Here is a 115,343-nt window from a genome sequence, read left to right on the forward strand (position 1 = left end):
TTCACCTTGCGACGTGTCGAGCAGCGAAACGGACACCTGTCGCACTCTGCGACAGGTGTCGCAGCTTCGGACAGATGTCGGAGGCGATTTTCACGCCGGTATCGGCAGGACGGGAAGGGATACGTGCGACCCTTGAATGGCTGCGCGTCGCAACGCTATCCAACAAGCATGCGGGTTGCACGGGCGCAGGGCGAAGGATGCCGATCGATCAAAGTCGTTCGCCAGGTCATTCGACGAGAAATGGTTCGAAAATTGCATCGCCTGTGCGAAGGTGCCGGAGCGACGTGCCGGCACGTACACCATCCACACTGCACAGGAGTTGCACGATGCTGCAAACACGACGGCTGGGAGCACAAGGGCTGGAAGTCCCCGCGATGGGGCTGGGTTGCATGGGCATGAGCTACGCCTACGGGCCTTCGGACGAGACGGAGTCGGTTCGTGTGCTGGAACGGGCGCTCGCACTGGGCTGCCATTTCTTCGATACGGCGGAGGTGTATGGCCCGTTCGAGAACGAGCGGCTGCTCGGGCGTGTGCTCAAGGGCCGTCGCGACAAGGCAATCGTCGCAACCAAGTTCGGTTTTCGTCTCGACAGCAGCGGCGCGGTGACCGGCGCGGACAGCCGGCCCGAACATATTCGCGAAGTCGTCCACGCGAGCCTCGCCCGTCTCGGCACCGACTACATTGATCTGCTCTACCAGCATCGCGTCGATCCCGATGTCCCTATCGAGGATGTCGCGGGCACCGTCGGCGAGCTCGTAAGGGAAGGAAAGGTTCGCTACTTCGGACTCTCCGAGGCGGGCGAGCGAACGATCCGGCGGGCGCACGCCGTCCACCCCGTCAGCGCGCTGCAAAGTGAATACTCCCTGTGGCATCGCGATATCGAAACGTCGATCCTGCCGTGCCTGCGGGAACTCGGCATCGGCCTCGTGCCGTTCGCCCCGCTGGGACGCGGGTTCCTGACGGGCGCGGCGCGACGCGCCGAGGAATTCCCCGAAGGCGATTCGCGCCGGACGTCGGACCCACGCGTGCAGGGCGAGAATTTCGAAGCGAACATGCGTCTGGCTAAGGTCCTCGCCGCCTATGCTGACAAGGCCGGCGTTACGCCGGCACAACTGGCGCTCGCCTGGCTACTCTGGCGGGGCGACGATATCGTGCCGATTCCGGGCACGCGACGCGTGAGCCGCCTGGAGGAGAATCTCGGCGCCGTGGACGCGCGCATCGACCACGCCCTGCTGAGCGCGCTCGACGCGCATTTCTCGGCCGGCACGACGACCGGTCCACGCTACAAGGAAACGGCGATGATGGCGCTGCTGGCGGATCGGGCCTGAGATGAACGATGGCGGACGCGTCGACCGTCCGCCATGTTGCGCTGTGCCGTGCCGATGGCAGCCCACAGCCCTGTTGCCGCGTTGGCAGGGGCTATCGGCAGATCGGCAGTCAGCGCGGTGTGCCGAGCAGGACGTCGCTGCCCATGTCGCGCACGTGCGGAATGTGCAGTTCGCGCAACTTGCGATAAAGCGACGTCCGGCAGATGCCGAGTTCGCGCGATGCGGCGGAGATGTTCCAGCGACGCGACGAGAGTACGCGGATGATGATCTCGCGTTCGCCGTTGGCGATCACCGACAGCGAGGCAAGCGGCGTGGCAGGTTGGGCAGAGGTGGGCGGCACCGGCGATGCGATGGCGTCCGGCGCCGATGCGCGTTGTACGAGATTGGACGGCAGGTCGCGCAGCCGGATCGTGTCGTCGGTTTTCACGGCGCAAGCGTACTGAACGGCGGCACGCATCTGGCGAAGATTGCCTGGCCAGGAGTAGGTGAGCAGCAATTCGCGAGCTTCACTGTCGAGGGAATCGAGATTCGCGGTGCCATGCGATTCGGTCACGATCATGGTGTTGAGCAGCCAGGCGCGGTCCTGTCGTAGTCGTAGTGGAGGTAGGTTCACGATGCCCACGGCAATCCGGTAGTACAGGTCTTCGCGAAAGGATCCCGCCTGTACGCGCGATTCGAGATTCTGATGCGTCGCACAAATGAGTTGCAGATCGACGGGCACCGGCTGCGTGGCGCCGATGGGCGTGACTTCCCGTTCGGAGAGTACGCGCAGCAGGCGCGTCTGCTGCGCGGCCGGCATGTCGCCGATCTCGTCGAGAAACAGCGTGCCGCCGTCGGCCTGCTCGATCTTGCCTTTCATGCCGGAATTGAGTGCGCCGGAGAAGGCGCCGCGGCGATAGCCGAAGAGTTCGCTCTCGATCAGGTTCTCCGGAATCGAGCTGCAATTGACGGACACCATGCTGGCACGCCTGCGTGCGCTGTAGTCGTGCAACGCCCGCGAGAGGTATTCCTTGCCGGTGCCGGTCTCTCCGAGGATCAGGATGGGGAGCTGGCGATCGATGAGCAGGCGGGCGCGGGCGAGGGTGGCCAACATGACGGGGTCGTCGCCGGACAGTTGACCCAGAGAGGGCCGTAAGGAGGACTGAAAGTTTGCGTTTGAACGGTCCAGCGGATCGTGGGCGTACATAGCGTCTCTCATTGACTTTATAGGAATTGGCATGCGCTGCGTTTGGCGGCGCTCGATCGCATCGTCGCGATTGCCAGTGGGGAGGGTGCTCCATAAAGCAAAAGAAGCATAGTTCGATTCGCGAGCCGTCTCCAATACCATATGATGTGACGACTGATACCGGTTCGCTATGAATAGAAACCGATGTTCTTTACAGGGGCTGGCTCCATGGAACTGAGGCAACTTCGCTATTTCGTAGTCCTGGCTGAAACACTCCACTTCGGGCGGGCGGCAAACCTGCTGCACATTTCGCAGCCGCCGCTCTCGCGTCAGATCGCGATGCTCGAAGAGGAACTGGGTGTCGTACTGTTCGAAAGAACGCAGCGCAGCGTCCGGCTTACCGCCGCGGGGCAGCGCTTCAATCGCGATGCACGCTCGGTGCTCGCCACGCTCGATCAGGCCCGCGCGCACGCCCGTGCCGCGGAGGTCGGGGAAGCCGGTGTGCTCTGTGCCGGCTTCATGTTCGCGGTCGCGTGCAGCGTATTGCCGGTGCTCACACGCGCATTCGCCGCAGCGTTCCCGCGCATCGAAGTCAAGCTCAAGGAGACGATTCCTACCGATCTCGCCGCCGAGTTGCGTTGCGGCAGGCTGGACGTGGGCATCATGTATTCGTCCGATGCCAGCGGCGAACTATGTACCGAGACGATCTTCAGGGAGCCGCTCGTCGCCGCATTGCCGGCCGGTCATCGGCTCGCTGCCCGGTCGGCGATCTCCATCGGCGAACTTCGGGACGATCCGTTCATCATTTCGCCACGCGAGGCGTCGCCATTCATCCACGACACCATTACCGACCACTGCCGTCAGGCGGGTTTCCTGCCGCGTGTGCGAATGGAGACGAACTTCCAGCAAACCATCGTCAACCTGGTGGGGCAGCGTCTTGGCGTGGCGCTCGTGCACAGCTCCATGCGCAGCACGCGCGTCGACAACGTGCAGTTCGTGCCGCTGCTGCACGCGCCGCATATCGATGTCGCGCTGGTGTGGAATGCGGCGACCAGCAATCCATGCGTGTCACGTTTCATACACACGGCGCAGAACATCGGCCTGTCGGAGCCTTCGGAGGCCGCGATGCAGGCGTGCGCCTGACGTCTGTCGACGCGCCGTTCGGCGGGCACGGGTAGGGGGCCGTCGGCGCAGAGCGCCGCGCCGGCCCCGTGTTGTCACGACACGGCGAGGCAGGGCGCGGTTGCGTGCAGGCGGGCCTTGATCGCCTGCGCCAGACGCGCGATGCCCGTTTCGATCTGCGTCGGCGTGGCCGTCGTGAACGTCAGGCGCATCGTGTTGGCACGCGGCGCGAGCGCATGGAACGACGCGCCGGGGATGAAGGCCACGCCGCGGGCGAGGGCGTCTTCGAAGAGCTCGGCGCTGTCGACTTCGGGCGGCAGCGTGACCCACAGGAACATGCCGCCGGCCGGGCGCGTCCACGACACGCCGTCGGGCATGTGCTCGGCCAGGCATTTGAGCATGAGCGCGCACTGGGCGCGATAGCGCAGTCGAATGGCGTCGATCTGCGCGTCGTACTCACCGTCGGTGAGCAGCGCGTGAGCCAGCCGCTGGGTGATGCCGGCCGTGTGCAGGTCGCTCGCCTGCTTGGCCTGCAGCAGCTTGATCATGAGCGCCTCGGGCGCGACCAGATAGCCCACGCGCAGGCCCGGGGCGATGACCTTGGAGAACGAGCCGAGATGCACGACGTCGTCGGGCGCCATCGACAGCAGCGACGGCGGCGTGGTGCCGCTGTAGACGAGTTCGCCGTAAGGGTCGTCTTCGACGAGCAGCAGGCCGTGACGCCGGGCTTGCGCGACCAGCGCAATGCGGCGCTCGAGCGGCAACGTGCGGCCGGTCGGATTCTGGAAGTTGGGCTGAACGTAGAGCAGACGGGCGTCGCGCATCGCCGTTTCGTCGAGGCATTCGGGAATCAGCCCGGCGCCGTCCGACGGCATTTCCCGGAACGCCGGTTCGTACTGCGCCAGCGCTTGCACGGCGCCGAGATACGTGGGCGTTTCGATGAGCACGCGGCTACCCGGATCGATCAGGACCCGCCCGACCAGATCGAGCGCCTGCTGCGAGCCGGTGGTGATGAGGACCTGCGCCGGGCGGATGATCGCACCGCCGCGTGAAAGCCGCGCCGCGATCGCCTCGCGCAGCGGCGTATAGCCTTCCGACGGGCCGTATTGCAGGGCGCCGACCGCGTCGCGCTGCAGGATTTGCTCGACCGACGCGCGCAGCCGCTCGACCGGCAGCGCGTAGGGCGATGGCAGACCGCCGGCGAACGAGATGATGTCCGGGCGCTCGGCCACCTTGAGCAGTTCACGCAGCGAGGAGGGTTTCATGCGTTGCGCGCGCTCGGCGAGCTGCCAGCGGGCGATAGGCGGAATGTGTCTGTCCATGGGGCGGTCCCTGACGAAGCCAATCGGAAGTGATTCGAAACCAGGCGGGAGTGCGGACGGCATCCTCGCGGCGCGCGCCGCGAGGATGCCGCGTCCAACGGCTGTCGGCGCCGGTCAGTCGTTGAACATCTTGCGCAGGTTGTCCATCGCCATTTTCAGGAAGCCGACGGCGAAGGCGTCGAACGCCGGCTGGTCCTTCGGGTCTCCCGAGCGCGCTTCGCCCACGATGCGATAGGTGGCGGTACAGGCGTTCTCGCCGCGCGGCACGACTTCCATCGATGCCCACATGTTGCCGATGTCGAAGGTGGTGTAGATCAGCGTCCAGCTCATCGTCATGGCGTCGTCGTTGCGGGTGTTGAGCTGCTCGACCACGAGGTCGCCGCCCGTGAAATGCTTGTGACGCAGCGAGCGCGGGCCGGTCGCGGTGCCCGTCATCTGGATGTACTCGAGACCCGTGACGAAGCGGTTGTAGCCGTCGAAGCGGCCGACCACGTCCCACACCTTGCGCGCAGGCGCGTTCAGGTCCGCGACACCGGCGTGCACGGTGGTCGTCAGGTTGTGGATCAGCGTGTCGGGTTGCAGTTCGGTGCGGACTTTTTGCAGCATGATGAACTCCTTGAAAGGTGAAGGGACTGCACGAAAACAGTAAAGACGCGATGCATCGCGATCAGGCCACGGGCGCCGTGTCCGTCTCGCGTTCGGTACGCTGTGCCACGCTCGACGTCGGCGCAGGCAGGAAACCGCTCTGGATCAGATAGCGGAAGTGACTGGCGAGCAGCCGGCCATCCTTGCGCGGATAGGCGACACCCAACCGCGCGAGCACGCCGGCGGTGCGCTCATGCGCAATGCGCGACATGTCGCCGATGTCTTCCTGGCTATCGTCGAGATAGAACGCCACGACGTCGTACAGCGCGTTGCTCTCGTCGATCGACGTCAACCGCTGTTGCCATTTGGCCGGCTCCTCCAGCGTCAGCGGGTAGCCGCACTCGACCACCGCGCCGAGGTAGTCCTCCCACGTGAGCGGTTGCGGATTCTGCAGATGGAATACGCGCAGTTCGCGCTGCGGGTCGGTCGTGCAGCGTACGATGGCCCGCGCGAGGAAATCCACCGGCATGAAGTCGAAGTCCGTGTCGCCCGCAGGCGCCGCGCCGAGCTGGAGCGATCCCTTGACGAGCAGCAGGATTCGGTTGCGCGTGGGCTGGCACAGACCTGTCTCGGCGACGCCCGTGATGTTGCCCGGGCGAAGAATGGTCGCGTCGATCCCGCGCTCGGCCGCTTCCCACACGAGGTGCTCGGCCACCCACTTGGTTACGTTGTAGCCGTTGTTCACGAATGCCGGGGCGTTGCGCGCGGGTCCCTGCTCGAGAATGTGCCCGGTCTCGTCCATCGCGCTCGCGGCCGAGAGCGTGGAGACGAAATGCATCGACTTGTTGCGGAACTCGCAGGCCAGTCGCAGCAACTCGAGCGTGGCGCCGACGTTCGCGTCGTAGAGGTACGGATAGTCGTAGACGTGATTGACGTGAGCCCCGTTGTGGTAGATGGCGTCGATGTCGTGGGCGAGCGTGCGCCAGGTCGAGGGCGTGAGGCCGAGGCGCGGCTCGGCGAGATCGCCGAGAACGACTTTCAGCCGGGGATGGCCCGCCAGCGCACCGAGGCCATTGGCCTGGAGCGCTTGCGCGAGCCGGGCCTCGCCTTCCTTCTGGCTTGCGGCGCGCACCATGCAGTGCACGACCGCCGTCGTCTGGGCGATCAGCTCGGCGGCGATGAACGTGCCGAGGAAACCGTTCGCACCTGTGAGCAGAACGGCGCGGGCGCCGTCGGGCACCGGACGCAGGCCGTCGACCGGTCGGATCTCGTCGGGCAGCACCATGTCGTCGAACACGCGCGGCGGAATTCGTTCGCCCTTGTCGACGTCGTCGTTCGAGAGCAGCGACGCGAGCGCTGCGATGGTCGGCCGCTCCATGAAGCGCGCGAGCGGGGCGTTGCCGCCGAATTCCTTCTTGACGGCGAGCATCAGCTTGGAGACGAGCAGCGAGTGGCCGCCGAGGTTGAAGAACGAATCGTCGCGGCCGATCTCGAACGGCTCCAGATCGAGCAGGCGCGCCCACAGCGCACGCAACCGGGTCTGCATTTCGGTGAGCGGCTCGTTCTGCGCGCCGGCGTCCGCGGCGCCCGTGCGCTGAGCCGGGATACGCGCAAGCGCGGCACGATCGATCTTGCCGTTGTTGGTGGCGGGCAGGGCGTCGAGCACGACGATTTCGTACGGCACCATGTAGTCGGGCAGGCGCGCGACGAGCAGGTCGCGCAGGGTGTCGCCGTTGGCGCCGATCTCGAGCGGCCTGGCGACGAAGCCGCGAATCCGCTTGCGCTCGTCCACGACGCAGGCGCACTGACCGAACAGTCCGGTGGCCAATGCCGCGCCCTCGATTTCCCCGAGCTCGACGCGGAAACCGCGAATCTTGACCTGCGCGTCGCGTCGGCCGACGAAGTGCAGCAGCCCATCCTCGTCCCATTGCACGATGTCGCCGGTGCGGTACAGCATCTCGTCGCGTGCCGAAGGCCATGCGCCGTCGGGATCGGCGAACGGATTGGGGACGAAGCTGCGCTCGGTCAGATCGGGCCGATGGAGGTAGCCGTCGGCCACCCCGGCGCCCGCCACGCAGAGCTCCCCGGGCTCGCCGGTACGCGCCGGCTGTCCCGCTTCGTCGAGCACGTAGCAGCGCACGTTCGCGATGGGCTGTCCGATCAGCCGGTTGCTGTCGCCGGCCTCGAGGCGCGCAATGGTGACGAGCACGGTGCACTCGGCCGGACCGAAGATGTTGTGGAATTCGCGTCCCCGGCTCCAGCGTGCAATCGTGTCGGGGAAGCAGACGTCGCCGCCGGTGAGCAGGTGGCGCAGGGCAGGCCAGTCGGCGTCGGGCATCACGCCGAGCAATGCGGGCGGCAGGAAGGCGTGCGTGAGCGCTTCGCGCTCGATGAGCTCGCTCAGGTCGTCGAGCGCATGCCGCTGCGCCTCGGTCGGGATCACGAGCGTCGCGCCGGAGAGGAACGTCGGGAAGATATCGAGCAGCGAGACGTCGAACGCCACCGTGCAGAACTGCAGCACGCGCGAGCTCGCGTCCATGCCGATGTAGTCGCGGTACCAGTGGCAGAAGTGCACGATATTGCGGTGCGTGAGCATGACGCCCTTCGGCGTGCCCGTCGAACCCGAGGTGAAGATCGTGATGGCGCAGCGGCTCGCGCGGTCCGCGTGACGGGCGACCGGCCAGGCGGTAACGCCGATGTCCACGTCCGACCCATCGAGCTCGCGCAGGCGGATCACGTCGATCGCCAGGCCGTCGATGGCGCTGGCGTCGAAGTCGTCATCGGTGATGAGGCAGGTCGCACGGCTCTGCTCGAGAATCTGGCGCACCCGCTCCGGCGGGAACGACGGATCGAGCGGCGCGTAGGCCGCCCCGGCCCCGATGGCGCCGAGAATGGCCGTGTAGAGCAGGCGCGACTTGGGCAGACGTACCGCGATGACGCTCGGTGCGCCGTCGTCGATGGCGGCCGGCGTCGGCAGGAGGGCGGCCAGTTGTGCCGCCAGCTTCATCGACGCGCCGACGAACGTCCGATAGTCGACGTCGCCCTGCGCGTCTCGCAGCGCGATGGCCGAAGGCGTTGCGAGCGCCGTGCGCGACACCATCTCGGGCAGCGACGGTTCCATCGATTCGAGCAACGATGCACGTTTCGTCTCGTTGCTGGCGTGCCAGCCCAACAGGGCGTGCAGGTCCAGCAGCACGCTGCCCGGCACGGGCGTGGCCGGCGCGCGCGCGGCGAGCGTCTCCGGCGTCAGGATGTCGCGTCCGAGCTGGCTCACGATGTCGACCAGCAGCGCTTCCGCTTCCGTTTCGATCTGCGCGACGATATCGGCGCCGCAGACGGGGCGGCCAAAGTCGCACGTGCGGGAGGCGACGTCCACCACGCCCGCGGGGCCATGCCATTGCCAGGTGAGACTGACGCTTGCCGGCGGGAACGCCGGGGCCCGCGCCGAAAAGCTCAGCACGTGGCGCGGCTTGCTGGCGAAGCGCGGGTCGGCGCCGCCGCAGTCGATGCGCCATTCGACCTGGGCCGGCGCCGCCTGCGCGTCGGGCAGGCCGGCGCCCAACTGGGCGGCCATGTCGGCCAGTGGTCCGGACGCGTCGCACAGCGGCATCACGTCGTGGCCCATGTCGTGCAGCGCGGCAAACACGCGTGCGCCCAGACGGTGGTTGCCTGCGACGGCGAAGGAAATGGCTCTCATGGCACGTTCCTCACAGATATTGCGCGATGGCCGCGCGCGTCGGCTCGTGATCGAGCAGGCCGGCCATCTTCAGGAATTTGCGGATGTTCACGATCATCGGGTGCTGATTCGTGATCGGATAGGCGCCCACCATGTCGTTGGCGATCTGCTCGCGCGTGGCGGCGGGAAGATCGAGCGTGCCGATGAGCCGTCGGTCGAATTCGAGCTGCAACTCGTTGGTGAGGTATTCGCGCAGGAAGAAGGGCAGGCCGCGCCCGAGTTCGATGCGCGCCGTCTCGTCGATCTCCTGCCAGTAGAGCTTGACCAGGTTGATCCAGAACACCGAATGGCGGCCTTCGTCGGCAAGGTGATCCGCCATCACGCCCTTGACCGAGCGCTTGAGCGTGGTGTCGCGCGAGAACGCGGCGACCTCGGCGGTGACCGTGTTCTCCGAGATGGCGACGCCGAGCAGTTCCATGCCCGCGGCGTATTGCGGCGGCACATACTCCATTGCACGCGGAATGGCGCGCGAGAGCTCGATTTCACGGTTCTGCTCGATGGGGCCGATGCCGGTGTTGCGCTCGACCTGGTCGAGATAGTCCATGGCCACGTATGCGTGGTAGTTCTCGTCGATCACCACGGACATCGCGTCGCTGCGGCAGGCGAACGGGAACGGGAACGGAAAGCGCGACTTGGCGATCGCGAGCGCGGTGCGGTTGACGATTTCCGTCTCGAAGATGATGACGTCGTTGATGTACTTGTAGAAGCTCTGCAGCAGGATGTAGTCCTGCACTTCCCGACCGGCGTCGACGACGGCCGGATGCGCGTACAGCGGCTGGCGCTCGACAGGGTAGTAGCTCAGCTCATCGTCTTCGACGATGCGGCGCGGACGGGAACGGATCGTGGCGCGTTGTTCCCATTGGTCAGCGTGGCTGACGTAACTCTGCAATGACATGGCGTTGCCTCGGAATAGGGATGGGCCGGGTAGTTCGGCAACGGCGCCGCGAAGCGTGTCTCGCGCGATACCGTTGCCGGCACGGAACACAGCAGGAAGAACGGAAGATCGGCGAAGGGGTGCCGGGGGAGTACCGCTTCGCTTCTCTTCCGTCCGTCCTTTCGTCAGGCGGCGACGGCTTCCTTCTGCGTCGCCACGATGTGCTCGTGCAGGCCGTCCCACAGGCGCAGGCGCTCGTCGATGGCGCGCAAACCGGCTTCCAGGGCTTCGACGAGCAGACGCTCGTCGTTGCGGGCGGACTCGGCGATCATCGCGCGCGCGGCCGGGCCGTGCTCGCCGGAGTCGACCTCGATGTGGCGATCGAGATAGAACGTGAGCAGCGGCACGCTCTTGGGATCGATCTTCCAGCCGTCGAGCAGCGTGCGGAACATGTCCGGAATCACGTTCTCGCGGCCATAGAAGAAGTTGCCGAGCACCTGGTGCGTGGCGCCTTCGTAGCAGGTGGCGAACGTGGAGTTGACGAAGCGCACCACGGGGGCGGGGGCGTCCACCGCGGCAAGCGCGGCGCTCACGCTGTGGCCCTTGATCAGCAGGTCGATGAGCTTCTCGATCTGGCGCGTGTCGGCGCCGACGTCGCGCATCGCGGCCAGGTAAAGATCGAAGTGGCTCATCGGGCCTTGCGGTGTCTCGTCGCATTCCTCGCCGAGCACGATCTCGTTGATCAGGCGTGCGGCGTGAATGTTGCGCGGTGCGATCCACGGCAGCGTGATGGTCGTGAGATCCGCCTGCAGCCGCTTGACCAGCGACATGAAGTCCCAGACGGCGAAGACGTGCCATTCCATGAACGTCTGCAGGCCCTGCATCGATTCGATGGAGTGAAACACCGGATGGTTTGCCAGCGTCGCGTGATGTTCGTTGATCAGCCGTTCGAGATGTTCGATCTTTTCCACGATATGCATCCTTGAGGTAGTGAAATTGAGTTCAACCTGTGCGAGGGGAATGCGGCGCGACTTTCACGTCGTCGCGGACATGGATTAGCAAGTTCGATACCAACGTCTCGAAACGTAAGTATTACGAAGGTCGAGGGGAATTTCCGGGGCGGATTCCGGCGGGCGATGCGAATGACAGCTGTACAACTTGTGGACAGGTGTGCGCGCGGGTGTTGCGACGGGAGCGGCCAAGACTCGCCGCGCAACCGACATGCCGGAAATGTTGTGGCTGAAAGTGCCCAACGCCCATCAATGGAAAATCCCGATGGCGCCCATACCAGACGGGGGATCTGGACGTGCGAGTCGCTACGCGGGCGGCGGGGACGAGCGCGGTCGTGCCATAGAACCGCACCTGATTGGGTTTTTAAGCCATAAGCTATTGATTTTAATAGTGCTGCAGTGCGGCTAACGTACTGTTTCTTCCGGATTCTGAAGCTGTCACTCAGAGAGTTTCACATCTCCCACGTAGTAAAAGACGATCTCTATATTCTTCAGCGCATCCGCATTCAGCTTGCCGTTGGTTTTCAGGGTGGCGGGTGTCTTCCTGAGATCGAAGATGATCTCGACCGGCCTGGACGTAACGTCTTTGATGTAGGGCCGGTCATTCTCCCCGAACATGCGGGACATGGTGTTGGCCGCATCGAGCTTGACCTCGTCCGGGGCCGGTTGCTTGCCGAGATCCATGCTGATATAGGACCCCGCCACAGATTGATCGGCCGACAGACGAATGTAGAAGCCCATCAGCTTTGCGCTGTCCACGTGCGGCGGCACGAAATCGGCGATGGGCAGCGACAGGGTCTGCGTGTCGGACGTCGGACCGACGGAGGCGAACAAGCGCTGCCAGGCGTCGTAATACATCGAACGGCAGTCAATGTATTCGAAGCCCGTGAGTGTCTTCAACTCGGCGAGCTCGGCCACCTTGCGGCGAAAGGCGTCGCCGCCATCGCTGGCTGTGTATTTCAGGCGGATGGTCACGTCGCTGATCGCATCGAAGGCGATGTGGTTGGTGCCCTTCGGAAGGCTCAGTCGCCAGGACGACACGGCCCCGGTGCCCTCGAAGGGCAAATAGCGGCTGTCCTCCAGGTTGAGCGCGAAAAGGCCGCTGTCTTCCTGCCCGTTCGACAGTACGATCTCCTGGTGGTTACGCCAGTTGCTGCGCATCGCCGAGGCCGGCGGCACTGTGGCGTCCTCCTCTCCAAGCAGAAACTTGACGGCATTGAGCCCTTGGTTGTCGGACTTCAGGACGACCTGATTGCTGAGCTGCGTCAATGTCCCTTTGATGTCCCGATAGGGCCCGGCCGCGCTGGAGATCGAGACCGAGAGCGTTTTGATCTTGCGGCTGTAATGACCGGGGAAGTCATGGTCGAACAGGCTCTCGGAGAATTCGAAGAAGCACTCGCCTTTCTCGCGCAACTGGATCAGCGTCAGGGGATTGACATTCGTCAGCGAGATGGTGCGCTCGATTTCCAGCGACCGAGGCGCATCGAGCACGCTCGCCGCCATCTGAGTGAGCGCCAGTTGTAGACCGTCGGCCGAGGTCAGGCCGCGATGAGCAGCGTCCCAGTAATCGAAAGTCACAAAACAGCGATCACTGTTGTATTCGAATTGATAGGCGCGCTGTGCCGTCATTGCAAGCTGGTGGGCGAGCGTATAAGTCTGGAATTGAACGCGGCTCATCTGATTGGCCATCCATTGAAAGAGCGCCTTGCTGGTGAACTTGTCCTTGAGGAAGGTTGCCCGCTCCCGGTTCTGCCGGATCGTCTCCTCGTGGATGACGAGCCCCTGCTTGGCGAGGGCGATGCGGATGGCGTTGGCTTGGATTTGGGTGTCGATCTGCGCCGTGTCATGGGCGGCGAGCTGCTCCTGCAGGCGCCACTCCTGAGCGCGGCGTTCATAGGAGGCGAGGGTCGAGATCAGCGTTGACGATACGTTCGTGAGCGCTCCCGCTGTCTCGAGCACGCTGGAGGCAGCCGTGAGGGAGCTGCCGAGCTGCACCCCGCCAAAGGTCATGGCGAAGGGCGAACCGACCTGGGGCATGGTATAGGCGATGGATGCCGCCGACTGCACGACCGAGCTCATCATGTTCAAGGTTTGCCCGGCCAGCATGCTGTTGAGGCTGGCCTGCTCGCGGGCCGAGATGCCGTTACTGATCAGCCCGGCATAATAAGCCTGACGGTCGTGCGCGCTGGCGAGACTTTCCCCGAGCGCCTTGCCGTCGGCTTCGGCCTCGGCGATTTCCTGCTCCTTAATCATGGTGGTCATCTTGAGGAGCAGATTCTCCTGCTCCGTGGCCAGCACGCTCAGGGCCTCCGCATCCTGTCTTACCAGCGTCAACACCAAATTGGTACTGAGGCTGGAGAGTTGGGTGACGATAGCCTGGGTCCGCTCGATGAGGAAGCCGAAGCGATAATGAGGCACCCCCTCCGTCAGGGCGTTCGCCAGTGCCGCGGCGCCGCCGTTGGCCATCGCCTGGATCAGCATCGCCGGGTCGATCGGCGGCGCAAACAGCGCCAGCGGCACTGCCTGACCGTCGATGTTCATGCAATGGCGGATCTTGAACAGCCGATCATCGACACGATCCCAATATTTCATGAAATCCGCATTCTCCGGCACCGCGAAATAGGCGATCACATCATTGACCGGCTGGCTCGTGTAGCGGGCGTCGTCGTCGAGCCGCGTCAGGAACGGTGTGTTCTCCAGGTCGATGAGGAACTGCGGGATCTCGTCCTTATATTTCTCCTTGAGCTCACTGAAGCTCTTGGGCTGCGGCAGTGGCAGCCGCCCCTGCGAGACTGGCTTGGCGCCAAGCAGGTCTTGGGCCAACACATATAGATTGGTCGCCTGGGTGATGGTCTCGCGGGTGTATTGCGTGAACAGCGCGTCGCCCCAGTCCAGCACCGCGTCGACATAGCGCATGACGATCGCTTTGGCGTAGGCGACATGGCGGATCGCGGCGATGGCGTCGGGATCGAACGGGTCGTTATTGTAGGCCTTGATCTGGCGTGGATCGGTGAGGCTGGCGGCCAGCGACGGCTGATCCATGTGGCGGAACGGCCGGAAGCGCCAGAATCGCGTGGCCGACTCCGGCCCGTCATCGGCGCTGGGCGGCTGCATCGGGTTGAAGATGTATTGCAGCCAGGATAGCGCGTCCTCGAACTTGCCGACGCCCTGCAGGCGGTCGGCGACCAGGAACGGCGCGTGGAAGAAGAGTTCCCAGAAATAAAGGCCGAAGGCGCCGTCGAAATCCATCAACGCCGAGGTCGGGGGCACGACCTGCGGCTCCGGTGCGGTGGCCGCGCGGGCAAACCGATCGAACGGCAGTTCCGACAGATATTGCGACGCAGGCGAGAGCAGCGCGTCGATGCCGTCGAGGAACAGCCGACGCTGCAGTTCCGGCATCACGGAGGTCGACAGCCGAGTAAAGCTGAAGCGGGTCCCGGCGAGGGGGGAGGCCGACGACGTATAGTTCCCCGTGCTCAGGATCTGACTGCTGACCAGCTCCTTCTCCGGCCACGGCCGCGGGCTGCGCAGCAATATTTCGGAAAGATGCCGGACCGTCGGGTCGTCAGGCCGTACCAGGAAGGTCTCGTCGCCATTGTCGAACAGGAACGAGCCCGGTTTGTTGCCGACAGGCAGGAGCGAGGCCTTGTCCGCGTTGATGTTGAACAGCAGGTCGACGCTGCCCTCCACCGTCGGATTCCGATCGGAATCGAGCAGACCGGGCAGGTTCGTGCCCCAATAATTGTCGTAGAAGAGATTATCGCTGAGATGGACGGAGAGGCGTGCGAACTGGCGTGGCAACTCGGGACGATAGGGACGGGCATTGGCTTCGGAGCCATAGGCATAGTCCGTCCACAGCACCTTGGCCGATGAGCGCGCCAGATTGGCGTCGAGGAAGATGCAGTTGGACACCGGCACGTAGCCGGCAATAGGATTGCCACCACCCTTGGCGGCGGGGCGATAGTGATACGCCAGCCGCATCGCGTCGGTGACCGATTGACCCACGCTATTGCGCGCGGCGATGAAGTTGTCCTCGGTGTCATTGGGCACAGGATTGAAATTCGTGTAACTTACCGTGTCCGCCGTTTGCTGCCATGTGCTGTAGCCGACCATGATCGTCTCATTGCTGCGCCGGCTGGACGCCACCGTATATGCGGCATCCTTGTGCGCCTCGGTCCAGTTCTGGTCGACCGTGAGCTGTTCCTGGCTCTGAATATCAAGGACCACATAGGATCCCCCGCCAATGGCGATCCTGTCGCCTAAAGCGACTTCATCGAGAAAACGTGTGCCCTTGCCGGTGACGCTCGCACTGTTCGCAGTCGTCGAGACCTTGCCCGTGCCGGTAAAGGGCATGAGGTGGCTCGTTTCGTTGACTGGAATGATCTTGTATTCCGCACGCTCGGCCGTGCCCGACCAGGGGTGCGTGACGATGATCTGATCGTTATTCGCCACGAGGCTGACGACACGGCTTTCACCAAAGCAGACGATGGTATCGCCCGCCCGCACGTCACGCGTGAATTGGGTACGGATGCCATTGAGCACCGCACTGTCTTTGGAAAATTCCACACGTCCCGCTCCAACGAAGCCACGGCCGGTAGCCAGCACATAAGGAAACTGCCAATAGCTGTTCTTCTTGCGCAAGGAATTTTGGAGCCTGTCGGTGATGCCAGGGGAGTAATGGGGCGATGGATAAGTGTTGAGCAGCGCCATGTCGTCGAGCAACTGGGGAGGCGACCATTCGCCGTCGTTGTAGAAGGCGTAGCGAAGGCTCGCCTTGTCGACGGTCTGCGTGCTCGAGTTCTGACCGGCGACGGTGCCGCTTTGCGATCTGTCGAACTCGCTCCAGAAGATAAAAAGCCGGCCGAAGGCATGGACCGGCGACAGGCGCTCGCCGGCAATGGTGAGGTCAATGGTCTGCCAGGGACTCCATTCGAGCGCGTTGTCGAGGGTGCGGAAATAGAATTGATAGGGCTGCGCCCGGGTGCGGCCAGCCACGAACAGCGTGTCCTCTTCCTTGCCCGTCTGCGGATCCTTGCGGCGCGCCTGATAGGCGCCGGCCGGGGTCAGGCCGCCCAGCACCGCGAGTGCCTTGAGAAAGGTCTCGAACGGTTTGACCACGTTGTCCTTGGTCGGATCATTCTGAAGCAAGTCAGAGGTCAGGGTCTCGAAATCCGGCGTCGCATCCTGTCGCAGCGACGGCTCGAGATAGTTCTCGGGATAGAGGAAGATCCGGCGGTTGGCCTCCCAGATCCGGTAGTTCATCATCCACGACCACCAGACGTCCGGGATGTCGAGCGTGAGCACGCCCGACTCCTGCATCATTCGCGCCCGCTGCAGATAGAGCTGCGCCGAGGCGATGGCTTGGGCGATCGGCGAAGTGGTGGCGCAGGAACCCATCTCGACATCGAGCAGCAGGTAGCGGTAGAGATCGTTGACGCTGACGATCGTCGGGTTGGCGGCGTGCATCCACCACAGCACGTTGCCGACGAGCGCATCGCGCGATGCGGCGTTGACCTCGCCGTCGATGGTCGCATCGGCGTCGGTGCGCGCCTGGTCGCTGAAGGTGGCGTTGACGATGCCGCGGGCGGTCTTGGCTGCGTCCTCATAGGTCTTCCAGTGGGCCGGATCGACGCTGCTGGGCTTCTCCTTGGACTCGATCGGCAGATGGCTGGTGGCGATCAATTCCTTCAGCGTCTGCGCGCGCACGCCGAGCCGGCGCTCGATGCCGAAGACGGTGGCAAGCCGCGTCAGCCCCGCTACCGTATTGGCATCGTCCGGCGCCGGTTTCGGCCAGAAATAGGCGGTGAGCACATCGACATCCCTGGCGTCCCATCCGGTCGCCGCCACCAGCGCCGCCGCCTTGCGACCGGGATGGTCCTTGTCATCGGCGGGCGTCCTGAAATAGGTGATGATCCCGTCCTCATCGGCGCCGATGGCATTGCGCAGCGCCACATAGGCCGCGATGCTGCTGATGTCGCGGATGTTGAAGACGGGCCAGTCGATGTTGAAATGCTTCCCGCCATCCGTCGAGGTGAAATAGGCAGTCTCGACCGGATTGAGCCGGCAGGTGCCGGCGACGAGACCGAACCGCGCCACCTCGGCGATGAGCGCCAGCGCTGGCTTGGGCGGCGTGCTGCCCTCCGGCAGCGGCGTCAGGAAAACCTCCAGATAATCGGGCAGGGGTGCGCGCTCGCTCGCGAAGGGCAGCAGCGCCGTGACCGTCGGCTGCGCCACGCCGGTAAAGCTGGCCAGCGCCTGGGTGAAGGTCGCGTGCTGCACCTGGAGCGTCTGGTCGAGAATGTTGATAAGGCTGTCGACCCCATCGCGCGCCGCCAGCAGGATCTGGCGCACGATCTCCACCTTGGCGACGGCGCCATCGGAAAAGAGCGGGGCGAGGAAGGAAAGATCGGTCGCTTGCCCGAAGGATTGCGCTACCGCGGCGGCCCCGGACGACTGTGGCTCGAGGATCGGCGGTTTGTTCTGGAGCAGCGCGGCATAGACATGCTTCGACTCCTCCGCGCTGATGCCTTTGTTTGCGCTGGCGAAGGAGGCGTCGTTGAAGCCGAAGACGGCATCATTCTCGCCGATGTGAACCGGAAGCAGATCGGCGACGGCGTCATAGCTGACCGTATGGTCGGTCGTCTCTTTCTTCTTGTCGAGTGGCAGCACGATGCCGGTTGCGGTGACGAAATCCTCCTTTACCAGCTTGTCGAACAGCGCGTTCGCCTGCGCCGCATCGAGCTGCACGGCGGCAAGCGTGGTGCTGGAGAGATGCGTCGACGCGGCGGTAGCGGCGAGCTCGGCCATGAAGCCGGCGACGTCGCCTTCGGCATAGGGCGGCGAGAAGCCCTGGGCGGTGCCGGTGACGATGTACTGGATCTGCGCGATGTCGAAGTCGCTGTCCTCGACCCAGTGCGCCAGGGCGAACTGATCCGTGAGCTTGTCGAGTGCAAAGCTCACGGCATCCTTCGGCGGGAGGAAGTAATCCTTCGCGGTTGGATAATAGGCGAGGCCGAGGAAGGTCAGGTAGGCGTCGACCGTCCAGCCGAACCGCTTCGCGGTGGCGGCGAGCCGCCACAGCCAGCTCAGGTTGGCGAGCGTCAGGCTCATCTCGTCGGGCTTGGCGGCACCGGTCAGGCATTGCACATACGTGGCGAGCCGTGTCAGATCGGCGTCCTTGACCTGCAGCGCCGCGCGCAGGCGGCTGCGGATGACATCGTTCGTCCCCGTCTTCTTTTCCTCCTCAGGGTTGAGGTTCCAGAGCTGCGGTGGCTGACGGAAGGGATCGAACGGTGTCGACGAGTCCTTCGCATAGGGATCGGCGCCCTTCAGCATCATGGGAGCGTTGTAGATCTTGTCGAACGGGTCCTGCGGTTTTGCCTGATCGACGCGGCCGGTCGTCTTGAGAGCGTAAAACAGCGCGGTGATCTCCACGACGCCGAGCTTCTCGCTCTCCATCAGCGCGGCGATGCGGCTCAGAGCCATCACCAGCGCATCGGTGATCTCGGTGGCGCCGCTCGCCGTCATCGCCCATTGGAGATCGGCGAACGACCAGCCGAGGCTGCGCGCGAGGCGCACGAAGCGGCTGATCCGGTCAAGCCGTTTCAAGGTCAGGCCGGACAGGCGCTGCACTGGATTGCCCGGGTCGTTGCTGAAATAGGTGGTGATCGTGGCCGGCGTCTCGCCGGTGTCGTTGATGAAGAAGCCAACGGCGCCACCTGCTTTGAGCTCGGCGTCGTCGAGGTTCTGGCGCAGCAGCGCCGTCAGCTCCGTGGGCGTCAGCCCGGTGCGTTCGCGGAAGACGTCGACGACGTCGAGCCCGTCGCGGGCCAGGATGGTGAAGTGGAGTGTCTCCGATGTGACAGGGGACTCGCTGTCGAGCTTCGCCTCGCTGTCGGAGAGTATCTCCGTCACGGTGCGCGTTATGCACATCTCGTCGCCGACCACGACGGGAAACACGATCTGATCGCCGACCTGAAGTTGCCTGCGAAAGGCGGTGCCGCTGCCCGTGAGGCGCTTCGAGTCCTTGGCGAGCACGACCGTGCCGGTGCCCGCTTTCGGCAGCATGTCGAGGATCCTGCCGCTGCGCTCGGGCGGCGCGATCATCAGACCGGCACCGCCATCGGCGCGCCACTCGGCCTCCATGGTCATGCTCGTGTCCGAGTCGACCTTGGCGACCGGGATCGTGACGTCGCCGACGCGGATACTGCCGCCATTGGCGAAATCCGCTGTGAAGGTCGTGCCGATGCCCTCGACACGCTTGTCGCCCCGCTTGTAAATGATGCCGCCCGAACCGATATAAGCTGGGGGCTGCCCTCCTCCGGGGACGATCAGGTAGGGGAGATAGTCCCCAGCAAAGGGAAAAGGCCGGTCGATTTTCAGGTTCGTGTCGGAGAGGACCTCCGTGACAGTGCGTGCATGGTCGCGCACGATGATCCGGTCCCCGGCCGCAACCTGGCGCAGGAAACTGGCATCGGAACCCTCTTTCCAGACATCATTTTTATCCAATCTGACATAAATCTGGCCTTTGCCCACGAATGTGCGATTGGTCGGGATGTACCGGTAGAAGACGTTGGTCCCATCAGAAGTAAAAGGCCGGTCGATCGTCAGCTTTGTATTACTAATAACCTCGACTATGGTGCGCGTCTCGCCTCCCACGATGATCTTGTCGCCGGGCGCGTTCCAGGTCAGGAACCTCGTGTAATAGGCATCTTCCACCACGTCGGTGCTGTCCGCACGGACGTCGATCGTGCCAGCGCCCGGAAAACCACGGTAGGGCCAGTCGACCTGGTAGGGGACGTTGTCCTTGCTAAAGGAAAAAGGCTGGTCGATTGTCAGCTTTGCGTCGCTGATAACCTCGACGACGGTGCGAGCCTCGCCCTCCACGATGATCTTGTCGCCAGGTGCGAACTGCCATCGGAAGTTCGTATTACTGCCATACTGCACCACCTCGTTGCTACCCGATTTGATGGTAATCGTGGCTGTGCCAGGAAATGTGCGGTGGGTCTGGCCAGTTCCCGGCGCCGGCACGGCGACGTAGGAGACGGCGTTGGTGGTCTCCCAGGGGGTATCCACGGTCAGCGCCGTGTCGCTGTCGATGGCGCTGACGGTATGGGTGACATGGCCGATGGTCAGTTGATCGCCGGGGACGATCTCGGACTGAAAACGCGTGCCGATGCCGATTACCCGTGGTAAGCCGGCGAGGGAGCCGACGATGCCGGTGCCGGCGAAGGGTGGCGAGGTGCGCGGGATATCGTAGCCATAGGCGCGCGACACCGCTGCCTCGGTCCCATCGGCCAGCGCAATCAAGTAGCCCGCGCCCGCTGCCTCGGACCACGGTGTGGCCACGGTAAGGCTCGTGTCCGACGTGACTTTGGTGACGGGGACAGTGACGTCACCGACGCGGATCTTACTGCCCGCGGCGAAATCCGTGGTGAAGGCCGTGCCGGTGCCCATGACGCCGGTCTCTCCCCGTCTGTAGACGATGCCGCCCGGGCCCTTCCTCACCGAAGTAATCTTGTAGCTTTTGCCATCATAGGAGGCGGGCCAAGGCCGGTCGACCGTCAGGCTCGTGTCGGAGATGATGTTGGTGACGGTATGTGCCGGTAGGTCCCGGTCAATGAAAGGGCCAATCGCGTCATTGACCTTGGCATCGGTCAAGAACTTCGTGCCGGTTCCCCTGACCGTCGTATCCTCCTTTGCAATGGCCACCTTGCCCTTGGTCGGATCGCCCCGAGTGATCAGGTAAGTGTTGTTGTCATGTGAAGTGGGCCAAGGTCCGTCGACCGTGAGGCTAGTATCGGAAAGGATCGAGGTCACGACGTGAGTCAAGCCTGCGCCATCCCCCAATCCCCTGATGGTAATCAAGTCGCCGGGCTTGGCTTCCGTCAAGAAGCTCGTGCCCGTTCCGGTCGCTGTCGTCTCACCCGCCGTGATGGCGACGACCCCGCTGCCCGGAAGTTCGATCTTATAGGCGCCATCAAATGACACGGGCCAAGCCCGCGTGACTCTCAGGACCTCATCGGAAATGACCTCGGCCACGGTACGAAACCCTAGATCCTCATGGTCGAAGGTAATGGTGATCTCGTCGCCCACCCTGACCTGGCTTGTGAAGCGCGTGTCCGTTCCCGTGACCGTGTTGCTCGCCTCCGTGACGGCGACCTCACCCTTGCCCACATTGACGGGAATAATCGTGTAGGCCGTCCCGCTGAACCCGAGAGGCCAAGGATGATCGACCGTCAGGCTCGTGTCGGAGACGATAGCCGTCACGGTGCGAAGCGGTTCTATCCCGCCAATGTAAATCCCGGGAATGGAAATCCGGTCGCCGACCCTGAGCTGGATCGAGAAGCTCGTGCCGCTTCCCGTGACGATACCGCTGGACATTGTGCCGTCTATCGCGCCTTTGCCCGGGAACCCGTTCTCACCTCGCACGGCTTCGTAGGAGACGGCGGTGGCCTCAGTCCAGACGTTCTCCACCGTCAGCACCGTGTCGCTGGCGATAGCGGTGACCTTATGAGTCTCCGGCCCGATCGTTAGCCTGTCGCCAGCGGCGATGTCGGACGTGAAGCGCGCACCGATGCCGACAACATAAGGCGAGCCGGCCACGGTGCCGACGATGCCGGAGCCAGGGAAACTGTAGGCAGTGTCGCCCGCAGGTTTGGTGACGAGGGCAAGCTCGGCGATCGACAGCCCCGTCGCCTCGCGCGCCACATCGAGCGGCAGCACCACGTTATCACTGTCGGCGGCCGGGGCGGCACGGTCGACTTCCATCGCTCGGTACAGATCCACCAGCGGACACTGCATGACGGCGATCGCGCGGCGCAGCGCCAGCAGCGGACGGTTGAACGGCAGATTGAACGGATAGGACGCCAGCGCCAGATATTGATAGGCCTCGCCCATGCCGCGCGCCGTGATCAAATGGGCGAGGATGTCGTTGACCAGCGCCAACGTCGGCACCTCGTCGAACGTATTCGCGGGCGTGAGCTTCAGCTTGAATAGGTCGGGGCGGCGCTCCTCGAGCGTATAGCCCTGGGGTATGGTCCTGACCGGCGTCGTGTTGGGATGGGTGACGTATTCGTCGATGATCCGCATCAGATCGAAGAAATAGGCCGCCGGGCTGAAGATCGTCTGGCCCGGATCGGTCTCGAAATAGTTCATGTTCGCGAACAGCCCCGTATAGCTGGGGATTTGCGTGAAATAGTCGACCAGTTCCGGGGCGACACTGTTGAAGGCCGCCTTGCGATAGGAGGGGGAGGCGACCAGTTCCTTGACGCTGCCATAGAGATGCAGCGCCGCCGTCTTGATATGGCCTGCCTTGGCATGAACTGCCCGCGCTGCTGCCTCGTCGTCGCCGAAGATCGGCTTCGTCGTCTCGACAAAGCGGGCCGGCGACGTGGCGGCGATGACCGCCGCCGAATCGAGCCCGAGCGAGACGAGCGCCTCCGCCGTCGCGCCGTCGCCGGTCAGTCGCAGCATGCGCTGGTAGGCCTGCAGGGTACCGACCTCCACCATATTCTCGGAGGTCGTCGACCTCTTCGGCTTGTCGGAGGGGGGCACTTCCTCTGTGGGGGATCCGTCGGTATTCGCCAAGCCGTCGGCTTGACGCAGTGCTTGAACTGCAGATTGGTCGAAAAAATCAAAAGTGAGTGGATCGAAGTCCGGATTTTTCTGCAAAAAATTCTGGATAGCTGATTTTTCGGTCCGACCAGACTGTGACACGCCCATGATCAATCCCCCAATTGCCATGCCGCGAAAAGAAAATCATAAGAACGAAGAATAGCCTACGGAAATATTGATTCGGTATAGAAAATATTTAATTTTCCGAACCCGCGCGAGTCGGAACTCAGGTTTATGGGGGCCGAATCAATAACTGCGGTTTTCCTTGCAGTGCCAGCAATATGGAGGTTCACCTCCCGACGGCTCGGGCTGGGGGATGAGTATCGGGTTACGGGATCCCGTTAGATAAAGACTGGCTTAAAGGACCGCACTGGGAAAAACCATCAAGGAAGGCGCGATCAGAATGGGCGGACACCACCGATCGAGGTGAATTCCACAGCAGCGCGTAAGGTATACCCTAAGCAACATCACGGTCGGATGGAGTCGCTCCGCTTACGATTGGACGCGGGCCATGAATCAATTCGCTATTCGTTATTCTTTGCGCGATTGATGCGGATCGATTCGTTTAACCACAACTCCGCCTTGAATACGGAAATTCTGAAACTCCCTCGAATACGAAAATGATTTGCAACATGTCTACGGGAATGCTGCCAATCAGAGCGCACCGGACGGACGACCCGTCATCCTCGGCCGTCAATCGGTATCAACCGTCATTCGACACCCATATGCCCGCGATCGTTGATTTCCCGGATGAGCATCCGTAGCGCGCCTACGAGACGCTCGGTCAGTCCTTGCGGCGGGCGTCGCTCCGCCCAAACCAGTCCCACATCCATCGACGGCACGCCCGTGCTCAGATCCCGCCGAAGAATCCGCCCGCCATCGATCGACCACGGCCGGTAGACGAGATCCGAGAGAATCGACACGCCATATCCCTGCGCCACGAGGCTGCGAATCGATTCGATCGAGCGCGTGCGGAAATGCACGACCGGCTCGACGTGCGCCGCATGCCAGTAGCGCTCGACGGTCTGCACGTGCTCGTCCATATCGAGCAGCAGGAAGCGCTGCCCGCGCACGTCGTCGAGCGTGACGGACGGCTTGTTCAGCAGCGGATGCCCCGGACTCGTCCACAAGCGTCGCGTCGAGCGCAGCAGCGTATGCGAGACGAGCCCGTCGGCCACGACGTTCGACACCAGCAGCAAGGCGAGATCGACGTCGCCCGCGAGCACCGCGGCTTCCACCTCGTGCCGGTCGCCTTCGATCAACGTGAGTTCGACATTGGGAAATCGCTTCGACAGCATGCTGGCCACCGAGGGCAGCAGGTACGCGGAGATCGTCTCCGTGACGGCCAGACGCAGGTGCCCACCCGCGTCGTCGGGGAGCGTGCGGGCTTCGTGCAGGGCATCGTCGGTGGCGTTCAGGATGCGGTAGGCGTGCCGCAGGAAGCGCTCGCCGGCCTCGGTCGGACGCAGCCCTTTCGCGTGCCGGACGAACAGCGGCGTGCCCACGATGACTTCCAGGTTCTGCAAGGCAATCGTCAGCGATGACTGCGAGGCGCTGCATCGTTCGGCCGCACGCATCACTTGGCCGGTTTCGGCCACGGCCACGAAGTACTCGATTTGACGCAGAGTTGGCTTCATTTAAAAAATCAATATTGCAAACTATATTTTTTATATTAGTAATAAAACCTCCTGCTGTATAGCATCGGCGCATCGCTTCATATAGAGACGCACGGGACATGGTTCAGGAGGTCAAGCCCGGGTTTTGCACGCTGTGCAGATCCCGCTGCGGCACGCTCAATCGCGTGGAAAACGACGTGCTTATCGCGGTGGAGCCCGATCCGTCGCATCCGAACGGCGCCGCCATGTGCCGCAAGGGCAAGGCCGCGCCGGAGTTGGTGCATCATCCGGACCGGTTGACCACGCCGCTGCGCCGCACGGCCCCGAAAGGGGCTGACGACCCGCGCTGGGAACGCATCTCATGGGACGAGGCGCTTGCCGAGATCGCCACGCGTCTGGGCGACATCCGCCGCGAGAGCGGCGCGCATGCCGTGGCGTTCGGCGTCACGACGCCGAGCGGCACACCGCTGTCCGACAGCATCGACTGGATCGAGCGCTTCATCCGGGTGTTCGGCAGCCCCAATACGGTCTACGCGACGGAAATCTGCAACTGGCACAAGGACTTCGCGCACGCTTTCACGTTCGGTTGCGGGATGCCGACGGCGGACTACGCGCAGGCTGACGTCATCATGCTTTGGGGGCACAACCCGACCAGCACCTGGCTGAGCCAGGCCAACGCCATTGGTCGCGGCCGCGCACGCGGCGCGCGCCTGCTGGTCGTCGATCCGCGCAAGACGCCGTTGGCGGCTGATGCCGACGCCTGGCTGCCGGTGCGGCCCGGGACCGATGCCGCGCTCGCCCTCGGTCTCGCGCGGCGTCTCGTCGACACCGGGCGCTTCGACGAGGTCTTCGTGCGGCGCTGGACCAATGCGCCATTGCTGGTGCGCAACGACAACGGCCATTTCCTGCGGGCGCGCGAGCTGGCGGCGCCGGATGCCGGCACGCCGCCGGACGCCTTCGTCATCTGGGACGAACTGGCCGCCGCCGCTCAGGCCTACGACACGGCACATGTGCTGTCCCGCGACGCCGCGACTCGCGCCGCCTTGCGCGGCGAGTTTGTGCTCGACGGCCACGGCGGTTCGCGCATCGTCTGCCGTCCGGCCTTCGATCATCTTTGCGAAGGGCTCGCGCCCTACGATCCGGCGACCGTGAGCGAGTTGTGCGGGGTGACGCCCGCGCAACTCGATGCGGCAGCCGATCTGTTCGACGGCGCGCAGCGCGTCGCCTATCACGCGTGGTCGGGCGTGGCGCAGCATGCCAACGCCACGCAGATCGAGCGCGCCATCGCCGTGCTGTATGCCCTCACGGGCAGTTTCGATCGACGCGGCGGCAATCGTGTGATGACGCGCCAGCCGGTGAATGCCGTCGCGCAGCACGAGTTGCTGAGCTCCGAGCAGCAGGCGAAAGCGCTGGGCATCGACGAGCGTCCGTTGGGACCGCCCGCGCGCGGCTGGGTGACGGCGCGCGACACCTATCGGGCCATCCTCGACGGCGAGCCGTACCGCGTTCGCGCGTTGTTCTGCTTCGGCACCAACGTGCTGGTGTCGCAAGCCGATTACGAGATGGCGCGCGAGGCGCTCGAAGCGCTTGAATTCCACGTTCACTGCGATCTGTTCGAAACCCCTTCGTCGCGCTACGCCGATATTTTGTTGCCGGTGAATACGCCGTGGGAGCGCGAAGGGCTGCGCCCCGGTTTCGAGATCGACGACCAGGCCGACGCATTGATTCAACTGCGTCAGCGCATGGTGTCGCCGCGCGGCGAATCGCGCAGCGACAACGATATCGTGTTCGATCTCGCCGTACGACTGGGGATGGGCGACGCGTTTTTTGGCGGCAGTCTCGAAGCTGGGTGGAACCATCAACTGGCCCCGACCGGGCTCGACGTGAAGACCTTGCGTGCGCACCCCGAAGGTATTTCGCGCCCGCAGCCGCAATACGAACGCAAGTACGCCCGTAGCGAGGCTGGCGGCGTTCGCGGCTTCGCGACCGAGACGCGGCGCGTAGAGCTGTATTCCGAGCGCCTGCTGCGCCATGGCTATCCACCGGTGCCGGTGCATGTGACGTCGCGTCACGTCTCCGAGGAAGATGCGCCGCGCTTCCCGCTGCTGCTCGGCTCGACGAAGAACGGCTACTACTGTCATAGTCAGCATCGCGGATTGGCGAGCCTGCGCATGCGCGCGCCGGACCCGATGGTGCATCTGCACCCGGCGCTCGCGCAGCGCAAGCAAATTGCCGAAGGCGACTGGGTGCGAGTGACGACGCCGGCCGGCGTTGCACGGTTTCGCGCGACGTTCGACACGGGCGTGGCCGAGGACGTGCTGCTTGCGGAATACGGCTGGTGGCAGGCGTGCGACGGTGCCGGACGCGGCGGCTTCACCATCAGCGGGGAACAGTCGAGCAACTACAACGCGCTCGTGACGACTCGGGACATCGATCCGATCAGCGGCTCGTCGCCGATGCGCTCGTTCCGATGCGATGTATCGCGCGACGCGGCCAGCGATCCGGCCCGTCGGCCGTGGGACGGCCAGGCGCGTTTTCGTATCGGCGAACTCGAGGCGGCAGCCGACGGCGTTCGGGCCATCGCCCTCGAACCGCTGGACGACGTGGGACTGCCCGACTATCTGCCGGGGCAGCACGTCACCGTACGTGTATCGATCCCGGGGCATGCGCAACCGGTCACGCGCGCCTATTCGCTGACGGGGCCGTCGAACGAGTACGAACGACGCGGTTATCGCATTGCCGTGCGCCATCAACAGGGACGCACACCCCAAGGAGAATCGTTCGAAGGCCTTGTCTCCGGTTGGCTCAATACCGGCGCACGCGTGGGCGACGTGATCGAACTCGGTGCGCCATCGGGACGTTTCGTCATGCCGCTGCAAAGCCGTCAGCCGGTACTGTGCTTCGCGGGCGGCATCGGCATCACGCCATTTCTCTGCTACCTCGAATCGCTCGCGGAACAAATCGGGCGGGGTGTCGGGCAAACGCCGGAAGTCTGGCTGCACTACGCCAATCGCAATGGTGCGACGCACGCGTTTCGCGATCGCCTGGTCGTGCTGGCGCGGCGGCTACCGAACGTGCACATCGTCAACTATTACGATGCGCCGCGCGACCTCGACGTTCCCGGTCGCGATTACGCGTCGTCGGAGCGGTTGTCGGCGGCCGTCGTGTCGGATGAACTGATTGCCCGCCGTGCGCGCGTCTACCTGTGCGGCCCGGAGCCGATGATGGCCGCGATCATGGGTGGGCTCGCCGCGCGTGGCATGCCGGCATTCGACATGTTCAAGGAGATCTTCCGCTCGCCCGGCGCGCCGCGTGTCGACACCGATGCCGCATGGCCCGTCACGTTCGCCCGCTCGGGCCGCGAAGCCGTGTGGACACCGTCGCACGGCAGTCTGCTGTCGTTTGCCGAGTCGCTGGGAGTGCCGCTGCCGAGCGGCTGCCGCGTCGGGCAGTGCGAGAGCTGCGCCGTGCGCGTGCTCGCGGGCGAAGTCGATCACATGAGCGATGTGGCGCTCGACGAACCCGGCATGTGCCTGGCCTGCCAGGCCGTGCCGCGCGAAGCCATCGTGATCGACGCCTGAAAATTCTCCGAGATGCCATCTCCAACTTCACAGAGTCACTGAGGAACCGCACCCATGAAAATCATCGACGCTGCCGCCACCCGGGACGCACTGGCGTTCGGCCCGTTACTCGACGCGCTGAACGCCATGTTCGTGGAGGGATGCGAGGTGCCGCTGCGCCATACGCACGTCATTCCGGACCCGGTCACGGGTGCGGACGTGACGGTGCTCATCATGCCGGCGTGGCAGCCGGGCGGCTTTCTCGGCATCAAGACGGTCAACATCGCGCCGGCCAATTCCACCCATCCGCAGCGCGGCCTGCCGGGACTGCATTCCACCTATCTGCTCTACGACGCCGCAACCGGTGTCCCGCTGGCGCAGATGGATGGCAACGAGATCACCTCGCGCCGCACGGCGGCGGCTTCGGCGCTGGGCGTGGCGTATCTGGCGCGTGAAGACGCGTCGCATCTCGCCCTGCTGGGCGCCGGGAGGGTAGGAGCGCTGGTGCCGCTGGCGCATCGCACGGTGCGCCCGATCAGGCGCGTGAGCGTGTGGGACCGCGACGCGCGGGCCGCCGCGCGCGCGGTCGACGGCTTGCGCGAACAGGGATTCGAGGCGCGCGTTTGCGATACCGCCAAAGCGGCCGTGGCCGACGCCGATATCGTGACGTGCGCCACACTGGCGACGGAACCCGTGGTGCAAGCCGAGTGGCTCGCGCCGGGCGTGCATCTGGATTTGATCGGCAGTTTCACGCCGCAGATGCGCGAGGCGGACGACGCCTGCTTTGCCGGTGCGACGTTGTTTGTCGACACCGAAGAAGCGCTGGCGAAGTCGGGCGAACTGCTCGGCCCGATGTCGCGCGGCGTGTTCACGAAGCAGGACGTGCGCGGCACGCTGGCCGACCTGTGCCGCGCCGGGCGGATCCGTCGCGAAGCGCGTGACGAACGCACGGTCTTCAAGGCCGTGGGCACCGCACTTGAAGATCTCGCCGCGGCGATGCTCGTCTGGCGGACGACGCAAGGCGCCTGATCGGTCAATCGAGTACACACCAAAGCAAGGGGAACGCAGGAAATGAAACCGGGAACTTCTCTATCGAGCACGACGGCGCCGCGGGACGGCGGCCTTCTTGAACGTCTGGCGGCATCGGTCACGCGGTGGTCCGAGCGCTGGTTTCCCGACGCCTACCTGTTCGCTGCACTGGCGGTCATCGTCTGCGCGGGCGGGGCACTGGCCATCGGCGTGCCGGTGGTCAAGGTCGGCGTCGCATTCGGTGACGGCTTCTGGAGCCTGATTCCGTTCACCATGCAGATGGCCGTCGTCGCCATCTCGGGGTACGTGGTGGCGGTCTCGCCGCCGGCGTCCGCGCTCATCCGCAAGATGGCCGCGGTGCCGCGCAGCGGTCGCAGCGCGGTGGCTTACGTGGCCTTCGTGAGCATCGCGCTTTCGCTGTTCAACTGGGCGATCAGTCTGGTGTTCAGCGGCTTGCTGGTGCGGGCGATCGCGCGGCGCGACGACATCCGCATGGACTACCGTGCTGGCGGCGCCGCCGCCTATCTGGGCATGGGCGCGACGTGGGCGCTGGGTTTGAGCTCGTCGGCGGCGCAGTTGCAGGCGAACCCGGCCAGTCTGCCGAAGGCGCTGATCGAGATCACTGGCGTCATTCCGTTCTCGGACACGATTTTCCTGCCGCAATCGATGGCGATTGCCGCCGTGTTGACAGTGGTGTCCGTGGCCCTCGCGTACTACTCGGCACCGCGCGACGACCGTGCCACGGTGGCTGCCGACCTCGGCGTGTCGCTCGACGACGCTGCGAAATCCTACGAGCGTCCGCAGCGCCCGGGCGACTGGCTCGAATACAGCCCACTCGTGACGGTGCTGATCGTGGCGCTCGGCGTGCTGTGGATCGGGCATGAATTCACGACCAAGGACCCGCTGCTGGCCATCTCGAACCTGAACACCTACAACTTCCTGTTCCTGATGCTGGGGATGCTGCTGAACTGGCGTCCGCGCCGCTTTCTCGACGCCATTGCGAAGTCGGTGCCGTCGGTCGCGGGCGTGCTGATCCAGTTCCCGCTGTACGGGGGCATTGCTTACCTGCTGACGAAGGCGCCGGGTCTCGACGGGCAGACGCTCTCGCATCACCTGTCGAGCTTCTTCGTGGCGATTTCGTCGCAGGAATCGTTCCCGGGCGTGATGGGCGTGTACTCGGCGGTGCTGGGCTTCTTCGTGCCGTCGGGCGGCGGCAAGTGGATCATCGAAGCGCCGTACGTGATGCAGGCCGCCAACGATCTGCATGTGCACCTGGGCTGGGCGGTGACCGTGTACAACGCCGCGGAAGCGTTGCCGAACCTGATCAACCCGTTCTGGATGCTGCCGCTGCTCGGCGTGCTCGGTCTGCGCGCCCGCGACGTGGTCGGCTACACGTTCACGCAACTGCTGGTGCACTTCCCGGTCGTCATCGTCATGCTCTGGTGGCTGGCGCGGACGCTGACCTATCATCCGCCGGTGATGCCTTGACGATCGACGCCATCGGCCGCGGCGCAAGCGCCTCCCGGGCATTCCGGGAGGCGTTTTGCTTCCAAACGGCGCGAAGGCGGAAATTGCGTTATGTGAAATTTTGCAAACTTGGCGATATTTCGAAATCTCTGTCACAAAACGCTAAACTGTGGCAACGGAAGTGTGCTTAACGATGGGTCCATAAGTAAGTAGGAAAACGAAGATGATTCGAAACATGTCTGCGAGAACGTTGCTTCGCGTCTGTCTCGGCGCAGTTGGCGTATGCGGCGCGTCCGTCGTCGGTCCTGCCGCTGCACAGTCGTATCTGCAGGGCGGTGACCTCAACAGCATTCGTCAGTCGACCCAGCGCGCGCAGGACGCCCAGCCCGGCATCGTGCTCGCGCCCCCGGCACCTCGCCCGGAACGGTCGGGCAGCGTCGGGGCGCAGTTCAATCAGGGCATGGCCGAGAGCGAGCGGGAGGCGCTTCGCAAGCGCGAAATGTCCGCTAACAGCAACATGCAGATGGACCGTATGATCAACCCGCAGCGCCAGCGATATCCGGGCGAGCCGGCGAGTGCGCAAGGCGGCTCGGTTGCGTTCGATGGGCAGAGCGTCTCGGCGTGCCGCAACGATCCGGCGTCCGGGCAAGCGCAGTGCGGGGCGGTTTCCCGATAAGCCGGCGCGTCCGCGTCCATCCGTCGCGGCGCAACGCCGCGGCCTGACGCTTCCAGCGAACTGTTGCAGACGGTGCGGCGCCCACCAAAACGGCGGATGTAACAAAAAATTCATGTGAGACTGCTAGCCTTCGCGGTGACTTCAATCCCGCACGGCGCCGAGCGTGTTTACGTCTCTCCGGATCCGCCGTGCGCCTAGTAGCGCGGACATGCTCAGAAACATAGCGACAAGCGCGCCGCGACCGATATTGTTACTGTGCCTCGCGATGATCTGCTCCTGCGCTTGCTCCGTTCGTGTTTGGGCGACGAATGCCGCGCCGGGGTTCGTGACGCCGGCCGACGCTGGGGCACAGCCGCTGCAGCGCTTCGACATCGCCGCGCAGTCGTTGCAGTCGGCACTCGAAGCCTACGGCGCACTCACCGACGTTTCCCTGCTGTACGACAGTTCCCTCACCGCCGGGCGCCGCTCAACCCCTGTGCAAGGCGAAATGACCGCCCGTGCGGCACTTCAGCTCCTGCTCGAAGGCAGCGGACTCACGCCGCGCTATACCGGGGAAAAGACGGTGGCGCTCGTGCCCGCACGGCAGCGCACGCCCGATATGCCGTCCGAATCGCCGGGCGACGCCGCCCACGCTGGCAATGCCGCCGCCCACCGCTACTTCGGACTCGTGCAGGCACGTGTGCACGATGCCTTCTGCGCACAGCCGCTGCTCGCCCAAGGCACCCGTCGTATTGCGCTGCGCCTGTGGATCGACGCCTCCGGCGCGATCGGGCCGGTATCGCTGCTGGCGTCGAGCGGTGACCTCAAGATCGACAAACTGGTGGTCACGGCGCTGCAAGGGGTGCGTATCGGCGAACCCGTGCCACCGTCGCTCGCCCAACCGTTCACGTTCGTGGTGCTGCCGCGCGCTTCGGGCAGGACCTGGGGCTGTGTCCCGGCGAACGATGCGGTAGCCGCGCCCGACGAGCCGCCGGTGAGCCGTCCCGCGAGGGCGGGAGGCCAGCATGGCCGATAGCAGCCGCGCGACGCTGCGCGACCTGCTCGTTCAGCGCTACGGACAACTCAGGACGCTGCTTTCACGCAAGCTCGGTTCGTCCGAGCTGGCGGGCGACGCGTTGCAGGATACGTGGCTGCGTCTGGAGAACACGGAGCCGCTCGAGGCGGTGCGCAATCCGGGGGCCTATCTGTACCGGATGGCCTACCACGCGGCCATCGACAAGCAACGCGCCGAGGGCCGTCGTCTGAGCGTCGGCGAAGTCGAAGCGATGCTCGATCTGGTCAGCCCCGAGCCGGGGCCTGCCCAGATCGCCGAAGCGAATTCCGATCTGAACGAACTCGTGCGCGTGCTCGAGCAGATGCCGCCGCGCCGTCGCGACATTCTGCTGGCCGTGCGTCTGGACGGGCTCGCGCAGCGCGAGGTGGCCGAACGGTTCGGAATCTCCTTGCGCCTCGTGGAACTGGAGCTCAAACGCGCGCAGGAGTTTTGCGCCGAACACATCGAACGATAGACGTGCGTGCCACGCGATGATGACGAACGTGCGACACGACGAAAAGAATTTTTGAAAATGTTGCGGATTTCCGCGATGAAAAACGTCATGACATTAAGACGGCCCGAAATCGGGCATCATCGCCGACCGCCGGGAATGAAAGACCCATCGGCACCGCACGCAGAGGCCAGACAGACACACCCGACATGAACGCCGCACCCGAGAGCCCGACCCGACCCGATACGACGCATGCGATGCAGCGCGACGCGCACGCATGGGTGCGCCGTCTCACGTCCGGCGAGGCGACCGTTGCAGACGCACACGCACTGAAGCAATGGTGCGACGCGAGCCCCGCGCATGCCGCGGCGTTCGCCGAGGCGCGCCGCCTGTGGCGCGACCTGGGCCCGGCCGGCGAGAGGGTACGGGCGCGCACGCGCGCGCAGGTGCCGCGGCCGGCGCGTGTCGGCAGGCGTCTGTTTCTCGGCGGCGCGCTTGCGTCGGTCGCGGGTGTGGGCGCGGCGGTGGTCGCGCCTGCCGGCTTCTGGGGCGCCATGGCGTCGATGGCGAGTGCCGACTATCGGACCTCGGCCGGCGAGCAACGCCAGATCGCGCTGGCCGATCGCGTCACGGTCGATCTCAATACGCGCACGAGCATTGCCTTGACGAGCAAGGCGAGGCCGGCACAGGGCGTGGATCTGCTCGATGGCGAGATTGCCGTCGACAATTCGCGAAGCCCCGGGCCGTTCGTCGTGGCGGCGGCCGGCGGCCGGGTGATCGGAACACAGGCCAACTTCGAAGTCCGTCACCTCGATGCGCGCGTTTGCGTGACCTGTGTGTCTGGCGGCGTACGCGTCGAGTTGGGCGGGCGCAGCGTGCAACTCGCAGCGCGCCAGCAGGTGGCGTTCGAAGGTCAGCGTCTCGGACGGGCGACTGCCGTGGATACGGCGGCGACGTCGGCGTGGCGAAACGGCGTGCTGGTGTTCCGCGATACGCCGCTTGGCGAGGTGGTCGGCGAGATCAATCGCTATCGGTCCGGGCGCGTGGTGGTGTTTGACAGCCATCTCGCGCAAAGCCGCCTGAGCGGGCGCTTTCGCATCGACCGGCTCGGCGAGATTTTCGCGCAGATACAGGAAGTGCTCGGCGCGCGCGTGACGCAATTGCCGGGCGGTATCGTCGTCGTCGGCTGACGTGTGAAGACAGCCAGCGCGGAAATTCGGATAACGAGGTTTTTCGCGTTGGCCTTGCGGGTTTGTGAGGTGAGCGTCGTCATCAAAGGGAAGGCTGCTGTCATCGGAGGGATGGCGGTAGCCGCTAACCGATTGCCACTGCACACCCGACATGCAACCGAACCCTTTCGCTTCGTCCGCTTTGCCACGCCAACGTCGGCTGCGCCGCGCCATTCTCAGCCTGCATCGTAAGCCACTCGTACAAGCCGCGGCGTTGACGCTGCTGGCCTCGTCGGCCGCCCACGCGCAACAAGCGTTCAGCAACGCGTGGTTCGCGGCGCGCGGCGCGGCACAGACGACGGCGTCGCAGACGGGACGTCTGCCGAACGGCATGCCGGTCACGTCGCTCATGGACCCGTCGGCGCAGCAGCAACAGGCCAATGCGCAGCTGCAGCGCTCGATTGCGAATCTGAGCTCGGCGGCACAGAGCATTGCGGCGATGCAGGCAACGCAGGCCAATGCGCGTGCAGCCGCGGCGAACAGCGATACCACGATCCCCGATGGCCTCGCCGAAGGCGGCCTCAAGGTCGATACGAACAGCCTGACCAAAGGCTGGATCAACGCGCAAGCACCGACGCAAAGCACCTCCAACGGCAAGACCAACGTCAACATCCAGCAGACGGCCGACAAGGCAATCCTGAACTGGGAGACGTTCAACGTCGGTCGTAACACCTCGGTCAACTTCGCGCAGCAAAGCAACTGGGCGGCGCTCAACCGCGTGAACGACCCGCAGGCGCGACCGAGTCAGATTCAAGGGCAGATCCACGGCGACGGCACGGTGCTGGTGCTGAACCGCAACGGCGTGATCTTCGGCGGCACCAGTCAAGTTGATACGCGCAACCTGGTGGTGGCAGCGGCGAACATGAGCGACGCGCAGTTCAAGACCGGTGGCCTCTATGGCGCGAACGGAGCGACGCCGAGCTTTACCGACGCGCTGGGCAAAGTCGAAGTGCAGACCGGTGCGAACATCACGACGCGTACGCCGACGTCAGTCACGCAAGGTGGCGGGTATGTGCTGATGCTTGGCAAGGAAGTGAGCAACGCAGGCACCATCATTACACCGCAGGGACAAGTGGCGCTGGCTGCCGGTGACAGCTTTGTGATTCGCAAGGGCGTGGGTACGGATGCGAACACGCCGTCCACCACGCGCGGCAACGAAGTCTCGCCGCAGTTCGTGGCAAACAGCACGGCAGGGAAAGTCGTCAACACGGGGTTGTTGATGGCCCCGGAGGGTGACGTCACGTTGGCCGGTCGAGACGTGCAGCAGCTCGGCGTGGTGGTATCGACGACGACGGTCAACACACGCGGCACGATCCACCTGCTCAATTCGGCAAGCGACACGCAGGGCAAAGTGACGTTGGGGAACGGCGCGCTCACCTCGGTCCTGATCAATGACAACGGTGCGACCGCGCTTGACAGCCAGCGCACCGCCCTGATGAAGGATTCCGCCGCGCAGGACATCTTGCGCGCCGGCACGTCGAGCGGCCTGTTCGACAATCTCTCGAAGCTCTCGGACCGCCGCGATCAATCGCGTGTGGAGATCGTGAGCGGGGGCAACGTCGAATTCCAGGCCAACTCGCTGACGCTCGCCACGGGCGGCCAGCTCGCCGTGAGCGCGACGGGCCGCAGTTTCGTCGCGAACGGCGCACAGCTCGACGTCTCGGGCGCGGTGGGCGTGTCGCTGTCGATGGACAGCAACAACGTCAAGGTGAACGTGCAGGGCAACGAGCAGCGCGATTCGCCTGGCAACCGCGACAATGCGGCGCTGAACAACGCGAACGTCTACATCGATCGTCGTCGCCTGATCTACGTCCCGGCGGCCGTGGGCGGCTATGCGAACGAGCGTTGGTACACGGGCGGGGGGCTTCTGGAGGTCGGCGGCTACCTCGCCAATCAGACGCACGGCATCGGCGAATGGGCGGCGCAGGGCGGCACGGTGACGCTGGGCGGCAACGAGGTCGTGACGCAGAAGGGCGCGCTCATCAACCTGTCGGGCGGCACGTTGAACGTGCAGACGGGCTACCTGAGCCAGTCGTGGCTCAAGGGGCCGGACGGCCAGATCTACAACGTCAACACGGCGCCGTCGAACGTGCTCTACACGGGCGTGTACACCGGCTTCGACGCCGAGCACCCGCGCTGGGGCAAGAACACGACCGAGTCGTACGCCAGTCCGCTCATCGCGCCGCAACGCGTGCTGCAAAACGGCTACACCGTGGGCCGCGATGCGGGCCGCCTGTCTGTCTCCGCGCCGACGGCCGTGCTCGAGGGCGACGTGCTTGCCACCGTCTACACGGGTCCGATGCAGACGCAGGCTCGCCCGTCCGGGCTGACCGATGGCTACGCACTGAGTCAGTTCGCCGTGCCGCGCGCCGGTTCGCTCACGCTGGGGCAATACACGGGCGTAGGCCGTACAGGAGCATTCCCGACAGGTGTGGTGGTCGGCGACATCGGCGACATCACCTCGGCCATGTCGGCGGCCGACACGCTGGACACTTCGCACGCCAACACCCTTTGGCTGGACGCCTCGCGTGTGAATGCCACGGGCTATGGCGAAATGGACCTCGTGACGTCGGGTGACATCAAGGTGCGCAGCGATCTGCGTCTGGATAACGGCGGCCGTCTGTCGCTGGTCGCGCCGTACGTCGACGTGGCGAGCAACCTGAAGGTGCCGTCCGGTACGGTCAACATCTCCAACACGTACCTGCGGGCGGGCGAAAAGTACCCCGTGGCGCTCTTTTCGCCCAACGGTACCGTCGGGCTGACGTTGTCGTCCGGCGCCCGCATCGACGTGCGCGGACTCTGGGTCAACGGCAGCACCGACCCCGGTTCGCTCTCCAGGGTCGCGTTCATCAACGGCGGCAATGTCACGCTCGACTCGACCAGCGACCTGAGCATCGGCGACGGCAGCGTGATCGACGTGTCGTCGGGCGGGGCGATTCTCGCCAACGGCAAGACCAGGGGCGGCACGGGCGGCAACGTCACGCTGATCGCCGGCGATTCGGCGAGCAACGTCAATGTGAACGTCGGCACGCTCATCCTGAACGGTACGATCAACGCCTATGGCGTGAACGGCGGCGGCAAGCTGACTGTCTCGACGCCCGACGCCATCATGATCGGTGCGAACGCGGCGCTGGCCGGCGGCGCACTGGCGGCAGGCACGTCGGCGAACGTTGCCGTGAAGCTCGCCGAACCGTACACCGTGCCCGCGGGCACGCCGCTGCCGTTCTCCTCGGTCGATGCGCACACCCGGCTGATCATGGACGTGCCGTTCCCGGTGCCGATCCAGCTCGACGTCGCGCCGACTGTGCCGACAGCGGCTGACTGGGTCGTGCCGGACGGTGTGACCGTGTTTGCGTACAGAGCGGGGCCGAATTCGGACTACGACCGCTATTACGCCGGCTCCACGCTGCCCAAAGGCAAGCTGATCAACAACATCTTCGGCACCAACAACAACGACGGTTCCATTCCCGCAGGCACGGTCATTCCGTCGATCGTGTTCCCCGTCGGCTTCGCGATCCGGCCATACCGGATCGTGTACACGGCGGGCACGGTGAGCAATGCCGACGTGACGTACCCCGTGGGCGTCATCATTCCGGCCGGTACGACCCTCGCGCGCACCGTCGCCGTCACACCGGTCCCCATGTTCAATGCGGGCGCGTCGGGCAGCAATACGCCGTTCTTCAGCGCGGGTTTCTCCAGCTACGACATCAACGGCGGCCAGGGCGTGCGCGTGGACAACGGTGTGACGCTCGCGCCGGTCATGCCGGTCTATCGCTTCACGGCAGACAGCATGACCGCACCGACCGGCAGCGATCCGTCGAAGGTCATGGCGGTGACGCTGCCGCCGCTCGTCGCCGAGAACGCCCAGACCGCCACGCTCACGCAGCGCGCCGGGGCCAGTCTCGCGCTGCGCTCCGTCAGCAAGGACTATCAGGGCAACATGGCGGGCGGCGAAGTCAACATCGGCAAAGGTGCGACGATTGCCGTCGACCCTGGACAGAGCCTGACGCTCGATGCGTTCGGCAGGATCACGGTCGACGGCTCGCTCATTGCGCGCGGCGGGAAGATCGCGCTGACGTCCGAAGCCGACAACGTGCTGGCGAGCGCGCGCAACTTCGACGCGAACGGCAACAATCTGGGCATGTCGATCTGGCTGGGGCCGACGGCGCTGCTCGACGTCTCCGGTTTCGCCTATACGGCCACCGACGCCACGGGGCGTCAATACGGCAGTGTGTCGGACGGCGGCAGCATCGCGATCAACGGCGGTCCGTCGTTCGTGATCGTGCGTCCGGGCGCTGAACTCAATGCCGACGGCGCGGCGGTGAGCGTCAACACGTCGACCGTGTCCGGTCAGCCGTCGAGCGCTGCGGGCACCATGACGCTGGCCTCCAACGGTGGCGCCATCTCACTGAGCTCGATGAGCGGATTGATGCTCGACGGCAATGCGCACGCCAGGGCGGGCGGCATGGGAACCCTGGGCGGCGATCTGTCGCTCTCGCTCATCACGCCGCAGTTTCTCGATCCGTGGGGACAGTTGCCGGGTAACGTCACCGTGCCGGGGCAGTTCGTGGTGACGCAAACACGTGCCGTACCCGCCGCACTGTCAGGGCCGGATGCGGTCTCGAAACTGGCGTTCGGCAACGCCGCGGTGAGCGTCGACCAGGTCAAGGACGGCGGCTTCAGCGGTGTGTCGTTGATGACCACCGACATGATGATCTTCCCCGGCGACGTCTCGCTCTCGCTCGACAAGAGTCTCAAGCTCACGGCGAACGCTTTCACGTCGTCGGCGCCGCAGACCGGCACGGTCGTACCGTCGAGCAACGCGGTTCGCCTCGCCGCGCCCTATGTGAGTCTCACCGGCACACCATCCATCTACAAGGACGGCTATCGCAGCGGCAGCATCGGTGCGCCGAGTTCGGCCCCGGTACCCACGACGGCGACGTTCGAAATCGATGCGAATCTCATCGACCTGCAGGGGCCGTTGTCCTTCTCGCCGAGCCTGTCGGCCCCCGTGACCGGGTTCCTTACGACGCGACTTGTCAGTCAGGGCGATATCCGATTCCTGCCGACGCCTTCGATCCAACAGGGCACGACGCTGCTCTCCGCGTGGGATATCGAGCTCGACGGCGCGCAGATCTATCCGACGACCGGCGCCGCCGCGAACATCGTGGCGGGCCAGCGCAACCTCGACTACGACGGCACGCTCACGCTTGGCCGGACCACCTCGAGCGTGCCGGACATGCCGATGTCCGCATTCGGCACGTTGACTTTTTCCGCGCCGAATATCCGTCAGGGCGGCGTCGTGCGCGCGCCACTGGGCCGCCTGATCTTTGGCCAGACGGACGCCGCCGTGCCGGGCGACGGGGCGCGTGAGATCAAGTCCGTCGAGCTGCTGCCCGGCAGTATGACCTCCGTGTCGTCGAACGGTCTGACGATGCCGTACGGCGGCACCTTCGACGGCGTGACGTACAACTTCAACGGCACGAGCATCACACCGCTGCAGGCAGGCGGCTTCACCGGCGGCGGATGGGGGATCAGCTCCGGCATCCGCCTCAAGGGCGATGTCGTCACGGTCGACAACGGCGCGGTGCTCGACCTCTCGGGCGGCGGCGCGCTCACCGGTGCGGGATTCGTGTCCGGCCGCGGCGGTTCGGTCAACGTCCTCAACACGCCGCTGGTCAACGCGAACCCGACCATGAAGCTCAGCAAGGCGGGCGACAAGGTCTATGCGATCGTGCCGGGGTACGCGTCGAACTATGCACCGGTTTCGCCGGAAAATGGCGCGGGCGATCCGGCCGTGGGGCAGCGCATCACCATTGGCGATGGCGTGCCGGGGCTGCCGGCCGGCACCTATACGCTCATGCCGTCGAACTATGCGCTGCTGCCCGGTGCATATCGTGTCGAGATTGGCGGCACCGGACAGATCCTGCCGGGCACCCCGACGGCGGCAGGCAACGGCACTTATCTGGCGGCGGGCTACCTGAGCACCGCCAACACCGGCGCGCGCAGCCAACTGCCGTCCACGCTGCTGGTAACGCCGGGCACGGCTGTGCGCAAGTATTCGCAGTACAACGAGCAGAGCTACAGCGACTTCCTCTCGACTCAGGCAGCGCAATTCGGCAACCTCGCGCCGATGCTGCCGCGCGACGGCCGCGTGCTCGACATCGTGTTCACCACGCCGAGCACACCCGCGACTGCGCCGGTGCTTTCGTTCGACGGCAAGGCCATCTTCCAGGCTGCGCAGGGCGGCGTCGCTGGACAGGTGGCCGTGGAGAACGTCGGCGAAATTACGGCGGGTACGCCCACGGCGGGATTCAGCGGGGTTTCGGTCTCGGCGAACGATCTGAGCGCAATCAACGCGCCGCGCCTGAGCATCAACGGGTATGCGTCGGCGGGGACCGGGCAATACTTGTTCAGCAACAGCGGTGTCGGTGTCAGCGATCTCTTCGTGCGCGACGGCGTCACGCTGTCGGCCGGTGAGCTCTATCTGATCGGCACCAACATCACGCTCGGCAATGGCGTGACGCTCACGACCGTCGGCAAGGGACCGGCTCCGTTCGATACGGCATCGACGGGCTTGCCCTACGTCGCAGGAAACTACACGGTGCTCGGCCTTTCGAACGGCGAGATCGAATTCGGCGGTGCGCAAACAAGCAGCGGCAGCATCACCATCGGCGCAGGCTCAGGCCTCTTTTCCGAGGGCTCGCTGGTGTTCTCGACCAACGGTGCCTCAACACTCGACCCGACATCGCGCTTCGGCGCACGCAACATCGCGCTGGCGGTCGGCTCGCTCAACGTCGGTGACGCCGCGCAAGTGGCCGCAGCAGGCAATCCGGCGGGCATGCTGTTCAATCAGACCATGCTCTCGACGCTGATGCACGGCGATCCGGCGAGCGGTGCGCCCGCGCTCGAGAAGCTCACGCTGGGCGCGGCAGGCGCGATCAATGTGTTCGGCAGCAATGGTCTTGATACGCGCGGCTCCGGGGTGAGCGTCGTGCTCAAGGCTCCTGCGATCTACGGCTATGGCGCGGCGGGCGAGCATGCGACGATTGCTGCCGATCGACTCACCTGGAACGGTGTGGCCGGAGCGTCGGCGCCGGCCTTGGCCGGTGCGCCCGGCAGCGGGGCATTGAGCCTGGTTGCGAAGGAAATCGATCTCGGCATGTTCGCGCCGGTCGATACGACGAGCGTCACGCGCACGATCTACGGCTTCGGCAACGTCGATCTCACGGCCAGCGACCGGATCGTCTCGGCAGGCAACAGCAAGCTCTTCGTGTATCAAGCGCCGAGCACGCAAAGCGGTGACGTCTTCGGCCAGAGCGGCACGGGCGGCAACCTCACGCTCGCAACGCCGCTGCTGACCGGCACGCAGAAGTCGCTCATCGGTTACGCGGCGGGCGGCATGCTCGACGTCGTGGCCCCGGCAGGCACGACGCCGAGTGCGGCAGCGTCGAGCGTCGCGGGCGCGGAGATCGATCTGACGGGCGACACTGTGCGCCTCGGTACGACGGTCCTGCTGCCCAGCGGCAAGCTCGCCGTTGACGCCACACACGGCATCGTGCTAGCCGACGGCAGCCGTATCGACCTGAGCGGTCAGACGTCGAAGATCCAGGCGGCGACCGTTTATGGATTCGGTGGCGCCGCGACGTTCGCGAGTGCACAAGGCAGCTTCGCACAGTCGTCCGGTTCGATCATCGACGTCTCGGCGCGCAACAACAACGCGGGCACGATTACCATCGACGCCGGAACCGGCACCGTCGCACTCAACGGTCAGTTGCGCGGCAGCGCGAACCCGGGGTTCGCCAGCGGGGACTTCGGCGCGTCGGCAGGGACTTTCGCCGACTTCGCCGGACTCAATACCCTGCTCAATGGCGGTGGTTTCTTCGATGCGCGCAGCTTCGTGCAGAAGCAGGGCGATCTGGTGGTCGGCAACGGCGTGAAGGCGCACAAGGTCAATCTTTCGGCCGACGGCGGCAGCCTGACGCTGAACGGCACCATCGATGCGTCGGGCGCCACGCCCGGCACCATCCGTCTGTCGGCGGGCAACGGCCTCACGCTCGCCGGCACCGCTGTGCTCGACGCGCACGGCACGAAGCTCCAGGTCGACAGCTACGGCGTACCCATCGAGTCGAAGAATCGCGGCCATATCGAGCTGACGACGTCGGGCGGCACGATGACGCTCTCGCCGGGCGCAACGCTCGATCTGAGCACGCCGGACGGCAAGTCCTACGGCGACGTCGTGCTCAACGCGATACGCACGGGCGAGACGTCGGGCGATATGGCTATCGACGCACATGGGCCGCTGACGATTCGCGGCGCGAACAGCATCGCGCTCAACGGTTTCTGGACGTACAACCTCGCACCGGGCAGCGCGATTTCGCAGGGCACGCTCGACAGCTACGACACCGCGAGCACGGCATTCATGAACGCCGCGGCAGGCAACGGCGCACTGGCGGCGCGTACCGCCGGTCTGTCGGCCTACGGCAACGCCTACCACCTGCGCCCGGGCGTGCAGATCGCCTCGACCGGCGATCTCTCGACCATCGGCGACATCGATCTCGCGAAATACCGTTACGGCGTGTCTGCCGACCGCGATCCGAATTCGGCGACGTACGGCGCAGGTGAGCCCATGGCGCTCGTGATCCGGGCGGGTGGCAACCTGACGATCGGCGGCAGCATCTCGGACGGGTTCCGGTCGACCAGTGGAACTCCGGCTGTCTACAGCGGAATCGATTATGCGACCGATCCTAAATCATCGTTGTGGGGACCCGGCGACACCGGTTTGAACAATCCCAGCTACGCTTTCCAAATCACCGTGGCTTTGACGGCCGATTGGACCGTTCCAAACGACACTTTTTACCAGCAGATGGTGTCGCTTTACGGGGTCCCGTTCGTGGATAGCAATGGCCGTTCCTACGGGCCTGGCGACACGATACGGGCAGGGACCTTGCTCGATCCCGGGCCGTCGGCCGGGGGGAACGACTATCTGTTCTTCGAAGTCGGCAATCTGCCCGCCATCGGACGCGTGGTCTCGCCTGCCGTCCCGGGCGCGGCGCCCACTTCGCCAATGGCGGCCATGCTCGCGCCCAGCTCGCTTTCGGCATCCGTGCGCCTCATCGGCGGGGCGGATCTTGCCGCCGCTGATCAGCGCACCATGCGCTCGACTCGGGCATTGGCAGGCAGCGGCAACGTGACGTTGAGCGATGCCGCGTACAACAACGCGCAACGCGCCACGGCGTTCAGCGTGTTGCGCACTGGCACCGGCAATCTGGAAATTCTGTCCGGTGGCAGCTTCAGCGAAGCCACACCCTACGCCGTCTACACGGCGGGTACGGCCTCGGTGCCGATCCTCGCGGCCGACGGCCGCAACCCGTACAACCTTCCGGCCGCCGCATCGGGCGGCGCGGTGCAGGTCTGGTATCCGGAGCATGGCGGCGACATGCTGCTCGTCGCGCAGCAGGACATCACCGGCAACATCCAGATGGCCGACAACTCGGTGCGCTATAACGACAGCAACCTCACGTCGAACTGGTTGTGGCGTCAGGGCGGCGCAGGGCTGACGCAGGATCCGGCGGCCTGGGGCATCAACTTCGGCTCGATGGCGCAGATCAATCCGAACAGCCTTACGCAGTCGATCATCGGGTTCCAGGGCATCGGCACGCTCGGCGGCGGTAATCTGACCCTGGACGCGGGTCGCAACGCGGGGGTGATGACGTCGACCAACGTGTTCCAATCGACCGGCCTCGATCTCGCCGTCGCCTCGACTGGTCGTGTGCTCTCCGACGGCACGGTAGTGCAGACCGGCGGCGGCGATCTGAGCGTGAAGGTCGGCGGGATGCTCAACGGTCGTCCGTCTCTCGGACAGCAATCCGATAGTCCTTCCGACTACTTCGGCAACGTCACGAACCTGCGCGGCAACGCGAGCATCGATTCGGGCTCGATCGGCACGACGGCGCCGTTCGGCAATGGCAGCTACTGGAAGTCGTTCGATCCGCGCGTCCAGCTTCTGACGGCGATCAAGGGCGTGACGCAAACGCGCGGCCCGACGCTCATCCCGGGCGACGGCACGATGAGCGTGAGCGCACGCGGGGATCTGGTGCTCGGTGGCGTCGGCGACGCGGGCATGATCCCGACGACAGATGTCAATGGCGGATACTACACGACCAGCGCAGGTGCGCCCAGCAAGGGTGGGTACACGCAATTCACACTGTTCCGGCCATCCACGGGCGTGAAATTGTTCTCCGCCGGCGGCGATGTGATGCCGATGGACGGCGGCGTTTCGGGAAACGCGATCAACAATGCCGGTACGTTCTTCCCGGGCAGCCTTAGCGTGACGGCGGCCAACGGCGATATCCGGTTCAAGACGTCCATGGCGCCAGACGATCCGAGGACCGACCTGGAGTTGATCGCTTCGCCCGTGGGGCAACTCGAAATGTATGCGGCCGGCACGATCTACGGTCAGGGCGGAACGGTTTCGATGTCCGGCGCCGACATGGCGGGGTTGGCCACACCGCAGCACGCCTACTTCCAGACGTTCAATGGCGGGACGCTGAACAGCGCGTCGACCGACGCGGCAATTCGCCAGTACGCCAGGAATCCGTTCGCTTACGGCGAAGACACCGTGACGTCGGTGCTTCACGCGGGTGACACCACGCCCGCACGCATCTACGCAGGCGTGGATATCGACGATCTGGGGCTGGGCAAGACGCTCAAGATGGTCAACGATCCGGTGGCGCAGTTCATCCCGTCGCACACCACCTGGTACGTTGCCGCCAAGCCGTTCGAGGTCATGGCAGGGCGTGACATTGTCGGCATGGGCACGGTGCCCGATACGTTCGCGAACGTGAGCGGCAACGACATCACGCTGATGCAGGCCGGACGCGACATCCTCTACCAGTCGGTGAACATTCTTGGACCAGGGCTGCTGCAGATGCAGGCCGGGCGCAATCTCTATCAGGGCTATTACGGCATGCTGACGAGTGTGGGCGATGTGATTCATCCGTCGAACACGAGCGGCGGTGCAGGGATCTCGGTGTTGGCAGGGGTAGGTGCCAACGGCCCGGACTACGCCGGTTTTGCCAAGGCGTACTTCGATCCGGCGAACCAGTTGCCCGGCGGCACCGCGCTGGCTGGCAGCGGCAAGGTGGCGCACGCTTATGGCGATGAACTGGTGACATGGCTGAAGAATCGTTTCGGCTACGACGGCACCCCGGCCGATGCGCTCACCTATTTCCTCGCGTTGCCGACCGCCCAGCAAGGCGTGTTCGTGCGCGACGTGTACTTCAGGGAGTTGCTGCTCGGCGGCCGTGAATACAACGACCCGAGCAGCCCGCGCTATGGCAGCTACCTGCGTGGACGCGACGCCATCGCGACGCTGTTCCCAACGAGCGACGCCGCGGGCCATGCCATCGACTACAACGGCGCGATTACGATGTTCAGCAGCGTGGTCGGGATGAACAACGTCAATGGCGTGAACATTCCGGTCACCACCGACGCCGGGGTGCGCACCAGCTTCGGCGGCAGCATCCAGATGCTCAATCCGGGCGGCCGCACGCTGGTCGGCGTCGAAGGCGTGACGCCGGGCGCGACGGCCGGTGTGGTCACGCAGGGCGAGGGCGATATCCAGCTCTACAGCCGCGACAGCATCCTGCTCGGCCTGTCGCGGATCATGACGACCTTTGGCGGCAACATCCAGGCGTGGTCGGCCGAGGGCGACATCAACGCGGGCCGCGGTTCGAAGACGACGGTGCTCTACACGCCGCCCAGGCGCGTGTACGACGACGTGGGCAACGTGACGCTCTCGCCCTCGGTGCCGTCGAGCGGCGCGGGGATCGCCACGCTCGCGCCGCTGCCCGAAGTGCCGGGCGGCGACATCGATCTGGTGGCGCCGCTGGGCACCATCGACGCCGGCGAAGCGGGGATTCGCGTGTCGGGCAACGTCAACTTCGCGGCGCTGGCGGTGGTCAATGCGGCCAACGTCCAGGTGCAGGGCAAGTCGGTCGGGCTGCCGGTGGTGGCGGCGGTCAACGTCGGCGCGCTGACCAACGCGAGCGCGACGGCGGCGCAGGCGGCGTCGGCCGCGCAGGATGCGATGGCGCGCGAGCGCGTCGCGCAGCGCCAGAATGCTCCGTCGATCTTTTCGGTGCGCATGCTGGGTGCCGATGCCGGTGGTGCGCCTGCGTCCGACCAGAAGGGGGCGGCGCTCTCGCCACAGGCGCGCGGGGGCTACGATCCGTCCAGTGCATTCCAACTGGTGGGGAATGGCGAGCTCACCGAAGCGCAGAAGATGCAGCTCACGCGGGAGGAAAAGGCACATCTGTGACGCCGGGCGTCACGCCACAAAAAAATAAGCCAGGCCTCGCGTTACAAAAAATAATCTGCGGATTTGCCCTTCGATATCCGTCATGTCATTGAGGCTTGCAATTCATGACAGACACGAGCGTTCATGGGTATCGGGGGGCACACAATGTTCGCGCACAAGCAGTACGGGGAAGCCGGGGCAGGGGAGATGCTGACGTGGAGATGAGCACTGCATACGGCGTGGCCGGCCCGGCAGCGGAACCGTTGCCGGAGGTGTCGGAGGTGGCGGGGGCGTCGGCAGCAGCGGACGCCGGCGGGGCGGATCGAGCGAGCGTGGCGACGCAAGCGCTGCGCGAATGCCTGGAGTCGAACTACGACAGGCTGCTGCGCCGCCTGTCGCGTCGCATCGGCTGTTCCGACACCGCCAGCGACAGTCTGCACGAGGCCTGGGTGCGGCTCGGCAGCGCCACGCTGCCCGACGCCGTGCACAGCGCCGAGACGTATGTATTTCGGATGGCTTACAACCTCGCCGTCGACCAGATGCGCGGACGCCGCATGTGGGAGTCGATCGCCGACGAGAACGAAGTGTTCGACGTGCTGCCCGATCGCGGCCCGGGGCCGGAGGCGGTCGCCGGTGCGCGCTCGGAACTGGCGGCGCTGGCCCGGGCGCTGGAGGACATGTCGGGACATCACCGGCGCGTGCTCATGGAACTGCGCGTCGACGATCTGACCCGCGAAGAAGTCGCCGCGCGGCATGGCCTGTCGGTGCGCAAGGTCGACACCCTGCTGCGTCAGACGCTCGACTACTGCGCCACGCGCACCGGGCGCGTGGCCATCGGCGGAATCAGCGAGTCGCGCCGTCCGGTCAGGCGCAGCACCCCGGCGGCGTCCTCGCCTGTCGCTTGCCGTCAATCGCCCTGTTCGCACGCCGACGCGTGACTCGTGGCATCGCCACCCTGCGGTGAGATCCCTTCGCCGCGCTGGGAGGAGGGCTCAGCCGCAATCAGAAAGCGCCCACCGACGGCGGTGCGGATGCCAGCATACGCCGCCTCAAGGCGAGAAATCGCTGACGTATAGACGGTGCGTGTCCCGCAAGAATGTCGTTTGTCACTGAAAATTCACAATATTCAACGACATTGCAGGCGAGACAGCGGCTCGAAGCCCACCTGGTACCCCGACGATCGTTCCAACGAGATGACAGGCAATCCGCCATCGGCCCGCGCGCTCGTGCTGGCAGGCCTCGTGTGCGGCTTGAGCATCCTGGGCGTGTCCGGATTCGTCCGTGCGCAGACGACCGCGACGCAGGCACCCGCGCGAGCCGGCGACCGACGCTTCACGTTCGATATCCCCGCGCAACCCCTCGACATGGCACTGGAATTGTTCTCCACCGTTTCCGGACGATCGGCGTTGTTCAGTAGCGCGCTCGTTGCCGGGCGCACGGCGTCCCCGGTCTCCGGCCAGTACACGGCGCTCGAGGCGTTGCGCCGTCTGCTCGAGGGGACAGGACTGGCGGTGGAGACGGCCAGCACTTCGGGCGTGTCGACATTCGTGCTGGTGCCTGTCGCGCCGGACGCCGCGCCGCCGGCGCCGGGAGAAGTCGACGCCGCCGCGCAGTTCGCCGGCTACGACGCCCTCGTGCAAACGGAGGTCTGGCAGGCGATCTGCGCCAATGCGCGCACGTCGGCGACTCGCTATCGCGCGCTGCTGCGCTTTCGCGTCGCGGCCGACGGCCGGGTCTTGGACGTTCGCGTGCTCTCCGAGACGAGCGAGACGCCGATGGCGCGCGCGCTCGTCGATACGCTCTCGCAGGTGCGCGTATCGCAGCCGCCGTTGCCCGGCATGCCGCAACCGTTCGCCATGCTGATCCTGCCCGCGTCGCGCGGCGGTCCGGCATGCCACGGGGCCCGTGCGTCATGACCGAAGAGGTACGGCTGGCCCTCATGGCCTATCTGTCCAATCGCTATCTGGACCTGAAGCGGCACCTCGTGCGCTCGCTGCGCAGCCCGGAACTCGCCGAAGACGCGTTACACGACACGTGGCTGCGGCTCACGCGGCTGGAGGATCAGGACACCGTACTGAACCCGCACGGCTTCCTGCTGCGCATGGCCACGAACATCGCGATCAACCATTTGCGCAGCAACAGCCAGCAGGCGAGCGCCAGCGAAATCGACGAGATTCTGGAGATGCCAGACGCCTCGCCAGGTCCGGAACAGATGGCACAGGCACGCGCCGACATGGAGGCGCTCATGCGCGTGATCCAGCGGCTGCCGCAGCGCCGGCGCGACGTGCTGCTGCTCGTGCGCTGGGAAGGTCTCTCGCAAAAGGACGTGGCCGCGCGCCTCGGCGTAACCGTCAGCGTCGTGGAGCACGAGCTGCGGCGCGCACAGGACTTCTGCGCCGAGCAGATGGCTCGCCGCGAAGGGCCGGTAGGGAGGGGCAGCCGGGCCAATGCAAAAAAAGTTGGTGGAAATACGCCATGAAAGATGTCATCCGTATGAAGACCGAAAATGTTTCGACGTCGTGCGCTGAAATGGCACGGCGTCGTCGATTCGCAAGTGCAGACCCCGCGCCATGACCACACCGCAGGCAACCCGAAACCGGGCAGACCACGATGACGTGCTTCATCAGGAAGCACGGATCTGGCTCGCCCGTCTGAGCGGTGGCGACGTGCGCCAGGTGGATCTGCAGGCGTTTCGCCGCTGGCAGGGGACGAGCGCGGCACACGCCGAGGCGTTCGACGACGCCAAACGGCAATGGCATGCGATGCGGCCGGCCATCGGCGAGTGGCTGCGTACGGACCCGGAGGCTACCGCGCGCCACCGGCGATTGGCGAGCCACGGTATCCGGCCCGAAGCGAGCGGGGCGCGCGGCAATGTACTGGCCAGCCGACGCGCGTTTCTCGGCGTGGGACTGGGCGCGGCCGCGGTGGCCGGCGTGGCGGCGGTGTATCCGCCGCTGGGGCTGTGGCCGTCGGTCGGCACCTGGTCCGCGGACTACCGTACCGCGACCGGGGAGCAGCGCGACATCTCGCTGGCGTCGGTCGCAGGTCGCGTCAACGTCGTGCTCAACACGCAGACGAGCGTGCGTCGGCAGACGCGCGACGGACGCACCGACGGACTCGATCTGCTCGCGGGCGAGGTGGCCGTCGATCTGGCGTCCGTGCGCGAACCGTTTGCCGTGGTCGCCGGGGCTGGGCGCAGCGTGGCGGAAGCCGGACGCTTCGAGGTGCGCTATCTCGATGGTCGTGTGTGCGTGAGCTGCCTGGAGGGCGCGGTGCGGGTGCAGCATCCGGCCGGCGAGCGGCGGCTTGTGGCGCGCGAGCAGACCGTCTATCGCGACGACGCCATCGGTGGCGTGACCGGCGTCGAACCGACGGCCGTATCGGCGTGGCGGCGCGGTGAACTCGTGTTTCGCCAGACGCCGCTCGTGAAGGTCATCGACGAGATCAACCGCTACCGCCCGGGGCGGGTCGTGCTGCTGGCCGAATCGCGCCGCGGCGAGCCCGTGAGCGGACGCTTTTCCATTGCCATCCTCAACGAGGCGCTGCTCCAGATCGAGCGCTCGTTCGGACTGACGTCACGCACGTTGCCAGGTGGCCTGCTGATCCTGAGTTGATGGGGGCGCTGGCGCCCGGCGTGAGGCGCGATGCGATGCTGTTCGAACGGCTTCAAAAAAGTTGGTGGATTTTGTGCAGTGCGCGTGTCTTTAGGAGGACGCATCCACCACAGGCTGAATTCCAGATGAACACACGCGGGCACCAGGGCGCAGCAACGAACCGACGACGTCATCCATTCCCGGGGCGCAGACGCGCCACGGCCGTCTCACCGATCATGCAGGCCGTGGCCGTCGTGCTGGCGAGCGGCGGGCTGTGGAGCAGCGCCCACGCGCAACAAGCGTTCAGCAATGCGTGGTTCGCGGCGCGCGGCGCGGCACAGACGACGGCGTCGCAGACGGGACGTTTGCCGAACGGCATGCCGGTCACGTCGCTCATGGACCCGTCTGCGCAGCAGCAACAGGCCAATGCGCAACTGCAGCGCTCGATTGCGAATCTGAGCTCGGCGGCACAGAGCATTGCGGCGATGCAGGCAACGCAGGCCAATGCGCGTGCCGCCGCGGCGAACAGCGACACCACGGTCCCCGACGGCCTCGCCGAAGGCGGCCTCAAGGTCGATACGAACAGCCTCACCAAGGGTTGGATCAACGCGCAAGCACCGACGCAAAGCACCTCCAACGGCAAAACTAACGTCAACATCCAGCAGACGGCCGACAAGGCAATCCTGAACTGGGAGACGTTCAACGTTGGCCGCAACACCTCGGTCAACTTCGCGCAGCAAAGCAACTGGGCGGCGCTCAACCGCGTGAACGACCCGCAGGCGCGGCCGAGTCAGATTCAAGGGCAGATCCACGGCGACGGCACGGTGCTGGTGCTGAACCTCAACGGCGTGATCTTCGGCGGCACCAGTCAAGTTGACACGCGCAATCTGGTGGTCGCAGCGGCGAACATGAGCGACGCGCAGTTCAAGACGGGTGGTCTTTATGGAGCGAACGGCACCACGCCGACGTTCACCGATGCGTTAGGCAAAGTCGAAGTGCAGGCGGGCGCGAACATTACGACGCGCACGCCGACATCGGTGACACAGGGCGGCGGTTATGTGCTGATGCTAGGCAAGGAAGTCAGCAACGCAGGCACCATCATTACACCGCAGGGACAAGTGGCGCTGGCTGCCGGTGACAGCTTTGTGATTCGCAAGGGCGTGGGCACGGAGGCGAACACGCCGTCCACCACGCGCGGCAACGAAGTTTCGCCGCAGTTCGTGGCAAACAGCACGGCGGGGAAAGTCGTCAACACGGGGTTGTTGATGGCCCCGGAGGGTGACGTCACGTTGGCCGGTCGAGACGTGCAGCAGCTCGGCGTGGCGGTATCGACGACGACGGTCAACACACGCGGCACGATCCACTTGCTGAACTCGGCAAGTGACACGCTCGGCAAGGTGACGCTGGGTAACGGTGCCTTGACGTCGGTACTGATCAGCGATAACGGTGCGACGGCGCTCGACAGCCAGCGCGCGGCCATGATCAAGGACTCGGCAGCTCAGGATTTCATTCGTCGTCAGGGCCCCGTCGATTTGTTCGATAACCTGTCCCGTCTCGACGACCGGCGCGATCAATCGCGCGTGGAGATCGTGAGCGGCGGCAACGTCGAGTTCCAGGGCAACTCGCTGACGCTCGCCACGGGCGGTCAGCTCGCCGTGAGCGCGACGGGGCGTAGCTTCGTGGCGAACGGCGCGCAACTCGACGTCTCGGGCGCGGTGGGCGTGTCGTTGTCGATGGACAGCAACAACGTCAAGGTGAACGTGCAGGGCAATGAGCAGCGCGATGCACCGACCAATCGCGACAAGGGCGCGCTCAACAACGCGAACCTCTGGATCGACCGGCGGCGGCTGGTGCATGCGGCTGCCGGCACAGGGGGCTACGGCAAGGATCGCTACTACACCCAGGGCGGCCTCCTTGAAGTTGGCGGCTATCTCGACAATATCGGTCACCGCATCGGCGAATGGGCGGCGCAGGGCGGCACGGTCGCCTTCAGCGGCGGCAACGCCGTCACGCAGGCGGGGTCGACCATCAACGTGTCCGGCGGCTCGCTCGACGTGCAGACCGGTTACCTGAATCAGACCTGGCTGCGCGGCGCGGACGGCCAGATCTACAACGCCAATTCGGCGCCCGCGAACACCGCCTACAGCGGCGTCTACACGGGCTTCGACGCGCTGCACCCGCGCTGGGGCACGAGCGCGACGGAGTCTTACGCGAGTCCGCTCATCGCGCCGCAACGCGTGCTGCAAAACGGCTACACCGTGGGCCGCGACGCCGGGCGCCTCGTCATCTCGACGCCCACGGCATCGCTCGCCGGTGACGTCGTTGCCGCGACGTACCAGGGACCGTCGCAAGTCAAGGCCGCCGACGCCACCATGGCGGACGGCTATGCGCAAGCTCAGCAGGCAGTGGCGCGCGGCGCCGAACTGGTGCTGGGCAGCTACCAGTCCGCCGCAAACTGGACACCCTCGCTCGGCGCGACGGGCGTTTTCTACAATCTGTCACCGGTCGCAAGCACGATCGTTTTCACCGGCGACGCGCCGGTGGCCGACACCACCATGCACGATGCCAGCACGACCCTCGCCGTCGACAGTCGTTACGTGAGTCTCTTCGGCGTCGGCGCCATTCGTGCGGCGGCGAGCGATTCGCTGCGCGTCGAAGGCGCGCTGAGGGTGACGCCGGGCGGCACGATCGCGCTGTATGCGCCGCACGTGAGCGTGGCGGCGGGCCTCACCGCGCGCAGCGGCACGATCGCGCTCGGCAACGTTGGCTCACGCGTGGGCGAAAACGGTGTGCGCGTCGAGAGCGTGCTGCCGCCGGCGGCCGATAGGACCGCAACGGTATCGATTGCCGAGGGCGTTCGCCTCGACACGACGGGCTTGTGGAGCAACCTCTCGCTCGACGGCAACGACACGTCGGCGCTGCCGTTCGCCGGTGGCGGCCACGTGAGCGTGGTCAGTACCGGGGACGTCGGCGTCGGCACGGGCGCGCTCATCGACGTGTCGTCGGGGGGCGTCGTGCGCCCCAACGGCTCGTTGGACGGCGGCGCCGGCGGCGACGTCACGCTCGAGGCAGGGCACAGCGTGAGCGGTGCGGCGACGCAGGGGCGCCTGACGTGGCTCGGCGACGTGCGCGGCTATGGCGTGAAGGGCGGTGGCACGTTGAGCCTCGCGACGGGCGGAACGCTCGCCATCGGTCAGGCGCCGGACGCGGGCGCTTCGGCGTCGCCACAGCGCCCACTCGATCCTGCGATCTTCCAGCGCGGCTTCTCGAACTATCGCGTGAACGCGCACGATGGCCTCGTCGTCGCAGACAACACGGCGCTCGACGTGATCATGCCGGTTCTGCGCGCCGATCCTGAGCTTGCGGGGCATGTCGCGACCGGCGGCGATCCGATGAGCGCGCTGTCTGTCTGGACGCCGCCGCGCTATACCGAGAACGCGCCAGGCGCGACGCTTACGCAGCGCGGCGGTGCGAGCGTGGCGCTCAGTGCCGGTTACGACGGTTCGAACGGCCTCGCGCCGCTGACGATCGGTCGCGGCGCAACGATCACGGTGGACCCGAAACAATCGATCAGTCTTGCCAGCGAAGGGCAACTGAAGATCGACGGCACGCTCAACGCCTGGGGCGGCAGCATCACGTTGGCCGCGACGGGTCAGAGTGCCCGCGTGGGCAACGCGAACGACCCGACACGCGTGGTCTGGATCGGCGACGATGCGCGGCTCGACGCTGCCGCGCGCGCCTACGTGGCCTATGACACGCTCGGTCGAGCGTATGGTGTCGCACCGGATGGCGGCAGCATCACGGTGAACCCGAGCGATGCGTATGTCGTCATTCGGCCAGGGGCGGTGCTCGATGTCTCGGGTGCCGCGGCGCGTGTGGACCGTACGGCGGGAACGGCGGCGGCGAGCGTGCCGGACATGACGACGCTCGCCGGAGACGGCGGCAGCATCACGCTGCATTCGAACAACGGCTTTGCGCTCGACGGCACGTTGCGCGCCGCCGCGGGAGCCACGGGTGTCGGCGCGACGGGCGGCACGCTCGGCATCTACTTCGACACGCGCTCCTATACCGATTCGGCGAACCTGCCCGCGCAGTTCGCCAATCCGCACGACATCACGCTCGTGCAGAACGCACCGCGCCCCGACCCTTCGACCAGTCCGCTGCAATACGGCAAGGCAATCATTGGTGTGGACAGGCTCCATGCGGGCGGCTTCGACAATCTCGTGCTCTCCACGCACGATCGCTTCGTGTTCCAGGGCAATCTCGATCTATCGCTGGCGGGCAGCGTGAATCTCAAGGGCGGGTTGCTGACCGTCTCGGGGCAGACGCCGGACGCCCAGGTCCGGATCGCCGCGCCGTACATCCGGCTCGACGGCGGATCGTGGGACGCGCCCACGATGCTCGACAACAACACGTTCGTGCCGGGTATCTACAGTCTGCGCGCGGGGCAGGCGTCGGCAGGCCGCAGTGCGTTGACGTTCTCGGGCAACCTCATCGACGTGGCCGGACGTGTGGTCTCGGGCGCGTCGGCGTGGGAAGGCGTTGGCAACATCGCCGGTACGCCCGCGCCTTCGACCTTTGTGCCACAGGATGGCTTTGCGGACCTGTCGCTGGTGAGCAGCGGCGACATTCGTCTCGCCGGCGGCCTGAACGCGCAGGGCAATATCAACCTCACGGCGGCGCAGGTGTATCCGGTCTCGTCGGCCTACGCCGCGGTGATCGCGGGCGACCGGTACACGGGCATCGCGCCGGACAGTCGTCTGACGATCCGCTCGAACGGCGCCGGTACGCCGGACGTGCCGTATTCGGTGTTCGGGCAGCTCATCTTGATGGGCGGCACCATCGATCAGGGCGGCGTGGTGCGTGCGCCGCTCGGCGTGATTTCGCTCAATACCGTGGGCGGCAATCTGGGCACGGACTGGCAACAGATCCTGCTGCTCGGCCAGAACGGCGTGCCGAGCGCGGTGCAGACCGACCCGACGGTCATTCTGCGCAACGGTAGCCTGACGTCGGTGAGCGCTGCCGGGCTCGAAATGCCCTACGGCGGTACGACCGACGGCGTGACTTACAACGGCCTGAACGTCGGCGGCCGGTACGCGACGCAATACAACCTCGCCGACACCTTCGTGACGCGTGGGGACGGGAGCGGCACGAAGACCGCCGACTCGCGTGTCCTCGTCACGGGCGTCAATATCGGCGCGGCGCACCTCGTCGGCGAAGCCGGCGCCGTGATCGACCTGTCGGGCGGCGGAACGCTGCATGGCGAAGGCTTTGTTTCAGGACGCGGCGGCTCCGTCAACGTGCTGGCCACGCCGCTCATCAATGCGAACCCCGCGACCAACGTCTACAGTTCGGCCGGAAACCGGGTGTACGCCATCGTTCCGGGCTACAAGAGCCAATACGCGCCCGTCGTACTGGACAATGGCGCGGGCGACCCCGCCGTCGGCAAGCAGATCACAATCGGCGACGGCGTGCCGGGCCTGCCCGCCGGCACGTACACCTTGATGCCCTCCAGCTTTGCACTCATGCCCGGCGCCTACCGTGTGGAACTGGCCGGGACGGTCGCGCTTCGACAGGGCGCCAGCCTGCCGGCCATGCCCACGGGTGACGGTTCGTGGACGGCCGCCGGCGTGCAGCGTACGGCGGGCACGGGGCAGTACGACGACCAGCTGACGCGCCTGATCGTCACGCCGGGCGCGGCAGTGCGCAAGCTCTCGCAATTCAACGAGACGACCTTCACCGAATTCCTGCTCGCGCAGGCCAGGCAGTTCGGTACGGTGCGCTCGCGCCTGCCCGAAGATGGCAAGCTGCTCAACATCGCGTTCCAGCCCGCCACGACCCCGGGGGCTGCCCTCGATTTCGCGGGCACCGTCCGCTTCGGCGGTGTGCAGACGCCCGAGGTGACGGGCGTGGATGGCGCGATGTTCGTCACGGGCGGCGCATCGTTGATCGAAGTGCGCACGTCGGGCGCGGCGCCGACGGCCGGCATGGTTTCGCTCGTCGATCGCGATCTGAACGCCTTTTCGGCGCCCTCGCTCGGGCTGGGCGGCTACTGGACGTACTTCGACGGACAGAGCACGATGGGCGACAGCGCACGTCTGTACTTCGGCAACGACGGACTGTTGTACAACGGCGTGACGGTGCGCACCGGCGCCGCGTTGCGTGCCGGACAAGTGTTCCTCGTCGGCAATTCGGTCAATGTCGAGAGCGGCGCAAGCATCGACACGCGCGGCTTTGGCGATAACGTCATCGATTCGCGCTATGGCTACGTCTATGCCACCGGGCTGACTGCCGGACAGTACCTCGGCAACAACCCCGCCTTGCTTGCGGTCGGCAACGGCTGGCTCGAGTTTCTGCCTTCGGAAGGCTATGGCACGGTGAGCGTTGGCGATGGTGCGTCGTTGCTCACACGCGGCACCCTCGCGTTTGCCGCACCCGGGGCGCTGTCGCTCGGCGACGTCAATCTCGGCGCCCGCTACCTGACCGTGTCGCAGAACCAGATCAATATTGGCGACCCGGCGGCGATGGCGACAGCACCGGCCGGCTGGAAACTCACGCAGAACGTGCTCGATACGCTCTTGCGTCCTTCCGCGTCGTCGGGCGTTCCGGCGCTCGAACGCCTGACGCTGACGGCCGGCGGCGCATTCAACTTCTTCGGTACGGCCACGCTCGATACCGGTGATTCTCCGGTGCGGATGGTGTTCAACTCGCCGGCGTTCTACGGGCTGGGCAGCAGCAGCGACGTCGTGCGGCTGTCGACGTCGCATTTCCTGTGGAACGGCATCTCGACCGGTTCGGGCACGACGAACAGTCCGTTCGGCTCGCAAGCGCCTGCCCCGGTGGTCGCCGGCGGGCCCGGCACCGGCGCCGGCAAGCTCGTCATCGACGCCCGCACGATCGAGTTCGGCTACGACGATCTCAGCCAGGCGCAACGTCAGACCGCGCTCGATCGTCTGACCCTCGGGTTCTCCGACGTGACGCTGCAAGCCTCCGACCGGGTGACGGCGAACCATCTGGGCACGCTCACCGTGGGCGGCACTCAGGCCGCCGACGGCTCGCGCAGCGGCGGCGATCTGCATATCGTCGCGCCGCTCGTCACGGGCAAGGCCGGTTCGTCGATGCGCTACAACGCAGGCGGAGCGATCACGCTGGCGTCGCTCGCAGGTGCCAGCCAGGCGTCTACGGCCGCGGTGCGGGATCTCGGCGCGTCGTTGGCGTTCAAGGGGCGCAGCGTCGATGTCGAAACCGCCGTGGCGCTGCCGAGCGGCAAGCTCACGATCGATGCGGATGGGGCGATCGTCATCGGCACGCAAGCGAAGCTGGATCTCGCCGGTCGCGATACGGCCTTCTTCGATGTGACGCAACCGAGCTGGGGCGGCAAGGTGCTCCTGGCGAGCACGACCGGCAACATCGCGCTGCAACGGGGCGCCGTCGTCGACGTCTCGTCGCCGCACGCGGCGGCAGGATTGCTCAGCCTTGGTGCGCCGCAAGGGCAGGTGACTATCGACGCGAGTGTGCTGGGCACGTCGGGGCAGGGGCAGACGAGCGGGCAGTTTGCGCTCGACGTCGGCATGCTGGGCGGCGATCGCTTCGCCGCGCTCAATCGATCGCTCAACGACGGCGGCTTCTTCGCTTCGCGCGCATTCCGTTTGCGCCAAGGCGATCTCACCGTGGGCGACGGCGTGCGCGCCGGCAACGTCAGCATTTCGACCGACAACGGCAGCCTCGCCGTCGTCGGTACGATCGATGCCTCGGGGGCGACGCCGGGCACTATCATTCTCTCGGCGCTGGGCGACCTCACGCTCGGCAGCGGCGCGGTGCTCGACGCGCATGCCGACCGGCTCGTGACCGACAGTTACGGCGCGAGCATCGACGCGTCGAACCGGGGCCACGTTGCGCTCACGTCGACGTCGGGCACCGTGCGGCTCGGCAGCGGCGCACGCTTCGACATGCGCTCGCCGGACGGTGTGGCGCGCGGCCAGATCGACATCAACGCACCGCGCACGGACGAGACGGGCGGCGACATTCGCATCGATGCGTCGGCCCGGCCCGACATTCTCGGCGCGCGCAGCATCGCCGTGAACGGCTTCTGGAAGTACTCGCCCACCGACGCCAACGGCACGGTGACGCAGGACAATGGCGACGCCTCGGGCGCGCCGGTCGGCAGCGACGGCGTGGTGGGGCTTGCTCAGATCGACGCCCGCAGCCGTCAGTTCATCGACAATGCGACGCGCAACGCCTTGTTACAGGCGCGTCTTGCCGGGCTCGCCGGCTATGGAGACGCTTTTCACCTGCGACCCGGCGTCGAGATCACGAGCGCGACGAACCTCAACACCAAGGGCGATCTCGACTTGTCGGGCTATCGATACGGCCCGGGCGTGGTGGCCGGCGTGCGCGGCTCGGGTGAGCCGGGTGTGCTCGTGCTGCGCGCGGGCGGCGACCTGAAGGTGAACGGCAGCATTACCGACGGATTCGGTCTGCCGGTGGCGTCGCCCGACGGGGCGGTGTACCAGACCGTGCTCTCGGCCGTCACGCTCACCGGTCCGTACACGGTGGCGGCCGGCGGCCTCACGCTCGGCGTGGGAACCAAGCTGCCGACGACCGGCACGCTCAATTTCAGTCTGAACTTGCCCGCAGACACGCAACTTTACCTGTCGGATACGAACCGGTTGCCCATCGACGTGGTGCTCGGGGGAAGCTGGAACCGACTGAAAGCGAACGCGGTGACCACGGCCGACATGATTCTGCCGGAGGGTTATGAAATGACCAATGGCACGGTGGTCGGTCCTGGCGGCTACCGGATTGTCGCCGGTACAAATACGTCGTCGTTGGTGGGCATTGTCGGGAGCAGGGTGACGGCCTTGCTGCTGCCGCCGGGGACGATACTCAAGGCGGGCATGAACGCCATCCAGTTCTCGGACACCGGGTCGTACGTGATGAGGCTTGCCGAGATGCAGTGGCCTGCCAATACACCGGTTGCGCCGATCAGGAACTACGCGCTCACGGCGCCGCTCGACCTCCCACAGGGCGCGATTCTGCCCACCGGCATGTACGTCTCGACCGCGCAGGCGCAGGTCGGAGAACGGCCGATCTGGGCGATTGCGCCGATGCTGGACCCAGGCATGCAATCGTGGTCGATGCGGCTCGTTGGCGGCAGCGATCTTGCCAGCGCCGATTCCCGTGCCGTGCACAACGTGGTGCAGGGCGGCAACATCGTGCTCAACGATCCGTTCACCGTGAACATGCAGGGCAAGGGACTCGGGAACCCGGCCGCCGGCATCAGCGTCGTGCGCACCGGCACCGGGAGTCTCGAGCTGTATGCCGCGGGCGACTACCAGCAGCTCTCGCCGTTCGGCGTGTACACTGCGGGCACTTCGGTGGCCGGTACTGGCGCGGGCACGGTATGGAATGCTCCCCGCGCGCTGGCGCCGGATGGTTCCTATCTCGGCAGCAATACGCCGGCGCGCTCGGGCTATGAGGCGACGCTCAACGCTCAGCGTATGTGGTACACGCAGGACGGCGGCGATTTCACGCTCTCGGCGGGCGGCAACATTCTCGGCTGGCAGGAGCCCAACAGCGAAATGGTCGGCAACTGGATCTTGCGCCAGGGCGGCGCGCCGATCAGCCAGCCGACCGCATGGGCGGTGAACTTCGGCACCTATGCATTCGACGGCGACATCTATACCGCGACGTTGGGGCTGTCGGCGTTCTCGGGCATGGGCGCGCTCGGCGGGGGCGCCGTCAGAGTGCGTGCGGGCGGCAATATCGGCGTGGACGACGCAACGTCCGCGCGCAATGTGGTCGTGGCGGTTGGCGGCTCCGGCCGCGTGACGGACGCCGGGATCGTGCAAACCGGCGGCGGGTCGTTGAACGTCTCGGCCGGAGGGAACATCTTCGGCGGCCTCTATGCCGATGTTCGCGGCGACACGAAGCTCTCTGCCGACGGCAATATCGGTGCGATGCTGCTGCGCGACTATGGCGTCGCCATACAATCGGACCCGCGCGGCCTGAACAGCCACACGCCATATTCCGCGCTGAGTCGCAACGGAGCGGATGTCGCACCCGGCGACGGTAACGTCGTCCTGCAGGCATTGGGCGATGTCGTGATGGGCAAGGTCGTCGACCCCGGGCGCGCCGAGGAGCGCGTGCAGACGCAGGCCACGCTGGCCGGCGCGAGCACGAACGCGGCGAGCTGGTTCACGCTGTGGCGGAGCGACACCGCGATTTCGCTGTTCTCGGCAGGCGGCAATGCGTCGCCGCTGGGCAATGCGGGGGGCAGCTTCAGTACCACAACGTATCTCCCGCCGATATTGGACGTGACGGCCGCAGGGGGCAGCATCTATTTCGCACCGCGGCAGTACTACGACTACCTCATGCCTTCACCGGATGGACGATTCCAGTTTCTTGCCCGAGATGGTGTGTCGGCCGTCTCTCGCAATAATGTGAACAACACCTCGTCGCCGTTCGGCACGCTTGGCACGTCCTTGTCATCGTTGGTGACGCTAGCCCAGCCGGGATGGCAGACGGCGGCCTCGTCGAACTATTGGGGCGGCGGAACCGACCACGATAGTTTTTCGTATGAGAACATTTACAGCACCAGCTACAGCCCGAACTACGGCGCATACACGGGGCTCGGCGGCGGACTCGCGATATTCGGCCCGAACACGCTGACCGACACGAGCGCAGACGGCAACGGCACGCTGTCGCGCCTCTATGCCGTGAACGGCAGCATCCAGAGCGTTGGCATCGGCGAGATTCGTACGTATTACACCCCGACGGGCTATGTCTCCAACTATCTGGCGTCGAAGCCGGTGCAGATGAAGGCGGGCGGAGACATCGTCAACACCAACGGCCTGATCAATCAGACTCGCGAATCCGATGTGTCGATGATGGCGGCTGCGGGCAATATTTTTTACGGCCTGTACAACAACAAAGGGTTCACCATCGCGGGCCCGGGCACGTTCGAGGTCTCCGCCGGCGGCGACATCTATCTCGGCAACGTCGCCGGCTTCACGAGTTTCGGGCCGCTTGTGGCGGGTGACAAGCGGCCGGGCGTGAGCATCGTCGTGCAAGCAGGACTCGGCGCCGGTACGCCGGGGCAGGGGCAGACGGACGTGACAGCGTTCGCGCGCCGCTACTTCGATCCGGCCAACCTCGCCGATGCGTCGCAGCCGCTCGCCTCGCAGCCGGGCAAGGTGGCAAAGACCTACGATGGGGAACTGCTCGACTGGCTCCGTACGCGCTTCGGCTATACCGGCGAGGGCGGCGCTGCCGCGCTCGCGTGGTTCCTGACGCTGCCGGCCGAACAGCAGCGCGTGATGGTGCGCGAGGTCTACTACGCGGAACTGCTGGCGTCAGGTCGCGAGTACAACGATGCGTCGGGCAAGCGCTACGGCAGCTACCTGCGCGGACGCGAGGCCATTGCCGCGCTGTTCCCGCAAACCGATGCCAACGGGCAGCCGGTTGCCCGCAACGGCGGTCTGACGCTGTTCCAGGGCGCGTCGTCGAATGGTGGGATCCGCACGGTCTCCGGTGGCGACATCGAACTGCTCGTGCCGGCCGGGCAGACTACGCTCGGGGTGGAGGGCGTGACACCGTCCACGGCCTCGGGCGCGATACCCGCCGGCCTGCTCACGCAGGGCGAGGGGGCGATCCGCATCTACAGTCAGGGCAGCATCCTGCTCGGCCTTTCACGCGTGATGACGACTTTCGGCGGAGCCATTCAGGGCTGGTCGGCCGAGGGCGACATCAACGCGGGCCGCGGTTCGAAGACAACGGTGCTCTACACGCCGCCCAAGCGCGTCTACGACGCGTGGGGCAACGTCACGCTCTCGCCGAACGTGCCGAGCTCGGGCGCGGGGATCGCCACGCTCAACCCGATTCCGGAGGTCAAGCCGGGCGACGTCGATCTGGTGGCGCCGCTGGGCACCATCGATGCCGGTGAAGCGGGGATTCGCGTGTCGGGCAACGTCAACTTCGCGGCGCTGGCGGTGGTCAATGCGGCCAACGTGCAGGTGCAGGGCAAGTCGGTCGGGCTGCCGGTGGTGGCGGCGGTCAACGTCGGCGCGCTGACCAACGCGAGCGCGACGGCGGCGCAGGCGGCGTCGGCCGCGCAGGATGCGATGGCGCGCGAGCGCGTCGCGCAGCGTCAGAACCAGTCGTCGATCTTTACCGTGCGCATGCTCAGTACGGTAAGCGGGGCGGGCGATCGCGGCGCGGCGGCGGGCGGCGGGCAGGAGGACGGCAACGGGTCGGCGGCGGGATCGCAGGCAAGCACCTACGACCGGCGCAACCGTGTGCAGATCGTGGGGCACGGTGCCGATCTCAGCCCCCGCGCGATGTCGTTGCTCACGCCCGCGGAGCGCGCGCAGCTGCAGGCGGACCGCTGAGCGTCCAGGGGGGGTGCCCCTATGTAATTAGTCAAGCACTAGGGGCGGTTTTCGGTTGATAAAAAGTGCCGTCGCGCAGCATGGCAAAGAGCACGTCGCAGCGCCGGCGAGCCAGCGCGATAAGTGCCTGGTTGTGGCGCTTGCCCTGCTGGATCTTTCGGCTGTAGTAGGCGCGTGAGATCGGGTCTCGCAGGGCGGCAAAGGCTGAGAGAAACAAGGCGCGTTTGAGTACCTTGTTGCCACGCCGGGAGGGGTGTTCGCCTCGAATCGAGGAACCAGAGCGCCGGGTGACCGGCGCGAGACCCGCATACGCGGCCAGATGGGCGGCCGAGGCAAAGGCCTTGTGCGCCACCTCGGTCAGGAGTCGTGCTGCGGTCCTGAGCCCGACTCCGGGCATGCTACTCAGGACCGGCCAAAGAGGGTTGCTTTGCACCAGGCGCTCGACTTCGGCGGCAATCTCGTCGCGTTGCTTGCGTAGGGCTGCTAGTTGCTGGGCCAGACGCGGCATGACCAGCGTGGCGGCATGAGTACCAGGCACGACTACGGTTTGTTCGGTAAGCGCCTGCGCGATGTCAGCGGCCAGGCTCTTGCCAATGCGTGGTGCGAGCTTGATCAGGCGATTCGCCAGCGTTTTTTGGCCCGCGGCCGTCAGTGCTGCAGGCGAGGGGTAGCGCTCAAGCAGATCAAGCACGGCGGGGTGATCCAGGCGAGGCCCGAGCACGCGCTCGAGCGCGGGATGAATCTGCGTGAGTAAGCCGCGAATGCGGTTGCTGGTTTGATTGACTTGGGCGGCCAGATCATCGTCGAAGCCGCACAGCATGGTCAGCTCGGCGAGCGGCTCATCGGCCAGCCGCAGCGAGCGCAGCGTATGCGGCATGGAGCGCGCGGCTTCGGCGATGACGGCGGCGTCACGTGCATCGGTCTTGGCTTCGCCGGCGTGCAGGTCAGCGATGCGGCGCATGGCCAGGCCGGGTAAGTAGGCGACGAGTGCACCGGCGTCTTGGGCGACGGCGAGCGGCAGCGCGCCAATGGTGGCGGGCTGATCGACGACGAACAGAAGTCGGCCGTGCACCTTGAGCTCATTGATGAGGGCTCGCAGCTGTGTCTCATCGTTAGGCAGGGCCTTGTTGTAGAGGCGACGGCCGTTGCGATCGAGGGCCACGGCATGGTGGTGGCCTTTGCCGACGTCGACGCCGATGAAGACATCGACGGCGTCATGAAGAGGAAAGTTTTGCATTGCAGTTTGCTCAAATGACGAATTGGCCTGCAAAAACCATGGTGGCAAGTCTCGGCATCCACGTTACGGACGGCATCGGAAAATCCCGAGCCAAACCCCTATTAGCGATCACCAGCCACCCACCAGCCCCGGTGACAACACCCCCCGGATCATGACTGCGACTGGGGGACTTAATCATGCCGGGCCTGGCTGGCCAAAACCTCAATTATCGAGGTGCGAACATAGTAACGGGCGGCTGCAAATCGGTGATGGGCCGCGGATGGGTGTTCGCGGCCCGTCAATGCATCGGTTCGGCCGGGGCTTCGTCCTCGAACGTGCGGAAACGCCAGCCGAACCATACGGCCAGCATGCGGATGACGAAGCCCGCCACGAAGCCGATGCCCGTCGCAATGCCGTTTTCGACGCCCCAGTGCAGCATGCCGACGTACATGGCGCCGGCGATGCACGCCACGCTCGCATACATCTCCCTGCGCAGGACCAGCGGCACCTGGCCGCACAGCAGATCGCGCAGCATGCCGCCGCCAATCCCGGTGAGCACGCCCGCGAGCACGACGATGACGGGGCTCGTGCTGACAGTCATGCCGATGTCGCAGCCCAGGATGGTGAAGGCGGCCAGCCCGATTGCGTCGACCGTGATGAAGGTCATGCGGAGCCGGTGAACGTGGCGCGCGATGATGGAGGCGAGCGTGGCCGCGCCGAGGGTGAGCAGCAGATATTCGGGGTGAGCGATCCACACGAGCGGATGGCGGCCGAACAGCACGTCGCGAATCGTGCCCCCGCCCAGCGCGGTGACCATGCCGACGAAGGCGAGCCCGAAGCGGTCCATGCCGCGTTGCATCCCCATGATGGCGCCCGACATCGCCTCGGTCACGATGGCGATCAGGTACAGCGCGTAGAAGATCTCTGTTTTCATAATGTCCCTTCGATTGCCGGGGAAATATATCACTTCACGAGATTTTTGCCGGTTTGGCCGCGCCCGGGGCGCTTCGCTGTGATTTGTACAAGTTTCCAGGGCGCGAGGCCGGTGCGACACTGCTTCCAACGAAACGACGAAATCACGCCAAGGAGTCCGTCATGCGCTACATCCCCGGTCTTTTCCCCAAGGTCATCGCCCGCCTGATTGCCCATGTCCTGCGCATCCGGCCCCTGTGATGCGGACGCTCTTTCACGTGCACAGCCCGTTCGTCCTCGTTGTTTGCGGGCTTTCTATTTTGCGAACTTTGGGGAGAAAGGCCTGCAAAGTCGCCAAAGCCCTTAAACTCTCATTTTTTTGTGCTCCGAACGGTGCCCCGAAGCGGTAATCCAGCCGATCTGCCTACTTGGCAGACCCGTTGGTGATTGTGCGGCAACGGATTTGCGAAGCGTTTTTCTCGACGTGCCTTTTTGATCGCCCACTTCGTTCCATGATCCAGTTCATTCGCCGCCGACGCTACCTTGTCGCCAGCCTCGTCGTGCTCGTCGTTCTCGTGGCGCTTGGCCTGCGCAGTCTCGCGACCCCGAAGCCGCCGCAGTACATCAGCGCGAAGGTCGAGCGCAACGACCTCGAGAACACCGTGCTCGCCACCGGCACGCTGGGTGCATTCCAGCAGGTCGACGTGGGCGCGCAGGTCACGGGTCAGCTCAAGTCGCTCAAGGTCAAGCTGGGCGACAAGGTCAAGAAGGGGCAATGGCTGGCGCAGATCGATCCGGTGCTCGCGCAGAACGGCCTGCGTTCGGCCGAGGCCGATATGCAGAATCTGCTCGCGCAGAAGCGCTCGACGCAGGCGCAGCTCAAACAGGCCGAACTGGCGTTCGCCCGCCAGCAGCAGATGCTGCCCGACGAGTCGACCTCGCGGCAGGACTTCGAAGCCGCGCAGGCAACACTCGAAACCCAGCGCGCCACGCTCGCCGGCCTCGAGGCCCAGATCCTCAAGGCGGGCGTTGCGATCGAGACGGGCAAGGCCAATGTCGGCTATACGCGCATCGAGGCGCCGATCGACGGCGAAGTCGTCGCTATCGTCACGCAGGAAGGCCAGACCGTGGTCGCGCAACAGCAGGCGCCAGTGATTCTGAAGCTCGCCGACCTGAACACCATCACGGTCAAGGCGCAGGTCTCCGAGGCCGACGTGATCCGCATTCAACCGGGACAGACGGCGTATTTCACGATCCTGGGCGACGCGGACAAGCGCTACTACGGCAAGCTGCGCGCCATCGAGCCCGCGCCGCAGAACTTCCTCGACACGCAGAGCACGCTCGGCGGCGGCGCCACCCGCAACAACACGGCCGTGTTCTACAACGCGCTGTTCGATGTGCCGAACGCCGACCATCGCCTGCGCATTTCGATGACGGCGCAGGTGAACGTGCTGCTCGGCACGGCGAAGCAGGCGCTGAGCGTGCCGGTGGCGGCGCTGGGCAAGCGCATCGCGGCCAATCGCTATGAAGTCCGGGTGATCGGCGCCGATGGCAAGGCGAGCACGCGCCAGGTCGTCACCGGGCTGAACAATAACGTGCGGGTGGAAATCCGCGAGGGGCTCTCGGAGGGCGAGCGGGTCGTGATCGGCGAGGCGAGCGAGTCCACGCCGGCCACCGCGGAGACGTCCGACGCAGGACAGGCGTAGTCACGGTAGAGGACTTGAACGATGTCGAGCATGTCGAGCACGATCGACTCAACCGCCGCGAACGCCAGCCCGCACCCCATGCTGGAGCTGACCGGCATCACCCGGCGCTTTCCTGCCGGCGAGCGCGATGTCGTCGTGCTGCGCGATGTGAACCTGACCATCGAGGCCGGCGAGATCGTGGCCATCATGGGAGCGTCAGGCTCGGGCAAATCCACGTTGATGAACATTCTCGGGTGTCTCGATCACCCGAGCGAGGGCAGCTACCGCGTGGCCGGGCGCGAGACCCGCGATCTCGGCGCCGATGCGCTGGCCCAACTGCGTCGCGAGCACTTCGGCTTTATTTTCCAGCGCTATCACCTGTTGCCGCACCTGGACGCCGCGTCGAACGTCGAGATGCCTTCGGTCTACACCGGCACGCCCCACGCGGCACGCCGTGCGCGCTCGGTGATGCTGCTCGAACGGCTGGGACTCGCCGAGCGCACCGGTCACCGGCCGAGCCAGCTCTCGGGCGGGCAGCAGCAGCGCGTGAGTATTGCGCGCGCGCTGATGAACGGCGGCGAGGTGATTCTCGCGGACGAGCCGACCGGCGCGCTCGACTCGCGCAGCGGCACGGAAGTGATCCGCATCCTGAAGGAGCTCAACGCGCTGGGGCACACGGTCATCATCGTGACCCACGACGAGAACGTTGCCGCGCATGCCCGCCGCATCATCGAGATTCGCGATGGCGAGATCGTCGCCGACCGACCCAATGCGCCGACGGTCGAAGCGTCGCCGCCCGTCCCGATGGACGAGGCCGAGGAGACGCCAGTCGAGCAGGCGCGTGCCGCCGCCGCCGCGCAGGGCCACGATCCGGCGTCGGCCGACGCCAGCCACGGCGGCGCCGTGCCGCCACGGCGCTGGACCGGGGGCATCGGCCGCTTTGCCGAGGCATTCCGCATGGCGTGGATTGCGCTGATCTCGCACCGTCTGCGCACCTTCCTGACGATGCTTGGCATCATCATCGGCATTACGTCGGTCGTCTCGATCGTGGCGATTGGCGAGGGCGCCAAGCGCTACATGCTGGCCGAGATCGGCAGCATTGGCACGAACACGATCAACATCTATCCCGGCAAGGACTGGGGCGACAACCGCGCCACCACCATCCAGACGCTCGTGCCGGAAGACGTGGCGGCCCTCTCGGAGCAGGTCTACGTCGACAGCGCCACGCCGGAGACGGCGCGCAGTCTGCTGCTGCGCTATCGCAACATCGACGCGAGCGCGATGGTCACCGGCGTGGGCGAGCACTTCTTCCAGGTGCGCGGGCTCCATATCGCGCAGGGCATCGCCTTCGGCGCGGACGAAGTGCGCCGCCAGGCGCAGGTGGCCGTCATCGACGAAAACACGCGTCGCAAGCTCTTCGGCGCCAATCCGAATCCGCTGGGCGAAGTGATCTTCGTGGGCAATCTGCCGTGCGTGGTGATCGGCGTGACGGCCGAGAAGAAGAGCGCCTTCGGCGACATGAAGAACCTGAACATCTGGGTGCCGTACACCACGGCGGCGGGGCGCCTGTTCGGTCAGCGCAACGTCGACAGCATCACCGTGCGCGTGCGCGACGGCCAGCCGAGCAAGGCGGCGGAGAAGAGCCTGGAAACGCTCATGACCCAGCGCCACGGCCGCAAGGACTTCTTCACGTACAACATGGACAGCGTCGTGAAGACGGTCGAGAAGACGAGCCAGTCGCTCACGCTGCTGCTGTCGCTGATTGCCGTGATCTCGCTGATCGTGGGCGGTATCGGCGTGATGAACATCATGATCGTGTCGGTGACCGAGCGCACGCGCGAGATCGGTATCCGCATGGCGGTCGGCGCGCGGCAGAGCGACATCATGCAGCAGTTCCTGGTGGAAGCGGTGATGGTGTGTCTGATGGGCGGCGCGATCGGTATTGCGTTGTCGTTTGGCGCGAGCTTCCTCTTCGCGTTGTTCGTCGCCAAATGGAAAATGGTGTTCTCGATGGGCTCGGTGGTCACGGCGTTCCTGTGCTCGACGCTCATCGGGGTGGTATTCGGCTTCATGCCCGCGCGCAATGCGGCGCGGCTGGATCCGGTTGAAGCGCTGGCACGCGATTGAGGTATGGCCCGATGACCCGAACGATTCCCATGATCCGCATTCCGGACCTGACCCGCACGGCGCTCGCGCTGGCGAGCGCGGCCGCCTTGCTTGCCGGTTGTGCCGGCGTGCGGCACGACCCGCTCCCGGTCGTCCCGGTCCCGGCACAGTGGGCCGGCGCGACCTCGGAGACGGCGGCCACGCAGACCGCACCGACGGGAGCGGCCACGGCAACCACAGCGACCGCCATCATAGCGCCCGACTTCTGGCGCGCATTCGGCGATCCGGTGCTCGACAAACTGATTGCCGACGCGCTGGCCGTCAACAACGATCTGGCCGCCGCGGGCATTCGCGTCTATCGCGCCCAACTGCAGGCTGGCCTGGCGGACACCAACCTCACGCCGTCGGTGTCCATCGACGGCAAGGGTGTCGTGTCACGCCGGCTCGATACCCACGACATGTCGCGCAACAGTGCACTGAACGCCACGGCGAGCTACGAGCTCGACCTGTGGGGCAAGCTCGCCGCGCAGCGCGACGCCGCCCGCTGGGAATTCGAAGCGACCGAAGCCGATCGCGAGGCCATACGCCTTTCCATCATCGGCCAGACGGCGCAGTACTACTGGACGATTGGCTATCTGAACCAGATCATCGGCTACTCGGAGAGCAACATCGCTTACGGCGAGCGCGTGTTGGCGCTGGCCCGCTCGCGCTATGCGGCGGGCGCCATCTCCGCGCTCGACGTGGCGCAGGCAGAGCAGGCATTGGCGGATCAGCGCGCAGCGCTCACGCAGCAATTGCAACAGCGCACCGAGACCCGCAATGCACTCGCGATCCTGTTCGACCGTGCGCCGGAGCGGGCGGCGCACGAGCCGTCGACGTTGCCCACACAGGCACTGCCCGCCGTGCCGGCCGGGCTGCCGGCCGAGCTGCTGGGACGGCGGCCGGATCTGCGCGCCGCGGAACTGCGCCTGCGCGAGACGCTGGCCAACGTCGACGTCACGCGTACGAGCTTCTATCCGACCTTCACGCTCACGGGCGCGCTCGGGACCACGAGCTCGACGCTGGAACGCGTGTTGACCAACCCGATCGGGACGCTGGGCGCCGGCGTGACCTTGCCCTTTATCCAGTGGAACACCATGCAGTTGCAGATCAAGGTGTCGAAGACGCAATATGAAGAGGCGGTCGTCACGTTCCGCAAGAGCCTCTTCACGGCGCTGAGCGAGGTCGAGAACGCGCTGTCCGCCCGCGATCAGCTCGCCAGGGAAAGCGAGCAGCGCGCGCTGTCGCTGGCGCAGGCGCAACGCGCCGAGGCGCTGTTGCGCTCGCGCTATCTTGCCGGCGCGATCGGTATCCAGCCGTGGTTGCAGCAGCAAAAACTGCTGCGCGACTCGCAAGGCGCCGAGGCGCAAGTTCGCCTGAACCGCCTGAATAACCGTATGGCGCTCTACAAGGCGCTTGGCGGGGCTGGCGATACGGCGGACGTCGCAGGCGCGGCGGAGACTTCGGATGCCGCGAAAGCTGCAAATCCCCGCCCCTCCGCGTGAATGGAGAGGGAGTCGGGAGCGACAGGCAAAAAGCCGGCGAGTGCCGGCTTTTTGCTGTGCAGCGCCACACGACGATTTCAGACTTCCTGCGTGCTGGCCTCGGGCGACTTCGGTAGCGTGATGGTGAATGTCGTGCCCACGCCGACCTGGCTCGCCACCTCGATCGTGCCCTTGTGGAACTCGATGGCGGCATAGACGACCGCCAGCCCCACACCCGAACCGTCCTCCAGTACCGCATTGCTGCGCGAACGGAACGACATCTGGAAGATCTCCTTGAGCTCGTCCTCCGGGATGCCGGTGCCGTTGTCGCGCAGGACGACGCGCAACGCTTCGCCCGCATCGGCCACGCCGATCTCGATGGCGGGCGGCGCCATGGTGTATTTCGTGGCGTTGCTCACGAGGTTGATGAAAGCGTGGAACAGCACGTTGCTGTCGCCGATCATGCGGCTGTCCAGGGCTTGCGGGGCCTGCACGGTGATCGTCGCGTTCGGGAACATGTCCGAGCCGACGCCGCGCACGTCCTCGAGCAGCGCCACGAGCGACAGTTCGGCGCGCTTGCCGAACTTCGGATCGTCGAGCGATGCGCTCTGGGCCGCGTCGAGCCAGTTCTGGATCAGGCTGTTGAGCTTGGCGACCGCCTCGCGGATCTTCGTGTAGCGCGGGCGCGAATCGGACTCCTCGTTGCGTGGGCTGAGCAGCCGCTGCGCATGGCCGTCGATCACGTTGAGCAGCGTGCGGAACTCATGGGTGGCCATCGAGCGGAACGTCTTCTGGAAGTTGTTCAGGCGCTCCTCGTTGGCCAGCGCGCGTTGCAGGATGGTGTTCTTCGCCGTGGCGAGCTTCTGGTTGCGCACGAGCGACGCCGTGCTTTCCTGGAACTTGGCGAGCGAACGGGACAGCGCGCCGATCTCGTCGCGGCGCGAGAGCCACGGCAGGCGCAGCTTCTCCTTGCCGGACACGGCATTGCCCGACATCCGGATCAGGCGCGTGAGCGGCTTGAGGATCACCGAGTCCAGGTAGACGAGGCACAGGAGCGTGACGACGATCATCGCGGCGATGAGGGCGTCGATCTGCAGCAGGCGGTTGCGGGCGGTGGTGTTCTTGGCCTCGACTTCCTTGATCAGGGCTTCGGTGCTGCGAAAGACCAGCGAACCGAAGGTGCTGTTCGCCTGCGTGTACTTGTTGTTCGATTCCCCACGGTAGAGCTTCGCGGCCTCGTTGAGCTTGCCGCTCTGGGCGAGCTGGAACACCTGGTTCGAGGCTCGGCGGTACTGCGCCCACTGGGTGAGGAACTTGGAGAAGGCGAGACGGAATTCGTCGTGCGTGAGCACCTTCTGGTAGCGCTCCGAGGCGGCCTTGATCTTCACGTCGAACTCGTCGGCGGCGGCGCGAATGTCCGCGAGCGCCTTGGGCGACATGGGGGCGAGCGCTTCGGACTCCACCGTGCGGAAGTCCGAGATGTAGTCGTTGAGCTCCTCGAGCACGCTCAGGTGCTCGATCTGTGTGCGCTCGGCGGCGATGGCGCGCTGCTGGGAGGTGTCGACTTCGCGATGCACGACCACGCCGACGGCGATCATGGCGGCGAGACACAGGACGAGCAGCAGATACATTCGCCCCCGAATCGGGAGCGGCTTGCTGGAGGAGGGCGGGGCTTTGGACATGCGGGAAGATTCGGCGCGATGGCGCGCTTCAGAGCTGAATGATATTGAGCAGGGCGGCGCGCACCACCGCTTCGGTGCGGGTGGCGACGTTGAGCTTTTCGCGGGCGTTGTCGATGTGGAAATCCACCGTGCGCTTGCCCAGTTCGAGGATGATCGCGATCTCCGCGGACGTCTTGCCGCGTGCGGACCACTGCAGCACCTCGACTTCGCGCTTGCTCAGGCCGAACGGGAGCGGCGCGCCGTCGTCCGGCTCGTCGTGGGCCGTGTACTTGCGGATGACCGTGTCGAGCACGTCGAAGTCGACCGGCTTGAGCATGTATTCGTCGGCGCCCGTGCTGTGCCCGCGCATGATCGATGCCTTGTCGGCGTTGCCGGTCAGGAAGATGAACGGGATCTTGCGCTCGCCCTGGATGATGGCGCGTGCGCTTTCCAGGAATTCGAAGCCGGTCATGCCCGGCACGTTCACGTCGCACAGGATCACGTCCGGCATGAAGGACGCAAGCGTCGCCAGTGCGGTGGAGAAATCGTACGCCACCTTGACGACATAGCCACGATCGGTCAGGTCTTCGCGAATCAGATCGGCGGATTCGTGGTCGTCCTCGATACAGAAAACTTTGGTGGGAGATGACATCCCGCTGGCCCCGGTTTTTTTATGTGGAATAGTGAAATCCTACTAAAAAATCGCGGATGACGAAATTTTCCGGCAAAAAATGGCAGCCGCAGACGGGCGGCCTCGCGCGGAAGAGAGAAAGGACCGCGTGAGGCAGTCCTTTCGGGGGCGGTCGCGATGGGATCGGCAGGGTCGGGTTCAGAAGACATGCGCGAGACCGACGGACCAGGCGAAGTCGGCGAGCACGCCGGTGAAATAGGGGATGAGGGCCATGAGCGTTCTCCTTGTGTGAAGTTTCGGGGTTCCGGCGATTCCGGTGCGCCGACGGTTCAACGGGTTACAGGTTGAAGGGCAGCAGATGGCCGAACTTGCCGTAGAGGTCCGTGGCGAGGAGTGCGAAGGCTTGGAGCATGGGGTTTCTCCTGAGTCTGTGGTGTTGACGAGTCAGTAGCCGAAGACGTGTGCCACCGTGACGGCGCACTGCATGCCGGTTTCCACGCAGGTGTCGCTGTAGAGCAGGCTGTCGATGAAGTCGATGAGGTGTGCCATGGTGTTTCTCCGTGCGTCTATGTGAGTGGTTACTGACTGTGGAGGGGCTCAGCCGAAGATCGGGGCAATGGTGCCGATGAGGCCGAGGAGGGAGGCAAAGCCGTAGGTGATGAGTGCGGGCATGGTGTTTCTCCTTGAATCGATGTGTCCTGGTTTCGGTTCGGGTTTCGGGCTGTCGCTGTGTTGCGTCAGCCGTTGAGTGAAGTATCGTCACCGCCCCCCCGCAGCGAAACTGCGATTAATACAAGTCGCGCCGATTTTCAGGATCCACGTCGTGTAGGAAACAAAAAGATCCTTATTCCATGCGGGTTTACAGCCGGTTTTGAGAAAACCCCGTATAAATCGCAGTGACGCCTGCCGGGGCGCTCCGTACCATTCGCTTCGCCTTTCGAAGCCTTACAGAAGCTATCAATGGATACGGAGTACTGAATGAGGACGATTCGCATGACCAGCGTCGCATTTGCGGCGCTTTGCACGATGATGTCGCCCGCGAAGGCGACGGTCGAGGAGACCATTCTGGACAGCAGGGGCACCCCGTTCATCCGCGCGGTGCTCTTTTCGTCGACCGACCGGGCCTACACGGAGGAGAACGGCACGCCACAATTTTCGTTGGGCCTGCTCTCGCCAGTCCAGACGGCACAGACGTTCGGCGCCTTGCGCCACTGGGCGGAGATCATCAGGGTGACGCCGGGTAGATCACCCGCCATCATCAATATCGGCACGGGCGCCACCCTGAACAACGCGCATGCGTGGAGTCCCTACGCGGATGGCTCGGGCGAGATCGGGACCGGGAACCCGACGCTCGTTCAGGCGGCGTTGCAAAACAGCGAACTGGCCCGGCCCAGCTTTTTCGAGGGGCACGGCGAAATCACAATAGGCAAGATGGATTTTTCGACGGCGCCCTACACGCCATCGCAAATACCGCTCAGCGGGAAGGTGGACCTGTCCGCCGTGATGTTTCACGAGGTCGCCCATGCGCTGGGCGTCGGGTCCAACCAGGACGAGGGGACTTGGCCGGCGACGGGCAATCCTTCTTTTCGCTTCACCACTGTCCTCGATAGCTGGTCTGCGCACCTGTATGACGACAATCATCGCCCCGCCAAATCGGGGCAAGTCATTCTTACGCCAAAGGACGTAGGCATATCCGACCCGACGGCGTTCGATATTCGCACGGACAAGGGGTATTTCACCGGCGCTCACGTCAAGGAAGTGCTCGCCGGCGCCATGGACGGTATTCCAGTCAAGGCCATGGGCGGGGCTGACCTCGACAAGCCGATTCTCTCGCACATCGAGCTCAAGAACGGCTTGATGAGCCACCAGAGCTACCGAAACTATACGGCGTTCATGGAGGCGGAGTTGGCCGCACTGCAGGACATCGGCTACGACATCGACCGGCGCAACTTCTTCGGTCGCTCGATCTACAACGACGGCCAGACCCTCGTCAACGATGCCCCGTTCTTTGGCCGCAATGCCGATGGCACGGCGTATGTGCCGAATACCTACAATACGGCCACGCAAGGTCTCGGATTGCATATTTATGGCAGCGGGAATACGGTTTCGCAGCTTGGCGATCTGCTCACGATCGGGGCGGGCGGCGCCGGCATCCGCGTCGACGGCGTCGGCAACAACGTAACGGTCCTGCCGGGCACACGCATCTACGCGGACGGGAGCAATGGCCGTGGCGTGATGTTCACCTATGGCAAGAACCATAGCTTCACGCAGCGGGGCGACGTCCAGGCGCTCGGGGCACATGGCATTGCCGCGAGCTTCGACTTCGGTCACAGCGCGCTGGGCGATACCGGCAGTGTCCTCGGCGACTATCGGGGTTCATACATCTTCGAGCAGGAAGACCAGGTGAAGCCATTGCTTCCCGAGCTCGACGGCCCACTTGTCACGCGCGCGGACATCACGGGCCGGCTCGCGGGCAGCTATGCGTCGCTGTTCATGTCGGAGAGCGGTTATGTCCAGCAGATCAACATCATGCGCGGGGCGGCGCTTTACGGCGACATCCTCTCGCGCTATTCGCAGCGCGACGCGAGCGGTGCGCTGCGCCTCACGCAACTGACCTTCGGTCTGGCGCCCGACGCCAACGGTGTCGCCACGGAGCAGGTCGACCCGACGTTCAATCTGCGGTACGACGGCCACATCGTCGGCGGCAATCTGTCGCTGGCGATGCGTGGCGGCACGACGCAGATCAACGGCGACCATACCGTGTACGACGTGTCCGTTGCCAATGGCGCAACGCTCACCGGCAACAGCCGCTACACGCTCGATCCGGCGGGGGCCTTCGTCAACGAGGGCACGGTCGCACCGTTGCTGACGGGCGGCTTCATCAGCGTGGCCGGCAACTACATGCAGACGAACACTGGCCGCTTGCTGTCCATGCTCTCGGGCGACGGCACCTTCAGCAAGCTGATCGTGTCGGGCAATGCGGCGCTCGACGGCACGCTCGCCATCGCGCCGCAGCGCGGCTGGTATGCGAGCGGCTTCAGCGTCACGTCGGATCAGTGGCTCAACGCGTCGAGCATCACCGGCGCATTCGCGAACGTGACGACGCTGCTCTCGTCGCCGACGCTCATGGCCTCCGCGACGTCGCTCGGTGCCAATACCTATCGCGTCGACGTCGCGCGCGCGGCGAACGCCTACTCACGATACGGTACGGACGGCAATAGCCGGCAGGTGGGCGCGGCGCTGGACAGGATCGCCGGCAGTGCCGGTGCCGACCTGCAGCCGCTCGTCACGGCGCTCGACTTCTCGGCAGCGGACGGCAGCGACGTCGCCCGCGCGTTGCCGCAGTTCACGCCGGCTGCCTATGGCGCGATGTTCACCGGTGGCCTGCTGCGCGAGCGGCAGATCACCGATATGGTGGCCGCGGCGGTGGGCGCCGATGGCGTGAAGGGAAAAGGCGAGGGCGAGCTCACGGGCAACTGGCGCGGATTCGCGATGCCCTTCGGCAGCGGGTACTGGCGTGGGCGCAGCGGCGATATGGCCGGCGCGAGCGGCAACACGTACGGTGTCGTGTTCGGCGCGGAGAAGGTGGCGGGCGAGGGACGCGACTGGACGTTGGGCGTGCACGGCGCCGTCAGCGGTCAATCGACGCGTCTTGACGGTCAGACACCCGGCTCGGGCAAGACCACGGCGCTCGACGTCGGCGTGCATGCGCGCTTCGCGCCCGATCCGAACGCCGGCCCACATGCATTCGCACTGGCTCGCGTCGGCGTGGAAGACGGCCGCGTCGATCGCACGATCGCCGTGAACGGCTACACCGCCACGCCGCGCGGCACGTGGACCGGTGCGACGGCGTCGGCGACCGTCGGCGGCGGCTGGCGTTGGCAACTGGGCAGCACGGTGAGTGCCGGGCCGTTGGCTGCCCTTGACTACACCGCGCTCTATCGCCCCAGCCTGACCGAAGGCAATGCCGACGGGGCGCGTCTGCATCTGGACAGCAAGACGTTCAACTCGCTGCGCACCCGTTTGGGCGGAGAGTTGCGCTTCGAACTGCCGATGGTCTCGGGCAATGCGCTGACCGCCAATTTGCAGGCGACGTGGAATCACGAATTGACGGGGGGCGCGATCACGCAAAGCGCGAGCTTCGCCGGCTATCCGGGCGCGGCATTCAAGACGCGCAGCGAAGTGGTCGGCCGCGACAGCCTCGGCTTGCAGGCCGGCGTGTCGTACCGCATGGCCAAGCGCATCGTGTTCGGCGCGGCGCTGTCGAGCAACTTCTACAAGGCGGGCAATGCCGACATTGCCGGCTCGGTGTCGGCGACTTGGCGGTTTTGAAGTTTGATCGGTCGGTGCGCCGGTCCATATGACGGCTGCCGCTTGCCGATGGTGAGACGCCCGGGGATTGTCTTCCGGGCGTTTCTTGTTGTGGGACAAAGATGACGGACGTCGGCGTTCCCTTTTTCTCCGACGTAGGCGGCATGAATCGTCGATAAATGGGGTATTCCCAAATCCGCGAAAATCGGTAGTCTATGGGATTCCCGCGGATTCCTGCGAACAAAAACCTTCCGCTGCCAGGATGCAATCATTCGGAACATTCCATGACTGAGCCTCGTTTGACGATCCCTGACCAGAATGAATGGGAAAACTGGTTGACGCACAACGGTGAAACGTCGACTGGCGTATGGCTGCGACTTGCAAAAAAGGGCGCCAGCAAGCCGACCTTGACTTACGCGCAGGCAGTGGAAAGCGCCCTTTGCCATGGCTGGATCGACGGTCAGAAACAGGCTGAGAGCGATGAGTACTGGTTACAGCGCTTCACTCGGCGCTCCGCACGGAGTATTTGGTCCAAGCTCAACAAAGACCGGGCCGAAGCGCTGATCGCCGCAGGCAGAATGCTTCCTTCGGGCATGCGGGAAATCGAGAAGGCCAAAGCGGATGGCCGCTGGGAGGCTGCCTATACCTCGGCCAGCAACTCGGTGGTGCCGGACGACCTGCAGGCTGCGCTGGACGCCAATCCCAAGGCCGGCGCGTTCTTTGCGACGCTGAACAGCCAAAACCGTTTCGCCATCCTGTTTCGGATCCAGAACGTCAGGAGGCCCGCGACACGGGCGCGCAAGATCGAGGAGTTCATCGCGATGCTGAGTCGCGGCGAGACGATTCATCCCCAGGGGCGGAAAGTCGGGGTCCGATGAGGCCGTCGGATGTTGCCGTGCTCAGGAAGAGCGGCCCGCTGTCATCCGTGTTGCATTGATCAGTGGAATCCACCACCCGAAGCGAACGCGGTGAGCTTCAAAGCGCTCGACTTTAGGTGTCTTCGGGGCGGTGGATCTTATCGCTGAGGGGGTCTTATCCTGATTACTGGCTCGATTCGTCTGCTGACCATACAGCCAGTTCATAGCCGTCGTGATCAATAAAGTGGAAGCGCCGGCCACCAGGGAACGAGAAAGTCTGACGGCTGATGGTGGCCCCCGTTGCTTCGATTTTTCGTTGGGTTTCAACCAGATCGTCAGCGTAGAGAATGACTAGCGGGCCACCCGGCCGGATGGGCTCACCGGTTGTAAACCCACCCGTGATCCGGCCGTCGCGAAACTCGGTGTAGGTCGGGCCGTAATCGGTGAAGGTCCAGCCGAAAACGCTGCCATAGAATGCCTTGCTTCGTGCAATGTCGCCGACATTGAATTCAATGTTATCGATCTGGCTGTCTTTGCCTCGCATGCTCATCAGTATCACTTCCCTTGGTTGTTTGCCGAGAGGCAATTATAGGCACTGCGATCGTCCGTAGCGACATGGCATCGAACGGTTCCGGAGTTGCGGCTTTCTGGTCGTCGATCACCATTCACGCCCCCCCACGGTTAACCAACCAAAATGGTTGTTAACTATTTCTGAAAGCGTCCATTCAACCGTCCCGTGGTGCTATACAAGGCATGGGGCTTTCCATGATTTAGCCTGCCTTAACGGGCAGCGCTCCCTCGCGCAATTTTCCCGAACTGACCGATGAGTGTTTGATAGGTCAGCGCACGCTATTGCGGTCCACGATCGCCATGATGAATCAGGTCCGTTGGCGGCGGAGCATAGTCCTTTCGCATTTGCTCAATCACACCGTCCTTTATCGCGACGCCTCGCTGAGCGCATCGTGATTTTTTTAGGAGGTGATGCTTGATTCCGAGCAAGACCAAATCGCGGCTGAGCGGTGCCAGTTTGACCGTCTTATCGCGAAACTCCTTTATACAGGCCGCTCTTGGAATTTGATTCATGGATACCTTCGTTTCTCGATTTTATGAAACGTTGATTTTCATTTTTCCCGGCCGAGTTCCTTCTGGTATTAACCCTATGATGTATGTGCCTGTATATACGACTATGATGGGTTTCAATTTGTCGCAAAGCAATCGCAATTACCGTTCCGCTTTTCCGTCTTTCCGTCTTCCTTTTTTCTAACGCTACCGGCGTCCCCGAAATGAAGATTCGTCAAGTTATTTACGCCATATGCCGCTCAGGCTATTTCAACAAGGATCTGGCCGCTGTGAAGTCCCATGGCCGAAACAACGGCAGCTTCGTCGAGGGGGCCCCCTTGACGCCAGGCTATACCGCTATCGTGCAACCAGGCGCCACGTTGTCGGTGATGCTGGTTCTGGAGGACGGCAGCATTGGCATTGGCGAATGCGCGGACGTGATTTTCTCCGGGGTCGCGGGCCGTGATCCGCTATTCATTCCCGCGGACCATATGCCTTTGCTCGAATCGTCGGTTCGCGATTGGCTGGAAGGCAGAGACGTCGGAACGTTCAAGGACAACGCCGACGCCTTCGATCGTATGGAAACCGACGGCCGGCGTTTGCATACCGCCATTCGTTACGGTGTGACGCAGGCACTTCTCGCGGCGACGGCAATTGCCAACAGGAAGACGCCAGCGGAGATCGTGGCAACGGAATATGGGACCGCGGTATCCACGACCCCCATCGGCTTGCTGGCATCCTGCCATCGTGGCGACGCCCTGCAACTCGATCGCGTGATCATGAAGCAGGCGGCGTTGTTGCCGCATGCGTCATTTACCGTGGCCTCCGATCTAGGGGACGACGCGTGCGTTCTCACGGATTATGCAAAGAGTATTGCCAGCCGCATTCAGGAAATGGGAGCGCCGGATTACAAGCCGAAGATCCACCTCGACCTTTACGGTACCTTGGGGGAACTCTTTTCAGGCAATCTCGAAAAACTGGCCGATTACATCTCAGGGCTGACGAACGCGGTTGCCCCGTTCGAACTGCTGCTCGAGTCACCGATCATCGCTCCGACGCAAGCCGAGCAAATCAATGTTCTCAAACGCCTCAAGGAAATGCTGCGCGCGCGCGGCGCCCACGTGGGGCTGATCGCGGACGAGTGGTGCAACACGCTGGAGGACATCCGCCTGTTTACAGCGGCGAAGGCCTGCGACTTCGTACAGATCAAGACGCCTGATCTCGGTGGCATCAACAACAGCATCGAGGCGGTGATCTACTGCAAGTCCAACGGCATGGGCTGCTGCCTGGGCGGCACGGCAAACGAGACGGATCTGTCGGCGCGCATCACGGCACAGATCGGCCTCGCGACCGGCCCGGACTTCATGCTGTCCAAGCCGGGCATCGGCGCCGACGAAGGGATCATGATTCTCGCCAATGAAATGCTGAGAACGCTTGCGATCCTCGAGCAGCGGCAGTGAACACATCGACTGAATTCGCTCGCCCGCTGACATCCATGAAATATCCTTGCCATCCCTATTCCCCATGCCGGGCCCCGCGTTGGTCTCTTGCATTGGCGGTTGCCGGCATGCTCGCCGCGTTCGCGCTCGCCGATACCGCCAGCGCTCAGGTGCCCAAGCGTGGTGGCACTGCCGTTGTTGCGCTGGGGGCAGAGCCCGCAAGTCTCAGTCCCGACACGACGAATTCCGTTCCGGACGTCGCCGTGGGGTGCATGCTCTACGAGGGCCTTGTTCGCTTCAGGCAGGGCTTCGAAATCGTCCCGGGCCTGGCCAAGTCGTGGGTCATTTCACCGGACGGTCTGACTTACAAGTTCGAACTGCAGCCGGCGAAATGGCATGACGGCGTCCCCGTCACGTCGGATGACGTGAAATTCACGTTGGAGGAGATCAGCAGCAAGTACGGCCCACGCTTCAACACACCGGGCAAGTTCATCGATCGCATCGAGACGCCGTCGCCAAGCAGTGTCGTCATTACGCTGAAGAAGCCGTTTGCGCCATTCCTTTTCTCGCTGGCATGCGAGCAGAATGCGGCGATCATGCCGGCGCATATCCTTCGCGGCACGGATATCCCGAACAATCCCGCGGTCCTGAGCCGGCCGGTCGGCAACGGCCCGTTCAAGTTCTCCAAATGGGTTCGGGGCAGCCATGTGGTTTTGGTGCGCAATCCCGACTACTGGCGTGCGAACGAACCCTATCTGGATCGTATCGTGGTGATGATAATGCCGGATGCCGCGACGCGAATGCTGGCACTGCGCGCAGGCGAAGTCGACTACATCGTGCCCGACTACGTGCCGCTCAGCGCGGTCCAGATGATCAGGCACGACCCGCAGTTTCAAGCCAGGGAAGTGAGCTATCCGGGCAGTGATCTGATCATCCTGAACACCAAAAACCCCGTGCTGGCGAAACGAGAGGTGCGTCAGGCGTTGCTTCTCGCCATCGACCGGAAGTTCATTCACGAAAAGGTGTACTACGGACTTGGGGGAATCCCACGCAGTGCATTCGATACGCGTCTCTGGGCATATGACAAGGATGTCGACTACGAGACGATGTATCCCTACGACCCGGCACGGGCAAGAAAGCTGCTCGACGATGCCGGTCTGAAGCCGGGACCCGATGGGACGCGTTTCACGATACGCCTTCTGTTTGAAACCGGCCGTCCGGAGTGGATGCCCGCCGCACAGGCATTGCAACGCTTCTGGGAGAACGTAGGTGTCAAGGTGGTGCTCGATGGTGCGGAGCGCGCGGTGATTCTCAAGCGTGTTTACAGCGACAACGACTTCGACGCGACATTGCAGACGTACTCCACGCTGGGCGATCCGGCATTGGGGATTGCGCGCACTTACACCACGGACTCGATCAAGAAAGGCGTCTTGTTCAACAACGTTTCCCAGTATTCGAATCCGGAGGTCGACCGGCTCTTCGGCGTCGGTCGCGATGCGCATATCCAGGCGGATCGGCAGAAGGCTTACAACCGCGTACAGGAAATTCTCGCGCGGGACCTGCCCGTACTCAATCTACACCAGCAGCCTCAGTTCGCTGTGGCATCGACTCGTCTTCACGGACTCTGGCAGGGGGCGAATCAGCAATGGTGGGGGAGCGTGTGGATGAAGTAGTCGTGGCGCTGCCTTGACCGGAGATGGAGACGTTGCCATTCGATGATGGGGCGCTGGCGGGTAGGGTTCGCGCTGCCGTTGCGTCCGCAGAAAAAAAAGGAATTTGAGATGGTTCGCAATCTTCTGTCCCGCCTGAGCTGGGGGAGCGGCGAGCGGGTTCCTGTGACACCCCACAGGCCTCCCAGGAAATGGGTCGAGACGCTTCGCTATCTACGGGGGCGACTGTACTGGGGCGTGTTTGTCGTGTTTGCGATTCTGGTCGTGAACTTCCTGATCGTGCACATGGTTCCCGGCGATCCGCTTCACGCACTGCTCGGCGATTTCCCGGTGCCTCCGGAGTATGCCGAGAAAATTCGCGCCGATTTCGGGCTGGACAAGCCGTTGTATTCGCAGTTGGGCCTCTATCTCGTGAATCTGGTGCAGGGGAATCTCGGGTACTCGTTCGCGAACCGCATGCCGGTGCTCGACCTCATTCTCAGCCGTCTGGGCCCCACGATGGTCCTCATGCTGCCGGCGCTGTTCTGCGCCTCCATCGTCGGCATCGTCCTGGGCATCACCGCGGCCCCGAAGGCCGGCAACTGGCAAGACAGCGTGATTACAGCGCTATCGCTGTTCGGCTACTCGGTTCCGCCGTTCTGGCTTGGCCAGATGCTCATGATCGTTTTTGCGATTCAACTCGGGTGGTTGCCGGTCCTCGGGATGATGAGCATGCGCGAGGAACTGACCGGGTTCGGTGTGATATGGAGCATCGCCAGGCATCTGGTGCTGCCGGGCATGAGCGTGATGATGTTCTATGTGGCCATCGTCTCGCGCGTCGCCAGGGCCAGCGTGAGCGAAGCGCTGCACAACGACTACGTGCTTACCGCGAAAGCGAAGGGCCTTTCGCGTCGGACCATCATGTGGCGGCACGTGTTGCCGAACGCCATGATTCCGGTGATCACCGTGATCGGCTACAACTTTGGCCAATCGCTTACCGGTGCAATCCTGGTGGAAACGGTCTTTGCATGGCCGGGTATCGGTAGTCTTTTCATCACGTCCATCGCAAACCGGGACTATCCGGTTTTGCAGGGCATCTTTTTGTTGAGTGCGGTTTCGGTGGTTGCCGTGAACATTCTCACCGATATCCTGTATGTGCTTCTCGACCCGCGAGTCAGGACCAGAAATGAAACGCAATAATCGCTTCTTCAAGAGCATGGCGCATCAGCACAGCGGCATGATGGCGGGATGTTTTATCGGCGTGCTCGTCCTGATTGCCCTGCTTGTCGGTTTCTTTCCGTCAATGGATCCGTTCGCCATGAGCAACGATTCATTCATGCCGCCGTCCGCCCAGTTCTGGCTGGGCTCGGACGAGTTGGGGCGAAGTGTCGCCGCCGGCGTGCTGTACGGCGCCCGGATCTCGTTGACGGTGGGCTTCTTCGCGGCGTTGGTTGCCACGGGAATCGGGGTGCTTCTGGGCGCTGCGGCAGGCTTCTACGGCGGGTGGTTCGAAACCGTGGTCATGCGCACTTCCGAGTTTTTTCAAGTGATTCCGAGTTTCATCCTGGCGGCCGTGATCGTCGCGATGACCGGCACGGGACTCGTTCAGATCATCGCGGTGGTGGGATTGCTCGCCTGGCCCCAGGTGGCCAGAGTCATGCGTGGAGAGGTATTGCGCGTCAAACAGCTCGAGTTCGTCGATGCCGTCCGATGCCTGGGCTTGAGCGAAGGGCGTGTGCTGTTTGGCGAGGTGATTCCGAATGCCGTCGCGCCGGTATTGGCGGTGGGCACGCTGATCGTGGGCCAGGCAATTCTGCTGGAAGCTTCTCTGAGTTTCCTGGGGCTATCAAGTGCCGAGTTGGTAAGTTGGGGGCGGATGCTCAACAGTGGACAGCGCTTCCTGTTCAACGCCTGGTGGCTTTCGTTCTTCCCGGGGGCAGCCATTTTTCTTACGGTGCTCGCATTCAATCTGTTCGGCGATGCTGTCGCCGCGGTTTTCAACCCACGCAATGCGAGGTGATCATGGGGAATCTTCAGAAAGCCGAGGCAGACACTCGACGCGATATTCCGATCCTGCAAACTGAATCGCTGCGGATCGACTATCAAACTCGCAACGGTACCGTGACGGCCGTGCAGGACGTCTCCATACACGTCGGGGAAGGGGAGTCGGTCGCGCTGGTCGGCGAATCCGGCTCGGGAAAGTCCACGGTCGCGCGCGCGATGCTCGGGCTGCTTCCCGGGCGCATTGCTCACGTCAGTGACGGACGTATTCTCATCGACGGACAGAATGTCACTCGGTTCAGCGAACGAAAATGGGAAACCGTACGCGGTCATCCTGTTGCGATGGTGTTTCAGGATCCATTGAGCTATCTCAATCCAGTGATGCGAATTGGCCGGCAGATTGCCGAGAGCGTCAAGCGACACGACAGGGGGATTGCCGATGTGGACGCCCGCGTCGATGAGTTGCTGAGCCTGGTCCGCTTACCGCAGGGCGCCGCGCAATCCTATCCGCATGAACTTTCTGGCGGGATGCGCCAACGCGTTCTTCTCGCCGTCGCGCTTGGCTGCCGGCCTCGACTGCTGATCGCCGATGAGCCGACGACTGCGCTCGATGTCACTACGCAAGCCGAGATTCTGGCGCTGCTTCGCGATCTGCGCCGGCGATTGGGCATGGCGATGCTTCTGATCAGTCACGATCTCGGCGTAGTTCGTGAAGAATGCGATCGCGTGTATGTGATGTTCCGAAGCCGCATCGTCGAGAAGGGGAACACTCGGGAAGTCTTCGCATCTCCGTCGCACCCCTATACGGCGGGGTTGATCAGGGCCGCGCAGGCAGCGCGCAACAGCGAAGGACGCTTCGAAACCATCGTGGGCGAATACTCCACGACGACAGATTGAGTACCGCTATGGACGATTTGCAGTCAGGCGCCGTCACGAGCCCGGACACGGCACAACAACCGTTGCTTTCCATCGACAACGTCAGCAAGTGTTTTGCTGTCGCCGGTGGGGGCGTATTTCATGCCCTCAAATCGGTGAGTCTCTCCGTACGGCGGGGAGAAATTGTGGCGCTGGTGGGCGAGAGCGGGTCCGGCAAGTCCACGCTCGGCCGTATTGCCCTTGGGTTGATGTCGCCCGATTCCGGCAGCGTGAGCTTCGACGGGCACTGCCTGACGGGGATGTCCCCGGCCGAGTTCCGTACGAAGAGGACGCGTATGCAGCCGATCTTCCAGGATGCAACAGGGTCGCTCAATCCCCGGCGTTCGGTCCGGGAACTCTTGCTCCAGGCACTGTGGAAGCATCCTGTCGACGCGGAGGTGCGCTGTGTTCGGCTGCTCGAAGATGTGGGATTGCGGCCCGCGGCCAAGTATCTTGAGCGCTATCCGCATGAGCTGAGCGGCGGTCAGCGTCAGCGTGTGTCCATTGCGCGTTCTCTCGCCATGGACCCGTTGCTCATCATCGCGGATGAACCCCTGTCTGGCGCCGACGTTTCAGTTCGTGGACAGGTATTGAACCTGATGCTTGATATTCAAAGGTCGCGCGAGGTCGCGTACTTGATGATCACCCACGATATTTCCATTGCACGCGCGTTTGCGGATCGCGTGGCGGTAATGATGAAGGGCGAACTGGTCGAGGTCGGCGCCGCCGAGGAGGTCCTGGGTAATCCTCAACATCAGTACACACGCCGGCTGGTGGACGCCGTGCCGGTTTTGTCCTGAAAGGACGGCTGTCCGCGACAGGCTCGGGCTTCGTCGAGAATCCATGTCGCAAATGCCTGTAGTGGCCGCGCACTCAATTCGATTGGCTCGGGAAGCACGAGACAGAAGTGCTTGGCAATCGCTTTACCCTCCGGCCAGGGCGCAACCAGACGGCCTTGTTCAAGCTCGGTTTCGACGTAAAGACGCGGCACCAACGCCACTCCCAAGCCGGCTAACGCGGCCTCGATCAGCATGGAATGGAGATCGTAACGAGCACCGATCGAAGGATGGGTAAGCTCGATGCCGGACGCTTGGGCATAGCGCTGCCAGGCGTCCGGATTTTGTCGCCTGTGAAGGCGTGGCAACGCATCGAGCGACATGCTCGCACCGGCGTCTTCGAGAAGCGCCGGACTGCAGACGGGGACCAGCACCTCCTCGAGCAGGTGATGCGGATGCATGCCCGCCCATGCGGGATGCTCGAAGTGAATGGCTGCGTCGAAACCGCTGCCTGCAAGAAGGAAGGGTTCCATCCGTTCCGCGATATGCACCGTAATGTTCGGGTGCTTATCCTGAAAACGCTTTAGCCGGGGGATTAGCCAACGCGTTGCGAAGGTCGGAATCGCTGCGATCTCGATACTCGCGCCGTCGAGGGGCTGCCCCATCAGATACAGGCTGTCCCGTTCCAGCCGATCCAAACTCTCGCGAACCTGCGCTGCGTATCGCGTGCCGTTCGGGGCAAGCCGCACCCGATTCCCGACTCGCTCGAATAGTGCGACGCCCAAAAATGCCTCCAGCCGACCAATCTGACGACTGATGGCGCCCTCGGTGAGCGCCAATTCCTCGGCGGCGCGGGCGAAGCTTCCGTGTCGCGCCGCCGCCTCAAACGCCAGAAGCGCGGAATTGCTCGGGATTTTGCGTCGCATTGGAATCTGGAGACGATGAATGAATGCCAGCTTGAGTAAATATCACTGAAGGTTGGCTTTATTTCGATTTTCACGGGGAAGACATCAGCCTAGCATGACTTTACCGCAATGAAAGTGATGCTTGCAGCGAGATGCGCATCCGTCTCGAAGGACAAATCCGATGATCTATACCGTGGAATGCAATTTCGCCGATCCTCGCAGCGAGGCTGAATGGAATGACTTCTATAGCCTCGAAAAGTTGCCCGCGCTTATCTCGGTGACGGGCTTTCATACGTCGCAGCGCTTCAAGGCGATAAGCGATGGTTGCCCCGTCTACTTGGCCGTCCACACGATCGACGGACTCGACGTTCTGACCGGGGACGAATATCGCCGGAAGGGCGGCGGCAATTTCGCTCGGTGGCAACAACACATCACCGACTGGCACCGAAATCTCTACAGCGGTATCGGCGTGGCGCCCGCGGTCAACGCCGACGAACGCCTCGCGCTGTGCGCAAGCGGCCCCGACTGCCTGACCCGAATGGGTCTCGTCCCGTTGGCCATGCAGGCTGTCGCGCTGGAGAAGTCCCCGGAGCGTCGTTGGCTCGCAAAACTGCGTCTGAGCGATGCCGGTTTTTTGGAGGGCGTCGAAGGCGTTCACCTTTATATGCCGATGACGGAACAACTGACCCGCGTTCGAACGATTCCGGCCACGCAGGGAAAATAGGTCCGTGATGCCAAACGCCGCTTTTCACATTCACTCGGAGCAAATGATGTTCCCGCGCCAGCAAGTCGGTGACTTCACGATTACCGCCATCAGCGATGGCTACCTCACGGCCAGCCTCGACTTACTGACGAATATCGACACCGCGGAGGCCGCCAGAATGCAGGGCGACGCAGGGCAGAAAGAGCCTGCTGCCGTCCATATCAATTGCTATGTAGTGCGCGGAGCGGGTCGCACCGTGCTCATCGACAGCGGCGCGGGTGGGGTCAAGCAATGGGGCGGCCGCCTGAAGCCCAATTTGTTGCTTGCCGGCATCGACCCGTCCACGATCGACACCATCTTGCTTACGCATGCCCACCCTGACCATATAGGGGGGCTGCTGAATGCCGCTGGAGAAGTGGCCTTTCCGGATGCGGAGCTTGTCGTCCAGGAACGAGAGGTGAGGTTCTGGCAGGACGACGCCAATCTGGCGCGTGCCAGCGAGCGGGCGCGCGGAAATTTCCTGATCGCGAACCGGGTGTTCGCCGGCTACCGTGACAGGCTCCGGACTATCGACGATGGGGAAGTGCTTCCCGGTATCCGGGCGATGTCGCTACCGGGACACACCGACGGGCACACCGGCTATCTCCTCGAATCCGGCGACAAGGGGCTGCTGGTTTGGGGAGATGTGGTCCACTTTCCTCATATTCAAATCGAGCGGCCGGAGGTATCGATCGCGTTCGATCAAGACGCGTCCTTGGCCGCCACCACACGTTCCCGGCTTTTGGATCAGGTGAGTTCCGAGCGGCTTCTGATCGCCGGCATGCATCTGGGTGAAGCCGGTTTCGCGAGGATCAGGCTAACCAGAGGGAAATACGGCCTGCTGTACGAGACCGAAGCCTGAACCCATCGGCCGCTGACGCTGCGTTGCTTGCGCAGCATGCATTCGGACGACCCTTTACGAAGCGCTCGGGGCGACGCCCGTGACGATCGGCTGGTAATAGCCCGTTGTCGTTGGCGAAAGGACCTGTACGTGTTTGAATCCGACCTGAACGGCAAGAGCCGCGACCTCTTCGGGCGTAATAGCCCGATAGTGGCCGACGAAATGGCTCGACCGCCAATCGAGACGGCTCGTCTGGAGAGTGATGTACAAGTGAACCATGTAGCGCCGGGCGTCTTGCCAGTCCCAGAGCTGATGAACAATGCGACGAAGGCCGTTGTCCGTATATAGCGATGGCGGCAGCACCGTCGGTCGCTGGGTCAGCAATGCGCCGTAGTCCCTCAAGCTGACGAGCATCTTGCCTCCTGCTCGAAGGCATCTGCGCATTGCCGCCAGCGCCATGGCGACCTCCTCGTCGCTGTCCAGGTGCGGTATGGCGTTGTCGAACGCTATCACCGCGCCGTATTGTCGCGCGTTGCACGTGGCGAGTTGCCTCATGTCGTCCACACGAAACTTGATGTCCAGATTTCGTAGGACGGCCTCGCGAGTCGCTCGCTCGACTTCCGCCTTCGATATATCCGTACCCTCGACGTCATATCCTGCGCGAGCGAGCCCCAACGCTTGAGTACCGATCCCGCATGCACAATCGAGGACGGCGCCAAGCACGCTTGATTCGCCCAATAGTGATGCCAATACCGCCCGCTGACGCTCGATCGCCTTGTCCCAATCATCGAAAATAAGATGATAGGAAGATGCCATGTCGTCGTAGAAGCACTCCAGGGATTGACTCATCGAACACTCATGAAAATGCGAAACTCGTCCGCTCGAACTTCAGGTAGGTCGCCGAAGCGGGGCCACTTGCCGCGTTTGGAACTCGGGACGGATGCGAGGGCTCTGCGTCCAGGTCGTTCCGCATTGTCGATGATAATCGCCATCGCGTCGAACGCCACCTCGTTGGCAACGCCTACGCCACTCGCAGATCCCACAACACGTCCAGAACGTGTTGCGTGGAACGCTCAACGTGCCCTGAACGATGTGCGATGCCGAGCCGACGCCACAGCATCGGGCGTAGCGGGCGCATGACAATCCGGCTGTCGTGCAATGGCATCGTGGCCTCATGGGGCAGGAGCGCTGCACCGTAACCTGCCGCTACCAGACTCTTGATCGCATCGTTGTAGTTGAGCTGTATGCGCGGGGCAGGATGGTGTCCCGCGCTCGCGAACCACTCCGCGGTCAGACGCGAGAGACGCGTGGTTGCGTCATTGAGGATGAGCGGTTGGGCGGCGAGCCATTCGGGCGTGACGCGGGCCGGACACCGCCAATGCGCCGGCACGAAGGCCATCACGGGGTCGCGGCGCCATGGCTTGATCACGAGTCCGGCCACCGGCGGCTGAGGCAGCGCGATCAGCCCGACGTCCAGCGTCCCATCCACCAGTCGGGACAGGGTTTCCTGCGAAGTGAGCACCGCAATCTGAATGTCGATGGCGGGATGGTGCTCGCGCAGGACCTCTAGCGCTTGCGGCAGCAGGTGCGCGATCACGCCTGTGGATGCGCTCAGACGCACACGCCCTTCGAGCCCTTCCACCTGGCGTTGAATATCGTCCAACGCCTGCTCCGCGTCGGCCAGCAGTCGGCGCGCGCGCTCCACCAGTACTTCGCCTATCGCCGTCGGCCCCACATGTCCGCGTTTGCGCGACAGGAGCGGAGCCCCAATGCGGTCTTCGAGTTCGGCGATGTGGAGGCTGACCGTTGGCGGCGCCAGGTGCAATGCTCGCGCCGCATCGGCAAATGAGCCCCGGTCGGTGACGGCGACCAGAGTGCGCAAGCGGTCCAGGCTGATTTCTCGCATGGGGGCGTCCAGATTCAGAAAAACTGAATGTTAACGTTATGAAATTCAACTTTCTCTATTCTAACCGTCCGTGCAACATGGAAGTTCGTTTTCCCGTTTTCTCCTGTTACCACTCACAGTCAGCGGAGTCATCCACGAATGAGCTCTCCCATGGTTTTCATCGACGGCGATCAGGGCACCACCGGGCTGCTGATCCACGAACGGCTGCGCAGCCGGACCGACATCAGACTGTTCACGCTTGCCGCTGCGGAGCGCAAGGATTCGCGGCGTCGCGCAGAAGCCATCAACGCCTGCGACATCGCCATCCTCTGCTTGCCCGATGCCGCCGCGCGTGAGGCAGTGGACGCCATTGTCAATCCTGCCGTCCGGGTTATCGACGCAAGCTCCGCCCACCGCACGCACCCGGACTGGACTTACGGTTTTCCGGAAATGACGCCGGGGCAAGCCGAGCGAATCGCGAACGGACGTCGGGTCACCAATCCCGGTTGCTACCCGACCGGTGCCGTCGGCCTGCTGCGCCCACTGGTGCAGGCTGGGCTCATACCGGGCGAGTACCCGATCAGCATTCATGCGGTATCCGGCTACTCCGGACGCGGGCGCGCAGGCGTGGAAGCGTATGAGGGGCCGGGAGCCGTCAACGCACCTTCATACCAGGTGTATGGGCTGGAACTCGCGCACAAACACGCCCCGGAGATCCAGCAGCACGCCGGGCTCGCGCAGCGTCCCATCTTCACCCCTGCGTATGGGGCATTCCGCCAGGGCATCGTGCTGACGGTACCCCTGGCGTTGCGGTTGCTCTCGCCGGGCGTCGATGGCGCCGCGTTGCACGCGTGCCTCGCACGCCACTATGCCGAGGTGGCCCACGTACGTGTCTTGCCATTGCAGGAATCATGCGCCTTGAAACACCTGGATCCGCAAGCGCTGAACGGAACGAACGACATGTGCCTAAGCGTCTTTCCCAACGAGGAGCATGGGCATGTCCTGCTGTCCGCGGTTTTCGACAATCTTGGCAAAGGCGCATCCGGCGCGGTGGTTCAGAACCTGAACCTGATGCTCGCGCGGCAATAGTGGACCGACGGTTCGAGCCTACGTTCGGCAGCCCTCCGATGCCACCGATTCCTGGCAATCCGGCCAGGGTTGTCGAATGTCTCGTACAGATGGCTTAGAATGGCCGCTCTCGAAAGAACCGTCATGGCCGCAGCCGTGAAGGGCTTTCATTCTTGCAACCAAGTGTGGCGAAGATGAGCGAGCCTTTCATTTCTCTATGCCCGGAGATCACTCGGGCAAACGCGCTGAATTTGATGGATTGGTTGGAAGACGAAAGCGTCGTCCGCTATCTGAGCGATTCGCGTCATGTCTCCCGTTTCATCGAACAAGTCGTCGATCGCGTTCAGTTGCCGATCCTGACGCATCTATTCAACCAGGGCGGGCGGTTCTTCATGGCCTATGACCGGCACGACGAACCTGTGGGATTCGTGCGTCTCGTCAAGACAGGTTCGGACTGTGAAATCGTTCTGGTCATCGGAAACCGCGATAACTGGGGCCGCAGGCTCGGCGCCAGCGCCTTGCGCGAAGGCATGAAGCTCGCCTTCTTCGATATGCGCGCCGAGAGACTCGTCGCCAAAATCCATGCAGACAACACGCGCTCGCTGAAGGCCTTTCTGCGCTGCGGCTTCGTGCCCGATAGCGAAACGCCCACGCTGAAGTCATATGCGATGACCTCGGCCCGTTATCTCCAGCGCCTGCGCGAAGGCGCTCTGGGCGACACCTCAGAAATCCACATCACGGAAATCGACCTGGCCCGGCTCAGGCGTCTGGTTGCGCTCGAGCAAGGCCCGGATGTGGTCGAACTGGAGCACGAGATCGAACGCGCCACCGTCGTCGATGCGCGACAGGTGGCGCGCAGCGTCGTCACGATGAACTCCAGGGCTTTGCTGCATCTGGACGACGAAGAGAGGGAAGTGGCCCTCGTCTACCCACAAGACGCGGACGGCACTGCAGGGAAGATCTCGATTTGCTCCGACGTCGGCTCCGCGATTCTGGGCTACAAGGAGGGCGACGCCATCGACTGGCGGATTCAGGACCGGACCCGCCGTATCTCGATCGAGAAAGTGCTTTACCAGCCGGAAGCCGCGGGCGACTTCCACCTGTAGGTTCGCGAACCGCAGAGCCGGTCCCCGGCTGCGTCATTATGTCGCGATGTATGGAATATGCGTTTGCGTAGGATTCGAAACGCAAATTTTTTATCCATACATTGAGGCTTTAAATGTCCATGCATAACGTCTCGCCCGCCGTTGCCGGACGGGCGGACACGACACCCGGCGCGCGCTGGCGCACGGGGTGCGCGCGCGCCGCGGCGCTCATGGCGATGATGCCGATGAGCGGCTGCACGCTGGAACTGCTCGATCCCAAGGGCAGCGTGGGCGAGCAGGAAAGGCATCTCATCCTGATCGCCCTCGGCGTCATGCTGCTCGTGGTCGTCCCCGTGATCGTGCTCACGCTGGTGTTCTTCTGGCGCTACCGCGAGACCAACACCGCCGCCAAGTACTCGCCCAAATGGGCTCACTCCACGAAGATCGAAGTGGTCGTGTGGACCATCCCCGTGATCATCGTCGTGTCGCTCGCCGTCATGATCTGGGAGACCACGCACAAGCTCGATCCCTACCGGCCGATCGAGCCCGTCGTGGCCGACAAGCCGCCGGTGCGCGTGGAAGTCGTCGCGCTCAACTGGAAGTGGCTCTTCATCTATCCGGACTATCACGTCGCCACCGTCAACCGGCTCGTGCTTCCGGTCGACACGCCCGTGGAATTCAAGATCACGGCCGAATCGCTGATGAACGCATTCTTCATCCCGCAACTCGGCAGCATGGTCTACGCCATGTCCGGCATGCAGACCAAGCTCCACCTGATTGCCAACGAGACCGGCACCTATGCCGGGATGTCGTCGGCCTACAGCGGTGCGGGGTTCTCCGATATGCACTTCAAGGCGCATGTGACCTCGCAGCCCGACTTCGACAAATGGGTGCGCGAGGCGCAGGCCGTACCCGACACGCTCGACGCGCCGACCTATGTCGCGCTCGAAAAGCCGGGCACCGGGGCGCCGGTGGCGATCTACGCCAACGTCATGCCGGGCCTTTTCGACGCCATCGTCGGCAAGTACATGGGGCCCATGGACGGCGCCACGCCGGGCATGCAGGCCTCGGGCCGCACACGCGGCACCCTGGACGACATCATCGCCGCCGCGAATTGCCGCGTGGACGGTCAACTGGATCGCCGCGCGTTGCTCGCGCAGCGTCCCGAGCGCGACGCCGGCGCCCAACCGGCCGCCCCGCGCGCGCTCACGGAGTAAGCCATGTTCGGAAAACTCGATCTCGACGCCATCCCGCTGCACGAGCCCATCATCATGGGCACGCTCGCCGTGGTGCTTCTGGGCGGCGCGGCGCTGCTCGGCGCCATCACCTACTATCGCAAGTGGGGCTACCTCTGGACGGAGTGGATCACGTCCGTCGACCACAAGCGCATCGGCGTGATGTACATCGTCCTCGCGCTCGTCATGCTGCTGCGCGGTTTCGCCGACGCCATCATGATGCGCACGCAGCAGGCGATTGCCGCCGGCGGCGAGGCGGGCTACTTGCCGCCGCATCACTACGATCAGATCTTCACCGCGCACGGTGTGATCATGATCTTCTTCGTGGCCACGCCGCTCGTGCTCGGCCTGATGAACGTGATCGTGCCGCTGCAGATCGGCGCGCGCGACGTGGCGTTCCCTTTCGTGAACTCGCTCTCGTTCTGGCTCTCCGCCATGGGCGCCGTGCTGGTCATGATGTCCATGTTCGTCGGCGACTTCGCCGCAACGGGCTGGGTCGCGTATCCGCCGCTCTCCGAGCTCGGCTACAGCCCGACCGTGGGCGTCGATTACTACATCTGGTCGTTGCAGATATCGGGCCTGGGCACCACGCTCACCGGCATCAACTTCATCGTGACCATCCTGCGCATGCGCGCGCCCGGCATGAACCTGATGAAGATGCCCGTGTTCACGTGGACCGCCCTCATCACGAACATCCTGATCGTGGCCGTGTTCCCGGTGCTCACCGCCACGCTCGCGCTGCTCACGGCCGATCGCTATCTCGACATGCATTTCTTCACGAACGAACTTGGCGGCAATGCCATGATGTACGTGAACCTGATCTGGATCTGGGGCCACCCGGAGGTGTACATCCTGATCCTGCCGGCATTCGGGGCGTTCTCGGAAATCATCGCCACGTTCTCGCGCAAGCCGCTCTTCGGCTACACGTCGATGGTCTACGCCACGTCGTCGATCGGCATCCTGTCGTTCTTCGTGTGGCTGCACCATTTCTTCACGATGGGCTCGGGAGCCAACGTCAATGCCTTCTTCGGCATCATGACGACGATCATCTCCATTCCCACGGGCGTGAAGCTGTTCAACTGGCTGTTCACGATGTACCAGGGCCGCATTCGTTACCATTCGGCCACGCTCTGGACCATCGGCTTCATGGTCACGTTCGCCATCGGCGGCATGACCGGCGTGCTGCTCGCGGTGCCGGGCGCGGACTTCGTGCTGCACAACTCGCTCTTCCTCGTGGCGCACTTCCACAACGTGATCATCGGCGGCGTGGTGTTCGGTTGCCTCGCGGGCATCACGTTCTGGTTCCCGAAGGTCTTCGGCTTCACGCTCAACGAGCGCTGGGGCAAGATCTCCTTCGCCTGCTGGCTCGTCGGCTTCTACCTGGCATTCATGCCGCTTTACGTGCTCGGCTTCAAGGGCATGACGCGTCGCATGAACCACTACGTGCAGCCCGATTGGCAGCCGTACCTGGTGGTGGCGATGGTGGGGGCGGCGCTCATCGGGCTGGGCATTCTGGCGTTCGGCGTGCAACTCGTCGTGAGCATTCGCGATCGCCAGGCCAATCGCGACATGACGGGGGATCCGTGGGATGCGCGCAGCCTGGAATGGGCCACGTCCTCGCCCGCGCCGTTCTACAACTTCGCCCACGTGCCGCGCATCGACTCGCTGGAGCAGCACTGGGACGACAAGGCGCGCGGCCTCGCCTGGCGCGAGCCGAAGCAGTACGAGGCCATTCACATGCCGCGCAACACCGGCACGGGTTTCATCGTCTCGGTCTTCAGCGCCATGATGTGCTTCGCCCTAGTGTGGCACATCTGGTGGCTGGCCGGCGCGAGCCTCGTCGCGACCATCGCCACGTTCCTGTGGCGCACGTACGACCGCGATGTCGATTACTTCGTGCCGGCGGCGCAAGTGGAGCGTATCGAACGCGCCCGCTTCGCCGACCTGCGTGCCGCGCGCGACGCGTCTCAATCTCTGCAAAAGGCCGCCTGATGTCTCCGGCAACTCTCAATCCCGTACAAGGCCACGGCGCGCACGCGCCGGCGCACGATCACGCGCATGACCATCACGACGCCGGCGCGAACACGACGCTCGGTTTCTGGATCTACCTGATGAGCGATTGCCTCATCTTCTGCGTGCTGTTCGCCACGTTCGGCGTGCTCGTGCAGAACACCGCCGGCGGTCCGACCGGACGCGAGCTGTTCGAATTGCCGTTCGTGCTCGGCGAGACGATGCTGCTGCTGCTCTCGAGCTTCACGTTCGGACTGGCGTCGCTTTCGATGCGTCCGGGCAACGAGGCCATCGTGCAGCGCTGGCTGTGGATCACGTTCGCGCTCGGCGCGGCGTTCGTCTCGATGGAGGTCTACGAGTTCTCGGCGCTCGTTCACGAGGGGGCTGGCCCGGGGCGCAGCGCCTTCCTGTCGGCGTTCTTCACGCTCGTGGGCACGCACGGTCTGCATGTGACGTGCGGCTTGCTGTGGCTCGTGGTGATGATCGACCAGATCCGTCGCTTCGGCTTCGATCCGGTGGTGCGACGCCGTCTGCAATGCCTGAGTCTGTTCTGGCACTTCCTGGATCTCGTCTGGATCTGTGTCTTCACCTTCGTTTATCTGCGGGAGTTCGTATGACGAGCGCGCATGTCCACGAACACGCGCACGCATCGCACGGCACGCTGCGCGACTACGTGATCGGCTTCTTCCTGTCGCTCGCGCTGACGTTCGCTTCGTTCGGCGCGGTCATGCTCGGGCGGGTGCCCAAGGGCATGGGACTCGCGGCGATCGTCGTGCTGTGCGTCGCGCAACTGATGGTGCAACTCGTGTACTTCCTGCATATCGGTGCAAAGCGCGGCCAGCGGCAGAATTCGGCGATCTTCCTGTGCACCGCGGGGCTCATCGCCATCATCGTGGCGGGCTCGCTCTGGGTGATGCATAACGCCAACACCAACATGATGCCCACGCACATGTCCATCGACCGGGCCAAGCTGCGCGATTGATCATGGATCGCCTCAAATGCATGGAGGTGTTCGTGCAGGTGGTGCGCGCCGGAAGCCTGTCGGCGGGCGCGGCGGCCTGCGCGATGTCGACGGTGACGGCGGCGCGTCACGTGCAGGCGCTCGAGGCGCGGCTCGGCCAGCCGCTGCTGCGACGCAGTGGGCGCAGGCAGGTGCCGACCGAGCTCGGCCAGCGCTATTTCACCGAATGTGCGGAGGTGCTGGCGCGGGTCGAGAACGCCGACGCGCTGGGCGACGGGGGAACGCGCGCATCGACGCGTTCGCGCGCGGTCGGCCAGCTTCGCGTGAGTGCCCCGACGACGATGGGCGCCCATCTGCTGATGCCGCTCTTTGCAGATTATTTGCAGACGCACCCGGACGTCGCGCTCGATCTCGCGCTCAAGGATCGCGCAGTCGATCTGGAGGAGGAGGGCATTCACGCCGCGTTCCAGGCGGGTGGGCTGCCCGAGCCCGGGCTGGTGGCGCACACGTTGCGCGGCGTGACGCGAATGGCCTGCGCATCGCCCGACTATCTCGCGCGGCGCGGTGTGCCGCGGCAACCGGCCGATCTGGCGGGGCACGATTGCCTCGGCTTTCGCTACGACGATCTACAAGGTGGCTGGCGTTTCGATCATGAGGGCGGGAGCGGTGCTGGCGCTGCGCGCGACGCGCGGCTCATCGCCCACAACCCGCTCGCGCAGTTGCAGGCGGCGGTGCACGGCATGGGCATCGCGTTGCTGCCGGAGTATCTGCTGGCCCCCGAGGTCGCCGCCGGACGGCTGGTGCGCGTGCTCGAAGCGGATGCGCAATGGAGTGAGCCGATGCATCTCGTGCATCTGGCAGGACGCTACGTGTCGTCCAAGCTGGAGGACTTCGTGCGCTACATGGTCGAGCGGCTCGGGCCGGACGCCGGTTCGGCGACAACGCCCGCCTGAGCGGGCCGGGATGGCTGTCGTGGTGAGGGCGTGGGAGTGCCGCGCAGCGCTACGTCGCCGCGGCACCTCCTTCTTCCGGTCGCTCTCCTGTGAGCAGATAGCGCATGAGGTCGGCCACCGGGCGTATGCGCTCGCCGAACGGCAGCGGGTCGCGGCCGCGGAAAAACAGGCCGCGCGCCACGTCGCCACGCACGGCCTGCGCGAGCTTCAGGTCGATGCAGAACTGCCCGATGCGCGCGACGCCGTCGCGCAGCCCGCATGCCTGCAGGCAGTCGAATCCCTCCAGGCAGGCGCGGACCTTCGCCTTCGCCTGCAGTGCCGTCTCTCGTGACAGGTATTTCCTGAGCCAGGGCGTCAGCACGGCGCGCGCCGGCAATCCCGCCACGCTGGTGAATTCGGCAATATCCTCAGGGCGCGCGCTCGCGAGCACTTGCTTGAACGCCGGATGGGCATCCGATTCTTCCGTAACGGCGAACGCCGTGCCGAGTTGGACCCCGGCCGCACCTCGCGCGAGCCAGTGCCGAACCTGCTCATGCCGATGGATGCCGCCGGCCACGATAAGCGGCACGCTGGCCCAGTCGATGCCGAGCGTCGCGTAAATCTCGCGGCACTCCGCGAGCACGCGCTCGAACGAGAAGCGGGCGTCGCCGAGATCCTCGATGCGCGACGCGCCAAGGTGCCCGCCCGCATGCGCCGGATGTTCGATGACGATGGCGTCGGGCAGTCGGCCCTTTTTCATCCACTTGCGCAGCACGAGACTCACACCGCGCGAATCCGACAGGATCGGGATCAGCGCGACGTGGGGATGCGATGCCGTGAGTTCCGGCAGATCGAGCGGCAGCCCCGCGCCCATGACGATGGCCTCGGCCCCGCTCTCGCATGCCTGACGCACCAGTGACGCATGTGCGCTCACCGCCTTCATGACATTTACCGCCACGAGTCCATGGCCGTCCGCAATCGTTTTTGCCGCCCGGATTTCCCGATCGAGAGCGATCAGATTGACCGCTTCGATGGCTGCCTTGTCGCGGCTGCCTTCCACCTGCGCGAGCAAATCGGGGTGATGGTGGCGCAGATCGATACTGGCGATCGTGCCCATGCCGTTGTGGCGCGCCACGGCGCCCGCCAAGCGGTGCGCGGAGATACCGATTCCCATGCCGCCCTGTACCACCGGCACCAGCCGGCGGCCGGCCAGCGTCAGCCATTGCTCTTCCATGTCTATTCCGTTCGTCGAAGTTTGCGCAGGCCGCTTGCTTCGCGCTTGCGCATACGTGAACGGCAGTCTGACACCGGCCCGACGAACGATCCTTGCGATGGGTCAAGTGCGCCGGGCGCTCAGGCGGGGTCGCCCGTGCGACATGACGTCGCAGTCGACGCCGCCGACGCCGCCGACGCCACTTTCGACCGCCCATTCGACCGCCCATTCGACGGCACGGTGCCGAGGGCGATGCCGCCAACGATAAGGGCAAGCGCCATCCAGACGTCCGCACCGAGCGATTCCCGCAGCATGAGCGCCGACGCCAGCGTGCCGACCACCGGTACGCCCAGCAGCCCCAGCGACGTCACGCCGGCGGGCAATTGACGCGTGACGATACCGGCCAGCCAGTATGCGATACCGCCGCCGCCGATTCCGCCATACGCGAGCAACCCGGAGAACCCGGCCCAGCCGGTCACGCGCGGCGCCCCGTCGACCACGGCAGCCAATGTGCACATGACCACGCTCGCGAGCAGTAATTGCCACGGGCTCAACTCGAACGGCCCGTTGACCCAGCGGTGCGCCCGCATATGTACGATGGCCATCGCCCACACGAAGGCCGACACCAGCACGAGCGCGTTGCCGAAGATCGCGTTGCCGTCGCGCCAGTCGAACGCCAGCGGGTTGAACATCACCCCGAGCCCGACGAGGCCGCACGCAAGGCCGAGCAGGCGCTGCGGCGTGAGCGTCTCGCCGAGCCAGAGCCGCGCGGCGGGCATCACCCACAGCGGGGTGGTGTAGGCGAGCACGGCCGAGCGGCCCGCGCTGACGTATTGCAGGCTCAGCGCCACGAGCAGGGAGAACGCCGTCATGTGCAGCAGTCCGACGCTCAGGATCACCGGCCAGTCGCCACGGCGCGGCAGCACGAGCCGCCGCGTGAGCGCGCAGATGACGAACAGCGTCAGCATGCCGATGGTCGCGCGCAACGCCGCGCTCCACCAAGGCGAGACGTGCGCGAGCAGCGCCTTGCTCACCGGCCAGTTCACGCCCCACGTCACGATCACGATGGCGAAGAGCAGGCCCGCATGCGAGCGCACGGGCGAGCGACGCGAGGCGGCGTGCTGAAGACTGTTGGGTAGGTTCACGTGCGCGGACTCCCGGAACGGCATGGACGGCGTGGAGAGAGGGACGGGCGTTCCGTTCGGTGAGGCCGGGCGAGCGCGGTCGGGGAGCGGATGACGCGGTTCCGACAGGTTAGAGCAGGCGTGGAGGGGGGAGAAGCGCCAGACGCGACGCAATCGTTGGTGCCACGTAGCGTCCGGCGTCTGGCGTTCGCGCCGTGTTCAGGCTTTGGGCGGGCGGCCGCTCAGCTTCATGCCGAGGCCGCGCAGGAAGACGCGCACGCCATCGGACTTGCCGAGCTGCGGGCGATGGTGGAAGACGTCGTAGTCGGCGGCTTCGATCATGTCAAGAATGCGCAAGCCGCCATGCACCACGCAGCACAGCTCGAGCCCGAAGCGGCCCGGCACCCGGTTGGCCAGCGGTGCGCCGCGCAACATCATCTGTCGTGCGAAGTCGACTTCGTAGCGCATCAGGGCGCGCCAGCGATCGTCGAGGGTTTGCTTGCCGATGTCGGCATCGCTCACGCCGAAGCGCGCCATGTCGTCCTGCGGCAGATACACACGCGCCTTGCGCCAGTCCACCGCCACGTCCTGCCAGAAGTTGATCAGTTGCAGCGCCGAGCAGATGTCGTCCGAGCACGCGATGTTCTCGGGCGTGTCGAGCTTGAACAGACCGAGCATGATGCGCCCGACCGGATCGGCCGAGCGACGCGTGTAGTCGCGCAGATCGGCGAACGTGGCGTAGCGCTTGACCTCGATGTCCTGGTCGAACGCGGAGAGCAGATCGGAGAACGGCTGCACCGGGAGCCTGTGCTGCGCGATGACCCGCGCGAGCGCGGCGAACAGCGGCTTGTCCTGCGACGTCGGCTGGCCGGCGGCGATCCTGTCGAGTTCGGCCTGGTACGCCGCGAGGCCGGCATGGCGCTCGGCGTTGGTGGCATCGCCCTCGTCGGCAATGTCGTCGGCCGTGCGTGCGAAGTTGTAGATCACGCCGACCGGCGCGCGCATTTCGGGCGGCAACAGAAGGCTGGCGACCGGGAAGTTCTCGTAGTGCTCGATCTTGGCGTCGGAAGTCATCGGGCTGATTCAATGAAGGCAACGTCGCCGCAGCGCCATCGGGCCGCGCGACGGGCGAAAAACAGGCAAAAGGCCACCGAAAAACCGCCCGGGGCTGCGCTGAGCGCCCCGAGATTCTATGCTATCGTTCCCAATTCTGGCGGGAAAGTCGCGCCAATCCCCGGTATACTCCCTTTCTTGCAAGAATCCCCAGAGTTTTTCCGTGGTGTCACCCCGTTCCCCTGCACGACGAGGAGCCTCGTGAGCGTCGCCGAACCGATCGATATTTCGCCTGAGCAAAGCAGCGCTCGCGTGGCCTCGGGCAGCAGTTTCTATGCTGCCATGCGTATTCTGCCGCCCGCGCAGCGCGAAGGCATGTTCGAGATCTATGCCTTTTGCCGCGCCGTGGACGATATTGCCGACGATGGCGACGACACGTCGGCGAGCCGCATGGCGCGCCTGGCTGGCTGGCGCCGCGATCTGGCCGATCTCTACGACGGTCGTCCCGCGCCGTCGCTCGCGAATCTCGCGCGGGTCGTCAAGCAGTTCGGGCTCGAGCACGAGGATTTCCTCGCGGTCATCGACGGCATGGAAATGGACGCCTGCGGCCCCATCGTCGCCCCCGATCTGCCCACGCTCGATCTTTATTGCGATCGCGTGGCGAGCGCCGTCGGCCGACTCTCGGTCAAGGTCTTCGGCATGCCCGAACAGGACGGCATCGATCTGTCCCATCACCTGGGCCGCGCGCTGCAACTCACCAACATTCTTCGCGATATCGACGAAGACGCCGCCATCGGGCGCGTCTACCTGCCGCGCGAGACGCTGGCGGACGCCGGTATCGTCGGCGCGACGCCCGAGAGGGTCGCCGCCGCCGGGCTCGATCGCGCCTGCGCACCGCTCGTCGCGCAAGCGCGTGAGCACTACGCCAGGGCGCACGCCATCATGGCGCGACATCCGCGTCGCGTGGTCGTCGCGCCGGCCGTGATGGCGCGGGCCTATGGCGCGATTCTCGACAAGCTCATTGCGCGCGGCTTCGCCGTGCCGCGAGAGCGCGTGCGCGTGCCGCGCTGGCGCCTGATTCTGATGCTGCTGCGGCAGATGGTCTTCTGATGGCGGGCACGGTTCATGTGATCGGCGCCGGCCTCGCAGGCCTGGCTGCCGCGGTCCGGCTCGCCTCGCGCGGTGTCCCCGTCGTGCTGCACGAAGCGGCGCCACAGGCGGGCGGGCGTTGCCGTTCGTACTTCGATCGTCAACTGAATGCCGTGATCGACAACGGCAATCACCTGGTGCTCTCGGGCAACACGACGATGCGCGAATTCACGCGCGTCATCGGCTCGGAACACACGCTCACCGGCCCGGGCCGCGCCGAGTTCGCTTTCGTCGATCTCGACAGCGACGAACGCTGGACGGTGCGCCTGTCCGAAGGGCGCCTGCCGTGGTGGATTTTCGACCGGAGCGCGCGCGTGCCCGGCACGAAATGGTCGGACTACCTCTCGCTCGCGCCGCTGCTGCGCGCCGGCCCCGAGGCGACGATGACCGACGCCATGCGTTGCCCGCCAACGTTGTACAAGCGATTGATTCACCCGCTGTTCCTGGCCGTGCTCAATGCCGATCCGGCGGAAGGCTCGGCACGGATGGCTGGCGCTGTTATCCGCGAGACGCTGGCCGCAGGCGGCAAGGCGTGCCATCCGCTCATCGCGAGCGACGGGCTCGACGTGTCGTTCGTCACGCCGGCGCTGGCGTTCCTGGAAGCGAAGGGCGCGCAGGTGATGATGCAGCACCGGGTGCGGGCACTGGGCTATGCGGCCGACGGCAGCCGCGTCGAATCGATCGACTTCGGCGACGGGCCGCGAAGGCTCGCGGCCGACGATGCCGTTGTCCTTGCGGTGCCGCCGAACGTTGCAGCCTCGCTGGTGCCCGGACTGACGACGCCGGACGAATACCGCGCCATCGTCAACGCGCACTTCCAGGTGCCGCCGCCGGCGGGCTGTCCGCCGATGATCGGCGTGGTCAATGGCGTGAGCGACTGGATCTTCGCGTTCGAGGACCGTCTGTCGGTGACGATCAGCGGCGCAGACCATCTGCTCGACGAATCGCGCGAATCGCTCGCGCTTCATATCTGGGAAGAGGTCGCACGCGCCTGCCGGGTTCCGGCCACGCCGATGCCGGTGTGGCAGTTGGTGCGCGAGAAGCGCGCCACGTTTGCAGCTACGCCGGCGCAGGACAAACGCCGCCCCGGCACCAAAACGCGCTGGCACAATCTCATGCTGGCCGGAGACTGGACGGCCACCGGGCTGCCCGCGACCATCGAAGGGGCGCTGCGCAGCGGCAACCAGGCGGCCGACGAACTTCGTCCGGCCTGAAGTCATTGTTCTGAAGTCTTTGTTTTCCGCGGCGTGCAACCGGCGCCGCTCACTCGCCTTTGAACGGGCAAGAACGTCATGGACACGATACGCGATGCTTCCGACAAGGAAGCGCGACGCACGGCCACTGCCACGGCCGTGGACCTCAAACTGCATACCGAGCTCGCTCAGAAGGTGAGCACGGCAATGGCCACGCAGACGCTGGAGAGCGGCATCGAACGCTCGATCACGGCGCTGCTCGACCTGCAACAGGACGACGGTCACTGGCTCTTCGAACTCGAAGCCGATTCGACCATTCCGGCCGAATACGTGCTGCTCCGTCATCATCTCGGCGAGAAGATCGACGCCGAGCTCGAAGCGAAGATCGCGGCGTACCTGCGTCGCATCCAGGGCGAGCATGGCGGCTGGCCGCTGTTCCATAACGGCAAGTTCGATATGAGCGCGAGCGTGAAGGCCTATTTCGCGCTCAAGATGATCGGCGAGCCGATCGACGCCCCACACATGGTGCGTGCGCGCGAAGCCATCCTCTCGCGTGGCGGGGCGCAGAATTCCAACGTCTTCACGCGAATTCTGCTCGCGCTGTACGGCGTGGTGGAGTGGAAGGCGGTGCCGATGATGCCCGTCGAAATCATGCTGCTGCCGAAGTGGTTCCCGTTCCATCTCTCGAAGGTGTCGTACTGGGCCCGTACGGTGATCGTGCCGCTGCTGGTGCTGCAAGCCAAGCGTCCGCGCGCGCGCAACCCGAAGGGCGTGGGCATCGACGAACTGTTCATCGGTAGCCCGAAGGATGTCGGTCCGCCCAAGCGCGCCCCGCATCAGAGCCGCTTCTGGTTCACGTTCTTTGCCGGCGTCGACCATGTGCTGCGCGCGCTCGACCCGTTTTTCCCGAAGAAGTTGCGCGAGAAGTCCGTCCGGCGTGCCGTCGAGTTCGTCGAAGAGCGTCTCAATGGCGAAGACGGGCTGGGCGCGATTTATCCGGCGATGGCCAACGCGGTCATGATGTATGACGTGCTCGGCTATCCGGAAGATCATCCGAGCCGGGCGATTGCGCGCAAGTCGGTGGAGAAGCTGGTCACGCCGGCCGACCACGAGACGTACGTGCAGCCATGCCTGTCGCCCGTGTGGGACACCGCGCTGTCGGCGCACGCGCTGCTCGAGACGGGCGACAAGCGCGCCATCGAGATGGCCGGCAAGGGGCTGGAATGGCTCATTCCGCTGCAGATTCTCGACGTGCGCGGCGACTGGATCTCGCGTCGTCCGAACGTGCGTCCGGGCGGCTGGGCCTTCCAGTTCGCCAATCCGCACTATCCGGACGTGGACGATACGGCCGTCGTGGCGATGGCCATGGATCGCTACGAAAAGCTCGCGGGCAAATTCGAGGGCGACAAGGTCGACGAGAGCTCGCGTCCGATGCGCCATGCCATCGACCGGGGCACCGAGTGGGTCATCGGCATGCAGAGTCGCAATGGCGGCTGGGGCGCGTTCGAGCCGGAGAACACGCATCTGTATTTGAACAATATTCCGTTCTCCGACCATGGGGCGCTGCTCGACCCGCCGACGGTGGACGTGTCGGCCCGCTGCCTGTCGATGCTCGCACAACTGCCGCAATCGCCGGCGCGTCGCGCTTCGGCCGAACTGGCGCTCAAGTACATCCTCGACGATCAGGAACCGGACGGCAGCTGGTACGGCCGCTGGGGCATGAATTTCGTGTACGGCACGTGGTCGGCGCTGTGCGGCTTGCAGGCCGCCGGCCTGCATCCGGAACACCCCGCGATGGCCAAGGCGGCGCAGTGGCTCATCTCGATCCAGAACGCCGATGGCGGCTGGGGCGAGGACGGCGACAGCTACAAGCTCGAGTACAAGGGCTATGAAGCCGCACCGAGTACGTCGTCGCAGACGGCCTGGGCGCTGCTGGGCCTGATGGCGGCAGGCAAGGTCGAGCATCCGGCGGTCAAGCGCGGCGTCGATTACCTGCTCAACACGCAGAACGACGAAGGTCTGTGGGACGAGGAACTCTACACGGCGACGGGCTTCCCGCGCGTGTTCTATCTGCGCTACCACGGCTATCGCAAGTTCTTCCCGCTGTGGGCGCTTGCGCGTTACCGCAACCTCACGGTGCGCAACGATTGCCCCGTGCCCTGCGGCATGTAAGGGATCGTATGAGCGCGCCCATCCTCGTCGTGACCGGCATGCCGTTCGAAGCCCGCATCGCGCGTGGCGACGGCGTGCACGTCGTCTGTGCGCAGAACGCCACGCTCTCGGCGGAACTCGAGGCGGCGATTGCGCAGCATGGCGCGCGCGGGCTCGTGAGCTTCGGCACGGCGGGTGGCCTTATCCCGGGAGCGAAGCCGGGGCAGTGGATCATCGCGCACAAGGTGCTCGATATGCCGCAAGCGTCCTCCGGCGAATACGTTGCCCATATCACCCATGTCACCCATATAGCCTGGGCGGAAACCTTGCGCCGCGCCATGCCCGGCGCGCTGCGGGCCGATCTGGCCGGCGTGACGGCGCCTGTCGTCACGGCCGACGACAAGGCCGCGCTCGCGCGCGCGAGCGGTGCGGCGGCGGCCGATATGGAGTCGCATATCGTGGCGCGCGTCGCGCAGGCGCACGGGTTGCCGTTCGTGGCCGCACGCGTGGTGATCGATCCTGCGGAGCGGTCCTTGCCGCCGGCGGCGCTGGCCGGCATGCGTGCCGACGGATCGGCGGACATTCTGGGCGTGTTGCGTTCGCTCGCCGGGAATCCGTGGCAACTGCCGGCGCTGCTGCGCGTGGGGCAGGACGCGAGCCGTGCAAAGCGTGCGATGCAGGCCGGGCGTCAAGTCATCTCGCTGCGTCTCGGTGCGGGATTCGGAGCGCAGACAGCGGGTATCTGACGACGTTGATGGGCGCAACGTCCCGGCGTCCGGCTAACAAAATGCCAGCGTGTCGCGAAGACAGGCTGGCATTTTTTTCGGCTCCGGTTGCAATTGCCGTGGCAGCCGGGATATCGCGGCGGTTCAGGCGTCCGACGATTGCTGCCCGCGTGCCTGAGCACGCCCCTTCCACATGCCGCCCCGTCCACGCCAGTGCTGCAGCGCCGAGTCGAACGTGAAGACGGTGTAGAGCGCGGCAACCACCGGCAGGAACGGGCCGAAGCTCGACGGCTGGCGGTAGAAACGCAGCATCGGGAGGTACGACAGCGTCATCGCGAGCCACGCGAACAACCCCAGCCACTGCGCAATGCCCGACGCGAAGAGCGTCATCGCCGGCGGCACGATGAACGTGAGCAGCAGCGAGACGATGGTCCCGGCGAGCAACACCGGCGAGTATTGCAACTGCGCGTAGGCCGTGCGCGAAACCATCTTGCGAATCTCGCCGAGGTTGTCGTACGGACGCACGCTCATCGCGCGTTCGGTGAGCCCCAGCCAGATCGCGCCTTGCTTCTTGAGCAGGCGTCCCATGGCGCAGTCGTCGATGATCTCGTCGCGGATCGCCTCGATTCCGCCGCCGGCCTCGAGGGACCGGCGATGAATCAGCATGCACCCGCCGGCGGCGGCGGCCATGCGACGCTTCGGATCGTTGACCCACGCGAACGGATAGAGCATCTGGAAGAACAAGACGAACGCAGGGATCAGCGTGCGCTCGAACCACGCCGTGCAGCGCAGCTTCGCCATGAGCGAGACGAGCACGCGGTTGTCGCCCGTGGCGCGCGTGACCAAGCGACGCACGTTCTCGGGCGTATGCGCGATGTCGGCGTCGGTGTGCAACAGGTACTCGGGAGCGACGCCATCGTCGTTCGTGGCGGGATCGCTCGCGAACGCGACACCCTGGCGGATCGCCCACATCTTGCCTGTCCAGCCGCCTGGGAGCGGCTGGCCGCTCAACACGTCCACGCGCCGTGCGAAGCCGTCGGCTGCCGCACGCCGCGCAGCCTCGCGCGCGAGTTCGGCCGTGCCGTCGCTGCTCTGATCGTCGACGACGACGATCCGCAAGCGGCCCGCATAATCCTGGCGGCACAGCGACTCGACCACCTGTGCGATGGATTCCGCTTCGTTGCGCGCGGGAATCACCACGGCCACGGACGGCCAGACGTCGGGCGCCGGCAGGCGGTCTTCGTCCAGGTCGTCGCGCTCGCGCGCACGCCAGAAACCGCCTTGCGAGCTCAGCAGATAGATCCAGATGGCCAGCGAGAGCGCGGCGATCCAGGCCAAAACAGTCATGACAGATATCCGGCGGAACCGAACCAGGCGAGCGCATCGCGCAGGCCGTCGGCATAGGGGCGGGCGGTGTAGCCGAGTTCGCGCTTCGCCTTTTCGGAGGAGAAGAACATGTGATAGCGCGACATCTTCAGGCCGTCGACCGTGACGAACGGCTCTTTGCCGGTGAAGCGCGCCACGCCTTGCGCGGCCATCGCGAGCGGATACAGCGGCCAGCGCGGCAGGGCGATGGTCGGCGCCTTGCGTCCCACCATCCCGGCGATCGTCGCCAGCATGTCGCGCAGCAGGACGTCGTCGCCGCCGAGAATGTAGCGCTCGCCGATGCGGCCGCGCTCGAGCGCGAGGAGATGGCCCTCGGCGCAGTCATCGACGTGCACGAGGTTGAGTCCCGTATCGACGAAGGCCGGAATCCTGCCTTGCGCCGCCTCGACGATGATGCGTCCCGTCGGCGTGGGCTTGATGTCGCGCGGCCCGATCGGCGTGGACGGATTGACGATCACGGCGGGCAGGCCGTCGTTGGCGACCATCCGCTCGACGAGACGCTCGGCCGCGACCTTGCTGCGCTTGTACACGCCGATGGTCGTGGCTTCGTCGTTCGGGGAGGTTTCGTCGACGGGACCGGTGGCGTCGTGCACGCGCAGCGTGGCAACGCTGCTCGTGTACACCACGCGCCGGACGCCGGCGCGCAGGGCCGCTTCCATCACCGTGCGCGTGCCGTCGATGTTGGCACGCATGATGTCGTTGGGATCTTTCGCCCACAGGCGGTAGTCGGCGGCGACGTGGAGCAGGGCGTCGACCCCGTCCAGCGCGCGCTGCATCGACGCGGCGTCGCGCATGTCGCCTTCCACGACCTCGACAGGCAGGTCGGCGAGGTTCCCCCGGGGGCTGGTGCCGCGCACCAGCAGGCGAACCTCGTGACCGCGTGCGAGCGCCGTGCGTGCCACCGCGGAACCGACGAACCCGGAGGCGCCGGTCACCAGCACACGCGACGGCATTTATGCCTTGGCCCGGCGCAGTTCGTCGAGCTTGATCTCGACGTGCTTCGAGAAGACGTACTCGGCCGGCCGCTGCTTGGCGAACGAGATGTCCTCGGCCATCGGGCCTTCGGTGCGCACGCCCTTGAGCGCCACGCCCAGCGCGCGCAGCGGATGCGACATCGTTTCGTTGACCGCCGTGGCTTCGAAGCCGCTGTGCACCATGCAGTCGGCGCACTTTTCGTAGTTGCCCACGCCGTACTTGTCCCAGTCGGTGGTTTCCATCAACTCGGTGTAAGTCTTTGCGTAGCCTTCGCCCAGCAGGTAGCACGGACGCTGCCAGCCGAACACGGTGCGCGTCGGGTTGCCCCACGGCGTGCAGTGATACGAGCGGTTGCCGGCGAGGAAGTCCAGGAACAGGCTCGACTGGCTGAACGTCCAGTTCTTGCCGCCGTTGCCGCGCTTGAGGATGTCGCGGAACAACTGCTTGGTCTTCGAGCGGTTCAGGAAGTGCTGTTGATCCGGGGCGCGCTCGTAGGCGTAGCCTGGCGACACGGTGATGCCGTCGAGACCCAGGTCCTTCGTCGAATCGAAGAACTTGGCGACCTTTTCCGGATCGGCGTTGTTGAACAGCGTGCAGTTGATGTTCACGCGGAAGCCGCGCGACTTCGCCAGCTTGATGGCCGACACGGCACGGTCGTACACGCCCTCCTGCGAGACCGCCGCGTCATGCATTTCTCGATCGCCGTCGAGGTGGATCGACCAGACGAAGAACGGGCTCGGCTCGTAGTCGTCGATCTTCTTCTCGAGCAGCAGGGCGTTCGTGCACAGGTAGACGAACTTCTTGCGCTCGATGATGCCCTTGACGATCTGCGGCATTTCCTTGTGCAGCAGCGGTTCGCCGCCGGCGATGGAAACCACCGGCGCGCCGCACTCGTCGACCGCATCGAGCGATTCCTTGAGCGAGACGCGCTGGTTCAGGATGGGGTCCGGGTAGTCGATCTTGCCGCAGCCCGAGCAGGCGAGGTTGCAGCGGAACAGCGGTTCGAGCATCAGCACCAGCGGGTAACGCTTGTTGCCCTTGAAGCGCTGCTTCATCAGATAGGCGCCAACATACGCCTGTTGCAGGAAAGGGATGGCCAAGTTCGGCTCCTGTTCGTGTTGCGTCAGCCAGCAACCGCGTGTTGCGCGGCGACCGGCTCGTTTTGGGTCAATTCCGACGGCAAGCGGAACTGGATGGTTTCCTCGATGCCGTCCATGAGAGTCACTTCGACCGTGTCGATGCGACGCAGCGCGTCGATCACGTCTTCGACCATGCGCTCGGGGGCGGACGCCCCGGCGGTGATGCCGATGCGGGCCTGGCCGCGCACCCATTCCGCTCTGACCTCGGAGCCATCGGCCACGAGGTAGCTCGGCAGCCCCATCTCGGAGCCGATTTCACGCAGGCGGTTCGAGTTCGAGCTGTTTGTCGCCCCGACCACGAGCAGCACGTCCACGCGTTCACACAGCTCGCGCACGGCGGTCTGGCGGTTCTGCGTGGCATAGCAGATGTCCTTGGTGTTCGGGCCAACGATATTGGTAAAGCGACGCTGCAGCGCAGCAATGATACCGCGAGTCTCGTCGACCGACAGCGTGGTCTGCGTGACGTAGGACACCGGCGTATTGACGGCGAGCGGCAGCGCGTCGACGTCCGTCTCGGTCTGCACGAGATGCACGGGGCCATCGATCTGGCCCATCGTGCCTTCGACTTCGGGGTGGCCGGCGTGACCGATCAGGATCACTTCGCGTCCGGCCGAGACGTAGTTCTTGCCCTGGATGTGCACTTTGGTAACGAGCGGGCAGGTGGCGTTGAGCACCTTGAGCCCGCGCGTCTGCGCTTCCTGTTCGACGACGCGTGCGACGCCATGGGCGCTGAAAATGGTTACAGCGCCCGCGGGGGCTTCGGACAACTCGTCGATGAAGCGCGCACCCTTGGCCTTGAGCGAATCGACCACATGCTTGTTGTGGACGATCTCATGGCGCACGTAGACCGGGGCGCCGTATTTTTCCAGGGCACGCTCCACGATCTCGATGGCACGTATGACACCCGCACAAAACCCGCGGGGTTGGGCAAGGATGACTTGCATTCAGCTCTCCGGCTCAGGTCGGCCGGGATGACGGTCTCAATCGGTTGTCCATGCCGTGTCGTTGCACGAAATTCACGGACCGCCCGGTGCCATGGGAGATGGCAAGTCGGGCGCACCTTCGGGGGGACCGTCGTCCGGTCGTTTGACAAGCGACGATTGTAACCGGCGCGGCCAATTGTTGCTGACGAACCCCTGTAGGAGAACGTCAGTCGCTGTTGCAAAAATGTTGACGAATCGGCGCGCATCCTACCCGAAACGGTGCCGATTCCACCATAAAACCACTCGCGGCGTGGTGGCAACCGCCGTGGTCGATGGCGCCGATTGGGCCATCCGCGCCCAAGTCCTTGATTTTACTTGCCGAAACGCTCGTTCTTTTCGCGCAGGTAGGCGATCAGGCCGTCGATGCCGCCCTGGGTGATGCGTGCCTTGAACTGCGGTTGGTAGAGCTGGATGAGCCAGGCATCGGCCACGTTCTCGCCCATCATGTTGATATCGTAGATCTTCCAGCCCTTATCGGTCTTTGCGAGTCGATAGGCCACCGACAGGTTGTCGCCGATGCCGCGCACCGAGGCGCCCACGACGGCGTCGGTACTGTTCGGCGTGAGCTTGGCCGGCTCGAACTTGAAGGAGAGGTCGTTGCCGCGCACCTGCATGAGCTGCAGCGCGTAGGTGTTCACGAGCAATTGCTGGAACTGCTCGAAGACCTGCTGCTGCTGGGCGGGCGTGGCCGCATCGAAGACCTTCGGTCCCACGGCGTAGCGCGTGGTGCGGCGGAAGTCGGTGTACGGCAGGAAGTCGCGTGCCACGATGTGGGCGGTCGCGGCGGCGTCGCCGTTGCGCGCGGCCGGATCGGCCTTGGCCGCCTTGACGACCGTCTCGACGGCAGTCTTCACCATTTCGTTGGGATTGGCGCTCGCCTGTGCCCAGGCGCTCGATACGAGGCTCACGCTGCCAATACCGCCCAAAGTTGCGGCAGCGGCCGCCGTCACTAGAAATTTGTTCATACCCAGCATTGTCGTCGTTGGTGTAAATCGGGGTAGGCCGTAGTGTAGTCCACGCGACCCTCATGTGGCCCCTGTATACTGCTGCGGTTTCGAAAATTCACCGTTTCCGCACTTTTTGCGCACGGGTGGCCAACTTCCGGTCGACGGATTTCGTCCCCCGTTGGTTCCCCGAGGCGCCCAGTGTGTGGCGTTTGGTTACATTTTCGTGCCGCAGGCGGCGATAGTTCCGGTGACGGGCCTCGCCCGCTCCTTTACCCTTTACCTTTTGTCCTTTACCCGTTGACGCCGCCCCTCAGCCGCACTCTTTTGCCGTCACTCTCTTCCGGAACCGTTACATGCTGAGTTCGCTCGTCGTGCGCATCGTCCGTTTTTCGGCGAAGCACGCGTACCCGGTCATTTTCGCTTCGCTCCTGCTCGTGATTGCGAGTTGTGTGTACGTCGCCAAGCACTTCGCCATCAACACCGATGTTTCGAGCCTGATCGATTCGAATACGCCTGCCGCCGAGCGCGGCCGCGAGATCGATCGCGCCTTCCCGCAAAAGGCCGACGTCACGCTCGCCGTGGTGCAGGCCCCGGCCGTGGAGTTCGCGGACCGGGCCGCCGCCGAGCTCGCCGCGAGGCTGGCAAGCGAGACAGACGTGTTCCGTGCCGTGAGCCGTCCCGGCGCCGGCGAGTTCTTCGCGCACAATGCGCTGCTGTTCGCCTCGCTGGAAGACGTGAAGTCGCTCACCGGCAAGCTCGAAGACGCCAAGCCGCTCATCGGCCGTCTCGCGCAGGATCCGAGCCTGAACGGTCTGTCGGGCTTGCTCTCGGTCACCTTGCAGACGCCGTTGCTGACCGGTCAGGTGAAGCTCTCCGACATGTCGCGCCTGCTTGGTCGCGCGGCCGACACGACCGAGGACGTGCTCGCGGGGCGTCCCGCAGGCATGTCGTGGCGCGCGCTCGTGGCGCCTGGCACCGCTGCGCGCAGCTTCGTGCTCGTGCAGCCCGTGCTCGACTACGCGGCGCTCGAAGCGGGCGCGAATGCCGCCACACGCATTCGCCAGGCCGTCATCGATCTGAAGCTCGCCGAGCGCTACGGCGCGACGGTGCGTCTGACGGGTCCGCGCCCGCTCTCCGACGAGGAGTTCGCCTCCGTGCGCGAGGATGCCGGTCCGAACGCCGTCATCACGCTGCTCGCTGTGCTGGTCGTGCTGTGGCTGGCGGTGCGCTCGGGGAAGATGATTCTCGCCGTGTTCATCACGCTGCTGGCCGGGCTGGCCGTGACGTTCGCCCTGGGCCTGATGATGGTCGGCGCGCTCAACATGATTTCGGTGGCCTTCGCCGTGCTGTTCGTCGGCATCGGCGTGGACTTCGGGATTCAGTTCGGTGTGCGCTATCGCGAGGAGCGCCATCGGCTCGACAAGGTCGGCGAGACCTCGGAAGCGGAAGTTCTGCGCGGCGCGCTCGCGAGTGCGGGCCGCGCCATCGCGATGCCGCTGTCGCTCGCCGCGGCGGCCACGGCGGCCAGCTTCTTCTCGTTCCTGCCCACGGCCTATCGCGGCGTGTCCGAGCTGGGACTCATCGCGGGCGTGGGGATTCTGTGCGTGGCGTTCCCGTCCGCGATCACCTTGCTGCCGGCGCTCATCAGCGTGTTCAAGCCGAAGGGCGAACCGAGCCCGCCGGGCTTTCGCAGTCTCGGGCCGGTGGACGATTTCACCGAGAAGTACCGCAAGCCGTTGCTGTACGGCACGCTCGCGCTGGTGATCGCCGGCCTGCCGCTGCTCGCACGGCTGCATTTCGACTTCAACCCCCTGCATTTGAAGGATCCGCACACCGAGTCGATGGCCGCGCTGCTCGATCTGGCCAACTCGCCCGAGGCCGGGGTGAACGACGTGCAGTTGCTCGCGCCGGATCTCGACGCCGCCGACGCCGACGCCGCGAAGCTGCGCGCCGTGCCGGAAGTGGGGCGCGTGGTGACGCTCACGACGTTCATGCCGTCGAACCAGCCGGCCAAGCTCGCGCAGATCGGCACGGCGGCGGCATCGTTGCTGCCCCTGCTCCCGCAGACGCCGCTGCCGCCGGTGCCCGACGCCGTGCGCGTGTCCTCGCTCAAGACCACGGCCGGGCAGTTGGAAGACGCCGCCGTCGACTATCCGGGCGAAGGGGCGAAGGAAGCGCAGCGCCTGGCGACGGCCTTGCGCAAGCTCGCCGCGGCGGATGCGGCGACGCGCGATCGCGCCGATCGCGCCATTGCCGAGCCGCTGAAGCTCGCGCTGGCGCAGTTGCGCGACGCGTTGCGGCCGAGCCCGATCACGCGCGAGACGCTGCCCAAGGAAATCGTCTCGCAATGGGTGTCGGCCGATGGGCGCGCGCTCGTGAACATTTCGCCGCGCGTGGCGAAGGGCGCCGATCCGGGCGACGACGCCATGCTGCGCAAGTTCAGTGCCGCCGTGCTGGAGACGACGCCCGACGCCGTGGGCGGACCGATCTCGATTCTGCGCTCGGCAGACACCATCATTCGTGCCTTCATCGAAGCGGGTCTCTGGGCGCTGCTCTCGATCACCGTGCTGTTGTGGCTCGCGCTGCGCAACTTCGGCGACGTGCTGCGCACGCTCGTGCCACTGCTGGTGTCGGCGGCGGTGACGCTCGAAATCACGGTGCTCATCGGTTTGCCGCTGAACTTCGCGAACATCATCGCGCTGCCGCTGTTGCTGGGGGTGGGGGTGGCGTTCAAGATCTACTACGTGATCGCCTGGCGCCACGGGCAGACTCGTCTGCTCGAGTCGAGCCTCACGCAGGCCGTGGTGCTCTCGGCCGCGACCACCGGTATCGCGTTCGGCAGCCTCTGGCTCTCGCACCACCCCGGCACGTCGAGCATGGGCAAGCTGCTGGCGCTCTCGCTGGTCTGTACGCTCATCGGCGCGGTGTTCTTCCAGCCGGTGCTCATGGGCAAACCGCGCGACAAGAGCGCGGCGCTGCTCAAGCCACCCAAGTCGATGAAGTAAGTCCGCGGGTAATCCGGCGAGCGCGCTCAACGAGAAACGGCACCGAAAGGTGCCGTTTCTCGTTGCCGCCAGCGAACGCCGCCGTCAGACCGACGGTGGCGTACGTCACCGATGCACGGATTCCACCTTGCCGCCCAGGCGTTCAGCCACGGCGCGCCGGATGGATGCGGCGATGCCGGGTGCGTCCAGGCCGACCGACGCGAGTTGCTGCGCCGGCGTGCCCTGATCGATATACGTATCGGGCAGACCGAGCTGCAGCACATTTGCCTGCACACCGTTGGCGTTGAGCGCCTCGACGCAGGCGGTGCCCGCGCCGCCCATCACCGAACCTTCCTCCAGCGTGACGATCAGTTCGTGCGAACGCGCGGCTTCGAGCACCGCGGCCTCGTCGAGCGGTTTGACGAAGCGCATGTTGATCACGCTCGCGTCGAATTCCGCGGCCACCTGTTCGGCGAGCGCGACCATCGACCCGAAGGCCAGGATCGCGACGCGGCGCCCGACCGGGGCGGCGCCCTGGCGGCGCGTCTGCGCGCGTCCCACGGGCAGCGTCGACAGTCCCGGCGCCGTCTTCACGCCGGGGCCGGCGCCGCGCGGATAGCGCACGGCGCTCGGGCCGTCGATGCCGAGCGCCGTCTGCAGCATCTGACGGCATTCGTTCTCGTCGGCCGGGGCCATGACGACCATGTTCGGGATACAGCGCAGGTAGGCCATGTCGTAGGCGCCCGCATGCGTTGCGCCATCCGCCCCCACGAGGCCGCCGCGATCGATCGCGAAGAGCACCGGCAGGTTTTGCAGCGCAACGTCGTGAATCAGTTGATCGTAGCCACGTTGCAGGAACGTCGAGTAGATCGCGACGACGGGCTTGAGCCCCTCGGTCGCGAGGCCGCCGGCGAATGTCACCGCGTGCTGCTCGGCGATGCCCACGTCGTAGTAGCGCTCGGGAAAGCGCTTCTCGAATTCCACGAGACCGGAGCCCTCGCGCATCGCGGGCGTGACGCCGACCACGCGCGCGTCGGCGGCTGCCGCATCGCACAGCCACTCGCCGAAGACCTGCGTGTAGGTCTTTGGGGCGGCCGCGCCGGTCGCAGCGGGTCGAATGCCCTCGCTCGGGTTGAACTTGCCCGGCCCGTGATACAGCACCGGGTCGGCCTCGGCGAGCTTGTAGCCGCGGCCCTTGCGCGTGACGACGTGCAGGAACTGCGGCCCCTTGAGCGCCTTGATGTTCTCCAGCGCGGGAATCAGCGCATCGAGGTCGTGGCCGTCGATGGGGCCGAGGTAGTTGAAGCCGAACTCCTCGAACATCGTGCCCGAGGGCTGCACGATGGCCTTCGCATGCTCCTCGAGCTTGTGCGCGAGCTCGCGCACCGGCGCCGGGGCGTTGCGCAGCAACTGGCGAACGCTTTCCTTGCCCGCCGAATAGAACTGCCCGGACATCAGCCGCGTGAGGTACTGGTTGAGCGCGCCCACGGGCGGCGAGATCGACATGTCGTTGTCGTTGAGCACGACGAGGAACGGCAGGTCGTCGTACACACCCGCGTTGTTCAACGCCTCGAACGCTTCGCCCGCCGTCATCGCGCCATCGCCGATCACCGCGATCGCATGGCGCTTTTCGCCCTTGATCCTGCTCGCCAGCGCCATGCCCAGCGCCGCCGAGATCGACGTGCTCGAGTGCGCCGTGCCGAACGTGTCGTAGGGCGACTCGTCGCGCTTCGGGAAGCCCGACAGGCCCTGCCATTGCCGCAGTGTCGGCATGGCCTCGCGGCGCCCCGTGAGGATCTTGTGCGGATAGGTCT

General features: G+C 64.9%; 63 protein-coding genes and 2 pseudogenes (1 of these 65 only partly in view). 40 read left to right on the forward strand and 25 right to left on the reverse strand.

From position 1 onward, the window contains the following. The first annotated feature begins 326 nt into the window (after positions 1-326). Entirely contained in the window at positions 327-1,328 is a 1,002-nt protein-coding gene (locus tag RO07_RS07430; protein ID WP_039409422.1) for an aldo/keto reductase, read from the forward strand. Between the two features lie 109 nt (positions 1,329-1,437). Here RO07_RS07430 and RO07_RS07435 read toward each other — a convergent pair whose 3' ends face one another. Beyond that, the gene (locus RO07_RS07435; RefSeq protein WP_039409424.1) at positions 1,438-2,514 is read right to left on the reverse strand and encodes a sigma-54-dependent Fis family transcriptional regulator; all 1,077 of its coding nucleotides are present in this window, start codon (positions 2,512-2,514) and stop codon (positions 1,438-1,440) included. A gap of 207 nt (positions 2,515-2,721) precedes the next feature. On the opposite strand from RO07_RS07435, the gene RO07_RS07440 reads away from it, so the two are divergent. Beyond that, on the forward strand, positions 2,722-3,636 hold the full coding sequence (locus RO07_RS07440; protein WP_039409427.1) for a LysR family transcriptional regulator: 915 nt from the start codon (positions 2,722-2,724) through the stop codon (positions 3,634-3,636). Positions 3,637-3,710: 74 nt separating this feature from the next. On the opposite strand, the gene RO07_RS07445 is transcribed toward RO07_RS07440, so the two are convergent. From RO07_RS07445 to RO07_RS07475, 7 genes are all read right to left on the reverse strand, one after another. Beyond that, the gene (locus tag RO07_RS07445; protein WP_039409430.1) at positions 3,711-4,937 is read right to left on the reverse strand and encodes an aminotransferase-like domain-containing protein; all 1,227 of its coding nucleotides are present in this window, start codon (positions 4,935-4,937) and stop codon (positions 3,711-3,713) included. A gap of 114 nt (positions 4,938-5,051) precedes the next feature. Beyond that, positions 5,052-5,543, reverse strand: a complete 492-nt coding sequence (locus RO07_RS07450) for an SRPBCC family protein (protein WP_039409433.1) — start codon at positions 5,541-5,543, stop codon at positions 5,052-5,054. Between the two features lie 61 nt (positions 5,544-5,604). Further along, the gene (locus RO07_RS07455; RefSeq protein WP_039409436.1) at positions 5,605-9,219 is read right to left on the reverse strand and encodes an amino acid adenylation domain-containing protein; all 3,615 of its coding nucleotides are present in this window, start codon (positions 9,217-9,219) and stop codon (positions 5,605-5,607) included. 10 nt (positions 9,220-9,229) lie between these two features. After that, positions 9,230-10,153, reverse strand: a complete 924-nt coding sequence (locus tag RO07_RS07460; protein ID WP_039409439.1) for a diiron oxygenase — start codon at positions 10,151-10,153, stop codon at positions 9,230-9,232. Positions 10,154-10,317: 164 nt separating this feature from the next. After that, complete coding sequence (locus RO07_RS07465; RefSeq protein WP_039414626.1) at positions 10,318-11,103, reverse strand: DUF3050 domain-containing protein; 786 nt, start codon at positions 11,101-11,103, stop codon at positions 10,318-10,320. 477 nt (positions 11,104-11,580) lie between these two features. Then, positions 11,581-22,866, reverse strand: a complete 11,286-nt coding sequence (locus tag RO07_RS07470) for a Tc toxin subunit A-related protein (protein ID WP_160118059.1) — start codon at positions 22,864-22,866, stop codon at positions 11,581-11,583. A 602-nt stretch (positions 22,867-23,468) separates the two neighbouring features. Then, on the reverse strand, positions 23,469-24,395 hold the full coding sequence (locus RO07_RS07475; RefSeq protein ID WP_039409446.1) for a LysR family transcriptional regulator: 927 nt from the start codon (positions 24,393-24,395) through the stop codon (positions 23,469-23,471). Positions 24,396-24,493: 98 nt separating this feature from the next. Here RO07_RS07475 and RO07_RS07480 point away from each other — a divergent pair, with 98 nt between their 5' ends. From RO07_RS07480 to RO07_RS07540, 13 genes are all read left to right on the forward strand, one after another. Next, on the forward strand, positions 24,494-27,955 hold the full coding sequence (locus RO07_RS07480; protein ID WP_039409449.1) for a molybdopterin-dependent oxidoreductase: 3,462 nt from the start codon (positions 24,494-24,496) through the stop codon (positions 27,953-27,955). A 54-nt stretch (positions 27,956-28,009) separates the two neighbouring features. Beyond that, positions 28,010-28,963, forward strand: coding sequence for a bifunctional Delta(1)-pyrroline-2-carboxylate/Delta(1)-piperideine-2-carboxylate reductase (gene lhpI, locus RO07_RS07485; RefSeq protein ID WP_039409452.1), 954 nt, complete (start codon positions 28,010-28,012; stop codon positions 28,961-28,963). A gap of 42 nt (positions 28,964-29,005) precedes the next feature. Beyond that, entirely contained in the window at positions 29,006-30,451 is a 1,446-nt protein-coding gene (locus tag RO07_RS07490) for a short-chain fatty acid transporter (RefSeq protein WP_039409454.1), read from the forward strand. Between the two features lie 214 nt (positions 30,452-30,665). Next, positions 30,666-31,106 carry a hypothetical protein gene (locus RO07_RS07495; protein ID WP_157118198.1) on the forward strand — a complete coding sequence of 147 codons (441 nt, stop codon included), beginning with the start codon at positions 30,666-30,668 and terminating at the stop codon, positions 31,104-31,106. A 325-nt stretch (positions 31,107-31,431) separates the two neighbouring features. Next, positions 31,432-32,121 carry a secretin and TonB N-terminal domain-containing protein gene (locus RO07_RS07500; RefSeq protein ID WP_039409458.1) on the forward strand — a complete coding sequence of 230 codons (690 nt, stop codon included), beginning with the start codon at positions 31,432-31,434 and terminating at the stop codon, positions 32,119-32,121. Next, positions 32,111-32,614, forward strand: a complete 504-nt coding sequence (locus tag RO07_RS07505; RefSeq protein WP_039409460.1) for an RNA polymerase sigma factor — start codon at positions 32,111-32,113, stop codon at positions 32,612-32,614. Before RO07_RS07500 ends, RO07_RS07505 begins: the two co-directional genes overlap by 11 nt. Before the next feature lie 185 nt (positions 32,615-32,799). After that, the gene (locus RO07_RS07510; protein WP_039409463.1) at positions 32,800-33,780 is read left to right on the forward strand and encodes a FecR family protein; all 981 of its coding nucleotides are present in this window, start codon (positions 32,800-32,802) and stop codon (positions 33,778-33,780) included. Positions 33,781-33,931: 151 nt separating this feature from the next. After that, positions 33,932-46,141, forward strand: coding sequence for a filamentous haemagglutinin family protein (locus RO07_RS07515; protein WP_052267098.1), 12,210 nt, complete (start codon positions 33,932-33,934; stop codon positions 46,139-46,141). Positions 46,142-46,341: 200 nt separating this feature from the next. Then, positions 46,342-47,058 (forward strand): RNA polymerase sigma factor, encoded by a 717-nt coding sequence (locus tag RO07_RS07520; RefSeq protein ID WP_072636981.1) that lies wholly within the window; start codon positions 46,342-46,344, stop codon positions 47,056-47,058. A gap of 255 nt (positions 47,059-47,313) precedes the next feature. Beyond that, a complete protein-coding gene (locus RO07_RS07525) occupies positions 47,314-48,036 on the forward strand; it encodes an STN domain-containing protein (protein ID WP_052267100.1) in 723 nt (240 codons plus the stop codon). Next, the gene (locus RO07_RS07530; RefSeq protein ID WP_052267101.1) at positions 48,033-48,599 is read left to right on the forward strand and encodes an RNA polymerase sigma factor; all 567 of its coding nucleotides are present in this window, start codon (positions 48,033-48,035) and stop codon (positions 48,597-48,599) included. The genes RO07_RS07525 and RO07_RS07530 overlap by 4 nt, the downstream gene beginning before the upstream one ends. Before the next feature lie 91 nt (positions 48,600-48,690). Next, on the forward strand, positions 48,691-49,734 hold the full coding sequence (locus RO07_RS07535) for a FecR family protein (RefSeq protein ID WP_072636982.1): 1,044 nt from the start codon (positions 48,691-48,693) through the stop codon (positions 49,732-49,734). 215 nt (positions 49,735-49,949) lie between these two features. After that, positions 49,950-62,102, forward strand: coding sequence for a filamentous haemagglutinin family protein (locus RO07_RS07540; RefSeq protein ID WP_052267103.1), 12,153 nt, complete (start codon positions 49,950-49,952; stop codon positions 62,100-62,102). 31 nt (positions 62,103-62,133) lie between these two features. Here RO07_RS07540 and RO07_RS07545 read toward each other — a convergent pair. Both RO07_RS07545 and RO07_RS07550 read right to left on the reverse strand, forming a co-directional pair. Continuing rightward, positions 62,134-63,397, reverse strand: a pseudogene (locus RO07_RS07545) (IS110 family RNA-guided transposase). Positions 63,398-63,616: 219 nt separating this feature from the next. Then, positions 63,617-64,252, reverse strand: coding sequence for a trimeric intracellular cation channel family protein (locus tag RO07_RS07550; RefSeq protein WP_039409466.1), 636 nt, complete (start codon positions 64,250-64,252; stop codon positions 63,617-63,619). 490 nt (positions 64,253-64,742) lie between these two features. Between RO07_RS07550 and macA the strand changes: the two genes are divergently transcribed. The 3 genes and pseudogenes from macA to RO07_RS07565 all read left to right on the forward strand — a co-directional run. Further along, positions 64,743-65,936: a macrolide transporter subunit MacA gene (gene macA, locus RO07_RS07555; RefSeq protein ID WP_039409469.1), complete on the forward strand. Its 1,194-nt coding sequence runs from the start codon at positions 64,743-64,745 to the stop codon at positions 65,934-65,936. A gap of 30 nt (positions 65,937-65,966) precedes the next feature. Next, a complete protein-coding gene (locus tag RO07_RS07560; protein ID WP_052267545.1) occupies positions 65,967-68,042 on the forward strand; it encodes a MacB family efflux pump subunit in 2,076 nt (691 codons plus the stop codon). A 29-nt stretch (positions 68,043-68,071) separates the two neighbouring features. Further along, positions 68,072-69,490 (forward strand): annotated as a pseudogene (locus tag RO07_RS07565) (efflux transporter outer membrane subunit); the annotation flags it as partial. A gap of 152 nt (positions 69,491-69,642) precedes the next feature. Here RO07_RS07565 and RO07_RS07570 read toward each other — a convergent pair. Beyond that, positions 69,643-71,226 (reverse strand): sensor histidine kinase, encoded by a 1,584-nt coding sequence (locus tag RO07_RS07570; protein ID WP_084072506.1) that lies wholly within the window; start codon positions 71,224-71,226, stop codon positions 69,643-69,645. A 28-nt stretch (positions 71,227-71,254) separates the two neighbouring features. Continuing rightward, on the reverse strand, positions 71,255-71,857 hold the full coding sequence (locus tag RO07_RS07575; RefSeq protein WP_039409474.1) for a response regulator transcription factor: 603 nt from the start codon (positions 71,855-71,857) through the stop codon (positions 71,255-71,257). A 972-nt stretch (positions 71,858-72,829) separates the two neighbouring features. Here RO07_RS07575 and RO07_RS07580 point away from each other — a divergent pair. Then, on the forward strand, positions 72,830-76,168 hold the full coding sequence (locus RO07_RS07580; protein WP_160118057.1) for an autotransporter outer membrane beta-barrel domain-containing protein: 3,339 nt from the start codon (positions 72,830-72,832) through the stop codon (positions 76,166-76,168). A 263-nt stretch (positions 76,169-76,431) separates the two neighbouring features. Further along, positions 76,432-77,025, forward strand: coding sequence for a YdeI/OmpD-associated family protein (locus RO07_RS07585; RefSeq protein ID WP_039409477.1), 594 nt, complete (start codon positions 76,432-76,434; stop codon positions 77,023-77,025). A gap of 163 nt (positions 77,026-77,188) precedes the next feature. Here RO07_RS07585 and RO07_RS07590 read toward each other — a convergent pair whose 3' ends face one another. Further along, positions 77,189-77,554 (reverse strand): VOC family protein, encoded by a 366-nt coding sequence (locus RO07_RS07590; protein WP_039409479.1) that lies wholly within the window; start codon positions 77,552-77,554, stop codon positions 77,189-77,191. 733 nt (positions 77,555-78,287) lie between these two features. Between RO07_RS07590 and RO07_RS07595 the strand changes: the two genes are divergently transcribed. The 6 genes from RO07_RS07595 to RO07_RS07620 all read left to right on the forward strand — a co-directional run bounded on the left by RO07_RS07595 (position 78,288) and on the right by RO07_RS07620 (position 84,867). After that, positions 78,288-79,523 carry a methylaspartate ammonia-lyase gene (locus tag RO07_RS07595; RefSeq protein WP_039409480.1) on the forward strand — a complete coding sequence of 412 codons (1,236 nt, stop codon included), beginning with the start codon at positions 78,288-78,290 and terminating at the stop codon, positions 79,521-79,523. Positions 79,524-79,630: 107 nt separating this feature from the next. Beyond that, on the forward strand, positions 79,631-81,175 hold the full coding sequence (locus RO07_RS07600; protein ID WP_052267105.1) for an ABC transporter substrate-binding protein: 1,545 nt from the start codon (positions 79,631-79,633) through the stop codon (positions 81,173-81,175). Between the two features lie 108 nt (positions 81,176-81,283). Beyond that, positions 81,284-82,351 carry an ABC transporter permease gene (locus tag RO07_RS07605; RefSeq protein ID WP_160118056.1) on the forward strand — a complete coding sequence of 356 codons (1,068 nt, stop codon included), beginning with the start codon at positions 81,284-81,286 and terminating at the stop codon, positions 82,349-82,351. Next, positions 82,338-83,171 carry an ABC transporter permease gene (locus tag RO07_RS07610; RefSeq protein ID WP_052267107.1) on the forward strand — a complete coding sequence of 278 codons (834 nt, stop codon included), beginning with the start codon at positions 82,338-82,340 and terminating at the stop codon, positions 83,169-83,171. Before RO07_RS07605 ends, RO07_RS07610 begins: the two co-directional genes overlap by 14 nt. 2 nt (positions 83,172-83,173) lie before the next feature. After that, positions 83,174-84,049: an ABC transporter ATP-binding protein gene (locus RO07_RS07615; protein ID WP_052267108.1), complete on the forward strand. Its 876-nt coding sequence runs from the start codon at positions 83,174-83,176 to the stop codon at positions 84,047-84,049. Between the two features lie 8 nt (positions 84,050-84,057). Beyond that, positions 84,058-84,867, forward strand: a complete 810-nt coding sequence (locus tag RO07_RS07620; protein ID WP_052267109.1) for an ABC transporter ATP-binding protein — start codon at positions 84,058-84,060, stop codon at positions 84,865-84,867. Here the strand turns inward: RO07_RS07620 and RO07_RS07625 are convergent. Continuing rightward, on the reverse strand, positions 84,822-85,769 hold the full coding sequence (locus tag RO07_RS07625; RefSeq protein ID WP_052267110.1) for a LysR substrate-binding domain-containing protein: 948 nt from the start codon (positions 85,767-85,769) through the stop codon (positions 84,822-84,824). The genes RO07_RS07620 and RO07_RS07625 overlap by 46 nt on opposite strands. A 160-nt stretch (positions 85,770-85,929) precedes the next feature. On the opposite strand from RO07_RS07625, the gene RO07_RS07630 reads away from it, so the two are divergent. Both RO07_RS07630 and RO07_RS07635 read left to right on the forward strand, forming a co-directional pair. Next, positions 85,930-86,472 carry a hypothetical protein gene (locus RO07_RS07630; protein ID WP_039409483.1) on the forward strand — a complete coding sequence of 181 codons (543 nt, stop codon included), beginning with the start codon at positions 85,930-85,932 and terminating at the stop codon, positions 86,470-86,472. Between the two features lie 43 nt (positions 86,473-86,515). Continuing rightward, a complete protein-coding gene (locus tag RO07_RS07635) occupies positions 86,516-87,352 on the forward strand; it encodes an MBL fold metallo-hydrolase (protein ID WP_039414670.1) in 837 nt (278 codons plus the stop codon). A 54-nt stretch (positions 87,353-87,406) separates the two neighbouring features. Here RO07_RS07635 and RO07_RS07640 read toward each other — a convergent pair whose 3' ends face one another. Then, positions 87,407-88,180, reverse strand: a complete 774-nt coding sequence (locus RO07_RS07640; RefSeq protein ID WP_039409485.1) for a class I SAM-dependent methyltransferase — start codon at positions 88,178-88,180, stop codon at positions 87,407-87,409. Between the two features lie 172 nt (positions 88,181-88,352). Further along, a complete protein-coding gene (locus RO07_RS07645; protein WP_039409487.1) occupies positions 88,353-89,237 on the reverse strand; it encodes a LysR family transcriptional regulator in 885 nt (294 codons plus the stop codon). A 138-nt stretch (positions 89,238-89,375) separates the two neighbouring features. On the opposite strand from RO07_RS07645, the gene argC reads away from it, so the two are divergent. From argC to RO07_RS07680, 7 genes are all read left to right on the forward strand, one after another. After that, entirely contained in the window at positions 89,376-90,305 is a 930-nt protein-coding gene (gene argC, locus RO07_RS07650; protein ID WP_039409489.1) for an N-acetyl-gamma-glutamyl-phosphate reductase, read from the forward strand. A gap of 173 nt (positions 90,306-90,478) precedes the next feature. Next, entirely contained in the window at positions 90,479-91,390 is a 912-nt protein-coding gene (locus RO07_RS07655) for a bifunctional GNAT family N-acetyltransferase/nucleoside diphosphate kinase regulator (protein WP_039409491.1), read from the forward strand. Between the two features lie 209 nt (positions 91,391-91,599). Beyond that, positions 91,600-92,586 (forward strand): ubiquinol oxidase subunit II, encoded by a 987-nt coding sequence (cyoA, locus tag RO07_RS07660; RefSeq protein WP_084072831.1) that lies wholly within the window; start codon positions 91,600-91,602, stop codon positions 92,584-92,586. A 3-nt stretch (positions 92,587-92,589) separates the two neighbouring features. Then, positions 92,590-94,596, forward strand: coding sequence for a cytochrome o ubiquinol oxidase subunit I (gene cyoB / locus RO07_RS07665; RefSeq protein WP_039409493.1), 2,007 nt, complete (start codon positions 92,590-92,592; stop codon positions 94,594-94,596). Next, positions 94,596-95,231: a cytochrome o ubiquinol oxidase subunit III gene (gene cyoC, locus RO07_RS07670; protein ID WP_039409497.1), complete on the forward strand. Its 636-nt coding sequence runs from the start codon at positions 94,596-94,598 to the stop codon at positions 95,229-95,231. Before cyoB ends, cyoC begins: the two co-directional genes overlap by 1 nt. Beyond that, positions 95,228-95,596, forward strand: coding sequence for a cytochrome o ubiquinol oxidase subunit IV (gene cyoD / locus RO07_RS07675; protein ID WP_039409500.1), 369 nt, complete (start codon positions 95,228-95,230; stop codon positions 95,594-95,596). Before cyoC ends, cyoD begins: the two co-directional genes overlap by 4 nt. 2 nt (positions 95,597-95,598) lie before the next feature. Continuing rightward, positions 95,599-96,528, forward strand: a complete 930-nt coding sequence (locus RO07_RS07680) for a LysR family transcriptional regulator (RefSeq protein ID WP_039409502.1) — start codon at positions 95,599-95,601, stop codon at positions 96,526-96,528. A gap of 49 nt (positions 96,529-96,577) precedes the next feature. Here the strand turns inward: RO07_RS07680 and RO07_RS07685 are convergent, their stop codons facing one another. The 3 genes from RO07_RS07685 to hpnC all read right to left on the reverse strand — a co-directional run bounded on the left by RO07_RS07685 (position 96,578) and on the right by hpnC (position 99,918). Further along, on the reverse strand, positions 96,578-97,741 hold the full coding sequence (locus tag RO07_RS07685; RefSeq protein ID WP_039409505.1) for an NAD(P)H-dependent flavin oxidoreductase: 1,164 nt from the start codon (positions 97,739-97,741) through the stop codon (positions 96,578-96,580). 119 nt (positions 97,742-97,860) lie between these two features. Further along, positions 97,861-98,865 carry a DMT family transporter gene (locus RO07_RS07690; protein ID WP_237171397.1) on the reverse strand — a complete coding sequence of 335 codons (1,005 nt, stop codon included), beginning with the start codon at positions 98,863-98,865 and terminating at the stop codon, positions 97,861-97,863. Between the two features lie 198 nt (positions 98,866-99,063). Further along, complete coding sequence (gene hpnC / locus RO07_RS07695; protein ID WP_039409507.1) at positions 99,064-99,918, reverse strand: squalene synthase HpnC; 855 nt, start codon at positions 99,916-99,918, stop codon at positions 99,064-99,066. Positions 99,919-100,158: 240 nt separating this feature from the next. Between hpnC and hpnD the strand changes: the two genes are divergently transcribed. From hpnD to RO07_RS07715, 4 genes are all read left to right on the forward strand, one after another. Then, positions 100,159-101,007: a presqualene diphosphate synthase HpnD gene (gene hpnD, locus RO07_RS07700; RefSeq protein ID WP_115088873.1), complete on the forward strand. Its 849-nt coding sequence runs from the start codon at positions 100,159-100,161 to the stop codon at positions 101,005-101,007. Then, positions 101,007-102,260: a hydroxysqualene dehydroxylase HpnE gene (gene hpnE / locus RO07_RS07705; RefSeq protein ID WP_039409509.1), complete on the forward strand. Its 1,254-nt coding sequence runs from the start codon at positions 101,007-101,009 to the stop codon at positions 102,258-102,260. The genes hpnD and hpnE overlap by 1 nt, the downstream gene beginning before the upstream one ends. A gap of 186 nt (positions 102,261-102,446) precedes the next feature. Then, positions 102,447-104,411 carry a squalene--hopene cyclase gene (gene shc / locus RO07_RS07710; RefSeq protein ID WP_052267547.1) on the forward strand — a complete coding sequence of 655 codons (1,965 nt, stop codon included), beginning with the start codon at positions 102,447-102,449 and terminating at the stop codon, positions 104,409-104,411. A gap of 8 nt (positions 104,412-104,419) precedes the next feature. Beyond that, on the forward strand, positions 104,420-105,136 hold the full coding sequence (locus RO07_RS07715) for a phosphorylase (RefSeq protein WP_052267111.1): 717 nt from the start codon (positions 104,420-104,422) through the stop codon (positions 105,134-105,136). Between the two features lie 123 nt (positions 105,137-105,259). Here the strand turns inward: RO07_RS07715 and RO07_RS07720 are convergent, their stop codons facing one another. The 5 genes from RO07_RS07720 to RO07_RS07740 form a co-directional block, all read right to left on the reverse strand. Next, positions 105,260-106,462: a glycosyltransferase gene (locus RO07_RS07720; protein ID WP_039409511.1), complete on the reverse strand. Its 1,203-nt coding sequence runs from the start codon at positions 106,460-106,462 to the stop codon at positions 105,260-105,262. Beyond that, positions 106,459-107,454, reverse strand: a complete 996-nt coding sequence (gene hpnA, locus RO07_RS07725; protein ID WP_039409515.1) for a hopanoid-associated sugar epimerase — start codon at positions 107,452-107,454, stop codon at positions 106,459-106,461. The genes RO07_RS07720 and hpnA overlap by 4 nt, the downstream gene beginning before the upstream one ends. Beyond that, positions 107,455-108,576 (reverse strand): adenosyl-hopene transferase HpnH, encoded by a 1,122-nt coding sequence (hpnH, locus tag RO07_RS07730; RefSeq protein WP_039409517.1) that lies wholly within the window; start codon positions 108,574-108,576, stop codon positions 107,455-107,457. Positions 108,577-108,599: 23 nt separating this feature from the next. Continuing rightward, positions 108,600-109,559, reverse strand: coding sequence for a 4-hydroxy-3-methylbut-2-enyl diphosphate reductase (gene ispH, locus RO07_RS07735; protein ID WP_039409519.1), 960 nt, complete (start codon positions 109,557-109,559; stop codon positions 108,600-108,602). A gap of 350 nt (positions 109,560-109,909) precedes the next feature. Further along, complete coding sequence (locus tag RO07_RS07740; RefSeq protein WP_039409521.1) at positions 109,910-110,563, reverse strand: MlaC/ttg2D family ABC transporter substrate-binding protein; 654 nt, start codon at positions 110,561-110,563, stop codon at positions 109,910-109,912. Between the two features lie 335 nt (positions 110,564-110,898). On the opposite strand from RO07_RS07740, the gene hpnN reads away from it, so the two are divergent. Further along, on the forward strand, positions 110,899-113,550 hold the full coding sequence (hpnN, locus tag RO07_RS07745) for a hopanoid transporter HpnN (protein ID WP_039409524.1): 2,652 nt from the start codon (positions 110,899-110,901) through the stop codon (positions 113,548-113,550). A 105-nt stretch (positions 113,551-113,655) separates the two neighbouring features. Here the strand turns inward: hpnN and dxs are convergent, their stop codons facing one another. Continuing rightward, positions 113,656-115,343: the 3' portion of a 1-deoxy-D-xylulose-5-phosphate synthase gene (gene dxs / locus RO07_RS07750; protein ID WP_039409526.1), read on the reverse strand. Its footprint extends 223 nt past the window's final position; 1,688 of the gene's 1,911 nt are visible here — the last part of the coding sequence; its start codon lies beyond the right edge, outside the window; the stop codon is at positions 113,656-113,658.

Origin of the sequence: Pandoraea pulmonicola, from assembly GCF_000815105.2 — a bacterium.
GTDB classification, from domain to species: Bacteria; Pseudomonadota; Gammaproteobacteria; order Burkholderiales; family Burkholderiaceae; genus Pandoraea; species Pandoraea pulmonicola.

Coding starts and splice junctions, on each gene's coding strand:
- RO07_RS07430 (WP_039409422.1), top strand. CDS start 327: ATGCTGCAAACACGACGGCTGGGAGCACAAGGGCTGGAAGTCCCCGCG.
- RO07_RS07435 (WP_039409424.1), bottom strand. CDS start 2,514: ATGTACGCCCACGATCCGCTGGACCGTTCAAACGCAAACTTTCAGTCC.
- RO07_RS07440 (WP_039409427.1), top strand. CDS start 2,722: ATGGAACTGAGGCAACTTCGCTATTTCGTAGTCCTGGCTGAAACACTC.
- RO07_RS07445 (WP_039409430.1), bottom strand. CDS start 4,937: ATGGACAGACACATTCCGCCTATCGCCCGCTGGCAGCTCGCCGAGCGC.
- RO07_RS07450 (WP_039409433.1), bottom strand. CDS start 5,543: ATGCTGCAAAAAGTCCGCACCGAACTGCAACCCGACACGCTGATCCAC.
- RO07_RS07455 (WP_039409436.1), bottom strand. CDS start 9,219: ATGAGAGCCATTTCCTTCGCCGTCGCAGGCAACCACCGTCTGGGCGCA.
- RO07_RS07460 (WP_039409439.1), bottom strand. CDS start 10,153: ATGTCATTGCAGAGTTACGTCAGCCACGCTGACCAATGGGAACAACGC.
- RO07_RS07470 (WP_160118059.1), bottom strand. CDS start 22,866: ATGGGCGTGTCACAGTCTGGTCGGACCGAAAAATCAGCTATCCAGAAT.
- RO07_RS07475 (WP_039409446.1), bottom strand. CDS start 24,395: ATGAAGCCAACTCTGCGTCAAATCGAGTACTTCGTGGCCGTGGCCGAA.
- RO07_RS07480 (WP_039409449.1), top strand. CDS start 24,494: ATGGTTCAGGAGGTCAAGCCCGGGTTTTGCACGCTGTGCAGATCCCGC.
- lhpI (WP_039409452.1), top strand. CDS start 28,010: ATGAAAATCATCGACGCTGCCGCCACCCGGGACGCACTGGCGTTCGGC.
- RO07_RS07490 (WP_039409454.1), top strand. CDS start 29,006: ATGAAACCGGGAACTTCTCTATCGAGCACGACGGCGCCGCGGGACGGC.
- RO07_RS07495 (WP_157118198.1), top strand. CDS start 30,666: ATGTCTGCGAGAACGTTGCTTCGCGTCTGTCTCGGCGCAGTTGGCGTA.
- RO07_RS07505 (WP_039409460.1), top strand. CDS start 32,111: ATGGCCGATAGCAGCCGCGCGACGCTGCGCGACCTGCTCGTTCAGCGC.
- RO07_RS07510 (WP_039409463.1), top strand. CDS start 32,800: ATGAACGCCGCACCCGAGAGCCCGACCCGACCCGATACGACGCATGCG.
- RO07_RS07515 (WP_052267098.1), top strand. CDS start 33,932: ATGCAACCGAACCCTTTCGCTTCGTCCGCTTTGCCACGCCAACGTCGG.
- RO07_RS07520 (WP_072636981.1), top strand. CDS start 46,342: ATGAGCACTGCATACGGCGTGGCCGGCCCGGCAGCGGAACCGTTGCCG.
- RO07_RS07525 (WP_052267100.1), top strand. CDS start 47,314: ATGACAGGCAATCCGCCATCGGCCCGCGCGCTCGTGCTGGCAGGCCTC.
- RO07_RS07530 (WP_052267101.1), top strand. CDS start 48,033: ATGACCGAAGAGGTACGGCTGGCCCTCATGGCCTATCTGTCCAATCGC.
- RO07_RS07535 (WP_072636982.1), top strand. CDS start 48,691: ATGACCACACCGCAGGCAACCCGAAACCGGGCAGACCACGATGACGTG.
- RO07_RS07540 (WP_052267103.1), top strand. CDS start 49,950: ATGCAGGCCGTGGCCGTCGTGCTGGCGAGCGGCGGGCTGTGGAGCAGC.
- RO07_RS07550 (WP_039409466.1), bottom strand. CDS start 64,252: ATGAAAACAGAGATCTTCTACGCGCTGTACCTGATCGCCATCGTGACC.
- macA (WP_039409469.1), top strand. CDS start 64,743: ATGATCCAGTTCATTCGCCGCCGACGCTACCTTGTCGCCAGCCTCGTC.
- RO07_RS07560 (WP_052267545.1), top strand. CDS start 65,967: ATGTCGAGCACGATCGACTCAACCGCCGCGAACGCCAGCCCGCACCCC.
- RO07_RS07570 (WP_084072506.1), bottom strand. CDS start 71,226: ATGTCCAAAGCCCCGCCCTCCTCCAGCAAGCCGCTCCCGATTCGGGGG.
- RO07_RS07575 (WP_039409474.1), bottom strand. CDS start 71,857: ATGTCATCTCCCACCAAAGTTTTCTGTATCGAGGACGACCACGAATCC.
- RO07_RS07580 (WP_160118057.1), top strand. CDS start 72,830: ATGACCAGCGTCGCATTTGCGGCGCTTTGCACGATGATGTCGCCCGCG.
- RO07_RS07585 (WP_039409477.1), top strand. CDS start 76,432: ATGACTGAGCCTCGTTTGACGATCCCTGACCAGAATGAATGGGAAAAC.
- RO07_RS07590 (WP_039409479.1), bottom strand. CDS start 77,554: ATGAGCATGCGAGGCAAAGACAGCCAGATCGATAACATTGAATTCAAT.
- RO07_RS07595 (WP_039409480.1), top strand. CDS start 78,288: ATGAAGATTCGTCAAGTTATTTACGCCATATGCCGCTCAGGCTATTTC.
- RO07_RS07600 (WP_052267105.1), top strand. CDS start 79,631: ATGCTCGCCGCGTTCGCGCTCGCCGATACCGCCAGCGCTCAGGTGCCC.
- RO07_RS07605 (WP_160118056.1), top strand. CDS start 81,284: ATGGTTCGCAATCTTCTGTCCCGCCTGAGCTGGGGGAGCGGCGAGCGG.
- RO07_RS07610 (WP_052267107.1), top strand. CDS start 82,338: ATGAAACGCAATAATCGCTTCTTCAAGAGCATGGCGCATCAGCACAGC.
- RO07_RS07615 (WP_052267108.1), top strand. CDS start 83,174: ATGGGGAATCTTCAGAAAGCCGAGGCAGACACTCGACGCGATATTCCG.
- RO07_RS07620 (WP_052267109.1), top strand. CDS start 84,058: ATGGACGATTTGCAGTCAGGCGCCGTCACGAGCCCGGACACGGCACAA.
- RO07_RS07625 (WP_052267110.1), bottom strand. CDS start 85,769: ATGCGACGCAAAATCCCGAGCAATTCCGCGCTTCTGGCGTTTGAGGCG.
- RO07_RS07630 (WP_039409483.1), top strand. CDS start 85,930: ATGATCTATACCGTGGAATGCAATTTCGCCGATCCTCGCAGCGAGGCT.
- RO07_RS07635 (WP_039414670.1), top strand. CDS start 86,516: ATGATGTTCCCGCGCCAGCAAGTCGGTGACTTCACGATTACCGCCATC.
- RO07_RS07640 (WP_039409485.1), bottom strand. CDS start 88,180: ATGAGTCAATCCCTGGAGTGCTTCTACGACGACATGGCATCTTCCTAT.
- RO07_RS07645 (WP_039409487.1), bottom strand. CDS start 89,237: ATGCGAGAAATCAGCCTGGACCGCTTGCGCACTCTGGTCGCCGTCACC.
- argC (WP_039409489.1), top strand. CDS start 89,376: ATGAGCTCTCCCATGGTTTTCATCGACGGCGATCAGGGCACCACCGGG.
- RO07_RS07655 (WP_039409491.1), top strand. CDS start 90,479: ATGAGCGAGCCTTTCATTTCTCTATGCCCGGAGATCACTCGGGCAAAC.
- cyoA (WP_084072831.1), top strand. CDS start 91,600: ATGGCGATGATGCCGATGAGCGGCTGCACGCTGGAACTGCTCGATCCC.
- cyoB (WP_039409493.1), top strand. CDS start 92,590: ATGTTCGGAAAACTCGATCTCGACGCCATCCCGCTGCACGAGCCCATC.
- cyoC (WP_039409497.1), top strand. CDS start 94,596: ATGTCTCCGGCAACTCTCAATCCCGTACAAGGCCACGGCGCGCACGCG.
- cyoD (WP_039409500.1), top strand. CDS start 95,228: ATGACGAGCGCGCATGTCCACGAACACGCGCACGCATCGCACGGCACG.
- RO07_RS07680 (WP_039409502.1), top strand. CDS start 95,599: ATGGATCGCCTCAAATGCATGGAGGTGTTCGTGCAGGTGGTGCGCGCC.
- RO07_RS07685 (WP_039409505.1), bottom strand. CDS start 97,741: ATGGAAGAGCAATGGCTGACGCTGGCCGGCCGCCGGCTGGTGCCGGTG.
- hpnC (WP_039409507.1), bottom strand. CDS start 99,918: ATGACTTCCGACGCCAAGATCGAGCACTACGAGAACTTCCCGGTCGCC.
- hpnE (WP_039409509.1), top strand. CDS start 101,007: ATGGCGGGCACGGTTCATGTGATCGGCGCCGGCCTCGCAGGCCTGGCT.
- shc (WP_052267547.1), top strand. CDS start 102,447: ATGGCCACGCAGACGCTGGAGAGCGGCATCGAACGCTCGATCACGGCG.
- RO07_RS07715 (WP_052267111.1), top strand. CDS start 104,420: ATGAGCGCGCCCATCCTCGTCGTGACCGGCATGCCGTTCGAAGCCCGC.
- RO07_RS07720 (WP_039409511.1), bottom strand. CDS start 106,462: ATGACTGTTTTGGCCTGGATCGCCGCGCTCTCGCTGGCCATCTGGATC.
- hpnA (WP_039409515.1), bottom strand. CDS start 107,454: ATGCCGTCGCGTGTGCTGGTGACCGGCGCCTCCGGGTTCGTCGGTTCC.
- ispH (WP_039409519.1), bottom strand. CDS start 109,559: ATGCAAGTCATCCTTGCCCAACCCCGCGGGTTTTGTGCGGGTGTCATA.
- RO07_RS07740 (WP_039409521.1), bottom strand. CDS start 110,563: ATGAACAAATTTCTAGTGACGGCGGCCGCTGCCGCAACTTTGGGCGGT.
- hpnN (WP_039409524.1), top strand. CDS start 110,899: ATGCTGAGTTCGCTCGTCGTGCGCATCGTCCGTTTTTCGGCGAAGCAC.